The organism is Gordonia sp. DT101, assembly GCF_049844895.1.
Classification (GTDB): Bacteria; Actinomycetota; Actinomycetes; order Mycobacteriales; family Mycobacteriaceae; genus Gordonia.
In genome coordinates this window covers 230,687-345,287 of record NZ_JBNCLX010000002.1, presented here as the reverse complement: position 1 = coordinate 345,287, position 114,601 = coordinate 230,687, and the positions used below count along the sequence as shown (strand labels likewise).

General features: G+C 66.1%; 109 protein-coding genes and 1 pseudogene (2 of these 110 cut by a window edge). 58 read left to right on the top strand and 52 right to left on the bottom strand.

Annotation, left to right across the window (positions count from 1 at the left end):
• The 3 genes in view from ACLQ3I_RS08130 to ACLQ3I_RS08120 are tightly spaced (at most 29 nt apart) and all read right to left on the bottom strand, a layout consistent with a single transcriptional unit that may run on beyond the window.
• Nucleotides 1-748 carry the 5' portion of an alpha/beta hydrolase fold domain-containing protein gene (locus ACLQ3I_RS08130; protein WP_425801132.1) on the bottom strand. Its footprint begins 353 nt before the window's first position, so the window shows 748 of its 1,101 coding nt (coding positions 1-748); its start codon is at nucleotides 746-748; its stop codon lies off the left edge, out of view.
• A gap of 29 nt (nucleotides 749-777) precedes the next feature.
• Entirely contained in the window at nucleotides 778-2,412 is a 1,635-nt protein-coding gene (locus tag ACLQ3I_RS08125) for a flavin-containing monooxygenase (protein ID WP_425801130.1), read from the bottom strand.
• Nucleotides 2,413-2,422: 10 nt separating this feature from the next.
• Nucleotides 2,423-3,388 carry an NAD(P)H-dependent flavin oxidoreductase gene (locus tag ACLQ3I_RS08120; RefSeq protein ID WP_425801128.1) on the bottom strand — a complete coding sequence of 322 codons (966 nt, stop codon included), beginning with the start codon at nucleotides 3,386-3,388 and terminating at the stop codon, nucleotides 2,423-2,425.
• A gap of 194 nt (nucleotides 3,389-3,582) precedes the next feature.
• Between ACLQ3I_RS08120 and ACLQ3I_RS08115 the strand changes: the two genes are divergently transcribed.
• The 7 genes from ACLQ3I_RS08115 to ACLQ3I_RS08085 all read left to right on the top strand — a co-directional run bounded on the left by ACLQ3I_RS08115 (nucleotide 3,583) and on the right by ACLQ3I_RS08085 (nucleotide 10,420).
• Entirely contained in the window at nucleotides 3,583-4,737 is a 1,155-nt protein-coding gene (locus ACLQ3I_RS08115) for an acyl-CoA dehydrogenase family protein (protein ID WP_425801126.1), read from the top strand.
• Nucleotides 4,734-5,657 (top strand): acyl-CoA dehydrogenase family protein, encoded by a 924-nt coding sequence (locus tag ACLQ3I_RS08110; protein WP_425801124.1) that lies wholly within the window; start codon nucleotides 4,734-4,736, stop codon nucleotides 5,655-5,657. The genes ACLQ3I_RS08115 and ACLQ3I_RS08110 overlap by 4 nt, the downstream gene beginning before the upstream one ends.
• A complete protein-coding gene (locus ACLQ3I_RS08105) occupies nucleotides 5,647-6,438 on the top strand; it encodes an enoyl-CoA hydratase/isomerase family protein (protein WP_425801122.1) in 792 nt (263 codons plus the stop codon). The genes ACLQ3I_RS08110 and ACLQ3I_RS08105 overlap by 11 nt, the downstream gene beginning before the upstream one ends.
• The gene (locus ACLQ3I_RS08100) at nucleotides 6,435-8,510 is read left to right on the top strand and encodes an acetate--CoA ligase family protein (RefSeq protein WP_425801120.1); all 2,076 of its coding nucleotides are present in this window, start codon (nucleotides 6,435-6,437) and stop codon (nucleotides 8,508-8,510) included. The genes ACLQ3I_RS08105 and ACLQ3I_RS08100 overlap by 4 nt, the downstream gene beginning before the upstream one ends.
• A 75-nt stretch (nucleotides 8,511-8,585) precedes the next feature.
• Nucleotides 8,586-9,191, top strand: coding sequence for a TetR/AcrR family transcriptional regulator (locus ACLQ3I_RS08095; RefSeq protein WP_425801118.1), 606 nt, complete (start codon nucleotides 8,586-8,588; stop codon nucleotides 9,189-9,191).
• 387 nt (nucleotides 9,192-9,578) lie between these two features.
• Nucleotides 9,579-9,995, top strand: a complete 417-nt coding sequence (locus ACLQ3I_RS08090) for a hypothetical protein (RefSeq protein WP_425801116.1) — start codon at nucleotides 9,579-9,581, stop codon at nucleotides 9,993-9,995.
• Nucleotides 9,992-10,420, top strand: a complete 429-nt coding sequence (locus ACLQ3I_RS08085; RefSeq protein WP_425801114.1) for a serpin family protein — start codon at nucleotides 9,992-9,994, stop codon at nucleotides 10,418-10,420. Before ACLQ3I_RS08090 ends, ACLQ3I_RS08085 begins: the two co-directional genes overlap by 4 nt.
• Before the next feature lie 28 nt (nucleotides 10,421-10,448).
• Here the strand turns inward: ACLQ3I_RS08085 and ACLQ3I_RS08080 are convergent, their stop codons facing one another.
• From ACLQ3I_RS08080 to ACLQ3I_RS08060, 5 genes are all read right to left on the bottom strand, one after another.
• A complete protein-coding gene (locus ACLQ3I_RS08080; protein WP_425792400.1) occupies nucleotides 10,449-10,937 on the bottom strand; it encodes an SRPBCC family protein in 489 nt (162 codons plus the stop codon).
• A gap of 194 nt (nucleotides 10,938-11,131) precedes the next feature.
• The gene (locus ACLQ3I_RS08075; RefSeq protein ID WP_425801112.1) at nucleotides 11,132-12,679 is read right to left on the bottom strand and encodes an acyl-CoA carboxylase subunit beta; all 1,548 of its coding nucleotides are present in this window, start codon (nucleotides 12,677-12,679) and stop codon (nucleotides 11,132-11,134) included.
• 442 nt (nucleotides 12,680-13,121) lie between these two features.
• Complete coding sequence (locus tag ACLQ3I_RS08070; protein ID WP_425792399.1) at nucleotides 13,122-13,970, bottom strand: acyl-CoA thioesterase domain-containing protein; 849 nt, start codon at nucleotides 13,968-13,970, stop codon at nucleotides 13,122-13,124.
• 51 nt (nucleotides 13,971-14,021) lie between these two features.
• The gene (locus tag ACLQ3I_RS08065) at nucleotides 14,022-15,560 is read right to left on the bottom strand and encodes a class I adenylate-forming enzyme family protein (protein ID WP_425801110.1); all 1,539 of its coding nucleotides are present in this window, start codon (nucleotides 15,558-15,560) and stop codon (nucleotides 14,022-14,024) included.
• A gap of 80 nt (nucleotides 15,561-15,640) precedes the next feature.
• Entirely contained in the window at nucleotides 15,641-16,084 is a 444-nt protein-coding gene (locus ACLQ3I_RS08060; RefSeq protein ID WP_425792397.1) for a MarR family winged helix-turn-helix transcriptional regulator, read from the bottom strand.
• Between the two features lie 45 nt (nucleotides 16,085-16,129).
• Between ACLQ3I_RS08060 and ACLQ3I_RS08055 the strand changes: the two genes are divergently transcribed.
• Nucleotides 16,130-16,693 (top strand): maleylpyruvate isomerase N-terminal domain-containing protein, encoded by a 564-nt coding sequence (locus tag ACLQ3I_RS08055; protein ID WP_425801108.1) that lies wholly within the window; start codon nucleotides 16,130-16,132, stop codon nucleotides 16,691-16,693.
• 181 nt (nucleotides 16,694-16,874) lie between these two features.
• Here the strand turns inward: ACLQ3I_RS08055 and ACLQ3I_RS08050 are convergent, their stop codons facing one another.
• From ACLQ3I_RS08050 to ACLQ3I_RS08010, 9 genes are all read right to left on the bottom strand, one after another.
• Nucleotides 16,875-17,531 (bottom strand): LGFP repeat-containing protein, encoded by a 657-nt coding sequence (locus ACLQ3I_RS08050; RefSeq protein WP_425801106.1) that lies wholly within the window; start codon nucleotides 17,529-17,531, stop codon nucleotides 16,875-16,877.
• Between the two features lie 89 nt (nucleotides 17,532-17,620).
• Nucleotides 17,621-18,079 (bottom strand): polyketide cyclase, encoded by a 459-nt coding sequence (locus ACLQ3I_RS08045; protein WP_425801104.1) that lies wholly within the window; start codon nucleotides 18,077-18,079, stop codon nucleotides 17,621-17,623.
• A gap of 108 nt (nucleotides 18,080-18,187) precedes the next feature.
• A complete protein-coding gene (locus ACLQ3I_RS08040) occupies nucleotides 18,188-19,468 on the bottom strand; it encodes a benzoate/H(+) symporter BenE family transporter (RefSeq protein WP_425801102.1) in 1,281 nt (426 codons plus the stop codon).
• A 156-nt stretch (nucleotides 19,469-19,624) separates the two neighbouring features.
• Nucleotides 19,625-20,158: an HNH endonuclease signature motif containing protein gene (locus ACLQ3I_RS08035; protein ID WP_425801100.1), complete on the bottom strand. Its 534-nt coding sequence runs from the start codon at nucleotides 20,156-20,158 to the stop codon at nucleotides 19,625-19,627.
• The gene (locus ACLQ3I_RS08030) at nucleotides 20,143-21,117 is read right to left on the bottom strand and encodes a hypothetical protein (protein ID WP_425801098.1); all 975 of its coding nucleotides are present in this window, start codon (nucleotides 21,115-21,117) and stop codon (nucleotides 20,143-20,145) included. Before ACLQ3I_RS08030 ends, ACLQ3I_RS08035 begins: the two co-directional genes overlap by 16 nt.
• Nucleotides 21,118-21,403: 286 nt before the next feature.
• Entirely contained in the window at nucleotides 21,404-21,862 is a 459-nt protein-coding gene (locus ACLQ3I_RS08025; RefSeq protein ID WP_425792391.1) for a cupin domain-containing protein, read from the bottom strand.
• Between the two features lie 83 nt (nucleotides 21,863-21,945).
• A complete protein-coding gene (locus tag ACLQ3I_RS08020; protein ID WP_425801096.1) occupies nucleotides 21,946-23,403 on the bottom strand; it encodes an NAD(P)/FAD-dependent oxidoreductase in 1,458 nt (485 codons plus the stop codon).
• A 163-nt stretch (nucleotides 23,404-23,566) separates the two neighbouring features.
• Complete coding sequence (locus ACLQ3I_RS08015) at nucleotides 23,567-24,022, bottom strand: RrF2 family transcriptional regulator (protein ID WP_425801094.1); 456 nt, start codon at nucleotides 24,020-24,022, stop codon at nucleotides 23,567-23,569.
• Between the two features lie 4 nt (nucleotides 24,023-24,026).
• Nucleotides 24,027-24,785, bottom strand: coding sequence for an SDR family oxidoreductase (locus ACLQ3I_RS08010; protein ID WP_425801092.1), 759 nt, complete (start codon nucleotides 24,783-24,785; stop codon nucleotides 24,027-24,029).
• A 124-nt stretch (nucleotides 24,786-24,909) separates the two neighbouring features.
• Here ACLQ3I_RS08010 and ACLQ3I_RS08005 point away from each other — a divergent pair, with 124 nt between their 5' ends.
• From ACLQ3I_RS08005 to ACLQ3I_RS07990, 4 genes are all read left to right on the top strand, one after another.
• Entirely contained in the window at nucleotides 24,910-25,233 is a 324-nt protein-coding gene (locus ACLQ3I_RS08005; RefSeq protein WP_425801090.1) for an ArsR/SmtB family transcription factor, read from the top strand.
• Complete coding sequence (locus ACLQ3I_RS08000) at nucleotides 25,230-25,646, top strand: SRPBCC family protein (RefSeq protein WP_425792386.1); 417 nt, start codon at nucleotides 25,230-25,232, stop codon at nucleotides 25,644-25,646. The genes ACLQ3I_RS08005 and ACLQ3I_RS08000 overlap by 4 nt, the downstream gene beginning before the upstream one ends.
• A gap of 83 nt (nucleotides 25,647-25,729) precedes the next feature.
• Nucleotides 25,730-26,086 carry a UBP-type zinc finger domain-containing protein gene (locus ACLQ3I_RS07995; protein ID WP_425792385.1) on the top strand — a complete coding sequence of 119 codons (357 nt, stop codon included), beginning with the start codon at nucleotides 25,730-25,732 and terminating at the stop codon, nucleotides 26,084-26,086.
• 114 nt (nucleotides 26,087-26,200) lie between these two features.
• Nucleotides 26,201-27,511: an acyltransferase gene (locus tag ACLQ3I_RS07990; protein WP_425801909.1), complete on the top strand. Its 1,311-nt coding sequence runs from the start codon at nucleotides 26,201-26,203 to the stop codon at nucleotides 27,509-27,511.
• A gap of 8 nt (nucleotides 27,512-27,519) precedes the next feature.
• On the opposite strand, the gene ACLQ3I_RS07985 is transcribed toward ACLQ3I_RS07990, so the two are convergent.
• From ACLQ3I_RS07985 to ACLQ3I_RS07970, 4 genes are read right to left on the bottom strand one after another with little or no spacing between them, the layout of a single operon-like run.
• The gene (locus ACLQ3I_RS07985) at nucleotides 27,520-28,017 is read right to left on the bottom strand and encodes a flavin reductase family protein (RefSeq protein WP_425801088.1); all 498 of its coding nucleotides are present in this window, start codon (nucleotides 28,015-28,017) and stop codon (nucleotides 27,520-27,522) included.
• The gene (locus ACLQ3I_RS07980) at nucleotides 28,014-28,394 is read right to left on the bottom strand and encodes an NADPH-dependent oxidoreductase (protein WP_425801907.1); all 381 of its coding nucleotides are present in this window, start codon (nucleotides 28,392-28,394) and stop codon (nucleotides 28,014-28,016) included. The genes ACLQ3I_RS07985 and ACLQ3I_RS07980 overlap by 4 nt, the downstream gene beginning before the upstream one ends.
• Complete coding sequence (locus tag ACLQ3I_RS07975) at nucleotides 28,394-29,557, bottom strand: LLM class flavin-dependent oxidoreductase (protein WP_425801086.1); 1,164 nt, start codon at nucleotides 29,555-29,557, stop codon at nucleotides 28,394-28,396. The genes ACLQ3I_RS07980 and ACLQ3I_RS07975 overlap by 1 nt, the downstream gene beginning before the upstream one ends.
• Nucleotides 29,558-29,614: 57 nt before the next feature.
• A complete protein-coding gene (locus ACLQ3I_RS07970; RefSeq protein WP_425801084.1) occupies nucleotides 29,615-30,811 on the bottom strand; it encodes an SfnB family sulfur acquisition oxidoreductase in 1,197 nt (398 codons plus the stop codon).
• Between the two features lie 257 nt (nucleotides 30,812-31,068).
• On the opposite strand from ACLQ3I_RS07970, the gene ACLQ3I_RS07965 reads away from it, so the two are divergent.
• The gene (locus ACLQ3I_RS07965) at nucleotides 31,069-31,398 is read left to right on the top strand and encodes a carboxymuconolactone decarboxylase family protein (protein WP_425801082.1); all 330 of its coding nucleotides are present in this window, start codon (nucleotides 31,069-31,071) and stop codon (nucleotides 31,396-31,398) included.
• A gap of 91 nt (nucleotides 31,399-31,489) precedes the next feature.
• Nucleotides 31,490-32,371, top strand: coding sequence for a siderophore-interacting protein (locus ACLQ3I_RS07960; RefSeq protein WP_425801080.1), 882 nt, complete (start codon nucleotides 31,490-31,492; stop codon nucleotides 32,369-32,371).
• A gap of 36 nt (nucleotides 32,372-32,407) precedes the next feature.
• Here the strand turns inward: ACLQ3I_RS07960 and ACLQ3I_RS07955 are convergent, their stop codons facing one another.
• The 3 genes from ACLQ3I_RS07955 to ACLQ3I_RS07945 all read right to left on the bottom strand — a co-directional run bounded on the left by ACLQ3I_RS07955 (nucleotide 32,408) and on the right by ACLQ3I_RS07945 (nucleotide 34,529).
• Nucleotides 32,408-32,830 (bottom strand): PPOX class F420-dependent oxidoreductase, encoded by a 423-nt coding sequence (locus ACLQ3I_RS07955; RefSeq protein WP_425792378.1) that lies wholly within the window; start codon nucleotides 32,828-32,830, stop codon nucleotides 32,408-32,410.
• Nucleotides 32,830-33,537: a type 1 glutamine amidotransferase domain-containing protein gene (locus tag ACLQ3I_RS07950; protein ID WP_425801078.1), complete on the bottom strand. Its 708-nt coding sequence runs from the start codon at nucleotides 33,535-33,537 to the stop codon at nucleotides 32,830-32,832. Before ACLQ3I_RS07950 ends, ACLQ3I_RS07955 begins: the two co-directional genes overlap by 1 nt.
• Nucleotides 33,538-33,695: 158 nt before the next feature.
• Entirely contained in the window at nucleotides 33,696-34,529 is an 834-nt protein-coding gene (locus ACLQ3I_RS07945; protein WP_425801076.1) for a sulfurtransferase, read from the bottom strand.
• A 76-nt stretch (nucleotides 34,530-34,605) separates the two neighbouring features.
• On the opposite strand from ACLQ3I_RS07945, the gene ACLQ3I_RS07940 reads away from it, so the two are divergent.
• Both ACLQ3I_RS07940 and ACLQ3I_RS07935 read left to right on the top strand, forming a co-directional pair.
• Entirely contained in the window at nucleotides 34,606-35,073 is a 468-nt protein-coding gene (locus ACLQ3I_RS07940; RefSeq protein ID WP_425801074.1) for a hypothetical protein, read from the top strand.
• A gap of 19 nt (nucleotides 35,074-35,092) precedes the next feature.
• The gene (locus ACLQ3I_RS07935) at nucleotides 35,093-35,647 is read left to right on the top strand and encodes an RNA polymerase sigma factor (RefSeq protein WP_425801072.1); all 555 of its coding nucleotides are present in this window, start codon (nucleotides 35,093-35,095) and stop codon (nucleotides 35,645-35,647) included.
• A 203-nt stretch (nucleotides 35,648-35,850) separates the two neighbouring features.
• On the opposite strand, the gene ACLQ3I_RS07930 is transcribed toward ACLQ3I_RS07935, so the two are convergent.
• Nucleotides 35,851-37,392, bottom strand: coding sequence for a DUF7373 family lipoprotein (locus tag ACLQ3I_RS07930; RefSeq protein ID WP_425801070.1), 1,542 nt, complete (start codon nucleotides 37,390-37,392; stop codon nucleotides 35,851-35,853).
• Between the two features lie 212 nt (nucleotides 37,393-37,604).
• On the opposite strand from ACLQ3I_RS07930, the gene ACLQ3I_RS07925 reads away from it, so the two are divergent.
• From ACLQ3I_RS07925 to ACLQ3I_RS07905, 5 genes are all read left to right on the top strand, one after another.
• Entirely contained in the window at nucleotides 37,605-39,476 is a 1,872-nt protein-coding gene (locus ACLQ3I_RS07925) for a dynamin family protein (RefSeq protein WP_425792373.1), read from the top strand.
• On the top strand, nucleotides 39,473-40,897 hold the full coding sequence (locus ACLQ3I_RS07920; RefSeq protein ID WP_425792372.1) for a GTPase: 1,425 nt from the start codon (nucleotides 39,473-39,475) through the stop codon (nucleotides 40,895-40,897). Before ACLQ3I_RS07925 ends, ACLQ3I_RS07920 begins: the two co-directional genes overlap by 4 nt.
• A 12-nt stretch (nucleotides 40,898-40,909) precedes the next feature.
• Nucleotides 40,910-42,832 carry an Hsp70 family protein gene (locus ACLQ3I_RS07915; protein WP_425801069.1) on the top strand — a complete coding sequence of 641 codons (1,923 nt, stop codon included), beginning with the start codon at nucleotides 40,910-40,912 and terminating at the stop codon, nucleotides 42,830-42,832.
• Nucleotides 42,833-42,907: 75 nt separating this feature from the next.
• A complete protein-coding gene (locus ACLQ3I_RS07910; RefSeq protein WP_425801067.1) occupies nucleotides 42,908-44,410 on the top strand; it encodes a hypothetical protein in 1,503 nt (500 codons plus the stop codon).
• 136 nt (nucleotides 44,411-44,546) lie between these two features.
• A complete protein-coding gene (locus tag ACLQ3I_RS07905) occupies nucleotides 44,547-46,946 on the top strand; it encodes an ATP-binding cassette domain-containing protein (protein WP_425801065.1) in 2,400 nt (799 codons plus the stop codon).
• A 66-nt stretch (nucleotides 46,947-47,012) separates the two neighbouring features.
• Here ACLQ3I_RS07905 and ACLQ3I_RS07900 read toward each other — a convergent pair whose 3' ends face one another.
• A complete protein-coding gene (locus ACLQ3I_RS07900; protein WP_425801063.1) occupies nucleotides 47,013-48,281 on the bottom strand; it encodes a DUF7373 family lipoprotein in 1,269 nt (422 codons plus the stop codon).
• Nucleotides 48,282-48,595: 314 nt separating this feature from the next.
• Between ACLQ3I_RS07900 and ACLQ3I_RS07895 the strand changes: the two are divergent.
• The 4 genes and pseudogenes from ACLQ3I_RS07895 to ACLQ3I_RS07880 all read left to right on the top strand — a co-directional run.
• Nucleotides 48,596-48,865 (top strand): annotated as a pseudogene (locus ACLQ3I_RS07895) (ABC transporter); the annotation flags it as partial.
• Between the two features lie 263 nt (nucleotides 48,866-49,128).
• The gene (locus ACLQ3I_RS07890) at nucleotides 49,129-49,371 is read left to right on the top strand and encodes a hypothetical protein (protein WP_425801061.1); all 243 of its coding nucleotides are present in this window, start codon (nucleotides 49,129-49,131) and stop codon (nucleotides 49,369-49,371) included.
• A gap of 34 nt (nucleotides 49,372-49,405) precedes the next feature.
• The gene (locus tag ACLQ3I_RS07885; protein WP_425792367.1) at nucleotides 49,406-50,494 is read left to right on the top strand and encodes an NAD(P)H-binding protein; all 1,089 of its coding nucleotides are present in this window, start codon (nucleotides 49,406-49,408) and stop codon (nucleotides 50,492-50,494) included.
• A complete protein-coding gene (locus ACLQ3I_RS07880) occupies nucleotides 50,491-51,210 on the top strand; it encodes a CPBP family intramembrane glutamic endopeptidase (RefSeq protein WP_425792366.1) in 720 nt (239 codons plus the stop codon). The genes ACLQ3I_RS07885 and ACLQ3I_RS07880 overlap by 4 nt, the downstream gene beginning before the upstream one ends.
• Nucleotides 51,211-51,704: 494 nt before the next feature.
• On the opposite strand, the gene ACLQ3I_RS07875 is transcribed toward ACLQ3I_RS07880, so the two are convergent.
• Nucleotides 51,705-52,559: a VOC family protein gene (locus ACLQ3I_RS07875; protein WP_425792365.1), complete on the bottom strand. Its 855-nt coding sequence runs from the start codon at nucleotides 52,557-52,559 to the stop codon at nucleotides 51,705-51,707.
• Nucleotides 52,560-52,728: 169 nt separating this feature from the next.
• Here ACLQ3I_RS07875 and ACLQ3I_RS07870 point away from each other — a divergent pair, with 169 nt between their 5' ends.
• The 5 genes from ACLQ3I_RS07870 (at nucleotide 52,729) to ACLQ3I_RS07850 (ending at nucleotide 57,512) form a co-directional block, all read left to right on the top strand.
• On the top strand, nucleotides 52,729-53,397 hold the full coding sequence (locus ACLQ3I_RS07870) for a TetR/AcrR family transcriptional regulator (RefSeq protein ID WP_425801059.1): 669 nt from the start codon (nucleotides 52,729-52,731) through the stop codon (nucleotides 53,395-53,397).
• Complete coding sequence (locus ACLQ3I_RS07865) at nucleotides 53,394-54,713, top strand: CoA transferase (RefSeq protein ID WP_425801057.1); 1,320 nt, start codon at nucleotides 53,394-53,396, stop codon at nucleotides 54,711-54,713. Before ACLQ3I_RS07870 ends, ACLQ3I_RS07865 begins: the two co-directional genes overlap by 4 nt.
• Nucleotides 54,707-56,116: an amidohydrolase family protein gene (locus ACLQ3I_RS07860; protein WP_425801055.1), complete on the top strand. Its 1,410-nt coding sequence runs from the start codon at nucleotides 54,707-54,709 to the stop codon at nucleotides 56,114-56,116. Before ACLQ3I_RS07865 ends, ACLQ3I_RS07860 begins: the two co-directional genes overlap by 7 nt.
• Before the next feature lie 21 nt (nucleotides 56,117-56,137).
• Entirely contained in the window at nucleotides 56,138-56,581 is a 444-nt protein-coding gene (locus ACLQ3I_RS07855) for a TetR/AcrR family transcriptional regulator C-terminal domain-containing protein (RefSeq protein ID WP_425801904.1), read from the top strand.
• A 145-nt stretch (nucleotides 56,582-56,726) separates the two neighbouring features.
• Nucleotides 56,727-57,512, top strand: coding sequence for an enoyl-CoA hydratase/isomerase family protein (locus ACLQ3I_RS07850; RefSeq protein WP_425792361.1), 786 nt, complete (start codon nucleotides 56,727-56,729; stop codon nucleotides 57,510-57,512).
• A 27-nt stretch (nucleotides 57,513-57,539) separates the two neighbouring features.
• Here the strand turns inward: ACLQ3I_RS07850 and ACLQ3I_RS07845 are convergent, their stop codons facing one another.
• The gene (locus ACLQ3I_RS07845) at nucleotides 57,540-58,334 is read right to left on the bottom strand and encodes an MBL fold metallo-hydrolase (RefSeq protein ID WP_425801053.1); all 795 of its coding nucleotides are present in this window, start codon (nucleotides 58,332-58,334) and stop codon (nucleotides 57,540-57,542) included.
• A 34-nt stretch (nucleotides 58,335-58,368) separates the two neighbouring features.
• On the opposite strand from ACLQ3I_RS07845, the gene ACLQ3I_RS07840 reads away from it, so the two are divergent.
• A complete protein-coding gene (locus tag ACLQ3I_RS07840; protein WP_425801051.1) occupies nucleotides 58,369-60,372 on the top strand; it encodes an alkaline phosphatase family protein in 2,004 nt (667 codons plus the stop codon).
• A gap of 9 nt (nucleotides 60,373-60,381) precedes the next feature.
• Nucleotides 60,382-61,044, top strand: coding sequence for an O-methyltransferase (locus tag ACLQ3I_RS07835; protein WP_425801049.1), 663 nt, complete (start codon nucleotides 60,382-60,384; stop codon nucleotides 61,042-61,044).
• A 34-nt stretch (nucleotides 61,045-61,078) separates the two neighbouring features.
• On the opposite strand, the gene ACLQ3I_RS07830 is transcribed toward ACLQ3I_RS07835, so the two are convergent.
• Genes ACLQ3I_RS07830 through ACLQ3I_RS07820 form a run of 3 tightly spaced genes read right to left on the bottom strand, consistent with a single transcriptional unit; the run spans nucleotide 61,079 to nucleotide 62,896 of the window.
• Entirely contained in the window at nucleotides 61,079-61,477 is a 399-nt protein-coding gene (locus ACLQ3I_RS07830; RefSeq protein ID WP_425792357.1) for a nuclear transport factor 2 family protein, read from the bottom strand.
• A 55-nt stretch (nucleotides 61,478-61,532) separates the two neighbouring features.
• A complete protein-coding gene (locus ACLQ3I_RS07825; RefSeq protein ID WP_425792356.1) occupies nucleotides 61,533-62,393 on the bottom strand; it encodes an SDR family oxidoreductase in 861 nt (286 codons plus the stop codon).
• Between the two features lie 14 nt (nucleotides 62,394-62,407).
• Nucleotides 62,408-62,896 (bottom strand): MarR family winged helix-turn-helix transcriptional regulator, encoded by a 489-nt coding sequence (locus ACLQ3I_RS07820; RefSeq protein WP_425792355.1) that lies wholly within the window; start codon nucleotides 62,894-62,896, stop codon nucleotides 62,408-62,410.
• Nucleotides 62,897-62,994: 98 nt separating this feature from the next.
• On the opposite strand from ACLQ3I_RS07820, the gene ACLQ3I_RS07815 reads away from it, so the two are divergent.
• Entirely contained in the window at nucleotides 62,995-64,485 is a 1,491-nt protein-coding gene (locus tag ACLQ3I_RS07815) for an MFS transporter (protein ID WP_425792354.1), read from the top strand.
• A gap of 11 nt (nucleotides 64,486-64,496) precedes the next feature.
• Here the strand turns inward: ACLQ3I_RS07815 and ACLQ3I_RS07810 are convergent, their stop codons facing one another.
• Entirely contained in the window at nucleotides 64,497-64,955 is a 459-nt protein-coding gene (locus tag ACLQ3I_RS07810; RefSeq protein ID WP_425792353.1) for a MarR family winged helix-turn-helix transcriptional regulator, read from the bottom strand.
• Nucleotides 64,956-65,068: 113 nt separating this feature from the next.
• Nucleotides 65,069-65,956 carry an ectoine hydroxylase gene (gene thpD / locus ACLQ3I_RS07805; RefSeq protein ID WP_425801047.1) on the bottom strand — a complete coding sequence of 296 codons (888 nt, stop codon included), beginning with the start codon at nucleotides 65,954-65,956 and terminating at the stop codon, nucleotides 65,069-65,071.
• A 170-nt stretch (nucleotides 65,957-66,126) separates the two neighbouring features.
• On the opposite strand from thpD, the gene ACLQ3I_RS07800 reads away from it, so the two are divergent.
• Complete coding sequence (locus tag ACLQ3I_RS07800; RefSeq protein ID WP_425801045.1) at nucleotides 66,127-66,762, top strand: DUF1345 domain-containing protein; 636 nt, start codon at nucleotides 66,127-66,129, stop codon at nucleotides 66,760-66,762.
• Between the two features lie 79 nt (nucleotides 66,763-66,841).
• On the opposite strand, the gene ACLQ3I_RS07795 is transcribed toward ACLQ3I_RS07800, so the two are convergent.
• From ACLQ3I_RS07795 to ACLQ3I_RS07750, 10 genes are all read right to left on the bottom strand, one after another.
• A complete protein-coding gene (locus tag ACLQ3I_RS07795) occupies nucleotides 66,842-67,843 on the bottom strand; it encodes a glycine betaine ABC transporter substrate-binding protein (protein WP_425792350.1) in 1,002 nt (333 codons plus the stop codon).
• An 88-nt stretch (nucleotides 67,844-67,931) separates the two neighbouring features.
• Nucleotides 67,932-68,792, bottom strand: coding sequence for an ABC transporter permease (locus tag ACLQ3I_RS07790; RefSeq protein ID WP_425792349.1), 861 nt, complete (start codon nucleotides 68,790-68,792; stop codon nucleotides 67,932-67,934).
• Nucleotides 68,789-70,102 carry a quaternary amine ABC transporter ATP-binding protein gene (locus ACLQ3I_RS07785; RefSeq protein ID WP_425792348.1) on the bottom strand — a complete coding sequence of 438 codons (1,314 nt, stop codon included), beginning with the start codon at nucleotides 70,100-70,102 and terminating at the stop codon, nucleotides 68,789-68,791. The genes ACLQ3I_RS07790 and ACLQ3I_RS07785 overlap by 4 nt, the downstream gene beginning before the upstream one ends.
• A 265-nt stretch (nucleotides 70,103-70,367) precedes the next feature.
• Entirely contained in the window at nucleotides 70,368-71,597 is a 1,230-nt protein-coding gene (locus tag ACLQ3I_RS07780) for a glycosyltransferase (protein ID WP_425801043.1), read from the bottom strand.
• Entirely contained in the window at nucleotides 71,594-72,946 is a 1,353-nt protein-coding gene (locus ACLQ3I_RS07775; RefSeq protein ID WP_425801041.1) for a hydroxysqualene dehydroxylase, read from the bottom strand. The genes ACLQ3I_RS07780 and ACLQ3I_RS07775 overlap by 4 nt, the downstream gene beginning before the upstream one ends.
• Nucleotides 72,947-73,215: 269 nt before the next feature.
• Nucleotides 73,216-73,764, bottom strand: a complete 549-nt coding sequence (gene msrA / locus ACLQ3I_RS07770; protein ID WP_425801039.1) for a peptide-methionine (S)-S-oxide reductase MsrA — start codon at nucleotides 73,762-73,764, stop codon at nucleotides 73,216-73,218.
• Nucleotides 73,761-74,240 (bottom strand): peptide-methionine (R)-S-oxide reductase MsrB, encoded by a 480-nt coding sequence (gene msrB, locus ACLQ3I_RS07765; RefSeq protein WP_425801037.1) that lies wholly within the window; start codon nucleotides 74,238-74,240, stop codon nucleotides 73,761-73,763. The genes msrA and msrB overlap by 4 nt, the downstream gene beginning before the upstream one ends.
• 239 nt (nucleotides 74,241-74,479) lie before the next feature.
• Nucleotides 74,480-76,858, bottom strand: a complete 2,379-nt coding sequence (locus ACLQ3I_RS07760; RefSeq protein ID WP_425801035.1) for a PEP/pyruvate-binding domain-containing protein — start codon at nucleotides 76,856-76,858, stop codon at nucleotides 74,480-74,482.
• A gap of 5 nt (nucleotides 76,859-76,863) precedes the next feature.
• Complete coding sequence (locus ACLQ3I_RS07755) at nucleotides 76,864-77,841, bottom strand: TIGR03617 family F420-dependent LLM class oxidoreductase (RefSeq protein ID WP_425792342.1); 978 nt, start codon at nucleotides 77,839-77,841, stop codon at nucleotides 76,864-76,866.
• A gap of 11 nt (nucleotides 77,842-77,852) precedes the next feature.
• Nucleotides 77,853-78,968, bottom strand: coding sequence for a hypothetical protein (locus ACLQ3I_RS07750; RefSeq protein ID WP_425792341.1), 1,116 nt, complete (start codon nucleotides 78,966-78,968; stop codon nucleotides 77,853-77,855).
• 51 nt (nucleotides 78,969-79,019) lie between these two features.
• Between ACLQ3I_RS07750 and ACLQ3I_RS07745 the strand changes: the two genes are divergently transcribed.
• Nucleotides 79,020-79,610 (top strand): TetR-like C-terminal domain-containing protein, encoded by a 591-nt coding sequence (locus tag ACLQ3I_RS07745; RefSeq protein WP_425801033.1) that lies wholly within the window; start codon nucleotides 79,020-79,022, stop codon nucleotides 79,608-79,610.
• 311 nt (nucleotides 79,611-79,921) lie between these two features.
• Here ACLQ3I_RS07745 and ACLQ3I_RS07740 read toward each other — a convergent pair whose 3' ends face one another.
• A complete protein-coding gene (locus ACLQ3I_RS07740) occupies nucleotides 79,922-80,764 on the bottom strand; it encodes an esterase/lipase family protein (protein WP_425801031.1) in 843 nt (280 codons plus the stop codon).
• Between the two features lie 215 nt (nucleotides 80,765-80,979).
• Between ACLQ3I_RS07740 and ACLQ3I_RS07735 the strand changes: the two genes are divergently transcribed.
• Nucleotides 80,980-82,194, top strand: coding sequence for a PucR family transcriptional regulator (locus ACLQ3I_RS07735; protein WP_425801029.1), 1,215 nt, complete (start codon nucleotides 80,980-80,982; stop codon nucleotides 82,192-82,194).
• A 108-nt stretch (nucleotides 82,195-82,302) separates the two neighbouring features.
• Here the strand turns inward: ACLQ3I_RS07735 and ACLQ3I_RS07730 are convergent, their stop codons facing one another.
• Both ACLQ3I_RS07730 and ACLQ3I_RS07725 read right to left on the bottom strand, forming a co-directional pair.
• Nucleotides 82,303-83,691 carry an HNH endonuclease signature motif containing protein gene (locus tag ACLQ3I_RS07730; protein ID WP_425801901.1) on the bottom strand — a complete coding sequence of 463 codons (1,389 nt, stop codon included), beginning with the start codon at nucleotides 83,689-83,691 and terminating at the stop codon, nucleotides 82,303-82,305.
• A gap of 96 nt (nucleotides 83,692-83,787) precedes the next feature.
• Nucleotides 83,788-84,456, bottom strand: coding sequence for a nitroreductase/quinone reductase family protein (locus ACLQ3I_RS07725; protein WP_425801027.1), 669 nt, complete (start codon nucleotides 84,454-84,456; stop codon nucleotides 83,788-83,790).
• Between the two features lie 19 nt (nucleotides 84,457-84,475).
• On the opposite strand from ACLQ3I_RS07725, the gene ACLQ3I_RS07720 reads away from it, so the two are divergent.
• From ACLQ3I_RS07720 to ACLQ3I_RS07690, 7 genes are all read left to right on the top strand, one after another.
• On the top strand, nucleotides 84,476-85,042 hold the full coding sequence (locus tag ACLQ3I_RS07720; RefSeq protein ID WP_425801025.1) for a TetR/AcrR family transcriptional regulator: 567 nt from the start codon (nucleotides 84,476-84,478) through the stop codon (nucleotides 85,040-85,042).
• A gap of 416 nt (nucleotides 85,043-85,458) precedes the next feature.
• Entirely contained in the window at nucleotides 85,459-86,343 is an 885-nt protein-coding gene (locus ACLQ3I_RS07715) for an aldo/keto reductase (RefSeq protein WP_425801023.1), read from the top strand.
• A gap of 197 nt (nucleotides 86,344-86,540) precedes the next feature.
• Complete coding sequence (locus ACLQ3I_RS07710; protein WP_425801021.1) at nucleotides 86,541-87,371, top strand: oxidoreductase; 831 nt, start codon at nucleotides 86,541-86,543, stop codon at nucleotides 87,369-87,371.
• Nucleotides 87,368-88,516: a threonine synthase gene (locus ACLQ3I_RS07705; RefSeq protein WP_425801019.1), complete on the top strand. Its 1,149-nt coding sequence runs from the start codon at nucleotides 87,368-87,370 to the stop codon at nucleotides 88,514-88,516. The genes ACLQ3I_RS07710 and ACLQ3I_RS07705 overlap by 4 nt, the downstream gene beginning before the upstream one ends.
• A 72-nt stretch (nucleotides 88,517-88,588) precedes the next feature.
• Complete coding sequence (locus tag ACLQ3I_RS07700; protein WP_425801017.1) at nucleotides 88,589-88,975, top strand: TA system antitoxin ParD family protein; 387 nt, start codon at nucleotides 88,589-88,591, stop codon at nucleotides 88,973-88,975.
• Nucleotides 88,972-89,544, top strand: a complete 573-nt coding sequence (locus tag ACLQ3I_RS07695) for a zeta toxin family protein (RefSeq protein WP_425801015.1) — start codon at nucleotides 88,972-88,974, stop codon at nucleotides 89,542-89,544. Before ACLQ3I_RS07700 ends, ACLQ3I_RS07695 begins: the two co-directional genes overlap by 4 nt.
• Nucleotides 89,545-89,590: 46 nt before the next feature.
• A complete protein-coding gene (locus ACLQ3I_RS07690; protein ID WP_425801898.1) occupies nucleotides 89,591-90,433 on the top strand; it encodes a class I SAM-dependent methyltransferase in 843 nt (280 codons plus the stop codon).
• 36 nt (nucleotides 90,434-90,469) lie between these two features.
• On the opposite strand, the gene ACLQ3I_RS07685 is transcribed toward ACLQ3I_RS07690, so the two are convergent.
• Entirely contained in the window at nucleotides 90,470-91,300 is an 831-nt protein-coding gene (locus ACLQ3I_RS07685) for an SDR family NAD(P)-dependent oxidoreductase (protein WP_425801013.1), read from the bottom strand.
• 86 nt (nucleotides 91,301-91,386) lie between these two features.
• Entirely contained in the window at nucleotides 91,387-91,866 is a 480-nt protein-coding gene (locus tag ACLQ3I_RS07680; protein ID WP_425801011.1) for a MarR family winged helix-turn-helix transcriptional regulator, read from the bottom strand.
• A 102-nt stretch (nucleotides 91,867-91,968) separates the two neighbouring features.
• Between ACLQ3I_RS07680 and ACLQ3I_RS07675 the strand changes: the two genes are divergently transcribed.
• The 11 genes from ACLQ3I_RS07675 (at nucleotide 91,969) to ACLQ3I_RS07625 (ending at nucleotide 104,953) form a co-directional block, all read left to right on the top strand.
• A complete protein-coding gene (locus ACLQ3I_RS07675; protein ID WP_425801009.1) occupies nucleotides 91,969-94,350 on the top strand; it encodes an MFS transporter in 2,382 nt (793 codons plus the stop codon).
• Between the two features lie 96 nt (nucleotides 94,351-94,446).
• Nucleotides 94,447-95,085: a hypothetical protein gene (locus tag ACLQ3I_RS07670; RefSeq protein ID WP_425801007.1), complete on the top strand. Its 639-nt coding sequence runs from the start codon at nucleotides 94,447-94,449 to the stop codon at nucleotides 95,083-95,085.
• A 248-nt stretch (nucleotides 95,086-95,333) separates the two neighbouring features.
• A complete protein-coding gene (locus tag ACLQ3I_RS07665; RefSeq protein ID WP_425801005.1) occupies nucleotides 95,334-96,458 on the top strand; it encodes an FAD-dependent monooxygenase in 1,125 nt (374 codons plus the stop codon).
• Complete coding sequence (locus ACLQ3I_RS07660) at nucleotides 96,455-97,570, top strand: amidohydrolase family protein (protein ID WP_425801003.1); 1,116 nt, start codon at nucleotides 96,455-96,457, stop codon at nucleotides 97,568-97,570. Before ACLQ3I_RS07665 ends, ACLQ3I_RS07660 begins: the two co-directional genes overlap by 4 nt.
• A gap of 56 nt (nucleotides 97,571-97,626) precedes the next feature.
• Entirely contained in the window at nucleotides 97,627-98,646 is a 1,020-nt protein-coding gene (locus ACLQ3I_RS07655; protein WP_425801001.1) for a VOC family protein, read from the top strand.
• 25 nt (nucleotides 98,647-98,671) lie between these two features.
• Complete coding sequence (locus ACLQ3I_RS07650) at nucleotides 98,672-99,622, top strand: fumarylacetoacetate hydrolase family protein (RefSeq protein WP_267630541.1); 951 nt, start codon at nucleotides 98,672-98,674, stop codon at nucleotides 99,620-99,622.
• Complete coding sequence (locus ACLQ3I_RS07645) at nucleotides 99,619-100,611, top strand: C-terminal binding protein (RefSeq protein WP_425800999.1); 993 nt, start codon at nucleotides 99,619-99,621, stop codon at nucleotides 100,609-100,611. The genes ACLQ3I_RS07650 and ACLQ3I_RS07645 overlap by 4 nt, the downstream gene beginning before the upstream one ends.
• Complete coding sequence (locus tag ACLQ3I_RS07640; protein WP_425800997.1) at nucleotides 100,608-101,594, top strand: phosphotransferase family protein; 987 nt, start codon at nucleotides 100,608-100,610, stop codon at nucleotides 101,592-101,594. The genes ACLQ3I_RS07645 and ACLQ3I_RS07640 overlap by 4 nt, the downstream gene beginning before the upstream one ends.
• Nucleotides 101,587-102,900, top strand: a complete 1,314-nt coding sequence (gene eno / locus ACLQ3I_RS07635; protein WP_425800995.1) for a phosphopyruvate hydratase — start codon at nucleotides 101,587-101,589, stop codon at nucleotides 102,898-102,900. Before ACLQ3I_RS07640 ends, eno begins: the two co-directional genes overlap by 8 nt.
• A 51-nt stretch (nucleotides 102,901-102,951) precedes the next feature.
• Complete coding sequence (locus ACLQ3I_RS07630) at nucleotides 102,952-103,911, top strand: fumarylacetoacetate hydrolase family protein (RefSeq protein WP_267630545.1); 960 nt, start codon at nucleotides 102,952-102,954, stop codon at nucleotides 103,909-103,911.
• A 43-nt stretch (nucleotides 103,912-103,954) separates the two neighbouring features.
• The gene (locus ACLQ3I_RS07625) at nucleotides 103,955-104,953 is read left to right on the top strand and encodes a cyclase family protein (protein WP_425800992.1); all 999 of its coding nucleotides are present in this window, start codon (nucleotides 103,955-103,957) and stop codon (nucleotides 104,951-104,953) included.
• Nucleotides 104,954-104,978: 25 nt separating this feature from the next.
• On the opposite strand, the gene ACLQ3I_RS07620 is transcribed toward ACLQ3I_RS07625, so the two are convergent.
• Nucleotides 104,979-105,923 carry a LysR family transcriptional regulator gene (locus ACLQ3I_RS07620; protein ID WP_267630547.1) on the bottom strand — a complete coding sequence of 315 codons (945 nt, stop codon included), beginning with the start codon at nucleotides 105,921-105,923 and terminating at the stop codon, nucleotides 104,979-104,981.
• A gap of 391 nt (nucleotides 105,924-106,314) precedes the next feature.
• Nucleotides 106,315-107,589, bottom strand: a complete 1,275-nt coding sequence (locus tag ACLQ3I_RS07615; protein ID WP_425800990.1) for an alpha/beta hydrolase — start codon at nucleotides 107,587-107,589, stop codon at nucleotides 106,315-106,317.
• Nucleotides 107,590-107,944: 355 nt separating this feature from the next.
• Between ACLQ3I_RS07615 and ACLQ3I_RS07610 the strand changes: the two genes are divergently transcribed.
• From ACLQ3I_RS07610 to ACLQ3I_RS07600, 3 genes are all read left to right on the top strand, one after another.
• Nucleotides 107,945-108,622, top strand: coding sequence for a TetR/AcrR family transcriptional regulator C-terminal domain-containing protein (locus ACLQ3I_RS07610; RefSeq protein ID WP_425800988.1), 678 nt, complete (start codon nucleotides 107,945-107,947; stop codon nucleotides 108,620-108,622).
• 123 nt (nucleotides 108,623-108,745) lie between these two features.
• A complete protein-coding gene (locus tag ACLQ3I_RS07605; protein ID WP_425800986.1) occupies nucleotides 108,746-110,428 on the top strand; it encodes an acyl-CoA dehydrogenase family protein in 1,683 nt (560 codons plus the stop codon).
• A 114-nt stretch (nucleotides 110,429-110,542) separates the two neighbouring features.
• Nucleotides 110,543-110,977: a DUF1330 domain-containing protein gene (locus ACLQ3I_RS07600; RefSeq protein ID WP_425792316.1), complete on the top strand. Its 435-nt coding sequence runs from the start codon at nucleotides 110,543-110,545 to the stop codon at nucleotides 110,975-110,977.
• A gap of 91 nt (nucleotides 110,978-111,068) precedes the next feature.
• On the opposite strand, the gene ACLQ3I_RS07595 is transcribed toward ACLQ3I_RS07600, so the two are convergent.
• On the bottom strand, nucleotides 111,069-112,466 hold the full coding sequence (locus ACLQ3I_RS07595) for an FAD-binding oxidoreductase (RefSeq protein ID WP_425801895.1): 1,398 nt from the start codon (nucleotides 112,464-112,466) through the stop codon (nucleotides 111,069-111,071).
• A 49-nt stretch (nucleotides 112,467-112,515) separates the two neighbouring features.
• Between ACLQ3I_RS07595 and ACLQ3I_RS07590 the strand changes: the two genes are divergently transcribed.
• The gene (locus tag ACLQ3I_RS07590) at nucleotides 112,516-113,454 is read left to right on the top strand and encodes a serine/threonine-protein kinase (RefSeq protein ID WP_425800984.1); all 939 of its coding nucleotides are present in this window, start codon (nucleotides 112,516-112,518) and stop codon (nucleotides 113,452-113,454) included.
• A gap of 29 nt (nucleotides 113,455-113,483) precedes the next feature.
• Here ACLQ3I_RS07590 and ACLQ3I_RS07585 read toward each other — a convergent pair whose 3' ends face one another.
• Nucleotides 113,484-114,601, bottom strand: partial view of an amidohydrolase family protein gene (locus ACLQ3I_RS07585; protein WP_425800982.1) — the 3' portion only. Its footprint extends 28 nt past the window's final position; the window shows 1,118 of its 1,146 coding nt (coding positions 29-1,146); its start codon lies beyond the right edge, outside the window; its stop codon occupies nucleotides 113,484-113,486.

The following is a 114,601-nucleotide window of genomic DNA, read 5'->3' as shown; positions in this document are numbered from 1 at the left end:
GCAACTCCCGCAGCTTTCGTTCGTCGCTCCACGCATAGCCACCGCTGATGAACGGCACCATGGCGTAGACACCGTCGACCATGCCGATCGTCCCGTCGCGGGCCGCTTTCAACGCCGTTGCCAGCGCGAGATTTCCACCACCCGACTCGCCCTGGAGAACGATCGTCGAGACGCCCAACCGCTCCCGCTCGGCATGCACCCAGCCGAGTGCGCTGAGGCAGTCGTTCAGTCCGGCGGGGAACGGGTGAGGACCGCCGACACCGCCGGCATTGCGGAAGTCCACGGCGACCACCACCAGCCCGGCACCGGCGAGCGCCATGCACCAGCCGTTGTGAACGGGGCCGTCGACAGCGAGCATCGTCATGCCGCCACCGTGCAGGTAGATCACCGCCGGCAGCGGCCCGGTGGTCCCGGAAGGTCGAAAGATGTTGAGGGCGATGTCGTTGCCGTCGACACCTCGAACCTCCCCGGTGGTCCGCTCGACGGCGGGACCGCAAGAAGGCGTCTCGTTCAATGCGGCGTAGAAGGTCTCGAAGCCCTGCTCAGTGGTGGCCACCACGGCCAGCCGGTCGGCATGCGAACTGGTGCGATCCACCGTCGACGGTCCACTGTTCGCGGCGAACCCGAAGCGCTTCAGCGTCGCGAGCAGATCAGGGTTCATCCGACTGTCAGTGGAGAGATCCATCGCCGGATCGGACAGGCGCCCTTCCTGCTTCGGCGACGGTCGGGCGTCCGCTTCCGATGTCATCGTTCTGCCCTCATCATTGTCCCCCTCGGTCATGACAGTACAAAACCCTGGTATCCGTTGGCCTCGATCTCACGCAAGCGCCTGCCGTACTCGACCACACCGGCCGGATAGATCCCGAATGAATGACCGGTCGCCCCTTCGACCGCGTTCCAGAACCATCCCGACTTGGTCTCCGCGTAGAGCGTCATACTGACCACCTCCGCCACGTGCGCAGTCCATTCGTCGCACGCGGCCTGCGTCGGCTCGATCCGGCTGAGGCCGTTGTCGCGCATGTGTCGCATCAGCGAGTCGAGGAACAGTGCCTGATGCTCGATACAGCGGGGAATGTTGCCGCCCATGGCCTGTGGCCCTCCGAGCATCAAGAGATTGGGGAATCCGTAAGTCCCCAGACCGGCCACAGTATTCGGCCCCTGTCGCCAGGAGTCGCCGAGTGATGCCCCGTCGCGACCGCGGATGTCAATCCGCTCGAAAGCGCCGGTCACCGAGTTGAACCCCGTTGCGTAGATGATGACGTCGAACTCGAATTCCCTTTCGGTGGTGCGAATCCCGTTCTCGGTGATTTCTGCCAGCGGAGTCTCGGTGGTGTCCACGAGTTCGACATTCGGCTGGTTGTAGACCTCGTAGTAACCGGTCTCGTAGGGCGGTCTCCGCTGCCCGAAGCCGTGGTCGACGGGGATCAGCTTCTTCGCCACTTCAGGATCCTCGACACGCGCACGAATCTTCTCCGCGAGGAACTCCGAGAACTCCGCGTTCAGCTCCTTCGTCCGGATCACCTCGATGAAATTGGTGTACAGGCGGGCGAACCCTCTTCGGCCATAAAGTGTTTCGTACCAATGTCGCCGTTCCTCCGGACTGAAGGAAAGTGCCGAAGCGGTGATCGGACCGTGAATGAAGCCGCCGCGGGTGGTTCGTGTCTTGGTCCAGATCGCCTCGTATTGCCCCTTGATCTCAGCCATCTCCAGCGGGGTGATCGGCTCGTTGTTCAAGGGCGGACACCAGTTCGGGCTGCGCTGAAAGACCGTCAGTGAGCCGACGATCGGCCCGATGGCGGCGATGGTTTGCACCCCGCTCGACCCGGTTCCGATGACGGCCACCCGCTTGTCCTTGAGGTCGAGACCTCCTTTCGGCCACCGGGCGGTGTGCGCCACCGCACCCGAGAACCGTTCCCGACCAGGGATGTTGGGATACTTGGGGTCTGAGAGGATGCCGATACCCGTGATGAGGAATCGGGTGCGGTAACGGTCGCCGTCGGCGGTCGTGACCAGCCAGGTACCGCCGTCGGGATCCCAATGCGCGGAGGTGACGGCAGTACCGAGTTTCATGAACGGGCGCAGGTCGAGCGCGTCGACGACATAGTTGAAGTAGCGCTCATTCTCGGGCTGGCCGCAGAAGTGCTCCGACCAGTCCCAACCGTTCCGGAGCTCCTCGGAGAAGAAATATCCGTAGCTGTAGCTCTCGGAATCGAGCCGCGCGCCAGGATAGCGATTCCAGTGCCACGTGCCCCCTACACCGTCTGCGGCGTCGACCGCGATCGCGTCGAAACCCGCCGACCGGAGCCGGTGAAGCGCTTCGATGCCCGACACCCCGCAACCTACGATGAATGCATCGAGCACAGTCTCGCCGCCGGCATTGGTTGCAGTGACCTGTGTATCCGCTTGTGTCATGGGCTCTCCTTCAATCCTGGTCGATCTGCGGGCGGCGGCATGCATCGGCATACTCGGACCGCAGTTGCTGGACGATCTCGCCGACGGTGGGGATGCCGTCGATGAACTCGATGCTCTGCCCGGCGCTCCAGATGTCGCGCCACGGAGTGATGTCCGCCGGCAGGTGGTCACTGTTCAGCGTCCCCGACGGTTCGGGCAGACAATCGGGGTCCAATCCGACGTCTGCGAGGGAAGTAGCCATCCAATTCGCGGGGACCCCCGAGATCCCGTTCGTGTATCGCAGGTCGGTGGCCGAATCAGACATCAGCAGTTCCTTGTACCGGTCGGTTGCGAGTGACTCCTGCGAGGCGATGAATCGGGTGCCGATGTAGGCCAGATCGGCACCCAGAACCTCGGCCGCGCGGATCGCCGCGCCGTGGCCGACCGCTCCGGCCATGACGATGACACCGTCGAACATCTGTCGCAGCCGCGGCACGAGAACCAGATGGCTGACGGTCCCCGAGTGGCCACCGCCACCTGCACCGATCGCGACAAGACCGTCCACCCCGCCCTTGATCGCGCGCTCGGCGTGGTAGAACGAGGTGACGTCGTGGTAGACGATGCCACCCCAATCATGTACGCGTTCAGCAATTCTCGCGGGATTACCGATCGCGCTCACGATGATCTCCACACCATGACGCCGACAAACCTCGAGATTCTCCGCCAGCTCGGCGTCATCCATCCGCGCCGCGAGGTTGACCGCGATGGGACCGACGCGCGCGTCGGAGTCCTCGGACAGCCGTTCGTCGATCCCCTCGCGAATGGTTCGCAGCCAGGAGTCGAACTCCTCGAGCGTGCGTGCGTTCTGACGCGGCAGCCCGCCGACGATGCCGCTGAGGCATGCCTCCCGAACCAATTCCGGGCCGGTCACCAGGAACATGGGTGAACAGAACACCGGCAACGTGAGCCGATCTCGCACGTGCGAGTCAAGTGCCATGTGAGTCCTTCTCTGTCAAACACTGCCCGACCACTTCTTGACGACTAGTCAACCGGTCGGCTAGTTTCGAAGAGTACTACGAGTCACGAGAGCTTGGCTAGGGTTCATCAAGAGCCTTCTGGAATTATTCCGTTGCGCGCAAGGCTGATTCACGTATCTCGCCAGTCGGGCGCGCACTTGCATCAAGGAGAGCCATGGAGTTCGGATGGACGAGAGCCGAGGAAGAATTCCGCACTCGGATCCACGAAGCGTTCGCCACCCACGCGCGGCCTGGTTGGACTCATCACGACCGCGACATGCCGACCACCAAGGACCGTGACGATTCGATCGCGTTCTGCCAGGCGCTCGCCGGAGAACAACTCCTCACGCCGCACTGGCCGGAGGAGTACGGCGGACGTTCGGCATCCGGCTGGGAACAGGCGATCCTCGGAGAAGAGGCGTGGGGTAGCGGCGAGCCGCGCGGACCTCAGTACATGAACGTCAACTGGATCGGACCGGCGATCATCTACGCCGGCACCCAGGAGCAGAAGGACTATCACCTGTCGCGCATCGGCGAGGGGAGTGTGCTGTGGTGTCAAGGCTTTTCCGAACCGGACGCCGGGTCGGACCTCGCTTCCATGCGCACCGCCGCCGTCCGCGACGGTGACGATTACGTGATCAACGGCCAAAAGTGCTGGACGTCCTACGCCCACCGGGCGGAATTCTGTTTCCTCTTGTGCCGGACTGATCCCAAGGCCGAGCGCCATAAGGGCATCTCGATCTTCCTGGTGCCAATGGAAACCCCAGGCATCGAAGTCCGGGAGATCCCGTCACCTTACGCCGCTCACCTGGTGCACGAGGTGTTCTTCACCGACGTACGAGTGCCGGAGAGCTCCCGACTGGGTCCCGAGAACAAGGGATGGCAGACCATCATGACGGTGCTGGCGAACGAGCGGGCGGGCTGGGTCACGCACGAAAATGCACTCCGGCGCCTCGACACGCTCCTCGAACACCCCGATGTCGATCCCACGAATCCGGATGTGTCGGCAACCGCGGGCCGCGCCTATGCGATGGCCGAGGCGACAAAACTGCTCAATTTCCTCGCTATCGACGAGCGTGAGAACACCGAACACGGCAAGGCACGCAACGTCGCGCCGGTCGGGCAGGCAGCGCTCGGACTTCTCGAACCCGCGGTCGGCTGGGCGATCCACGAGATATCCGGGATGGAGTCGCTGGATCCCGATTCGATCGCCGGGCGCTCGATGGTCAGCATGACCGCCAGTCCAATCGCCGCCGGCGCCATCGAGATCCAGTTCAACCTCATCGCCAAGCAGACCCTACAGCTACCCAAGGAAGGACGTCCGGCATGAAACTCACGCTGACCCCGGACCAGGCCGATATCGTCGACGCGGCGGTCAACGCGGTCCGTCGCGCGACCACCGACACGAGCGACGAAGACCAGGCCCGGCGTACGATCGCCGCGCTTTCGGATGGCGGGTTTCTCGACCTCGCCTCCACCGCGGGACCGCTCGAGGCTGCTCTTGTCACCGAAGCCATTTCACGATCGGGCGTGCTGGCCCCGGTGGGCGCCCGACTCCTGGTCGGCGATGTCTACGGACTGGGTGACGATCCTGTCGTCGTCGGATTGATTGATGGGCGCCGCTCACTGGTGCGGTACGGGGCTGTTGCGGACGTGTTCCTCGGGGTCGACGGAGACAATGCGTTTGTGGCGTACAAGGATCAGGTGACCGTCACGCCCCTCACAGACGGTGTCGGAACGCCGGTGGCGCGCGTGGAGATCAACAATTCGACCCCGCTCCCCACTGCGCAGGCGGCAGCGGTGGCTCGACGATGGCGCATCGCCATGGCCACCGAAGCAGCAGGTGCGATGGCCGGCGCGATCTCGTTGACCGTGCCCTACGTCTCCCAGCGAATCGCTTTCGGGCGCCCCCTCGGCGCGTTCCAGGCCGTCCAGCACCGGCTGGCCCGCGCCCAGGTCTTCGCCGAGGGAACGACCTGGCTGGCGCGCCATGCCGCCTGGGCGGACGACGACTACCTGGCCGCATGCGCCGCAACGTACGCCTGCATGGCAGCTGTACAGGTGTACGAGAACACCCATCAGGTGACCGGTGGCATCGGAATCACCACCGAACATGGGCTCGTCCGGCACACGCGTCGACTGGTCGGCCTGCAACGGGAACTCGGCGGCATGAACGCCCACGCCCGCCGCGCCACCGCGGCCCGTCTGGCCGATCCGACACCAGCGGCGGTGGCCGAAAATGTTGCCTGACAACACCGAGAACCTCGTTCTGAGCAGTCAGGATGGCCTGGTGCGGACCCTGATACTCAATCGTCCGGACCGTCACAATGCGACGACGCCCGCCATGCGACAACGACTCTTCGGGCTCCTCCAGGAGGCCGAGGAAGACCCCGATGTCCGATGCATCGTGGTGACCGGAACCGGCCGGGACTTCTGGCCCGGTGAGGACCGTGCAGAACTCGCGCACCTCGACGTTGCGGATGTCGCGCGCGGGCAGACGAATCCGTCTTACGACTACCCGATGAGCATGACCACACCGATTGTTGCCGCGGTGAACGGCACCGTGGCCGGTGTTGGATTGTCCTTCGTCCTGCAGGCCGATATTCGGGTCGCCGCCACCGGTGCGAAATGGGCGGCACCGTTCGCCAGTCTCGGCCTGGTTGCTGAGGCCGGTCTGTCATGGTTGTTGCAGCGACATGTCAGCCGCGGTGACGCTTTGGAGATCCTCTTGACCGCCGATGCTTTCACCAGTGAGGACGCCTATCGCATGGGTATCGTGCAGCATCTCGAAGATCGCGACGAAGTCCTGGCGACTGCACAGCGGATCGCGGCCCGGGTCGCACGCAACTCCCCGTTCTCCGTTCGCAACATCCGGGAGCAAATGAGGATGGACGCGACACGGCCCTGGGATGAGGCCTACGACGACGGCACGCGCCGGGCACTCGTCAGCCTCGACCGTGATGACTTCCGCAATGCCGTCGCGGCGGCCATCGACAAGCGCGAGATCACTTTCGGAGGAGCTCACCGGTGACGCCAAGAGGTCGAAACCTCGATGCTCTGTTCGCGCCGGCCAGTGTTGCCGTCATCGGCGCGTCAGACAATCCGACGCGCATCGGCGGGCGGGTGCTCGCCAGGTTCCTCGACAACTTCGCCGGTCCGATCTATGCCGTGAACGCCAATCGCGATACCGTGCAGGGCCACCCGGCCGCGCGCTCGATCGCCGACCTTCCTGCTGCACCCGATCTCGCAGTTCTCGCGCTCCCTGCAGACCTCGTGCCCGATGCTATCGACGAGCTCGCTGCGTCGGGATGCCGAGCGGCCATCGTCTTCTCGTCAGGGTTTGCCGAATCCGGCGCTGAGGGCAGAGCCATGCAGGACCGTCTCCGTACCGTGGCGTCCGAGTCCGGCATGCGAATCATCGGCCCCAACTGCGTCGGGACCATGAGCATCCCGTCCGGGGTCCTGGCAACCTTCGCGGATCTCCAGACCGACGTGGCGCCGTCAGCGGAGCCGGGGGTCGGGATCGTCAGTCAGAGCGGCGCCCTCGGCTCGGTCTTCTTCCACGCAGCGCAAGCGCTCGGCCTACATGTTTCGTACATGTGCACCACCGGCAACGAAGCCGATGTCAGTGCGGCCGAGGCCATCGCCGCGCTGGTGGAGCGGCCGGACGTGCAATCCGTCATGGTCTACCTCGAGGCACTCAGCGATCCGGAGGTGCTGTACGCGGCCGGTCGTCGTGCACTCGAGCTCGGAAAACCGATTGTCGCGCTGAAGGCCGGTGCATCCGACTCCGGTGCCAGGGCTGCGGCGAGCCACAGTGGATCGTTGGCGGCACCCGACCGGTTCGCCCAGGCGCTCTTGGACCGGGCGGGCATCATGCGCGCGAGTTCTCCGGTGGAACTGGTAACCGTGACAGCAGCCCTGTCGAGCGGGCGGTTCCCCACCGGAGATCGTGTTGCGGTGATGACCCTTTCGGGTGGCGTGGGCATCATGATCGCCGATGCACTCGATGCCGGCGGACTGTCCCTGCCGCGGACCTGTGAGGAGACCGCGCGGCGCATCGAGAAGCTGATCCCGGACTACGGCTCCGCGCAGAACCCCATCGACTACACGGCCAACGCCGTGAACGATCCGGCGGGCTTTGCCGAGATCCTCGACGCCGTGGTGACCGATGACGACTTCGACATGGTCATTGTCAGCGGGCTGGCGATGGGAACCTTTGACGAGAACCTCGCTGCCATCAAGCGTGTCCGCGACAAGGTGACGAAGCCCGTCGTCTTGTCGGTGTCCGGCCCGAACTCCGTCATCGTCAACAGACGCGGAATCCCGTGTGTCCCGGATGCTGTTCATGCTGCCAACGCGATGGTTGCGCTCAAGACCTACGCAGATCTGCGGGCGCGGCCACCCGTGGAGACACCCCAGTTGAGCGAGGGTAGGTCGCGTGGATCGACACACCGCACTCTCTCCGCCGATGAGACCCGGACCCTACTGTCACGCTTTACCATTCCGGTCGTGCCCGAGATCGGCGTCGTCGATGAGGCCGGTGCCGTACAGGCAGCGGAGACGGTGGGCTACCCGGTGGCCGTCAAACTCGATCCCGCAGTTGCGGAGCACAAGACGGAGGTCGGGGGTATCCGTCTGGATGTACGCAACCCGGCAGAGGTTCGCACGGCGGTTGCCGACATGCGAGCCGCGAGCGGTGTGACCGGAGAAGTTCGGGTGGTGATCCAGCAGATGGTCGGCCGCGGACTGGAACTGACCGTCGGAGCAATCCGCGACAGCACGCTCGGTCCGGCGGTTCTTGTCGGTCTCGGGGGCGTCATGGTCGAGACCCTGAACGAGATCGAGATGTCGCTGGTGCCGGTCAGCCATGCCGACGCCGAACGCATGCTCCGGAAGCTGTGTGGTGGACGATTGACCGCCGGCTCCCGCGGCCTTGACGACGCCGCTGTCAAGGCTGTCGGTGACGTGATCGTCGCTGTGAGCTCGCTGATGGCACAGTGCGCCGACGTGATCGAGGTCGACGTGAATCCGCTGATCGTCGGAGAACTGGGTCCGGTGGCCGTCGACGGCCTGGTCCGGGTTGCCCGTCCGGATGTGTGAGACAAGATTGACTACCATGGATTCCTTGACCGGTCCGGGGAGAAGACGGAGCATTCGGATGTATGTGGTGACGACATGACACCACCGAAGGCCAAGCGTTCGAGGGCGACGGCGACCGAGATCGAGGCCGCTTTCGCACGGAGCTTTCTGGCCCACGGATACCGCGGTACCAGCGTCGATGCGGTCGCAAAGGATCTCGGGATGCCGAAAGGCAGTATTTTCTACCACATCGGAACCAAGGAAGCCGTGTTCTTCCGCGTGCAGATGGCTGGCATGCGCGAGTTCACGGATCGGTTGCGCGAGATCGCCGAATCCGGCGAACCGGCGGAGATCCGTCTCCGCGAGGCGATCCGCGACAGTGTGCGGCGCGTTGATCCGTCCGCGGGACCGTTGTTCGCCATGAGCCGCGACAATCATCACCTGCCTCCTGAACATGCGGCCGAACTCGAGGAGGTTCGCCGTGACTACCAAGCTCTGTTCATCGGCATCATCGAAGACGGAGTCGCAGCAGGGACATTTCGGCCGCAAGAGCATCTGAAGGTCGTGGTGTTCGGCATTCTCCGCTTCATCGGCCTCGTGAAGGACTGGTATCGGTCCGACGGCGAACTCTCGCTCAACGAATTGGCCGACCTCTACTGGTCCTTCACCTGTCGTGGACTCGGTCACGAACCCGAGAACTGAGTTCCGGCCCGCTCTCGCGTCTCCGCTCCATCCCCCCGGCCACAATCGCCGACGTCGCGCGAATTCCTCCTTCCACGGCCGCTACCGCAGGTGCAGCCACCCGTCGACGATCGTCTCGGCGTCGGCGTCGGGGCGCTCCCGTCACGTCGGTCTGCGACGAAGTGTGCGACACCAGGTCGTACCGCCAGGTCCAGCCGCCGAACTCCAGGTGGTCCGGAAGAACTGGCGGCAACACTCGGGCGGCCCGCCGACTCCGCTCGGATAGAGGCCCTCGAGGTGCTCGATGTCCTTCGTGCAGGCGTGTCGACCACCGCCGCGATGGGCATTTGGACGCACGAAAGAACTCCGTTGCGCGACCGCTGGGCATCGCAGCTGCCTGACGGTGTTGTGGGGAAGCTGACAAATCAAGCGGCCCTTGATCGGTGGGCGGCAGACGAGACCGGCGGGCTCATCGACCACTTCCCTCTCGAGATCACCGAGGACACCCGGGTGATGGTGGTCGCGTCCGCACTCGCGACTCGCGTGCGCTGGCGTACACCGTTCGAGAGTTCGCCGCGCGGTGACGGCCCCACGACGGATGCGCCCGATCGGCAGTGGCTTGAGCGGACAACTTACGACCTCGCCGCCGTGGCAGGACTCGATGATTCGGTGACCCGCGTCGTGGTAGAGGGCGACGGTGATCTCGACGTTCACTTGCTGCTCGGCGAGCGACCCGCGGACGTGCTGTCCGCCGGACTGCGCGAACTGGCAGGTGAGGCACGGGTCCAACCGCCGCCGACTTCGAGCGTGACGCACCCGGTTTGACGGTCCGCCTCGAGAAATCCCGCACCCCTGACGACCAGCTAAGCGTGAAGTTACCGTCTTTCGAGATCACCACCCACCACGACCTACTTGCCCAACGGGGCCTTTTCGGGTTGCGGACGTTGACCGACCCCGACACCTCGCACCTGCCGTTGCTGAACCCGGTCCCGCCGTACGTCTCGCAGGGTGTACAGAACGTGTTGGCTCGGTTCTTTGCCGAAGGCTTCGAAGCAGCCGCGGTCACCGACTTCGGTCTGATAGCCAGCGGCGCACCACTCCCGGAGCGGTACCGCGTCAAGGCCGTTCAGGTCACCTTCGACCGTCCGTTCGGCTTCCTCGCAGTACATCGACCCACCGGTCTCGCCGTCGTCGCAGGATGGGTGAGCAGCCCGTTCCATTCGCCCCACTCAGGGGAAAAGATGAGGTAACCAGCGGCGTACGGGCGAAAACCGCTCGTCACGCCCCGGATCTCGCCACCGCGATCTCCGCGAGATGCTGCAACGAATTGGTGAGGTGCTCGGGACCGAAGGGCGGGAATTGGATGTACTCACGAATGGACTCCGGCACTGCCGACCAGTCGTAGGTGAGGGTGACGTCGGTCTGCGACGAGCTGTTCGCCAACAGGTCGTACCGCCAGGTCCAGCCGCCGAACTCCAGACCGCCGTCCTTCTCCTGGCCCGGTTGCCAACCGATGGCGCGTGGCGGGTCCAGCACCTCGACCTGGTTGGTCATCTGATAGTTCCCATCCGCATAGTCCGGGTTCGGGTGGTACATGTCGACCCGAAATGTCTGCCCCACCACGGTCAGCGGCGCCGGATCGACGGCTTCGCGCACCCAGCCGGTGCCGTCGATCGCGGCGTGGGTGTTCGGATCGGCCAGCACCGCGAACACGGTCGCGGCGGGCGCGTCGACAGTCACGGTGGCGGTCACGTTCTCTCGGTCCATAAACGGCTCACTCCTCTGTAATTCACCTCGGGTCTCCCGTCGGCGGAACCGGCGTTCCAGTCAGACTGACCGCACTGCACAGCCGAAGTCATCGGTCATCCTCACCGCCGCCACCGGGCTTCACCCGCCGCCTGGTCGAGCAATCATCTGCTCACGCGGAACCGAGGCCGAGTCTCTACCCACGGCTCAATGACCTAGAGCGGCATGAGGAGATGCTTGCGGGTGTCCCGGGGGCCGTCTTTGTCGGCGAGCATCGCCAGTGCTTTCCTCAATTCGAGCCTGGTCTGCGACGGCTCGATCACCGCATCGATGTAGCCTCGCTCGGCAGCCACCCAGGGGGTCGCGACGGTCGTGTCATAGAGGTCGACCATCTGCTGCCGAACGGCAGCTCGATCCTCCTCGGGAACCGCGGCGAGTTGACGGCGTTGGGTCAGGCCGACGGCGGCTTCGCCACCCATCACGGCGATACGGGCGGTCGGCCAGGCAAGGTTGATGTCCGCGCCGAGTTGCTTGGACCCCATCACCGCATAACCGCCACCAAATGCCTTGCGCACGACGATTGTCGCAATCGGCACAGTCGCTTCCACGACAGCGTAGAAGAAACGGCCGCCACGCTTGATGACCCCGATCCGCTCCTCTTCGACGCCCGGCAGCACCCCGGGCGTATCGACCACGAAGATCAACGGCAGTCCGAACGCGTTGCACAGACGGATGAAATGGGCGGCCTTGTCCGACGCGCGTGCATCGATGGCACCGGCCGCCACCATCGGCTGATTCGCGACCACACCCACACTGCGGCCATCCACGCGAGCGAATGCCGTGATCATGTTGTTGGCCACGCCTTCGCTGATCTCGTGCAGGTCCCCGTCGTCGAACAGTCGCAGCAAGATGTCGAACATGTCGTACCCGACGTGGTGCTCGTCGGGAACCATACTGTCCAGTTCCCGGTCAGAATCGGTGATCTCGGGTTCCAAGCCGGGGTTGACCAGCGGTGCCCGCTCGAAGCAACTCGACGGCATGAATCTCAGATACGCTCGCGCCCAGTCGAACGCGGCCTGCTCGGTCTCGGCAACATGATGAATGTTGCCGTTCTGCGCCTGATTGAAGGCGCCGCCGAGCTCGTCGAGAGTGACTTCTTCGCCCGTCGTCTCCCGGATCACGTCCGGACCGGTGACAAACATGTGCGACGACTTGGTCGCTATCAGCACGTCGGTGTTGATCGGCGAATACACCGCTCCGGCAGCACATTTGCCCAGCATCACCGAGATCTGTGGCACGAGGCCCGATAGGTTGTGCTGCTTTCGACTCACCCACGCGTACCAGGCCAATGACGTCACAGCGTCCTGGATGCGTGCGCCGCCCGAGTCGTTGATGGCGACGAACGGGCACCCGATCGCCGCTGCCGACTCCATGGCCTTCGCGACCTTCCGCCCGAACATCTCGCCAACCGAACCGCCGAAAACAGTTTGGTCATGCGCGATCACCACCACCGGACGGCCATCGACCGTGGCGTGGCCGGTGACCACGCCGTCGCCATACAGGGCGTCCAGGGCCCCGGGTTGCTTGACGAGCGCCCCGATCTCGACAAAGCTTCCGGAATCCACCAGCATCGCGATCCGTTCTCGCGGACTCGGAATCCCCTTCGCCTGGCGCTTCGCGATGCCGGCGTCGCCTGCCGGTTCACGCGCGTCTTCCAGTTTCTTGTACAGATCCGCAAGCTTGTCAGCAGTTGTGCTCGCCACCAGCCCCCCCCTAGTTCGGTATCGCCGAAATCCCCTACGCCGGTGCGGTCGGCAATGGCCACCGAGGGCCACCTCAACAGTCGTGTGAGACAACCCGCCGGAGAAGCTATTTCGATCTACACATCGACAAACGCGCCGCCCCACCACGATGCGCACCACCCCCAGCGCGCCCTTACCAGCCGGTAACCTACGGACGCGTAACGCCACACTATGATATGGACCGCCCGCTGTCCAGAGGCTGAATCGGCGGCTCGGGCCGCATACGCCCAGGCACCCACCTCGTCGGCGTTATCCCGCAGGCCGCCGAGCAGTTGGCCGCATGCATCGGCCGCAGGGATGCACCGCCGCCTCCCATCACGCCCCCGTACGGCGCGCCTGCGATTTCGGTCTGCGACTGTCTGTCGAACCCGTCGGTCGTCCACGACCTGACGGGACCGACACCTCACGGTGGCGTCGGGTCACCCTCGTCATCGCCTCTGTTGTCCCACCCGTGCTCTTCGGCCAGACTCGCCAGATCGAGCTGCCGGCGAACATTCGACAGCGCGGACACCGTCGCGATGCCGAAGGCGCCGTCGCGATCGAACAGGTACGCACTTCCGACCGCGACTCCCTGGCCCATCAACTGGTCGATGGCCAGCAGACCGAAGTCGGCGCTGTGCGGCATACGGGACAGCGCGACGGTGAGATCGGAGTTGATGAACCCGACGCCCTCGGAGCCCCAGTTGCACACCATGCTGGTGTTCTCGGCGACCATGGCGGCCCGCACGAATCCCGACGACTCCTCCCCCTCGATCAGCCGTCCCTGGTCCTGCCAGACACTCTTGCGCAGCGCATTCTGGTTGCTGAGGTAGTCGGTGGACCAGTCCTGTTCGCCACTACGGAACAGTGGGACGTCCCCGCCGTCGCGGGCGGTGCGGTCGGGCGGAGTCAGCAATTCGTCGACCGGGGCATGCCAGGTCTCGCCCCGCGGATCGTCGGCTGCGGCGGCGATCACCGCCGCGGCCCGCGCCCGCGGCTTACCGTCCTGCACGATCTCCGCGTCCACCACCACGATGCGGGAACCCTTCCGCATGACCTCGGTGTCCACGGTGAACGGTTGCTTGAGGACCGGGCTGAACATGTCCACCGTCAGCCGGATGGGGATGAAGTCGGGTGGCACATGTCGTTCCAACGCCCGCGCGAACGCGCCACATACCACCGGCCCGCTGATCTGTTTCTCCGACCACGGGCTGCCGGCCCACTTCGTGGGGGTCAGGGTCTCGCCATCGGTGCTGGTGAAGTATGTCGGCATCCACTGTGTCTATCACCTGAGGCCGGCATACCGCGCGAACCGGTGCGATCCCTACCGCAGCGGGTCGCCCCACTGCACCTGCTCGCGAATCTTCTTCTTCAAGAGTTTTCCACCGGCATTGCGCGGCAACGTTTCTCCGGACACCACCGCGAACTGCGGGATCTTGAAGTCGGCAAGATTCTCTCGGCAGTGCGCCATAATGGCCTCCAGGTCGAGTTCACCCGACTCGGAAACCAGTATGGCGCCGACCTTCTCGCCCATCACGTCGTCGGGCACCGGGACCACCGCGGCATCGACCACACCGGGCGCCGAGAGGAGCACGGCCTCGACCTCGATACTCGACACGTTCTCACCACCGCGATTGATGATGTCCTTGATCCGGTCGACGATGTGCACGCGTCCGGCGTCGTCCACGCGGACCACGTCTCCGGTGTGCAGCCAGCCGTCGACGATCGTCTCGGCGTCGGCGTCGGGGCGCTCCCAGTAGCCGGTCGCGACGTTCGCTCCCCGCACGACGAGTTCGCCGATCGTCGGGTCGTCGGAAATCGGCACGATGCCGATGTCCACCGACGGCACCGCGTAGCCGACCGAGTCGGCATGCTCGACGGCATCCTGGTCAGGCAAAACCGTGACCAGGGAAGCTGTTTCGGTCATTCCGTAGCCATTCATGACGGTGGCCTCGCCGAACCCCGCCTGGATCTCCTGCACCGTCGACGGCGCGATCGGCGCACCGCCGTAACCGACCACGCGGACACCGGAAACCTTTGCGTCCGCGAAGGCCGGGTGGCGGAGCAGGAGCGCGTACACCGCCGGCACGGTGACCATGTAACCGATCTTCTCGGCGACGAGCACATCCACCAGGGCGGCGACGTCGAGCTGCGGCATGATCACCGCCGTACCGCCGACGTAGGTGGCCACCAGGAGCTGCGAGTTGCAGCCGGTCACGTGGAACAGCGGGACCGAGATCAGGGTCCGATAGTCCGCGCCCGCCTCGCGGGAGAGACCGGAACAGCGAATCATGTTCTCGGCGTTGGCAATAAAGGCTTCGTGTGTGGTGGGTACGCCCTTGGGGCGGCCGGTGGTGCCCGACGTGTAGAACAGCGCCGCGACGTCGCCGGCCGTCGCTGCATCGATGGCGTACGGTTCGCCATCCGGAAGCGGAGTGTCCGGAGCCAGGTCCAGGGTGACTCCGGCGTTCTCGAGGACGAACGCCACCTCGGGCTCGGCCGATCGGGTGTTCACCGCGACGGCGATTCCACCCGACAGCACGGTGCCCCAGAAGGCGAGTACCCAGTCGATGCCGGCCGCGTAGCGGACCGCGACTCGATCCCCGTTTGCCACGCCCTGGGCCCGCAGCCCACCCGCGACGCGCGCGGCCGCGTCCCACAGCTCTGCGTAGGTGAGTCGGCGACCACCGAGTTCGACCACGGCCTCGACATCGGGCTGCGCGGCGGCCCGGTCGCGGAGGATGTCGATGAGCGTTGCCGGGACGGCGGCGTATCGCAAGATCCCGGTGGCGTCCCGCACCACCCCGTCCTGGCCGAACGGGTTGTGGTCGCGGCTGATCTCGATGACGGCGTTGTCGGTCATCACCTGTTTGTACTCCGCACCGTTCGCACCAGGCCGGGTGTCGGCCAAATACCCAGGAGCGTCGGCCGATCCGGTCGTCCTCAGTCGATGGACAACCCCCGCGCCGCCTGACCCAGACTGCTCAGCAGAGCCCGGGCCGTCGCCCCACCGCCGTCGCCGACGGCCGACCGCAGAAACGACTCCTCCATCGCGCGGATCTGCCGCTTCACCTCCGCGAGCAACTGCTGCCCGGCAGGGGTCGTCGAGACGGTCACGCGGCGGCGGTCGGTCGATCGAGCCCGCTCGACCAGCCCGCGGTCGGACAATGCGTCGAGAAGGTGACCGAGCCGGGTCGGGTCTCGGCGCGTCCGCTGCGACAAGTCCGCCTGCGAGATCGCGGTGGCGTCGGCGAGCGCATCGAGCACCACGTACTCCCACATCGACAGGCCCGCCTGGTCCAGTATCGGCGTCTCCGCGGCCACCATCGCCCGGGCGAGTGCCCCGGCCGCGGCGCCGAGATCCATCCCACGATCGTCACCCGTCACGCATTGCCCCTTCCAAATTCATCTACCATGGTAGATGATTACCCCATGGCCACACTCACCGAACTCCATCGTCGCGCACTCACCGACGCCGACGACATGATCGACGCACTCACATCAGCCATGATGCCCAACGCAAGCCGCTGCGTGGGCTGGACGATCGAAGATCTGGTCTGCCACATGGTCGGGCAGAACTTCGGGTTCGCCGCCGCGATCGCCGACGGCGATGCCGACCGGTCCACCTATCGGCCCAGGTCTCACACGCTCTGGGACGAGTCGAGGACCGCTGTGGCCACAGCCATCGACGGCGAACCCGCCGCCCGAGTACGCCTGGTCGAGATCAGGCAGGAGGCGATTCCCTTCGATGCCGTCCTGGCAATACACACGCTCGACCTGGCAGTGCACGTGTGGGACGCCGTCGGGGATGCTTACCGTCCATCCCCTGATATCGTGGATCTCGTTCTCGCCCAAGCAGAACGAATCCCGGCAGACCGTGGGGACGACGCAGTTTTCGGGCCGATCCGCGACGTCGAGGACGGCGATGCCTGGCACCGCGCCCTCGGGCTTCTCGGCCGCAGCAGTCAGACGAGTCGCGCGACCACCGCTGGTTGAGTAGCACGAGCGGAGCGAGTCCGGCCCCATCCACCGCTGGTTGAGTAGCGTCGCGCGAGCGGAGCGAGTCCGGCCCCGCCCACCGCTGGTTGAGTAGCGTCGCGCGAGCGGAGCGAGTCCGACGCGTATCGAAACCCGGCCGGCACGCCTCAAAAGCCAGGCGAACCGATCCGACCCTCCATCACGGCCAGAAGATCGTGCCGTTCAGAAAGTCCTGGGCGTAGCGTCCGCCGACCTTGTACTCGCCGCCGAGTGGCACGCCGTAGTACCCGGCGGCACCCTTCTGTGCCTGCCACTTCTTCAGGATTCCGCCGCGCACGACCTGCACACCGCCAGAATCGCTGAAGCAGATGACACCGCCCTGGAAATTGTTCAGGCGACCGCTGCCCACCTTGAGTTCACTGCTCGTCGGGTACCCCATGGCACCGCGTTCCGCTCCCGACCGCTGCCACCGCTGACGGATGGCACCACCCACCTCATGCGCCTTGCCGTCACCGGCCGACGGATGCCAGTAGAACGAGGCGTCGCGCTTGAAGTTCTGGAAACGTCCGCCCTTGGCCGCGGCATGTTCGGGCCCGGTCGGCATACCCCACTTGAGGATGCCACCGCTGAAGACGTAGGCGTCCCCGATCTTGCCTCCTACAGAATGCCCGCCGAGGACCATGTCCGCATTGGCCGGCGCTGCCGGACGCGCGACACCGAGAACGCCCCCGACGGCAGAAACGGCGAGAATCACCGACGCTGCAAAGGCCCGCCGCGTGGTGAACGTGCGCCCGGCCGACCGAGAGGGAGAGATCGCGGAAGGGGTCAGCCGCAGCGAAGTCTGGAGTCTCGACATGTTCCGGAGTCTACGGACGCCACGCGGCGAGCCGGATGCGGGGTGAAATGTCGGATTCAGAAGGTTTGAGCCGCAATAGTATTCGCTGGTCAAGCCGTTTCGACGGTCCGCGCGAGAATTCCGAGCGTTGCCCGGATCGCCGTCTCCGGGATGATCGGGAAGACGCCACGAGCCTCGTCACGCACCCGACTCCAGTCGTAATACGACGTCACCCGTGTGCCGCCGTCCACGGATTCGAGTCGATACCCGTAGCGATGATCCAGCGGGGGCCGGACCATCCCGGCGATCGACCATTCGATCCACTGATCCTGCTCGAAGCCGGTGATGATCACACGGACGTCGTACTTGCCCATGGGGCGATCATTCAGCGACTCACGATCCATGTGGACCAGGAACTCGTCGCCCACCGCTCCCACGGACTCGCCGTCGGCGCTCTGCAGCATCCCCGAGCTGTCGATCGTGATGTGCCCCTCGGGGGAACAGAGCAGCGCGAAGATCTCCGCCTTGTCGGCCTCGATCACCCTGGGCACCTCGAACCGTTCGGTCATCGTCGAAACTCCCTTGTTCGCACCGTCTGTGTTCGCACCGTCTGTGTTCGCACCGTCGCCGCAATTCGCGACTCGCCCCACGCTAGTCCTCGTGGCGCCGTGCACACCTCACGATGCCGCGGCCCGGAAGTCCTCCCGCTCGATCAGCCGGGACACCACCAGCCCGGCGATCAATCCCCAGAATGCCGAACCGATGTTCAAGAAGCTCAGGTCCGAGATCGAGACGAGGAACGTCACGAGCGCACCCATCGTGAACCGCGAGCTGAACGCCGATCGGAAGGCGTTCTGGAGAGCACCCAGCAGCGCCAGCCCGCCGACCGTGGCGATGAAGGCCGCGGGCATCGCGTCCATCACCTCGACGAAAAGCGGAGCGAACAGCCCGACCGCGATTGCGAGCACACCGAACGTGAGTGCGGCGGTGTACTGACGCTGCCGTTCGCCACCGGCGACGAGCAGAGCGTTGGTCGGTCCGGCGAGGCAGCTCGAGATCGCTCCCACTGCCGACGCCAGCATCGACCACACCCCGCACACGACCGTGACGACATTGACCGGCGCCTGGTGGCCGGCCGACTTCAGAACGGCAACACCCTGACCGTTCTGGACGACGATCACGGTGACCACCAGCGGAACAACCAATTCCAGCATGGCGCGGACGCTGAAATCGGGCGCCTGCACCAGCGGGGTGGCCAGCCACGAGGCCGTCTCGTGGCCGAGGTGGAACTTGCCACTCACCGCCACGGCCACCGCGCCGGCCAGACACGCGCCGATGATCGGCGGCATCCACCGGGACAGGGTGCCGTGACACTGCAGAACGAAGAACGCGATCACGATCGGAAGCGCCACAACGGGATCGGCACCGACAGAACGCACCACGTCGATGCCGAACTGGAGGAAGACTCCCGCCACCATCGCCATCACGATCGGTGTCGGCAAGGCCGACATGACTTTTCGCACCCGCCCGGTCAGTCCGATCACGAAGATGAGCACCCCGGTGACCAGAAACGCTCCGAGCACCTCGGCCCATGACAGGTGTTTCAGGGACGCACCGACCAGTACGGTGCCCGGGATCGTCCAGGCAAACGCCAGCGGCATGCGATACACCCAGCTGGCGATCAGGGTCAGGATGCCGTTGAGGACGAACACACCGAAGATCCACGACGACAGGGCCGCGGCGTCGAGCTTCCCCGCAGATCCCGCCGCCAAGATGACCGCAACCGGTCCGGAGGCCGAGAAGATCAGCCCGACGACACCGTTGACGACATATGTGCCACCGAGATCACGTAGTACCTCGCGAGGTCGGAGGAGCCGACCGCTCGGGCGCTCCACGACCCCATGGGTCGAGGGCTCCTCTTCCTCGGTTGTCTCCGCAACGGACTCGGGCGCGGACATGACGTGAGATCTCCTCGTCCCGCCGGTTGCTCGAACACGGCGCTGGGTGGCCGATGTTCGAGCGTAGGTCGAAGATTGTTCCGCGAGAAAGACTCAGTTTCGCCCCATTGATCGACGATGGCTATCGATGGAGGTCATCGCGTCAGACCCCGCCGGTCAGCGCGGATACGTGACGATCTCCTGTCCGGTGCTGGGGTTGCGCCAGGTGATGGTGCGGTCCGTGTGCATGGTGGGGAGCCAGAAGCCTTGGTGTTTACGCTGGTGGTCGGGTCGGCACATGGGCGCGAGGTTTTCGGGCACCGTCCAGCCACCGAGGTGCGGCTCACGATGGTCGAACGGCACCAGGTGATCGATCTCGCACTGATCGGCAGGCATGCCGCAATACGGGTATCGGCAGTGGTGATCCGAGAGCAGGATCTCGCCGCGAACCCGCGTTGACGGCGTGTAGGTGAGCGCTCCCGGCGGCGGAAGGTCGAAGCCGCCGTGCCCGGTCCGATCGACCGGTGGTGCGGGGCCGCGGTCACGGACCAGCAGGCCTGCCGGCCGATGTCGGGCGGTTTCCGGCAGCCGTACGACTCGGGCACGGCCGCTCAGATCCGTCGCCAATGCCGGGTCGATCGCACCGTAACCCCGTAGCCGGGGGACTTCGATGCCGAGGGGATCGAGGACGACGGTCAGTTCGGGCAGCACGAGATCAGACGGCCGTGCCGCTTCGAACGATTCGCCCGGGCCATCCGAATCGCCCGCCCGTCCGATTCGTCACTGCGATCAAAACGATGCCGGGCGGTACCGGAGTCGGCCTCCGCCTGCGAATCGGCGTTGCCGACGCGGCAGCCATCTCCGCCGCAGGTGCAGACGAGCCGGCCGCCCAGGCGGGCCAGTTCGACGAATGCTGCCACGCGTTGTTGGCCTATGGTGCGCCGGTCGTTTCGACACACTCTGGCAGCGATCAAGGCCGCGATCTGTTCCCGCAGGGCCACGCCGTGTTCGGCCGGTACGCAGGCGTCGATGTTCGCGTGTCCGGAGCTGTCATTGGTGATGGTGAGGTTTTGCCACGTCTCGGCAAACCCTTCGCGGGTCTCGGCCGCGGCCACCGGGTCGAGGCTGATGACGAGTGCTTCGAGTTCATCGCGCAACACGGCGTCGGTCGACGGATGCGAGGACAGTTCCAGCGCACGGTCTTCCAGATCACCAGACTCCTCGTCGGCCGACCGATCGGAGTCGAGGTCGTCCGCCTGGGAGTGGCCGATCGAAGCATCGGGGTCAACCGGTGTCTCGGTGTCCGGGGCCGTATCCGACGCGACAACAGGACTCGGCTCTGGCGCCGACTCGAGGGCGTGCACCATCACCGACATCCGGTGGGTGCTCAATTCGCCGGCGAGATAGGCCAGGCGGATCTTGGGGCGACGTTGCAGCGCATCGCCGAGCTTGTACCAGGTGCCCGCTTTGATCCGTGACATCCCGAGTTGCAGCGAGATCTCCCCGACGGCGGCCTTGTCGGCCTGGTTGCGCACCATCATCTGCCGCTCCGCCGACAGCGCGAACAACACCTCGTCATAGGCGGCCTGTCCGATCCGAAAGGCCAACAGCACCGCCCGCGCCTCGGCCTGCCGACTCAACCGCACCAGGTCCCGAGCCGCGTCAGCCACTTGATCAGCACCCAGCGACGAAATAGCGGCATCATCCGCAACGGCATCATCCGCAACGGCATCCGAGAAGGTGAACACGGTGTTGGACTTTCGTGAGATCCTCGCGGCCACGACACCACGAAGGACAAGATCGACAGGACACCAACAACATTCGCCCGTCAACAAGAGAAGCACACCCGCGTCACAACAACTACGACAAGACTAAACCATCCCACCGACAGACTCGGGCACTACGAGATCAGCGCCAGATCATCAGGCCGTTGCCGCCACCGAATCTGTGGCCGGACTACTCCTTGTCACACCCGGGCGCCGGCGCGTCCTCCGACAACGGCTTGCCCAAAGGGAGCAGGTAGAGCACGTCGAGGACCACCGGAGTGGCGCCGAGATTGCGCCCGGCGTGGGTGTTGGCCTGTCCGTGCGGCTCTCGGATGATCTCGCCCGGACGGTAGATCGTGGGGACACAATCGGGGCCTGGATGCGTGAAAGTGCCCGAGCGGATCAGTCCGACGAGATCCCCGTCGTGATAGTGCCAACCGGTTGTCCCGCCGGGCGCGACCGTGATCTCGCGGACCGCGACGTGGACTCCCTTGGGGACAAAGGGCAGGAGTCCGGCGGGGATGTCGCCTTCGGCCAGCGTGACTGCCGAGATACCCGACGACGGCGTCGCCGCCGCCTCCGCGGGCAGAAAACCCGCGACGACGGTCACTGCGACGACACCAACGATGGCCCTGATGAGCTGTTTCATCACTGGACCGTACCGCCGTCACCGGGTGGGACAGCCGATTTCGCACACACACGCCGGGCCGCGCAAGCGACCGGCACCGAGGCCTACGCGCTCTGCCGCTCCTCCAACCGCAGTGCCCTGTCCTCCTGCTGCGACCCTTCGCGCGGCCGTCCCAGACTGTCGAGCACTCCGATTGCGTTGCGCGCGAACACCTGCTGTTCGGTGATGGCCAGCTGGGTCCGGCTGCGGCTGGTGAACGCGAAGAACCAGTCGACGAGTGTCGTGAACCGATTGCGGAAGCCCACCAGGTACAGCAGATGCAGGAAGAGCCATCCCAGCCAGGCGACGAAGCCCGAGAACTCGATGCTGCGCGAGGTGCCCGGGATGGGGATCTTCGCGACCGCACTGAAACGGGCGATGGTGGCCATCGAGCCCTTGTCCCAGTAGGAGAACGGCTTACGCGACGTCGGGTCCGCTCCGCGCAGTCCCGCCCGGATCGCCGCCGTCGCGTACTTCGCCCCTTGGATCGCGCCCTGCGCCATCCCGGGTACACCCTCGACCGCCATCAGGTCGCCGACGACGAAGACGTTCGGCTGCCCGGTCACGGTGAGGTCAGGTCCGACCTTCACCCGGCCCGCGCGATCGAGTTCGACCCCGCTCTGCTCGGCCAGCTGACGACCCAGCGGGCTGGCCGAGACACCGGCGGACCACACCTTGCACTGACTCTCGATCCGCCGCGTGGTGCCATCCTGGTCCTTGACGACGAGCCCGTGGTAGTCCATGTCGACCACCATGGCCCCGAGCTGGATCTCCACCCCGTTCTTCGCCAGACGCTTCGCGGCACGTCGGCTCAGCTTGCCCCCGTAGGGCGGCAGCACCGCAGGCGCGGCGTCGAGGAGGATCACCCGCGACTCGGTCGGATCGATGTTGCGGAACGAACCCCGCAGCGTCTTCGTGGCCATCTCGGCGATCTGGCCGGCCATCTCCACTCCGGTCGCGCCGGCGCCCACCACCACGAACGTGAGCAGGCGCGCGCGTTCGTCCGGGTCGTCGGATAGTTCGGCCTGTTCGAAAGCGCCGAGGATTCGCCCACGCAGCTCGAGGGCATCATCGATGGTCTTCAATCCGGGTGCATACTCGGCGAACCGGTCGTTGCCGAAGTACGACTGATCGGCCCCCGCCGCCACGATCAGACTGTCGAACGACGTCTCGGTGACGCGCTCCAGCAGCCGGGACGTGACACTGCGCCGCTCCAGATCGATGGTCTCCACCTCACCGAGGACGACTGTGGTGTTGCCTTGTTTGCGCAGCACCACCCGAAGCGCAGGTGCGATCTGACCTTCGGAGATCAGTCCGGTGGCGACCTGATAGAGCAGCGGCTGGAACAGGTGGTGGGTGGTCCGGGCGATCACGGTGACGTCGACGTCGGCCTTGGCCAGTTGTCGCGCGGCGGTGAGTCCGCCGAATCCCGAACCGATGATCACCACGCGATGACGTGCGGTTTCGCCGCTGCCGCGGGTTTGCTCGACGCGCTCGTCGTCGATGGGTGTGTCGTCGTTCATGCAGCTGCCCTCCAGAAGAGTTCTCCGGGACACCCAGGCGGACGATGCCTCTGACAGTTGCGCTCCACGCCGGTTGACTCCGGCCTCGCCAGTCGCGATCTCCAGGGTAGCGAAGAACCCGCCGGACGGCGAGCCGTACATCTCCGTGCTGCTCGACCGTCGGTCAGGATGCCGCCAGGATGTTCTTCAATTGGTTGATATCAAGTGTCGCAGCAAGATCCGCAATGGTCACCCCGGCCAGCGACGCCCGCCAGGCCCGCTCGGCGGCGGCCATCACCTTCGCGATACCGCACGCGGACACGCATTGTTCCGGCGGCGCGGCGAGGATGCCCTGCTGCCGGATCTCGGTGCATCGGAATGCCGGCTCCTTGCCGTCCACGGCCTGGACCACGTCGAGCACCGTGATGGTTTCGGGAGCACGCGTCAGGGCATATCCGCCGTCGCGCCCCTCGGCGGGGAGGATAAGGTCCGCACGCGCCAACGCCTGCAGGTGCTTCGCGAGGTAGGTCTTGGACACTCCGTGCAGCTCAGCGAGCCGGGCTGCCGGCACCGGGCGTTCGGACTGGCTCAGCACCACACAGCAGTGCAGAGACCACTCCACGCCGGTCGAGAGCTTCATGGCGTCAGCCTATCGACGCACGCGCATCGAGCCAGTCGTCGAAGGTCGTCGGCGCGATCCAGGCATCCACGCCCGGCGTGGGGACGAGAGCCGCGTTGTCGAGGATCGCTCCGAAATACCCCGCGTCGTGATCACTCTGCACGGATCGTCGATCGCCGGTTGTGGCGAACAACCGTCGGACCAATTCGTCGATACCCACCGCCTCGGGCCCGGCGATCTCGGCGGTCCCGTTGACCGGCGCTCCGAGCACGATGTCGCTCACCCTCTCGACGACGTCGCTCGAGGCGATGGGCTGCAGATGCGCAGGCGTGGCGTGCACCACATCGCCACGCGTCCCCGCTTCGGCGATGCCGGCGACGAATTCGAAGAACTGTGTCGACCGCACGATCGAGTATGGAATCGGCCCGGCCTGGACCAATTCTTCCTGCGCGAGTTTCGCGCGCATGTACCCGGAGTCGGTGAGCCGGTCGGCACCGACGATCGACAGGATCACGTGATGACCGACCTCGGCAGCCTGCTCGGCGGTGAGCAGATTACTCGTCGAGGCACGGAAGAACTCCAGGACGTCGTCGTCCTGCCACGACGGTGAATTGGTGAGGTCGACGACGACGTCGGCGCCCACAACGGCTTCGGCGACACCCTTGCCGGTGATCGCGTCCACGCCGGCGCTGCGCCCCAGGGCCACCACGTCGTGCCCGGCCGCGGCCAGCTTCGCCTCGACCTGACTCCCGATGAGCCCGTTACCGAAAATGACGATCTTCATCTCACACCTTCCCTTCGTTTACTCGGATATTTATAGTCTCAGTTTACTACGACATCGTATATCCGAGTCAATGTCTGTCCGGCCACGGTTGACGCGTCGGATATTTCCGACATATCCTCGCGCCGTGCTCACCTCCGACGACGTGTTCCTGGCGCTGGCCAATCCGGTCCGCCGCCGGTTGTTGGAGTTGCTCGCCGCCGAACCCACGGCTGCCGGCGATCTCAGTGCCCACTTCGTGCTGAGTCGCTCGTCGGTGGCCGAACACCTGAAGGTCCTGAAGGATGCCGGGCTCGTCGCCGACGAGGCTCGTGGCCGCCACCGGATCTATCACCTGACGGCGGCCCCGCTCGCCGACCTGAGCGACTGGCTCCACCCCTTCGAACGCTTCTGGCGTGCCCGACTGTCCGATATCGCCGACATCGCCGACATCGCAGAGGATCTCGTATGACCACCGATTCCACCCACCGGTACGCGGTGATCCGCGTCGATCAGTTCGTCGCGGCCCGCCCTGAAACCGTATGGCGCACCCTCACCGAACCGGACCTGGTGCAGCGCTGGTGGGCGGCCGGCGACATCCGGCCCGATGTCGGACACGAGTTCACTCTCGACATGCCGGGTTTCGGCCTCCAGCCGTGCCGGGTCCTCGAGGCCGATCCGCCCTCCCGGTTCGTCTACACGTTCACCGCCAACTGGACGCTCACCTGGACCCTGATACCGGAGGGAAAGGGCACACGCCTCCTGCTCGAGCACTCCGGGTTCGACCTCGACGACACGCGGATGGCCGCGGCATTCGACCGGATGGGTCCGGGCTGGCGCGACGTCGTCCTGCCGCGGCTCGCCGACCTCGTGCAGGAGATCTGACTCCGTCCGGCCGCGGGAAGGCCGCCGCGCCGATATCCTGACGTGCATCGCGGAGTGACCATCCCCGCCGATCGGAGGCCGCAATGTCATCTGCGTCGATCGATCCGGACGTCCCACCGAGCGGTCCGGGCTGCGTCGAATGCACCAGCGACGGCTCGTGGTGGGTGCACCTGCGTCGCTGCGCGCAGTGCGGTCACGTCGGCTGCTGCGACGACTCTCTGAACCGCCATGCGCGCCGGCACGCGGAGGAGACCGGCCACCGCGTCATCCAGAGCTATGAGCCCGGCGAGGAGTGGTTCTGGGACTTCACCACCGAGGAGTTGTTCGCCGGCCCGGAGCTGGCAGCGCCCACCGAGCACCCGGCCTCGCAGGGTGCGCCGGGTCCGCGCGAGCGACTCCCCGACGACTGGCGCGCCGAGTTACGGTCGCACGAATCCTGATCAGACCCCGTAACCCGCGCTGACCTGCACGGATGTACCTCCACTGAGGTTTCTCCCAGGAACAGTCCGTACACTGCCCGACGCAGGGGAAGGGATCCGATCGGGGAGGTGCGGTTGCAGACCGTCGACGACACCACAGAAAAAGTACATACGGACGCCGGGCCGCCGGGGGGCGGCTCGACCGGCGTCGCGACGGAACCTCGGAGGAAGCCGTCATCGGGCCGCGCGCACACCGCCGACTTCGTGCGCGTCCTGCTCTTCGCCGGCGTGGTCATCGCACACAGCGTCAACGCCATCAACACCTCTCCCGACGTGATCCGCTCGGCCAACCTCGTCGGCACGATCTGTCACCTCACCCGCTACGGCTTCGTCGCGGTGACGTTGTTCGTCCTGGTACTCAGCACCCGCGGCAAACCGATGTCACCCGTCGCGTTCTGGCGACGGCGATTCGGCATGGTGGTCGGCCCCTACCTGGTGTGGACCCTGCTCTACTCCCTGACCGATCACGTGATCATCGCCGACAACCCGTGGCCCACCCCGGCCCGCTTCTTCAGCGATCTCGGTCACGACGTCGCCACCGGCGAGGGCAAGTACCAGCTCTACTTCTTGCTGATCTCGATGCAGATCTACCTGGCGTTTCCCCTGGTCTCATGGATTCTCGATCGCACGGCACACCGACCGTGGCGAGTACTCGGCGTCGCCGCCGTGATCCAGATGGGGTCGTTCGTCTTCTACCAGTACCTCCCCCGCCCGGCCGGGCCGACCTGGACCCTGGTCTACGACAACCTGTGGAAGACGCTGCCGATGTATGCCCTGTTCATCGCGATCGGGGCGCTCGCCGCCGTGCACCACGAGGTGATGAACGAGTGGCTGCGGACCCACGCGGTCGCAGTGATCTCCGCGTGCGGGATCGGTACCGCCTTCAGTGTCGGCGGCTACCTCCTGGCCACCTCCCCCGGCAACGTCCCGCTGCAGGCGAACACCCCGTGGAATCCCGTCAACCTGCCATGGTTCCTCGCCGGACTGACGCTTCTCTGGATGCTGGCGCTGGTCTGGAACGCGCGCCGGGAATCGGGTCGCGTGATGTCGTCGAAGGCGGTGTCATATGCGTCGTTCCGCGCCTTCGGCGTCTTCGCCGTGCATCCGCTGATCCTCGACATCCTCGGCCGGATCGGCTTCATCGGCACACTGTTCGACTGGTTCCCGAACTCCGCGGCGATCCGCACCACACTGCTGACGGCGGTCGTTCTCGCGGCGTCCCTGATTGTTGTCGACATCCTGCTGCGCACCCCGGTCAGCAAGTGGCTCACCGCCAGATCCCGCGTCCCGGTGCGGCGACGGGCAAAGCCCGTCGTCACGACCGTCGTGGAGTCTGCCCCTGACCCGCGGGAGAGCACTGCCGTGAGTGCGGCGCCGGCGCCCTAGCGTGAACACTAGACCGCGAGACGGCCGAAGCCACTCCGGTGAAAGATCAAGGGACTGCCGGACTCCGGATGCTCCACCGCATGGAGTTGCAGTAGCACGATGATGTGATCGCCCGCCTCCACCTCGCGGTAGATGGTGGTGTCGAAGCGGGCGAGCCCATCGTCGAGGGTGACCGCACCGTCGCCGGTGGCCTGGAGCGCGATGTGGTCGAAGCGATGCTCGACCGGGCCCGCCAGCCGGCGACAGACCTCACCGTGATGGTCGGCCAGGATCGTCACCCCGAGGTGTTCGGCACGGCGGAGATCCGGCCATGTCTTGGAGGTATTGGCCACCGAGAAGGACACCAGCGGCGGGTCGAGGCTGACACTGCTGAAAGAACTGGCGGCCAACCCGGTCAATGCCCCGTCCACCTCGGCAGCGACAGCGACCACACCGGTCGGGAACACACCGAATGCCTTGCGCAGCTTGGCCGGGTCGAGATCCTGATTGGTGCGCAGCTCAGTCATGAACGCCCTCCCAGCAGCGCTGTGACCGTCGGCCTGGTCTCGGCCGGCCACTCCGCGTAGGCCTGCGGGTCTTCGTACGCGGAATCCACCACATAGAGCGCGCGGCCCGGCACGGTGCCGCCGATCTCGGTGAGAACCGGTCGCAATGTCAGCTCAGGCGACAGCGAATGGGCCGGACTGCCGCCGAGCATCAGGCGGATCGCCACCTCCGACAGACCGGTACCACCCGCGAAACGGTCGAGGACAGCCGCACCGAGGGTGGCGAGGTCGACGATCACATCGGGCTCGGCGCCGCTGAGCTCGGTGGCGACACAGGTTGCCGCGGTGAGTGTTCGGCTCGCGGGCTTGGGATTTCCGACGACGACGGCGGTGGCGATCATGACGCCGCCGCCCGCGCGGTGGGCGCCGCACCGAACGGCACCGCGGAACGTCCGACGACCGGTGCGGGATGTTCCCAGAGGCCGCGCCGGGCGAGTTCGGGGAGAACACCCTCGCCGAACCAGTACGACTCTTCGAGATGCGGATAGCCGGAGAGCACGAACTCCTCGATGCCGACATCACGATAGGCCTCGATGAGATCGGCGATCTCGGTGAACGAGCCGACCATCGCGGTCCCCGCGCCACCGCGAACCAGGCCGATCCCCGCCCAGAGGTTCGGGTAGATCTCCAGACCGTCCTTCGAACCCTTGTTGAGTGCGAGCATCCGCTGCTGCCCCTCCGACGCCGAACGCTTCAGTCCCGATTGGATACGCGCAACCTCCTCGTCGGAGATGTGCCGGAGTAGCCGATCGGCTTCGGCCCATGCATCGTCGGAGGTCTCTCGCGCGATGGTGTGCAGCCGGATACCGAACGTGAGTTGCCGCCCCTGCTCGGCAGCTGCCTTACGCACCCGATCGAGCTTCTCCGCGACCGCTTCCGGGGGCTCACCCCAGGTGAGGTAGACGTCCGCGTGCTTCGCGGCGACGGCGATACCGGCCGGCGACGATCCCCCGAAGTAGATCTTCGGCAACGGATCCGGGATCTGCGCGAGTGTGGCGTCGGCGACCGACAGATAATCACCGTCGAAGTCGACCGTCGCGCCGGTCCACAGCCGGCGGACGATCTCGAGGAATTCGTCTGCGCGGGCGTACCGCTGGTCCTTGTCGAGGAAGTCGCCGAACATCTGCTGCTCGTGGTCCTCGCCCCCGGTCACCACGTTCAGCAGAAGCCTTCCGCCGGAAAGATTCTGGAAGGTACCGGACATCTGCGCCGCCAGAAACGGCGCGACGACGCCCGGCCGGAAGGCGACCAGGAACTTGAGTCGCTCCGACAGACTGCTGATCATCGCGGTCGATATCCACGCGTCCTCGCACCAGGCCCCGGTCGGCGTCAGTGCCGCCTCGAATCCGAGTTGTTCCGCGCTGCGGGCGATCTGACCCAGATACGGCACCGAGGCCGGCCTGCCCGCGGAGCCGGCCGACACCCCGTGGCCGCCGCCGACCACGTTGCGGCCGTCACCGCCGTTGGTCGGCAGGAACCAGTGAAACGTCAATGCATTCATGTACTTCGTTCTCTTCCTTCGTCTCTCGTGCGGGGGCGTAACTCGTGTTGCGGTCGGTCAGAGTTGACCGGTGCGGGGCGGGAGAATGCCCTCGGCTGCCCAGCGCCCGAGGTGCTGCACCTTCCACGCCGCCGGGTCGTGCAGTGTGTGGGTGCGGGCATTGCGCCAATGTCGATCCAGGGACTCCTTGGCGACCACGGAACGGGTACCGGCGACCTCGAACAGGCGGCTCGCCACGTCGACAGAGGTCTTCGTGGTGGAAGCGCGGGCCGCCGCGACGGCGAGGGTCGCGGCCGCGGCGGTCGCCTCGTCGAGATCCACGTCGGCTCGGTCGACGGCACGGCCCGCCTCGGCGAGCAGTGCCTCGGCACCGCGGACCGCGAGCTCCATCTCGCCGAAGGCGTGCACCACCAACGGATCGTCGGCGGCGCGCTCGACCCCGGCGTCCGGGTGGGGACGGCTCTTGGTGGTCACGAACTCCGCGGCATCCTCGAGCGCGGCGCGCGCGATACCCGCGTCGATCGCGGCGTGGAGCAACTGGGCGAACGCGCCGTAGGTGGTCGGACCCGTGAAGGTGGCCGAGAAGTCGGTGATCAGGTCGTCGGTGACCACCACGTCGGTCAAGCGCACCGTCCCGCTCGCGGTGGTCCGCTGGCCGAGGGCCTCCCAGTCGTCGACCACCTCGACACCGTCGGCATCACGCCGGACCCACGCGACGTGCAGCGGACCGTTCTCGCCGAGATGCGCCAGCGTCGGGATCCAGTCGGCGAACAGCGCCCCGGTGCAGTAGAACTTCGTCCCGCTCAGACGCCAGACACCGTCGCCGGCGCCGATGTCCGGTCGGAGCGTGGTGGCGTAGTCGCGGATGTGCTTGGTGCCACGCTCGGATTGCGCGTTACCGAGGGTCTTGCCCGCGAGGACCTCGGGGAGGATCCGCGCCTGCTGCTCCGGGCTGCCCTGGAGCAGAAGCTGATTGATGAACACGAAGTGGCTGTGCGGGATCTGCCCGATGTTGGGGTCTCCCTTGGAGATGAGACGGATCACCTCGGCTACCGTGCTCGCGGGTAGCTCCGCACCACCGAGTCGGGCGGGAACCGTGATGGCCGCCAAACCACTCGCGGCCAGCTTCGCGACCTGCTCGAACGGCAGAATCCTCGCCCGGTCACGTTCCGCGGCGCCCTTCGCGAACTCGGCGCCGAGTTCGGCCGCAGTGGCGATGGCCTCGCCCCTGCCGAGGACCGGAACCTCACGCATCTCTCACTCCTCGCTCGTCCCCGCCGGATGTCAACCCTCACATCAAACGCCGCCGAGCCCGGGCCGACCACACTTTCTCGCCCGCTGAGTCAAAGATTTGCCGCCCGATCACCTGCGTCACGGAGTCGATGGCACCCGACGTACGCGGTTTGCCCACAATACCCCCCAGGGGTACAGTGTGTCGTGCCGCATCCCCAACCCATGTCGTGCAATTCCTTCAAAGCCGGGATCAAGCGCACCAAGTACAAGGAGTACCAATGCACTCTCACAACGAGGAAGCAAAGTTCATGGCCGACATCAAGGAAGCCGCGCCGGAGATGGTCTCGGCCTTCTTCGGGTTCGACAAAGCCGTGTTCGACAAGAAAACCGGAACCCTCGACCTGGCCACCCGTGAGCTGATCGCGGTTGGGGTGGCCGTGACCACGCAGTGCCCGTACTGCATCGAAGACCACGCCAAACGCGCGGTCAAGGCCGGCGCTTCCAAGGCCGCCGTCGCCGAAGCCGTCATGGTCGCCGCAGCCCTGCGCGCCGGTGGCGGTGTCACCCATGGATGGAAGGCGATGAAGAGCATCGCAGACGACGAGTGACGTCGCGGAAGATCTCGGCGCGATCCTCGTCCGACGGACCGAGCGTCTGCACCGACGTCGTCGATGACCCCCGCGTATCCTGGCGGACGTCATGGGTTACTCGTTCGCACGCGTCACAGCTGCCGCCGACCTGAATCCCCGCCTCCGCCGAATCCGCTTCGAGGTACCCGACCTCGAACAACTCGGGCTGCCCGGTGCCGCGGACGAAGCGGTCGGGATCTATTTCCCTCGCGATGGTGAGTCGGCACCCCCACCCATGCAACTCCGGGATGGCGTGTGGGCATATCACGACATCGATCCGTTACCCGATGCCCGCAACTACTCGGTCCGGGCCGTCGATCCCGAGACCCGTTCGATGACTGTCGATTTCGTGGTCCATTCACACGGTCCCGCCACGGTGTGGGCGCAGCACGCAGAGCCGGGGGACGAGGTGGCGATGTCACACGCGCGCGGCTGGTATCGGCCGCCGGCCTCCGCCGGGTGGCACCTCCTCGTGGCCGACCTGGCAGGCCTGCCGGCGTTGGCCCGCATCCTGGAGGAGCATCGGGGCGCGGCCAAGGTGGTCGCGCTGGTCGAGGTCGCCGCCGACAACGACCTCGCCTACCTCGACCGCTGTTCGACGGATGCCGAGATCGTTCCCCTCGTCGGCAGCGGAAACGGACTGGGGCCGAGCGTTCTCGGCGACTCGATCCGTCGCCTCGATCTTCCCCCGGGGACCGGATACTGCTGGTTCGCCGGGGAAGCGGCCCAGTCACGGGTTACGCGAAAGTACTTGCGCCAGGAGCACCGTTGGCCGCGGGAGAGCTACGACATCATCGGCTACTGGCGTGCCGAGGGTGAGAGGTGGGCCCGTCGCTATGCCGAGCACGGCGACGAGCTCTTTGCCGTATATCAGCGCGCGATCGCCCGGGGTAAGGGCGAGAAGGCGGCGGCCGAGGAGTTCGACGAAGCGCTCGAGCGCGCCGGACTCTGAGCCACCGAACCCCTCCCGGGTGCCCGAAGGGGTAACTCAGCCGGTGGCCTGGTCATTGTCCTTCATCGAACCCCACCCGTGCCAACGGTCGATCTCGATGATCGCCGTCGTGCGGGGCCGTACCCGATCGGGATATGGACCGCCCGCGTAATGACGGGAGATCCGGTCGATGTCGGTGAGGCCGTCGTCGTCGCGGAACTCGATCACGCGGCCGAGCAGCGTGATGTGCGTGTACCAGGTCTCCTCGTCGAGCACCGTGAGGGTGACGCGGGGATCACGCCGCAGGTGGTCGAGGCGCACCCGGCCGTTGTCCATGCTCAACAGCACACGGTCGCCGTCGAGCAGATACCAGGTGGCCGCCGAGACCGGCCCGCCGTCGGAACGCAGAGTCGCCATCACGCATGGATTGGGCTTGGCGAGAAGCTCTTTCGCAGCATCAGGAAGCGGTGGTCGGGACATCAGTCGGCCTTTCCCAGTCGATCGACGAGGGCACGCGCGAGCGGGCCCGAGGATGCCGGATTCTGTCCGGTCAGCAGATTGCGGTCGGTCTCGATGTGCGGCGCCCACGGTTCCCCGGTGACCACCTTCAATCCCGCATCGGTGAGACGATCCTGGAGCAGCCACGGCGCCTTGGCCGCCAGCCCGCCCTGTTCCTCCTCGGCATTGGTGAAGCCGGTGACCGTATGGCCGATGAAGGTGTTCTGGCCGTCAGCGTCGGTTGCCGAGAGCAGGGCCGCCGGCCCGTGACACACGATGGCGACGGGACGGTCGGCTGTGTTGACCGCGGTGAGGATTTTGCCGGCCTCCGGGTCGACGGCCAGGTCCTCCATCGGTCCGTGCCCGCCGGGCACGAAGACGGCGTCATAGTCTTCGACCACCACATCGGACAACGCAATCGGGTTCTGGAACTCGGGAGCACTCTCGACCACGTCGCGGATATGAGCGGCGGCCTCGGCCGAACCGGCACGCTCGGCGGTCAGGCTCCCCTCGTCCACCGGTGGCCGTACGCCACCCGGGGTCGCGACGGTGACCTCGTAACCTGCGTCTTTGAGGATCTCCAGTGGTGCGACGGCCTCCTCGGCCCAGAACCCGGTCGCGTGTTTGCTCCCATCGGTGAGGGTCCAGTGATCCGATCCGGTCATCACGAACAACACTGTGCGTGACATGTCGACCTCCTCAGTCGTTCGGCTCGTCCGATCGAGCGCATTCGTCGGTCCGAGTACAGCGGCCCCCCTCATCGCCAACGTACCCATGTTCCGGTCGCCTCGTGCGAGGTGCGGCCGACGCGGCCGCTCCGTCGCGGCGTCCACGTTCCGCGGAACGCTCACGCTCCCGTCTCGACCGGCCGCCCCGGGTCCGACGACCACTGCGACCACGAGCCGGGGAACAATATGCCGGTGAAACCGGCGATCTCCAGCGCGGCGATCTCGTGGGCCGCATTGACACCCGACCCGCAGTAGGCGATCACGTCGGTGTCGGCACCGATCCCCAAGGTCGAGAAGCGTTCTCGAAGGACATCTGCAGGCAGGAACGTGCCGTCGGGTCCGATGTTGGCCGCGGTCGGCGCGCTGATCGCGCCGGGGATGTGACCGGCACGCGGATCCATCGGCTCGGCCTCACCTCGAAACCGTTCTGCGGCACGGGCATCCAGCAGCTGGGCGGGCGATCCGGGGACGTCGTCGATGTCGACGGTAGGTAGATGGCCGCCGGTCAGAGTCACCGAGCCGGTACGCGGCGTCGCATCGCCCGACGACACCCGGAGCCCGGCGGTTCGCCAGGCACCCAGCCCGCCGTCGAGCATGCGCACATCGGTCAGGCCTGCCCAGCGCAGCAGCCACCACGCCCGGGCCGAGGCGAGATTGCCGATGTCGTCGTAGACCACCACCGAGGATCCGTTGTCGATGCCCCATCGGCGGGCAGCCGCCTGGAGATCGGCGATGTCGGGGAGCGGATGCCGACCGCGCTCGGGTGTCGCCGGCGCGGCGAGCTCGGCGTCGAGGTCGACGAACACCGCGCCCGGGATGTGACCTTCCCGGTAGTGGTCGTGACCGTGGCGGTCGCCGAGTTGCCATCGCACATCGAGAATCACCGGCGGGTGATCGGAGAGCATCGCCTCCGGGAGCTCGTCGGCGCTGATCAATATCGGGGTCGTCGGCATGCTCCCGATCATGCCTGTCCCGCCGAACGAGGACGACCACGGCGGGAACAATCCAGCGGCCCGTAACATCAAACCCGTGAGCGGCCACCGACTGGTGGCGGCACCGCACTCACACCCGATCGGAGGTCATGACATGCAGGAGGAGCCGTCGATCCTGGCTTCACTCGGCATCGACCCCGCCGCCACGTCACCCGAGCCCCCCGCCGGGGTCTGGGAGACCGCACTCCAGGCCGCGTTCGACCCCGACGCGGTCGCCGACCCGGACACCGTGCCCGACATGGACGACACGCTGCCACCCGACGACGATGACGACATCGTCGTGGTGGACGACCATCCGCACGCCGACGACCACGACACGGCCCATCCAGGGGCCACCGATCACGCAGCCACCGATCACTCGCTCACCGGACACGGCGCGGACGCGGACGATCCCGCGCTCGATCACCCGGACCTCGGCGGCGGCGAGCACCATGATCTCGGCCACGATGACATCGACCACGGCGACCACCACGACCACGGCCACGACGGCCACCACGACATCTGAACTTCGGTTGGGGGAGTTGATGGACGAAGCGGTGCTGCTCATGCAGGCACGCGACGGTGATCAGCACGCTTTCGCGCAGCTCGTCGCCGCCCACCGCACCCACGTGTGGGCGGTGTGCCTCAACATCTGCGGAAATCAGCACGACGCCGAGGACGCTCTGCAGAACACCCTCGTCGCGGCATGGCAGAACCTGCACAAGTTCCGGGGCGAGGCCCGCTTCTCCACCTGGGTGCATCGCATCGCCGCCAACAACGCTCTGACCGTGGTACGCCGCCGCAAGAACAACACCCAGATCACCGACTTCACCGATCCCGAACAGCCGATCCAACTCATCGACGACGACGGCGGATCGAGCTTCGACGAGCGGCTCGCGGTGCGCGACGCCGTTCGTGAGGCCATCGCCCGGCTTCCCGACGATTTCCGGGAGGCGGTGGTGCTGCGTGAGTTCGGCGATCTCACCTATGCCGATATCGCTGTCCACCAGGGCGTCGGCGTCCAGACCGTCAAGTCGCGGCTCAACCGTGCCAGGACACAGCTCGCGGAGATCCTGCGCGATCAACGCACCGCAGGCTGACGCGACCGATCGAGGACAGTCGACGACTGGAATGCTCAGTCCGATCAGCTGGGAAATGTCACTGACCGCGGAGTCTCCGGCCGGGTGACCAACCCCGACTATGCGCGAAGAACCTCAGACGGGGGCAAACACCAACGCCGTGCGCCCCGCCCACTGCGGAAAGGGGCGAGGCACACAACGTTTGGTGTTCGCGTATGTCCAGATCACTTGGCGTTCTGATCAGCCTTGGTCAGGATTGTGTACTGTGCCGAAATCTGCTGATAAGCATCGGCTTTGTTGTTGGAGGTGACGGACCCGACATAACGGCCCTTCTGCACGAGGCAGATGAACATTGTCGACTCGTTCACCGCTTTACTCTGACACTTGGCGATCGGAAGGCCCTGCGGACCAGCCACATTGCCCATGCCCTGCGTGCGATTGGCGGCCACAAAGGTATCGACGATCTTCTTGGCGCCGGCATCGTCCCGGGCGCGGTACACGGTGGAACGCTCAACGCCGTTGGCGGTCGAGCCCACCTCCGAGAGCACATTGAAGTCAGTGACCGGGTCAGAGCTGGTCATGGCCATTCCGCGCGGTCCGTACACCGCGCGCATAGAACCGCTCGGCATCCCTGTGGACTTCTTGAGTTCCTCGTCGGAGTACGGCAGCGCGTAGATCAGGACCTTGTTCTGATCTATCATCGGATCCTTCGCCTCGATGCCCTTGGCCTTCGCTTCGGCCTTTGTGGGCGTGGCGGGGAACTGATCGATCAGCTTGCCCTGGAGCGTCACGGCCTTCTTGATGGTGGGTTCCAACAGATCCTGCTGCTTGGTGGTGGTTTGGTACCACTGGTACAACACGTAGGTGTTGTGCGGCGTGTAGGCCATGATCGTCTGCTTGTCACCGTCGTCCTTTTTGATCACGGTGGTGTCGGGCAGGCCGTCGATCTTGGTTGTCGTCGCATTCTCGGCCTTCGCGCTTGCCGCGGCCATCTGATCGGCAGCCTTGCCGGCGTCGGCGGGGGTCAGATACCGGACCACCATGTTGTTGATCGAGCGCTGGTTGCCCGCGCGCAGGCTGGAGTCCGGTGTGCCGGCAGTCGCGACGTAGCCGCCGACGACGGCGTCGTTGGCCGGCACGTCGACGGGCTCCGGTGCCATGACGGCTTTCATGTTGTTCTTGCCGGTGATGACCATCGTCGGCAACTTCGCGTTGGTGAGATCTTGGTCGATCTCGAAGGGCACCACAATGTACTCGGCCATCCGCTGGCCCTCGACCTGCAGAATGTTCGCAGGCGTGGACCGGGGAAACGGTGGCCGTGGGCTGGTCGGGTACTTGCCGGTGTTGAGCACCTTGAGGTCGATCGAGGGTTCGGCGGCCTTGCTGGATGCGGCCGTGTGCTCAGAGGCGGCTTCTCCGTCGCCGGAGCATCCGGCGACGAGCACGGCCGCTGTGGCAGCACCCACCAAGCAGACGGCGGGTTTCCATTTCTTCATATCTCTTTTCCTTCCGAAGGTTGCCCGGTCGCGACCGGATGATCGGCTGCCTGGGCCCGAGGGCGTATCGGCGGCGGGGCGGCGGGGCGCATCAACTATTGAATTGGTAGCTGACGAGAGGACCAGCCCTGATTGGACGCTGCGGACCGGGCATTTGGTTCCCTCGCCGGCCTGGGTCTTTGACGGTGGCCGAGTCAGAGCATGGACAGTGGGCTCGACGCCACGCGGTGACCGGGCTCTGCCACCGCAGCGGTCAGCGGCGGCTGCCACTTGTCCATCGTGAAGAAAGTCCCAACGAGCCCGTGCGACACAGGGGCTCGCCGTCCCCTGGACCAGCAGATGGTCAATCCGCCCTGCAGGTTAATGCAGGAGGCCGACTATCGGTTAATTTGGTCACTCGGTAGAGTGCCGTGTTGGCGCGGACTCAGCCTGGTGCACGTCACCGCGCGAAATGGCGGTGATCGTCCACGACGCTTGTGGCCATGGCCACACTCGAGAACCGGGGGATTCAGAAGATGGGTGAGACTGCGTCACCAGCCGCAGCGGCCACCCATCCGGTTGCCGCCGATTCGGCAGCAACCGAGGTGGTCGAGGCCGCGGTCAAGGTTCTGCGCGCCTACCAGATGGACCGCGTCGCCGACGTCGCGCTCAACAAGCTGCGCAGCGACGACCACACGCGCACGATCGTTGTGGTCGGCGAAGTGCAGCGTGGCAAGAGTTCGCTGGTCAATGCACTGATCGGGCATCGCAACATGTGCCCGGTGGGAGTCGACGTGACGTCCGCGGTGACCGTCAGCGTCACCGACGATGCGGACCTGGATCAGCCCAGTGCCGCCGAACTGTTCTTCCCTTCCGGCGCGAAAACGGTGCCCACCGCCGACCTCGAACAGTGGGTCACCACCGGCGGAGCCATGGTGCGTGACCCACAGGTCGAAGAACTGCCCACCGCGGCAGCCGTCGCTGTCCGCGATGCCCAGATGTCCGACGTCACCATCGTCGACACCCCCGGCGTCGGAGGGCTCGACGTCGGTCTGGCCAAACTGGCCGAACAATCCGCGGAACAGGCGCGCGTGCTGGTGCTGGTGTGCGACGCGTCGAGTCCGCTGACAGCACCCGAGATGGAGTTCGTGCGCCAATCCACGGCGACCGTCGATTCGGTCGTCGTGGTGGTCACCAAGACCGACAAGCATCTGCGACGCTGGCGACAGATCGTCGCCGAGAACGAACGCATCCTCGCCGAGCATCTGCAACGCACAGTGACGGTCGTCGGCGTGTCGAGCCTGCTGGCGGTGATGGCCACCGAAACCACCGACCCACAGCTGCGTGAGCGACTCGACGTCGACAGCGGCATCGGGGCACTCCGCCGGCAACTCGGTCAACGGCTCGACGCCGCTTCCAGCCGACCGCATCTCGACGCAGTCCGCGCCTGCCTGGAAGGACTGCGGGTGGTGCGCACGAAGATCTCCCGCGAACTCGACGCCGTCGAAGCCGGCGCGAAGGCACTCCCCGATCTGACCGCGGACATGAAGCGACTGACCGAGCTGCAGGACCAGGCACGGCAGTGGGAGCAGTATCTCGCGCGTGACCTCACGTTGCTGCGACAGTCGGCGGTCGACGATCTCGAACGGCGCCTCGACGAGATCCGCGACAAGTGGACCAAGTACGTCAATACCCACGGCATGGACGTGTTGCGGCGCAGCGCACAAAAGTTCACCGCCGACATGCAGACCGATCTCCAGTTGGCGATGGCAGAAACCCTGTCGGGGTTCTTGCAGGAGCTGCACGACAAGATCGTCGCGCCCCGATTCACCGATGACCCCGGGGTATGGGAAGAACTCAGCGCACAGATCGTCGCGTCCATGCAGGACAAGAAGATCGAGGCCCACCAGGTCGGCAGCAAACGCCACGGACTGCTCGACCCAACCCTGCTCACCATGGGTGTGGTGGGATCGTCGACCCTCGGCGGGCTGATCGGACTTTCGGCGCTCATGGGGGTCGGTATCGCGGTGGGCACCGTGTGGGTCGGAATCAACCTCGGGTTCAGGGCGATCCGGGCAGGCAAGGCCAACCTGCTGTCCTGGCTACGGGAAACGGTCGTCGCCACCAAGGCCGCGACCGGTCGCCTCCTCGACAGCGCTGTCGCCCAATCGCGACCGGAGATCATCATCCGCTACCGCGAGTACCTGCGCGTCAACATCGAAGACCTCCAGAAGACCATCAACGAGGTGCAGAAAGCGGCATCCGCGGACGCGGCCTCACGCGAAAAGAACACGAAACGACTCTCGAGCAACCTGGCAATCGTCGACAAGCGGATCGCGTCCGCCGAGCAATACCTGGCCGGGGTGTCCCGATGACAACACCCACACCGCGGCGCGTCGACCCCATCCACACCGTGCTCGACCAGGGACTGCACCAGCTCGCCGCGCTCGGCGGCGACCTGGTCGCTCACGCCAACTCGATCGGCACCATCTTGTGGTCACCACCGCGGGTGGTGGTCGTAGGGCGACTCAAAGCCGGAAAATCGACCCTCGTCAACGCACTGATCGGCGCGCCGGTCGCCGAGACCGCTGCCCTGGAGGCGACCAACGTGGTGACCGTCTACCAGGACGGGGCCCCCTCGCGAGCCGAAGTCGTCAGCGTCGGCGGGGCCCGCCACCCCGTGGCGGTACAGCCGAACCAGCGCCCCCAGCTACCGCTTCCGACGCCCGACATCCAGTTCGTCGATCGGTGGCTGCCCTCGGCAGCGTTGCGGCAGCTCACACTGATCGATACCCCGGGCCTGTCCACGCTGACCGTCGCCAACGACGCCGCCACCCGACGGGTGATGATCGACGGATTCGAGCAGACCCGCACCGCCTCCATCGACGCCGACGCCGCGGTGTTCTTGTTCGACGCCGCGCCGCGCCACGATGAGATCGCTTTCCTGAGCCAGCTGCCATTCACACCGTTGAACATGTTGGGCGTGCTCTCGCGCGCCGACTCATTCGGCGAAGGCGCCCTCGGTCAGCGAGACCCCCTCGAACATGCCACCGAACATGCTGGACGACTGGCCACGCAGCTGAAGAACACTGTCTCCGCGGTCCTTCCGGTCTCCGGTCTGATGGCCCAGACCAGCCACACCGGCATGCTCACCGAGCAACTGGCGTCCGCGCTGGCGCGGCTGCAGCCGATGGCACCACTGGATGTGCTGCGCATCTTCGACAACGACGTCGACAGCGTGGTGCCCGTCGCGTTGCGCGAACAGCTCCTCGGCCTGGTCGGTGAGTACGGGGTGTTGCACGGCCGCCAGGTCGCCGTGGGCGGCGCGGCAGCACTCAACAAGTGGCTGACCGAGCGGTCCGGTGTCGCCGCCCTGCACCGGGCGCTGGACGCCTCGACCACCCGCTTCGCGATCTATCATCGCGCCCACCGCATCCTCGCCCGCCTGGACCAGCTGGCGTTCACCCACCCCGCCCGCGACCAGATCCGGTCACTGACAACCGTCTTGCGCATGAATCCCGCGCTACACATGGTCTCCGTCATGGAGGACTACCAGCGGATGCTGCACACCGATCCCCGATCGATCGTCACCGATGAACTACACACGATCCTGACCGCGACCACCGTCGCCGGTCAGGTCGGACTACCCGATGATGCGTCAGCGCACGCGGTGACCGCCGAAGCGCACCGCCGTCTGGGCGTAGCCCAGCAGCGGTCGCTGGCGACCGCATCGGCGGCCGAAGACGCCGCCATCGTCACCCTGATCGACACGTACACGACCGTGATCACCGGATAGGACCCCCAGCACATGTCACCCTCTGCATGGACCTTGGCCATCGACTTCGGCACGTCCAACAGTGCCGCGGCGCACTCCGGCGCGACCAGCAGAGCCGTTGAGCCGCTGTCGTTGTCGCACGCCAGCCACCTGATGCCATCGAGTGTGTACGTCGCGAGTCCCGACAACATCTTCGTCGGCGACTCGGCGATCAACCAGGCCCAACAGGACCCGGCCGGATTCGTCGCCTCCCCGAAGCGGCTGATCACCGGTAAGCCGACGATCATTGTCAACGGGATGGCATTGCAGGCACACGTGCTGGTGACCGCGGTGATGCAAGCAATCATCAACCGCGGCAAGGCCGCACACTCCGGAGAGCCCCCATCTCACGTGGTGCTCACCCATCCCGAGGGGTGGGCAGGGCAGCACAAGCGGATCTTGGTCGACGGCGCCATTCACGCCGGCATCGATCCCACCAGGATCATCACCATCTCTGAGCCGCGCGCCGCGGCCGCCCACTACTCGCGCTCACACTCGCTCGACCCGGGCTCCAAGATCGCCGTGTTCGACTTCGGTGGCGGCACCTTGGACATCGCGGTACTCACCGTCACCGAGGACCACGCGTTCTCGGTCATCGCTGCCCGCGGCGACAATGGGTTGGGCGGCAAGAACTTCGACGCGTTGGTGCAGCAGTGGGTGGATGAACGTCTCGACGAGCGTGACCCGAACCTGGTGGATTGGTTGCGCCGTCAAGCGCCACCAGATGTCACCCAGGCGCTGCAGCAGTCGATCCGCACCGCCAAGGAACTGCTGTCAGAGGCTCCTTCGGCCACGATCACCGTGCCGGGCCCGGCCGGGCGTGTGACGCTGCAGATCACCCGCGACGAGTTCGAAGAACTGATCCGCCCGGCGATCGATCGGGCGATGTCGCTGACCAAGGCCACGTTGCTCGACGCCGGGATCACCCACCCCGGTCAGCTGACCTCGCTGTATTTGACCGGCGGTTCTTCGCGCATTCCGTTGATCCAGCAAAGGCTCGGCGAACTCGGCTCGGTCGCCACCCTCGACGACCCGAAAACCGTTGTCGCCCAGGGCGCATTGGTGACCGCGCTGGCAGAAGCCGCGCCGACCACCAGCCAACAGGCGGCGATGTCGCCGTCGGCGGGCGAGTTGATGCCGTCGTGGCAACAGGGCCAGGACCGTCGGCCCACCGGCGCCTCACCGACCCCGGCGGGCGGGCAGCCCGCCCAGACGCCCGTGGGGCAGGCTTACGGGCGGCGAGTCGGTGGACCCGAGTTCGCCGGCCACGACACCGCCGCCGCGCCCTCAGCAAACCGGAGCGGTCGCCGCTGGGGACTCGTCGGCGGGATCGCTGTGGCCGTCATCGCCATCATCGGTATCACCGTCGGCGTGATCACGATGTCCGGCGACGACAACGGAGGTGACGAGACACCCCCGACGGCGGCCAACGCAGCAAGCGCTGCAGGCAACGCGGCAGACGCGACAGGCAAAGACGGCGGCCGGATCATCACCGACGAGACTCAGCTCGTCGCGGCACTGCCGGGGGCGTTACAGCAGCAACTGGGCACCTGCAACAAGTCCGGATTCGATTCGAATGACGCCCTGGAAATGAACTGCCAGATCAAGGATGGCTCATCGCTGGCCGAACTGGGCAAATCGACTGGATTCTTCATCAGCTTCTCCGTCGACGACAACAAGGCTGCCGGCCGGATCGTCGCCGTCCGCAACGGGACCTACAGCGACGGCAAAGGAACGCTGGTCGAAGACTCCGGCCGCACCGCCGCCGCCGACATCGACAGCGCGATGTCCGGTAGCACCGACAACTACAACATCGACTACGCGAGCACCGCGACGGGCCTGAACATGACCGTCTTCGGGGTGAACTCGATCGCCGACGCCAAGGCGTTCCTGTCGCGATCGGGCCTGATCTCCTGACCGGGAACAATTTGCGAACGTGCTGCATCCAATCCCTGACACCCCGAACTGAGACTTGAGAGAAAGGCGGACAGCATGTCCACTCCGTTGAACCCCGAAGGCGATCTGACCACCAACGATGTCGTGGACACCGACGGTGACGGCCGGCCCGACACAGTGCAGATGACCGACGAGGCGGGCAACAAGATCGACGGCACCGTACAAGACGACGGCACCGTGACCTTCACCCAGAACGGTGAGCCCGCCGGCGAGGTCACCGCCGAACAGCAGCAGGCCGCTGCCGGCGGCGCGGCCGTGCCGCTGCCCGCCGACGTTCCGGCCGACGAGCCCGCAACGGCCCCGCCGGTCGACACCGCTGCCCCGGCCGATGTCCCCGCCGACCCCGCAGCCCCTCCTGCCGCTCCGGCCGCTCCGGCCGACGAACCGGCCGACGCAGCACCGGCCGACGCCGCTCCGGCCGACGCAGCTCCGGCCGATCAGCCGCAGGATGACTCCCAAGGGGAGTTGACCCCCGAAGACCAAGAAGTCCCGCAGGACCCCGACATCACCTCGAACGCACCGTATGACGCGAACCAGGACACTGGCGCGACCGGCGACGATTCAACCGGCGACGATGCGACCGCGTCGCACGAAGCGGCCGCAGACGCCCCGGCCCCGACCGACGCGCCCACCGATGCCCCCGCCCCGACCGATGCGTCCGCCCCGACCGAGGCGCCCGCCGATCCTGCTGCCCAGCCGGACGACAGCGGTGACTCGCTGACCGCAGCCGACCAACAGGTGCCGGAGAACCCCGACATCACCTCGGGCACACCGTATGACGCCGGCCAGGGCGCCACCGGCAGTGACGCCCCCGCCGACCCGGCAGCCCGGGCAACGGGAGAACCGGCAACGGAAGAACCGGCTGCCGCTGCGGCCCCTGATGGCCCGCAGCACACTCCCGACACCCCCGGCGCACCGGACGGCGACGGCATTCAGGTGACCTCAGCCCTCGACACCGACGGTGACGGCAACCCCGACGTCGTGCACGCCATCGACACCGAGTCCGGCGACCATCTCACCGCCCACCTCGATGCCCAGGGCAACGTCACCTTGGTCGAAGACGACGTCGACCACGACGGCAACCCCGACATGATCGCCTACGGTGGACCGAACGGCTCCACCATCGTCGAAGCCGACGTGGACCACAACGGCAGCCCGGACCTGGCGGCCAAGGTCGGCGCCGACGGACAGCTCGAAGAGGTGCACACCCTCGACGCCGCGGGCAACGTGACCAGCGCGACCCTCGACACCAATGGCGACGGATCACCGGATGTGACGCTCGCCGACACCGACGGTGACGGCAAACCCGACGTGCAGGTGCTCGACCAGGACCACGACCAGATCCCCGACACCGTCATCCACATGGACGCCGGCGGCGCAGCCATCTCGACCGAGTACGTCTACGGCGGCCCCGATGGAGCAGACGCCGACCCGGTTGCACCCGGCGAGGAGTTGCCGACCATGCCGCTGACCGAAGAGTTCCACGAGGCCAACCACGGCGCCGACCACGATGTCGCCGACCCGCACGGCGACATGTGACATCGCTGATGAGTTGACGCACTACCCGGACCGGCCGGGTGGGGCGACGCCCGCCGTCGCCGCACCCGGCCAAACCGTATGCAGCACAGCACAACCACCATCTCCACGAGATCGGACCGCACCAGTGATGACGACGATGACGCCGGGCAGCGTGTCTGTCGAGGGGACGCTACGCACGCTGGGGGACCAACCCCGCCTCACCGTGGGTGCGGCCCCCGACAACGACATCGTCGTTGATCATCCGATGGTCGAAGATCACCATCTGCGCATCGAATGGCGTGGCGACCGCTGGTGGATCGCGATCGGCGGGCACGATGCGCGGGTGTTCTCGGCGGGCCGGCTTCTCACCGAGCAGCCGGTCACCGGCACCGCACAACTGCACCTGGGCAGCCCCGGCCGCGGCCCCATCCTGGTCATCGCCCTGGCCGCTGCCCCCGCACCACATCAGCTCGATCCCACGCCACAGGCCGGGATGGTGCCACCCCAACGGCCCTACACTCCACCACCGCTCCCGCCGCAACCGCGACAGCCGCAGATACCGAGCACCTCAGCCTTCGTGATGCCACCGCAGCTGCGCGGGGCGCCACATCTGCAACCCATCCAGCACAACAGCGACGGCAACGAGATCGTCCTGTCCGGCGCGCAGACCATCGGCCGTACGCCGGGCAACGACATCATCGTCGACGACATGCTCGTCTCGCGCCACCACGCCCGTATCACCGCACATCGCACCGGTGTACTGATCGAGGACCTGGGCAGTGTCAACGGCACCCATGTCAATGGAAGCCGGATCAGTACACCCACCGCGCTGACCGACGGCGCCGTCCTGACCATCGGCAACTCCGACTTCGTGCTGGCCGGCCACACCCTGCGCCGCGGCCAGGCCCCGGCGATCACCGGCGGCGGACTACACCTGCAAGGCATCAACCTCGTCGTCGACGGTGACAAGAAGCTCCTCAAAGACATCGACTTCGCCGCCCGACCGGGCACCCTGACCGCCGTCATCGGCCCCTCCGGTGCCGGCAAATCCACCGTGTCGAAGATCGCGGCCGGTCTGAGTAGCCCGACGACAGGTGAGGTCACCTTCGAAGGGCGCAACGTCCACGACGAATACGACGCGCTGCGCACCCGTATCGGCATGGTTCCCCAGCAGGACGTCCTGCACCACAAACTCAGTCTGCGCCAGGCCTTGCGCTACGCCGCCGAACTTCGTCTCCCACCAGACCTGTCCACCGCCGACCGGGACTCGGTCATCGCCGGTGTCCTCGAAGAGCTCCAGCTGACCGAGCACTTCGATACCCGCGTCGACAAACTGTCAGGCGGCCAACGCAAGCGGGCGTCGGTGGCGATGGAATTGCTCACCGGCCCGTCGCTGCTGATCCTCGACGAACCCACGTCCGGGCTCGATCCTGCGCTCGACCGTCAGGTGATGGCAACCTTGCGCCGCCTCGCCGACGCGGGCCGTGTGGTACTCGTCGTCACCCACTCTCTGACCTACATGGCCATGTGCGACCAGGTGCTGCTGCTGGCGCCGGGCGGCAAAACCGCGTTCTGCGGCAATCCTGATGATGTGGCCGGGGCGATGGGGACCGACGAATGGGCAGAAATCTTCGCATTCGTGGCTGCCCACCCGGATGCGGCCTACCAGCAACACCTGCAACGCACCCGTCATACCCCGCGCCCGTCGCGCCCGCCACGGCCCGCCGGTCACGCCAGCTCAGCACCGCAGAGCAGCGGCTGGGATCAGTGCAGCACCGTAGCTCGCCGCCAGATCAGGCTGATCTTCGCCGATCCCGGCTACCTCGCGTTCCTCGCGATAATGCCGATCGTGCTCGGTCTGCTGACACTGGTCATCCCCGGGTCGGCCGGGTTCGGCGCCAACAGTGGCGGCGAGGCCATCCAGATTCTGATCGTATTGGTCATCGGTGCCGCTTTCATGGGGACCGCGCTGACCGTGCGTGACCTCGTCGGCGAACGCGACATCTTCGAACGTGAACGCGCCGTTGGCCTGCGGCCGCACGCCTACCTCGCCGCGAAAATCATGGTGTACTTCGTCACCACCATCATCCAGTCCGCGGTCATGGTCGCGATCGTCTTTGTCGGCAAAGGCACACCCAGCGGCGGAGTGATCGGCTCTGGTCCACTGGAGTTGTTCATCTCCGTCGCCGCACTGGCATGTGTGAGTACCTTGGTGGGCCTTGCCATTTCGGCCACCGTGCAATCCAACGAACAGACCATGCCACCGCTGGTGATCATGGTCATCTCGCAGTTGGTGTTCTCCGGCGGCCTGTTCGAGCTCACTGCGCCCGGGCTGCAGCAGCTGTCGTGGCTGTTCCCCTCCTACTGGGGGTATGCGACCTCCGCGATTGCTGTCGACCTCACCAGAATCTCCGCGATGACACCACAAGCCCAGGACACGAAGCTGTGGGAGCCAGAGCTGAGCAACGTAGTGCTGAGCTACAGTGCGCTGCTGCTCATCTCGATCGTGCTCGTCGTTTACACAGCGTCGCGGTTGCGGCTCAAACGGCATCGCTGAACCATCCGGCCCGGGCCGGATGGTTCAGGTTGCGCACTGCCGAGCACCGACGCTCTAGTTCGCGTTCTAGTTCGCGTTCTGATCCGCCTTGGTGAGGATCACGTATTGTGCCGAGATTGCTTGGTGCACATCCCTTTTGTCCCGCGCGCTGTAGTTGCCGACGTAGCGCCCCTTCTGCACGTAGCAGGCGTACCACGTACCGGTGTCGAGCGTCTTGCTCTGGCACTTGGCGGCGGGCAGCCCGACCGGAACCGCCGCATCGGCCCAGCCCTGGCTTCGGCTCGATGCCAGCGAGATGTCGACGATGGTCTTTGCGCCATCAGGCGTGGACGCCCGGTACACGGTCGATTTCTCGATGGCGTTGGCCGTGGCGCCGACGTCGGTGAGCATGGTGAAGTCGGTCTTGGGATCACTGCTCATCTGCGCCATCCCACGGGGTCCGTAGACCGCTCGGATGCTGCCGCCGGGAAGTGCGGTTTTGACACCCTTCTTGATCTCGTCGTCGGTGTAGGGCAACGCGTAGATCAGAACATGATTCTGATCGACGACGGGTGCACTGCTCCCGGTGATGCCCCTGGCCTTGGCCTCGTCCTTTGTCGGCGTGGCCGGGAACTTGTCGATCAGCGCACTCTGGAGCGCAAGGGCCTTACGGACGGTCGGCTCCAACATGTTCTGCTGCGACGGCGTCGTCTCGAACCACTGATAGAGCACATAAGAGTTGTGCGGCGTGAAGGCCATCATCTGCTTGTTCCCACCGTGGCCTGCCTGCACGACCAGCGTGTCCGGTAGCCCGGGCAGCGTCGTCGGTCGCGCTTTGTCCCCGGCCGCGGTGGCGTCGGCCATCTGCCGGGCGGCGTCCCTTGCGTCAGCGGGGGTCAGATAGCGGAGCACCATGTTGTTGAGGGCCCGCTTGGTCCCGGCGCGCAGGCTCTCATCCGAGGTCGCGGCCGCGTCGACGAAGCCCATCATCATCTTCTCGTTCGCGGGCACCTTCGCGGTGTCGGGAGCGAGCACCATGCCGAGACCGCTCGGCCCGCTGATCACCATCGTCGGCATTTTCGCATTCGTGAGGTCGTCGTCGATCTCGAACGGCACCACCACGAACTGAGCCATCCGCTGCCCCTCGACCTGGAGAATGTTGTCCTGAGTGGCCTTCCCGAAGGCAGGCCTCGGTGTGGTCGGATAGGCGCCGGTGTCGAGGGCCGCGGCGTCCACGGACGGCTCGGACGCCGGACCGGACGCACTGGTCGCCTCTCCCTGAGTGGTGCATCCTGCGATCGCCGTGATCGCGGCGAGAACCCCCACCCAACGCACCACCGGCTGCCGATTCGTCATCGTCCCTGTTCCCCTCGTCGTGTGCAGTCGCGCGGGTTGACCGGTGTTCTGGCCGGGCGCTGGATGCTCAATACAATTGTTCGATGCAACGGCGACCGGAAAGGTTCCCGGGCACGCCTTCACGTCTGTGACTCTCAGGGTGCAGGTTAGTGCAGTACTCAGTTGATCCGTGCATCCACACACTGGGCAAACCTACGACGATGCACCGACGGCGTGCGGGGCGCCGGGGTGGTGGACGGGGCGGTCAAGGTGCTGCGTGCCTACCAGATGGAAGCCCTTGCCGACATCGCGGTGGGCCGACTTCACGCCTGCCTCGCCACCGGTGGGCGCGGGCGATGGAACTGCTCACCGGTCTGTCGCTGCTGATCCTCGACGAACCGACGTCCGGATTGGGCCCGGCGCTGGACCGGCAGGTCATGGCCACACTACGGCGCCTCGCCGACGCCGGCCGGGTGGTCGTCGTGGTCACCCATTCGCTGACCCACCTGTCGATGTGCGATCAGGTCTTGCTCCTCGCACCGGGTGGCAAGACCGCTTTCTGCGGCGCTCCCGACCAGGTGGGCGCCGCGATGGGCACCGGCGACTGAGCCTAGATCTTCGCGTTCGTCGCCGCCTACCCCGACACCGCCCACGAGCAACACCGACGTACCCGGCCGCCGTCACCCGCTGTGCGGACTGGCCATTTCCGCTTCGGTGCGCTCCGCCGAGCAGACGATGCCGCCGATGGTCATCGCCGTCATCTCACAGCTGGTGTTCTGTGGCGGTCTCTTCCGTCTCACCACCCCGGGGCTGCAACAACTCTCGTGGTTGTTCCCGTCGTACTGGGGTCACGCGGTATCCGTCGTCGGTGGACCTCAACACGATCGCACCGCTGGCACCCCAGACCGCCGACGGCCAGTTGTGGGAGCCGTCGACCTCGACCGTCGTGCTCGGGTACAGCGCCCTGCTGTTGACCGCGACGATCCTGATCGGCGTCACCGCCTCGGCCGCTGACTGTCGTTATACGACCGTGACCGACGTCGCGATCGCGTTGCACACCGCGCCCGGCAGCGGCAGGTTGTCCGCATTCGCACTTAGCGTCGAAGCATGACCTCGACCCGACCCGCACACGCACGGACAGACCGATGAGAGTGCTGGTCACCGGTGCCACCGGATATGTCGGCTCCCGTCTCGTGTGTGCGCTGGTCGACCGCGGCGACGACGTCGTCGTGACCAGCCGCCGGCCGGCCACACTGCGACGTTTCGGCTGGTACGGCCGCGTCACGGCCATCGCCATGGACGCCGACGACAGCGAGTCGGCGCACGATGCGGTCGCGAGCGCCGGCGACATCGATGCGCTCTACTTCCTGGTCCACGGGATCGGTCAGCAGGACTTCGACGAAGCCGACACGCGCGCCGCGCACAACGTCGCGGTCGCGGCACGCGCGACGAACGTGCCCAGGATCGTCTACCTCGGCGGCTTCGTACCCGACTGTGACCACGACGACCTGTCCAGACATCTGCGCAGTCGCGCCGAGGTCGGTGCCGCCCTCGACATCCCGGGCGGCCCCGATCTGGTGTGGCTGCGAGCCGCGGTGATCCTGGGCGCCGGCTCGACGTCGTTCGAGATCATCCGGTACGTGGCCGACCGGCTCGCGGTGATCCCGCAACCGGGCTGGGTGGACAACCCGATGGACCCGATCTCGGTCCGCGATGTCATCCATTACCTGGTGGAGGTCATCGACCCGGCCTTCCCGCCGGGTGCCTACGACATCGCAGGCCCCGACGTCGGCACACGGTACGAATCGGTCCTGTCGGAGTACATCCGTGCCATCCGGCAGCCCCGCCTCCGGGTGCCGGTCCCCTTCGTGAACTCGCACCTGGCCGGCCGGGTGACCGGCATGCTCGTCCCGGTGCCGAGCTCGCTGACCGCCGATCTCGTGGCGTCGCTCAGCCAGCCGATGACAGCGACCGAACATTCCATCCGCGACCTGGTTCCGGATCCGCCGAACGGGCTGGTCCCGATGCGAGAGGCCATCGAATCGGCCGTGCACACCACGCCACCCCGCTCGGTGTGTGCGCTGGCCGACCCGCATCATCTCGCCGACACCGACCCGGGATGGGCCGGCGGCGACCTGATGAGGATCCGGCGTGCGGTCACCGGCGGGATCGGTTCGATCGTGGGCTTCACGACGCGTCGGGTGCGAAGCGTGGTATCCCTGCTGTCAGGATGACTGTCACTCTCGACAACCTCAGGCGACGACTCACCGCACCGGCACCGGCGACCCGATTCGACGATCCGGCGACACTGACGCGCCGACGACGGGTGGTCGCGATCTTCCTCGTCCTGGGTGCGGTGGTCCTGGGCTTCTCACTCTCGTCAGAGCCGGGCGATGCTTCCTTCTATCCGTTGACGATCGCGTTGGCGGCGATCTGGATCGTCGGCGGGCTGCTCTCGGGGCCGATTCGACTGGGCCGATTCGGCATTCGAGCCGGATCGGCGACGGGCCGATCGTCGACGATCGGCGCTGCCACCCTCGGCACGGCGATCGGTCTGCTCGTCGGAGCGGCATTCGTGGTCGGGGCACTCATCACCCGGGAGATCCCGGCCCTCGCCGACCTGGTCACCCAGGTCCTCGACCTCGGTGATCGCGGCAGCATCATCGCTGTCACCGTGATCACCCTCGGCAACGGCCTGGCCGAGGAGGTGTTCTTCCGCGGCGGCGTCTACTCGGCCGCGCAGAATCACCACCCGGTGCTGGTGTCGACGGTCCTTTACACGCTTGCCACGCTCGCCAGCGGCAATCCGATGCTCGGATTCGCCGCGCTCATCCTGGGCGTGATCTGTGCGGTACTCCGGCGATGCACAGACGGCGTCTTGGCACCGATCTGCACCCACGTCGTGTGGGGCGTCGTGGTCCTGTTCTGTCTTCCGCCGATCTTCGGGTGACGGCCGGATACCGCCCATCATCGCGTCGGCGTCTGTCCTTCGTTCTCACCCATCGCCTGCGCCCAATCGCGATGTCCGTCGAAACCGTACGATTCCGACCGCCGCGATAGCGTCCTGTCAGCTCCCGAAACCCATCGAGGTCGCCGCGAGCACGATCCAGGAGGGCACGCAGCCGCAACAGCGCGACTGATCGAACTGCCGAATCTTGTTCGGCGCGCACAACTTCCAGACGTTCGATGGCACCCTGCACCTCGGTGAGGTCGTCGTCGGAACCGCGCGCGAGCAGCGAACCGACCAGAACTCCGGTCGCCCACACGCAATATCCCAGCCGGTCCTCCTCGTGCAACTCATCGACCACACGACGCATCATCGGTATCGATGCGACATGACCGTCGCGCCTGGCGACCTCGCGGGCGATCCACAGATCGGCAATCGGGACATCCTGCAGCGCAACATTTTTTCTCGTCCAGGCCCAGACCTCGACCTCCGCTTTCTCAGGCCAGCCAGACCGGGACGCCGGTGTCCGCGTGGTCGGGCAGACGGACCAGTCGCGCCGGGTCGGCGGCAAGATCGTCGGCGGTGAGATCGCCGTCGCCGAAGAGGACGAACGCCACGCCCTCCTCCGACGCACCTTCCCAGAGGCCGGCAGAGCAGGGCGTCGACCACGGTTCGCGGACCAGGATCGAGCGGCCGCGCCCCCAGGTCGCGAAGAACCATCCGTCCCCGGCCTCGATGACGTCGCCGAGCAACGCCCGACCCAGAAGGTCATGGGCCCGGTCGAGGTCGGACACGGTCATTCCGACGATCGACATCTCCCGGTTCGGCGTGCCAGCCCGGGGGAAATCCTCCGGCGCGGTCGAGAACGACCCTTCGGCGACGATGGTCTCGTCGTCGGCCCGGACCACCTGGACGAGGGTGCCGATACCCGATGCCTTCGGATGGATGAAGACCTCGGTCCAGATCGGGTCCGTCCGCGAGTCCCCGAAGGTCGCGAAGCCCCGCCGGCGCAGGTCGGCCAGGGTCTCGTCGAGGTCGGGCACCTTGAAGGTGAGGTGATGCGCCGACGGTCCGCGCTGTTCCAGGAACCGGTCCATGAAACTGCCCGGCTTGTCAGGCGCGATGAACTCCATCCGGAGGCCGTCACCGTAGACGAGCTGGTACGGGGCGTACTCACCGGAGACTCCGCCGTATCCCCACCGCCCGCCGAGCTCGCCGACGAACCGAGGGTAGGCGTCCTCCCAGCGCCGCACGCCCACCGCGAGGTGATCGAGGGTCGGCCAGCGCACATTCGAGACGTTCCGGTCCACTGTCGTGCCGACGCTCTGCGTCGATCCGGATGTCGAGGGCATGGGCTGCTCCTTACTTCCACCGTATGAGGATCTTCGTGAGACAGTAGTACAGTTTCTGCACAACTGTCTAGCATGGACAGGTGGCACCAGTGGCGACTCATATCGCCGCCATAGACTGGCCGGCAATGGCCGACTGCCACTCGAGGCAACAGCGACGAGGAGAATCGGCGTGACGACCGGATTTGAGGATCTCTGGCCCGCACCGGGCCGAGGCGTGACGTCGACGCGGACGACCGAGGCCGACAAGGCAACCGAGGACCGGCTCCTCGAGGCCACCGACCGACTAGTACGGCAGGTCGGGGTTCGACGGCTCAGCATGTCCGAGGTGGCCCGGGCCGCCGGCGTGGCCCGGGGCACGCTCTACCGGTACTACGAGTCCCGCGACGTCCTCCTGGAAGCACTGCGACGCCGGACCACCGAGTGGTTCTTCGACGAGGTCACCGAGGCCCTCACATCGCTGCCCACCCTGTCCGAACAGGTGGGTGAGTTCAGCGAGATCATCGCGCGGACCATCAACCCGCCGCGGGATCAGACGCCACATCGCGCCAGGAGCGGGACCAACCCGGCCGCGATGATCCACATCCTGGGTACACATGGCACCGAGGCCGTGGAGCGAACCGCATCGTTCCTCCTGCCGTACGTCGAGGCGGCACGTGAACGCGGCGAGATCCCGCAGGACACCGACGTCGCCGGAGCGAGCGCATGGTTGGCACGAATCCTGCTGTCGTTCACAATCTTCCAGGTGTCGTCGAACCCCGACGACGACGGCCGGCCGGTGAGCGAGCTGATCGTGCGCTATGCCGTCGAGGGCCTGGCCGGACCACGCGGCGACCGGTGACCATCGAGCACCGCATGCCGTCGGCCGTCGTCTCCCGATGGCTGAACACGTGGTGGCCGAGCACGTCTCGCGACGCGATACCGACCCTCGACCACTCGGCTCCCGGGTGTGCCGTCCTGCAGTGGGCAGGCAGCGGCGGCATGGAGCTGACCGGCGTCTCGTCGGCAGCCCCGCTCATCTCACCCGCCGCAGCGTACGGGGTGCTCGACGTCGCCGTGGGTGAGCTCGCCCGCCTGACCGGCCTCGCCGGCGACGCCGTCCACCTCGACGCCGGGGCCGTGATCGGCGCCCGCGCCGCCCTGCGCGGGTTGCACCGGAACGGCCAGATCTCTGCGGGCGGCATGACCAGGCTGATCCGCGCGGCCGACCAGTGGATCGCGATATCCCTCTGTCGCCCAGATGATGTGGCATCGGTTCCGGCCATCATCGGGGACCGGGGAACCGACGACCCATGGCAGGATCTGACGGACTTCGCCGCCCGAACCGCCGCGTCCGATGTCGTTGACCAGGCGCAACTGCTGGGTGTCGCGGCTGCGGTACTCGACGCTTCTCCAGAACACGCCGAGCAGGCACCACTCCCCTTCCAGGTGACCGACATCGCCTCCCGGACGCCCACTCTCGCCATCAGCGGTGCGACGGTTGTCGATCTCTCGTCCCTCTGGGCGGGCCCGCTGTGTGGCGGCGTGCTGAACCGGGCCGGCGCCCGGGTGATCAAGGTCGAGAGCACCGGGCGTCCCGACGGCGCCCGCATCGGCGACCCGGTGTTCTTCGAGTGGCTGCACCGCGGACAGGAGTTCCGAGCCGTCGACTTCACCTCCGACGAGGGCCGGGATCAGTTGGCGCACCTGATCGATGCTGCCGACATCGTCATCGAGGCCTCCCGCCCGCGCGCCCTCGAGCGGCTCGGGCTCTCGCCCGACCGCCTGACGCACCGACCCGGGAAGATCTGGGTCAGCATCACCGGGGGCGGCCGATCGACGCCCATGCAGGTGAACTTCGGGGACGACGCCGCGGTCGGTGGTGGCCTCGTCGGCTGGCACGGCGACCAACCGGCATTCTGCGCAGATGCGATCGCGGATCCGCTGTCGGGGATCACCGCGGCACTCGCGACGGCCGCGGCGGCGGAAGCGGGCGGCGGCGTTCTGATCGATCTGTCGATGGTCGACACCGTCGCCTCGTTCACCACCGCCGAACTCGCCTGTCCGGGAGAACATGTCGTCCGCGACGACGGCGGTGGCGGATGGGCGGTCGAGTGTTCGCACGAGCGGCGCCACAGTCCCGTCCGCGCCCCCACGGCATCGGGTCTCCCATGCTGATCCGCAACGCCTGCACCCTCGACCGGGGGGTCGTCGATGTCCGCTGCGACGACGGACTCATCACCGAGGTCGACTCGCGCCTGCGCCCCCAGGCAGGCGAGCACGACCTCGACGCCTCGGACTGCTGGGTGATGCCGGGCCTGCACGACCACCACCTCCACCTTCGCTCCCTCGCAGCCACTGCCGGCTCCATCCGGGTCGGGCCGCCGGACGTGCAATCCGACGATGAACTGCGCGCCGTACTGCAGGCCGCGGATCTACGCGCGCTGCCAGGAGAGTGGTTGCGCGCCTACGGCTATCACGAATCCGTGGCCGGCCCACTCACACGCGGAGTCCTCGACACCACGGTCGCCGAACGCCCGGTCCGGGTCCAGCACCGCTCCGGCGCCCTGTGGATTCTGAACAGTGCGGCCTGCCGGGAAGTGGGAGTCGATGCGTGCGCACTCCCCGGCGTGGAGCGTGATGCCGCAGGCAATCCCACCGGCCGCCTCTGGCGGATGGATTCCTGGCTGGGCGACCGGCTCGGCGCCACCATGCCGTCGCCGCCGCCCGACCTGGCAACCCTGAGCCGGCGTGCGGCCGCACGCGGTGTCACCGGGTTCACCGAGGCCACTCCCGATCTCTCGCAGTCGTCGATCGACGCCCTCGCCGCGGCGGTGCGCTCGGGCGACATCGTGCAGCGCGTCCACTGCATGAGCACCCCGGACATCCGGCCGCCAGGCCACCAGACGCCGGGCCGGCCGACAACATTCACCCTGGGAGCGACCAAGATCCTCCTCGATGACGACCGGCTGCCGACGCTTCCCGAACTCACCGAGGCCATGAGGGAGATCCACAGATCCGGGAAACCGGTGGCCGTGCATTGCGTCACGCGTCTACAACTCATCGTCACGATGACCGCTCTGGACGGCGCAGGCGTGCTGCCCGGCGACCGGATCGAACACGGCGCCATCATCCCTGCGGAATGCTTCGACTGGCTGCGCGATCACCGGATACCCGTCATCACGCAGCCGAACTTCCCGTTCGAGAGGGCCGAGCAGTATCGCGTCGAGGTCCCCGCCGACGAACAGGCCGACCTCTGGCGGCTGGGGAGCCTGCTGGCAGCCGGGATCCACGTCGCCGCCGGGACAGACGCCCCGTTCGGCGGCTCGGACCCCTGGACGGCGATCCACGCGGCCACCATCGACCACTCCGGCCGCGACCCACTCGAAACCGTCTCTCCCGCCACGGCGCTCGGCTTGTTCTGGGGCACACCAGAACAGCCCACGGTTCCCCGCGCCATCGAGCCCGGCGCAGTCGCCGACCTGGCCGTCGTCCGCGGCGCACCGGAAGACGTCCGTCGCAACCCGACGTCCGTCGACGTGGTCGCCACTGTCATTGACGGAATCGTCGCGTATCCGTGATCACCCGAATCACTACAACCGATTACCGTAAGGTATACGGTAATCGGCGCGGCGCAAGGCAATTGGCGGAGTTCCCTGTCTGACTACGTTCACACCGTGCGCAGCGACCTTCTCGCCAACCGAGTCTTCGCCGACCTGCTGGTGATCAGGGCCCATCCGATCTCTCGACCCTCGAAGCTCGAAGCACAACACATCGAATGCGCATTGGCGCGACTCGCAGCCGCACAACTGCCTCCCGACGATGCCTGCCGAGTTCTCTCGGCTCTGCGGTTTCACCTCCTTGGTTCCGTCGCGGTGGCTCGTCTTCAGGACAGGCCCAACCTTGCACAAACGGCCATCGAGACGCGCGGACACGCTGAGCACGTCCGGCAGGATCGCACTTTCGAATTCAGCTTGCAGAGCATTCTCGACCACGCCTCACACCTGATCGATCGGGCATCCAGCCCAGCTGACAGCGTCCGGTGACTGATGACCCGCCACGTTACGATTCAACGGTGACATTGCACCTGATCCTGAACACCTCCGCCTTCACACGATCTCGGCGGCCCGGAGGGTACAAATCCCCTCGTCGGATTTCCCGCACGGTCGTTTCCACCACGAAAGCCGGCCGATGAATCTGCTCGTCGAGACCCACAATCGGGTACGCACACTGACATTCAACCGCCCCGACGCCCTCAATGCGTTCGATGAGGCGCTCTACGATGCCACCGCGCAGGCACTCATCGACGCCGCCGACGACCCCGAGGTCGCCGTCGTTCTCCTGACCGGCACCGGCCGGGCCTTCACCGCCGGAACGGATCTGAAGGAGATGGCGCAACGCGTCGGCGATCCCGACTTCGTGCCGGGGCGATACGGATTCCCTGGTCTGATCGACGCGCTGGTCGCGTTTCCCAAACCCCTGATCTGCGCGGTCAACGGACTCGGCCTCGGGCTGGGTACCACCATCCTCGGCTTCGCCGATCTCGCCTTCGTGTCGACCGCCGCGCGGTTCAAGTGCCCGTTCACCAGCCTCGGGGTCGCACCCGAGGCGGCGTCCTCCTACCTGCTGCCCCGTCTGCTCGGTCGGCAAGATGCAGCCTGGGTGCTGATGTCCTCGGAGTGGATCTCGGCCGAGCAGGCCGTGGACATCGGCTTGGCGTGGCGCCTCTGCGCGCCGGAGAAGCTTCTCGACGTCGCGACTGCACACGCCGAACAACTTGCGCAGCAGCCGATCTCCAGTCTGATCGCGGTGAAGCGAACGATGACCGAACCCATCCGGGATCAGATCGATGCGGCCCGTGACCGCGAGAACGCGGCATTCGCCGAGTTGATGGGCGGCCCGGCGAACACCGAGGCGCTCACCGCCTTCGCCGAAGGCCGCTCCCCCGATTTCACCACGTTGCCCGCCGGAACCTGACGCGCGGAGGGCGACCGGCAGGGCGGATCAGTCGTCGCCGATGACGATCCGATCGCCGGGCGCCAGTTCGGTTGCCGCGACACCGTGTTCGACGGCCTCGCGGACAAATTCGGCTCCCGGATCATGGAACAGCCCGGGTCGCATCCGGTCGAGGCCGATCGGCCACAGGGTTCCGTAGTGGATCGGTACCGCTCGTCGTGCACCGATCATCTCGGCGGCGGTCACCGCGCGAACCGGATTCAGGTGCCCGGCCCCCAGAGTCGGACCCCACCCGCCGACCGGGAGCAGTGCCAGATCGGGCTCGCGCACCCAGTCCCCGAGGTCGGCGTAGAGGTCGGTGTCCCCGGCGAAGTACGTTGTCGAGTCGCCGACGACGATATAGCCGAGCGCGGACGTCAGGTGCTGGCCGCGTCGCCAGCGGCGGCCGTCGTGTTCGGCGGGCACCACGCGGATGACGACGTCGCCCATCGGTACCTCGTCGCCCGCGTCGACCTCGATGAGCCGTGCCCCGAACTCCCGAAGCGACGGCAGCGCATCCGGGGCATGACGCGGAAGCACGATCGGGACGTCGCCGTCGAGCATGCGCAACGACGGTAGGTGCAGGTGATCGGCGTGGAGATGGGAGAGCGCCACCACGTCGGCGGCCGCCACCACGGCGTCGTCGGGGATCGGCCCGCGTCGGCGTCGAAGGTGCGCCACCCGGGCCGTCAGGACCGGATCGGTCAGCACCGCCGTCCCACGATCAGAGATCAAGGTGGTCGCGTGCCCGAGCCATCGCATCCAGGACCGATGCCCGGCTCGGTCCTCCGGTGTGCCGTTCATCCCATTACGATCCCAAGGCAAGCGAAAGGACGCCATGCGCAGCACCGCACGAGCCATCGGCATCGCGATCGAGTTGATCGTGCTGTGGCTGACCTCCGCTCTGGCCATGCTGGTCCTCGACATGGCGTTCGGAGGCGTCACACTCGACTCGGTCACCGTGGACGGACACACCACCACCCTGCCGGCCGCACTCGTCCTCGCATTGGTGTTCGGTCTGCTCACCGCGATTCTCTGGCCGGTGATCGTCCGTGCGATGTCGTGGATCGGCCCGGTGGTGCTGTTCCTCCTCGTCTTCGTGGCGAACGGCCTGCTGCTGATGCTGTCGCTGGTGTTGGTTCCGGTGGCAACCGTCGACCGCACCTTCGACCTCTTCGTCATGGCCGCCCTGCTGTCGCTGTTCACATCGGTCGTCGGCGGCATCATCGCCTCACGATCGGATACGTCCTATCGGCTGATGCAGGTCCGTCGGCAGCGATTCCGGCGGCGCCACACGTCCGGGTCGTCGGAGGTGCCGGGACTGCTGTGCCTGCAGATCGACGGCCTCGGACACGAGGTCTTGCGACGTGCGATCGCCGACGGCGTGACCCCGACCATCGCGAAACTGGTTCGGGAGTCCCATCGGCTGGTGCCCTGGCACACCGATTGGAGCAGCCAGACCGGGGCGTCCCAGCTCGGCATCCTGCACGGATCGAATCACAACGTGCCTGCGTTCCGGTGGTTCGACAAGGCGTCCGGGACGATCTCGGTGTTCAGCAATCCCCGGGACAACGAGCAACGTGAGTTCGAACGCGCGGATCTGCCGGGTCTGCTCGCGGTCGATGGCGCCAGTCGCGGCAACCTGTTCACCGGTGGTGCCGACGACAACGTCCTCGTGGTCAGCCGTATGCGCGGTGCGCGGCTAGGCGGCGGGGCCGGCTACTCGTCCTATTTCGTCGACCCGTCGAGCGCCCTGCGCACCGTCGTCCGGATGATCGCCGAGATCCAGCGTGAGCTCCGGCAGTCGTTGCACCAGCGCCGTCGCGACATCCGGCCGCGGGTGCCACGAGGTGGCGTGTATCCGTTCGTCCGCGCCTTCACCACAGTCGTTGCCACCGATGTCACCGTGGCGACGGTGGTCCGCGACCTCATCGACGGCCGCGGCATCATCTACGCGGATCTGATCGGCTACGACGAGGTGTCCCACCACTCCGGCATCTCGCGGCCGGAAACCCTTGCGGTGCTGACCAAGATCGACGAGACGGTGCGCCTGCTGTCTGCCGTGGTCGAGCAGGCCGACCGCGATTACCACGTGGTGCTCCTCTCCGACCACGGCCAGAGCCAGGGCGCCACATTCGCCCACCGATACGGGGAGAGCCTGCCCCAACTGGTGCACCGCCTGTGCGGAGATCCCGCGCATCCGGAGACCGACGACGACTCCCACCGGACCTACGCCGAGGGCCAGCTCTACGCAACCGCGAGCATCCGCCCGCCGAACCTGCCGGAGGAGCCGGTGGTCGACACCGACGCCCCGGTGGTGCTCGGTTCCGGGAACCTCGGACTGCTCAGTTTTCCGGCCATCCCGGGACGTGCCGACACCGCGTCGATCGAGGCCGCGTATCCGGGTCTCGTCGATGCCTTACGCCACCATCCCGGGATCGGTTTCCTGCTGATCTCTCGCCCCGCGGGCGGATCCGTGGTGCTCGGCGACGGCGGGACCGTCGACGTCGCGACCGGCGCCGTGACCGGCATCGATCCGTTACGCGACTTCGGTCCAGACGCCCTCGAGAAGATCAGGCGGACAGATGGTTTCGACAACGTCGCGGACATCATGGTCGGCGGGGCGTACTGGCCCGAGACCGACGAGGTGGCGGCATTCGAAGAACAGGTCGGCTCACACGGCGGCATGGGCGGGCCGCAGAGCACACCGTTCCTGCTCCATCCGGTCGGACTACCCGATCCCCCGAATCCGTTGCACGGCGCCGAAGCCCTGCACCGGGTACTGGCCGGCTGGCGGGACAACACAGCCAACGCACAGCGAGCGAGCAGTTCGTTTCGTTAGCGTGGTGGCATGACGAACACCCTGGACACCGACCCAGTCGCCGCCACGATCACCGGGCTGTACGACCAGGCCACCGCCCAGTTCGCCGATCGACCACCGCGCCGACCCGACGGTCCCCGCGCCGCGCCTGCCGGGACCGCTGCCGAACGCGCCGATGCCGCGCAGGACTGGTACATGCCCGTGAGCCCGATGGCCGGCCGGTTCATGTACTCGCTGATCCGTGCTACCCGACCCGTCACCGTCGTCGAATTCGGGATGTCCTACGGCATCTCGACCCTTCACCTCGCGGCGGCCGTGCGCGACAACGGTGTCGGCCACGTCTACACCACCGAGCTGAACGCGAAGAAGATCGAGACCGCATCGGCGACCTTCGCCGACGTCGGACTCGACGACGTGATCACCGTGCTCGACGGTGACGCGCTCGAAACCCTCGCCACCGTGGAGGGCGAGATCGGTTTCGTGTTCATGGACGGATGGAAAGAGATCTACCTACCCGTACTGCAGCTACTCGAGCCCCGGTTACCAACTGGCGCACTGATCGTCGCCGACAACACCGAGAGCCCCGACACCGCCGACTACCTCGAGAGGGTCCGGCGACCCGAGAACGGCTACACGAGTGTCAATTTCCCCGGCAAGGGACACGACACCATGGAGCTGTCGTGTCGGGTGTGAGGCCGGTCGGGTGTGAGGCCCGACCGGTGCGACATCATCTCTCGCCGGCCGCAGCCGAACTCGCGATCTGCTCGAAGCGAGCGCCCATCTCGCGGGCCAGCGCCTCGGCGGCCCGGAGCGGGCGCACCATCACCATGAAGTCGACGATCTTCCCGTCGTCGTCGAAGTGCAGGAAGTCGCAACCCGTGATGGCCAGGCCGTCGACCTTCGCCTCGAACACCAATGCGTGATCGACCGAGCCCGCGCCGCCGATCTCACGCACGTAATGGAAGTCCTCGAACACCTCGACGACCGCACGCAGGATCGCCGACGTGATGGCCTTGCCCTCGTAGGGCTTGAACGCGACGGGACTGCGGAACACCACGTCGTCGGCGAGCATCGCCTCCACAGCGTCCAGGTCGCGGGCGTCGATGGCCTCACGGAAACTCGGCATCTCGGATCCTCTCGATCGGGTCGGTCGCACCCGCAGATCGGGACGACGTGACAGCTTAGTACTGGGCCACCCGGCCCTCGCGTGGAGCCCGATACATCCTCCACAGGAAGCGTGGAACCGATCGCAACGGCAACGGCCGCGGCCAATCGCCCGGCCGGATGAGCGCATCGGTACCGCCGTCGACGACGATCACGCTCCCGACCAGGAAGTCCGCGGCCGGCGACAGCATCGTCATGACCCATTCGGCGATCTGCTCGGCCGTGCCGAACCGACGACTGGGCAGCGGAAACGCCCGCACCTGCGACCCGGTTCCGCTGTCGAGCTGAGACTGCAGCAGGGGGGTCATCACCGGGCCCGGCGCGATCACATTCAGACGGACACCCGCGCCTGCCCAGCCGTCGCTCACCGCTCGTGCCCGGCACCAGTGCGTCACCGCGATCTTCGACGCGGCGTACGCGACCGGGCCCGAGACACCTCTCCGACGACGGATCTGCCGCACGGCCGCGTCGAGTTCTCCGCCGATCAGGCGACGGACAGCTCGTTTCGGCACCATCGGCGTCGTGGTGGTCGAGTTGGAGCCGAAGACCACGACCTTGGCGTCACCGGCTGCGGCGAACGCCGCCTCCCAGGAGTCGAGGAGTTCAGTGACGCCGAGAACGTTGACCTCGGCGATCATGCGCTCGCGGCCTGCGCCGGGACCGAGTCCCGCTGCCATGACCGCACCGTCGAGGCGCCCACCGGCCAGATCGCCGACCTCGGCGATCGCGGCTCGACGGCCATCCGAGGTCGACAGATCCGCGATCACCTCGACATCTCGCAGGTCGACCCCGATCACGCTGTTGCCCGCCGCACGCAGCCGCTCGGCGCAGGCCTTGCCGATGCCCGACGCAGCGCCGGTCACCACATACGTCCCCATTGACTCCCTCGCGGTCAGTGCGCGTGCTGGCGCGCGGCGTGCTGCTCATCCTGCCGAGCCGTGGTGCGTTCGTAGGCGTCGTTGAACGCCCGGAGCTCGTGCAGCAGGGTATCCGGTGAGCCCGGCGCGAGATCGGCGAAGACGCGGATCAGGCGGTCGGCCCGTCGCATCCCGTCGTGTTCGAACGCGTCGAGGCCTGCGGCAGTGGGCCGGATGAACCGGCTGATCTGCCCCTCGACCTCGAAGCGCTCGAGGTAACCGTGTTTGATCGCCGCGTTCACCTGCCGGTTGACCGTCGACTGTTCGAGATCGAGTTCCTCGCTGAGTTCCCGAAGGGTTCGCGGCCGGTCGTCGGAGAGCACCCACAGAATCGCGAAAGCCGATGCCTCGAGCTGGGTGCCCGGAACGACGTTGGTCTTGCGCCGACCCATCCGCAACAGCTCTTCGGCCAGGTCACGGTAGACGGGCGACGGCCAGAACGATGCGTCACCGGCACCTGACATGTCTCCAACCTTCCGTCCGATATATCGGACAATCTACGCATAATTTGGCGTATGCACCATACATATGTAGGCTACATATCCTACGAGGAGGATGCCACATGACCAGTACTCCCACCGGCGATTCGCCGGGTACGCACGTGGACCCCGAATTGACCGGCGACGACCGCTCGGCCGCCGCGATCGTCGTCGTGTCGATCCTCTGTTTCGGCGGTCTGGTCACCTCGCTGATGCAGACCTTGATCATCCCGATCCAGCCCGAGATACCGCGCCTGCTGAACACCTCGATCTCCAACGCGTCGTGGATCATCACCGCGACCCTGCTCGGTGCGGCAGTCGCCATGCCGATCGCGGGCCGTCTCGGCGACATACTCGGCAAGCAGCGGGTCCTGCTGGCGAGTGCCGCCCTGCTGGTGGTGGGATCTCTCGTCTGTGCCCTCAGTTCGTCGCTCATCCCGATGATCGTCGGACGCACCATCCAGGGACTGGCCATGGGATTCATCCCGCTCGGCATCAGCCTCATGCGCGAGGTGACCCCTCCACGCCTGACGTCGATGGCGGTTGCGGCGATGAGCGCCACAATGGGAGTCGGCGGCGCGATCGGCCTGCCGCTCTCGGCATGGGTCGCACAGCAATGGGACTGGCGTGCACTGTTCTGGGGTTCGGCCGCCCTCGCGGTGGTGGTCACCGTCCTGGTCGCGGTCGCCGTGCCACACGTCGACGACAGCAACGGCGGTCACTTCGACATCATCGGTGCCGTCGGACTCGCCCTCGGCCTGTCCGGTGTGTTGATCGCCGTCTCCAAGGGCAACGACTGGGGATGGAGTTCGGGTACCACCCTCGGCCTCATGTTCGGCGGTGTGGCGATCCTGCTGATCTGGGGCGTCTTCGAGGTCCGCCACACCGATCCCCTCGTGGACCTGCGCACCACCGCCCGACCCGCCGTGCTGTTCACCAACCTGGCCGGGATCGCGATCGGTTTCGGCATGATGGCCCAGGCCATCGTGATGCCACAGCTACTGGAGATGCCGTCGGCGGTCGGCGGCCTGGGACAGACGCTTCTCGCCGCCGGCCTCTGGATGGCTCCCGGTGGGTTGATGATGCTCATCTTCGCCCCGGTGTCGGGCACGTTGATCAACAAGATCGGCGCCAAGCCGACGATGGCCATCGGGGCCGGCGTGCTCGGTCTCGGCTACCTCGGCGCCTTCCTGCTGATGAACGCGCCATGGCAGCTCGCGCTGGCCTCGCTGATCTGTTCCGCCGGCGTGGGGATCGGTTATGCGGCCATGCCCACCCTGATCATGGGTTCGGTCCCGATGCACGAGGCCGGCGCGGCGGTCGGCCTCAACGGTTTGATGCGTTCGATCGGCACCACCACCGCGTCGGCGGTGATGGCCCTGGTCCTGACCAGTTCGACGATCACCTTCGGACCGGCCGAGGTGCCCAGCCATTCCGCGTTCCGGTGGTGCTTCCTGATCGGTGCGGTCGCCGCCTTCGTCGGGGTCGCCATCACCCTGCTGATCCCGATCGTCCGAAACAAGGTCGCCGGCGCGGACGCATCCGCCGACGCCGAGCCGGTGCCCGCCGGCTGAGCGGGCGAGTCTCAGGGCACGTCTTCGCCGGCCAGTTCCTCCAGACCCCGCAGGGCCGGCAGTGCCGCGGCGAGCGCCGAGCGTTGCTCGGTCGGCAGGCTCTCGATGTACTCGCCGATCCGATCGGTCACCTGCCGTCTGCGCTCCACGATGTAGTCCAGCCCCACCGCGGTGAGCTCGATGAGACTGGCACGGCCATCGGCCGGATCGTCGCGACGCGCGACGAGTCCCGACCTCTCCAGAGATGCGATCAACGAGGTCATCGACGGCTGCGTCACGCCCTGGGTGCCGGCGAGGCCGGTGATACGTTGCGGGCCGCGCTGGCGCAGGGCGGTCAACGTGGCTGCCGCGGTCATGCTCATGTCGCGGGGGCGCTGGCGCACGAAGTCGGCCATCAACGCATAGAGCGCATCGGCGGTGTCGTCGACGTTGCCGTTCGAACCGGCCGAGGATGCGAACGTGGCGGACATGTGACCCACTTTATTCGACCTGCAACGATGCTGCATAGGTTTCCTATATAGCGTCGCTAATGGTCGCCGAGGGGGGTTGCGGCAACAATCACCCCTCGGCGACAACGGTCAGATCACCTGTGCGCCAGATGGTCCGGTCGCGGTTGCGGCGCGCCGAACGGCTCCTGCAGAGCATTCGACTTCGCGTTGAAGACCACGAAGAGGTTGCTGCGCGGGTAGGGCGTGATGTTGCCCGACGACGCGTGCATGCAGTTGGAGTCGAAGTAGAGCGCCGAACCGGCGGGCCCGGTGATCGTGTCGATGCCGAAGTCGTCGGTCAGCTCGGTGACGTCGCCCTCCTCCGGCGTACCGAACGGTGGACGGTAGGACACCAGCGACTCCTCGTGGTAGCCGTCGGGCGTCTCGCCCACACAACTGACGAACCGCTTGTGCGATCCCGGCACGATCATCAGCGCACCGTTGTAGGAGTGGTTGGGCGTCAACGCAATCGACACGCTGAGCGCACGAGGGGCGGGCATCCCGTCCTCGGCATGCCACGTCTCGAAGTCGGAGTGCCAGTAGAACGGCCCACCCGCAAAGCCGGGCTTGAGATTCACCCGACTCTGATGGACGTACACGTCGTCGCCGAGGATTTGCCTTGCGACACCGACGATCTCGTCACGTGCACAGATCTCGGCGACCACATCGCTGAGCTGATGCACCGCGAACAGCGACCGGACATCGCCGCTCGACGGCTCGCGGATCACCCGATCGTCCTCCCCGAGACGATCGGTGACGGCGCGCACATCGTCGAGACAGCGCCCGATGTCGTCATCACTGATCACCGAAGACGCGGTGTGGTAGCCGCGCTCGTCGTATCGACGGAGCTCCGGGCCCGACATCGGGCCCGGGGTTCTCATGCCGGCCCAGACCACCGGGTGTGGTCGAGGCTCGATCTGGCTGTGCTCCGACAGACGTGTGCGGTACACATCGACGGAGCGAGTTGCTGTTTGAGTTACCACGATCTACGTTGATCCTTTCCCTCAATTGGCATCTATGGCCGGATGTTGACTTGTCATACGCCCGCGAAATGGGCGCCCACCTGAGGCTTACTCGGATCAGACAGGCTAAGCAAACCCGCTGCGTATCGTGGCGCCACGATCACCGCCCGAGATGCGGGCAGACTGACGACATGCGATTCGTGCCTTCGACCGCCACACCTCGGATACTTCTCGCGCTCATCGTGGGCATCCTGTGCGGTGCCGCGGTCGGGTTGGTCGCGACCGATGCGGGGTCGGCGGTCCTCGTCGCCATCGCTGTCACCGGCGCGGTGTTCGTCGCGCTCGGATGGGCGGCGCTGTGGCCGATGGACGGGGAGCAGACCCGACAGCACGCCGGTCGCGAGGACTACCGGCCGGCGATCGACGAACTCATCGTCGTCGTCGCGACGTTGTCGGCACTCGGGGGAATCGTCGGCCTGTTGATCGAGGGCGGCTCCCACGCGGACTGGTTCCCGGCCACGGTCGCGCTGGCGGGGGTGTTCCTGTCGTGGGGAAGCCTGCACCTCATGTACGCGACGCGGTATGCGTTCCTCTACTACGCGGGCGAACCCGGTGGCATCGACTTCAATTCAGACGCACCTCCGCAGTTCCGCGACTTCTTCTATTTCAGCTACAACCTGGGCATGACGTACCAGGTGTCGGACACCGACGTCTCCGACTCCGGGATCCGGGCGGTCGCGCTCCGCCACTGCATGCTCTCGTACGTGTTCGGCGCCGTGATCCTCGCCACCACGATCAACCTCGTCGCCGGAATAGTCGTCACATGACTGCGCGGCACCGGCTTTCGGTCGCGAGGACCTCGGCCGGTGCCGCGCACGTCGTTGTCGAACTGTCGACTGGGAGCTGTTACTTGAGCGCCCCGGTCTGCAACTGATTCGCGAAGTCCGGGTGCGTGGTCAGCCACTCGTTCACCGCGGCATCAGGATTGTTGCCCTGGTACTTCTGCGTCATCAGATCCTCGAGATCGGAGAGTTCCTGATCGGGGACGATGAGGTTCTTGAACAGCTGGGCAGCCTTCGGATTGGACTCACCGAAGCCCTTGGTGGCGAAGTTCCAGATACCTTCCTTGCCGCCCATCGCTCCCTTCGGATCATCGAGATCCCGAATGTCGAACGCCGAGTAGGCCCAGTGCGGCTTCCACAGCGTGACTGCGACATTGGTCTTCTCGGCCTCGGCCTTCTTGATCGACGCGAGCATCGCGGCGGTCGACGAGGTCGTGAAGGTCATGTTCTGCAGGCCGTAGGCGGGGATCATGTCGTCCTTGACGACGCCGGTCTCACCGGCGCCGGGCTCGATCCCGACCAAGGTGTTGTTGTAGTCGCCACCCATCGACTTCAGATCTTCGATGGACTTCGCCGGTGACGAATTGTTCACCGCGATGGTCAGTTTCGCGTTGTCGTACCAGCAGCCGAGCGGCTCCATCTGGTCGCCGTACTGCTCGATGTAGGTCTTGTGGGTCGTCGGCAGCCACACGTCGGTGATGACGTCGACGTCGCCCTTGGTGGTCGCGGTGAAGGCTGCCGCGGCGTCGAGGGTCTTGACGTTGGCGGTGTAGCCGTTCTTCGCGAGGATGTTCTTCATCAGGTAGGCCGTCGCGGTCGACTCATCCCACCCGCTGAACGCACCGATGGTGATGTTCTTGTCGCCGCTACCCGCGGAAGCACTCGTGGCATCCGCGACGCCGTCGGTGAGCGAGCAGTTCGCGTATTTGCTCGCCGCACCCGATGCGCTGGCCTCGGTCCCGCCGCCGCCCGCCGAATCGGAGTTGGAGTTCGACGCACCGCACCCGCTGAGCGCCAACGCGCCGACCGTGATGGCCGCCGCGAAAATCCCTAGCTTTCTCTTCATCTCGTTCCTACCCTCTTTCACTCCTGCAATGGGTCGTGTGACCCACCGGACGTAACGTGTGGCCGGCGGCGCGGCCGGATCGATGCGACTAGGCGTTCGCCACCCGGCCACGACCCCCGATCGCCGAACTGATCCGGTCCATGTAGACGGCGATGATCACCACCGACAGACCGGCTTCGACTCCCAGCGCCAGGTTCAGGGTCTGGAGCGACTCGTTGACCTGCCCGCCCAGTCCGCCTGCACCCGCGAATCCGGCGATCACCACCATCGACAGTGCGAGCATGATGACCTGGTTGACGCCGGCCATGATCGTGGGCATCGCCAGCGGGATCTGGATCTGGCGCAGAATCCGCGCGGGACTCGAGCCGAATGCCTGACCCGCCTCGACCACTTCCGGATCCACTTGCCGGATCGCGAGTTCGGTGAGCCGGATGCCCGGCGGCATCGCGAAGATGATGGTCGCGACGACACCCGGAGTGGGGCCGATACCGAAGATGATGATCACCGGGACCAGGTAGACGAGACCCGGAAGGGTCTGCATCAGGTCGAGGATCGGCCGGACGACGGCCGAGACCGCCCGGTTGCGAGCCGCCAGAATCCCGATCGGGATCGCGACCACCAGCGCGATGATCACCGCCACGAGGACCAGCGCGATCGTGCTCATCGCATTCAGCCACTGGTCGAACGCGCGGATGAAGTAAAAGCCGATGACTGTGAAGACCGCCAGCGGCCACCCTTTTCGGAGACCACCGGCGAGCAGCGCGAGGGCGGCGAGAATCAGGATCATGACGTAGTAGGGCGGGCTGGACAGGACGTTGTACAACGCGTCGTAGAACCCGTCGATGACGGTCTTGATCGCGTCGAACAGCCAGGAGGCGTGTTCGGTGAACCAGTCGAAGGCGGACTCGACAGCGTCCCCGAGATGGATACGCGGATTCGCGAAACTCACGACGCATCACCGCCTTCGAGATCGTCGACCGATGGTTCGGCGACCTTCTCCCCGTCGGCACTGTCGGATGATGCTGGTGCGGTGTCCCTGGGCGCCATCGAGGCGAGCAGCCCGACCCGCGGGACGACGCCGCGCAGACGCCCGTCGTCATCGGTGACCACCAGCGGCACCGGCGACTCGCTCGACGGCGCAAACAATTCGGCCACCGGAGTCGACCCGTTGACGGAGACGAGTGCATCCTTTCGCAGCAAAGGTGTCAGTTCCTTCTGGTCGTTCTTCACCGCCGCGACCGCGTCGTCGTCGGTGACGTAACCGAGCAGTCGCCGGTCACGGTCGACGACGAGGACGCCCGAGGTCTGGTGCTGTCGCATCTCGTTGACGGCACCACGCGGTCCCGCGGACAACGTGATCACCGCAGTCGCGGGCTCCATGACCGAGCTCGCGGTCAGCACGCGAGATCGGTCGACCTCGGCGGTGAACTTCGCGACGTAGTCGTTGGCAGGGTCGGTCAAAATCTGTTCCGCAGTGCCGATCTGGACGATCCGTCCAGACCTCATGACGGCGATCCGGTCACCCACGTACATCGCCTCGTTGAGGTCGTGAGTGATGAAGATGATCGTCTTGCCGAGGCTGGACTGGAGTTCGATGAGCTGGTCCTGCATCTCACCGCGGATCAACGGATCGAGAGCGGAGAACGCCTCGTCCATCAGCAGGATGTCCGTCTCCGCTGCCAGCGCCCGCGCCAGACCGACACGCTGCTGCATGCCGCCCGACAGTTGCCCGGGCAGGCGATCACCCCAGCCCTCGAGGCCGACGACGCCCAACCAGTGATCGGCGCGTTCGAGCCGTTCGGCCTTGCCGATGCCCTGTTCCTTGAGCGCATATGCCGCGTTGTCCCGGACCGTGCGGTGCGGGAGAAGGGCGAAATGCTGGAAGACCATGGAGACGTGGTCACGACGGATGGCCCGCAGCGCTTTGTCGGAGACCTTGGTGATGTCGGTGTCGCCGATGTGGATGTTGCCCGCCGACGGCTTCCACAGCCCGTTGAGGGTCCGGATCAACGTCGATTTACCGGAACCGGACAGACCCATCACGACGAAGATCTCACCGGACGGCACCTCGAAACTGGCGTCGATGACCGCTGCGGTGCCCATGTCCTTCAGGTCGTCGGGGTCCGCACCGGCACGCAACCGCTTGACCACCTCGTTCTCACGTCGACCGAAAATCTTGTAGACGTGTTCTGCGCGTAGTGCGATGTCGTGGGTATGCGTGCCCGGCTGGGCCGCTTCGCTCAGGGATGGAGTCGCCAAACCCTCACCTTTCCGGGCCTGGCCGTGTCGCTCGTGGCCCGTTCGGAGCCAGCGCCGGCGATCACATTCCGGATCACGCCGGGGCGCATCCGTGGCCTTAATTTGTCGGTCGGTTCGTTTGTCACCTTAGTCAGGTCACTGTGAACGCACAGCATTTGCCTGGTGTTGACCGTGTCTTCGCCAGCGACGACCTCGTCGAAATCGGACAAAACGCCGGTCGCGCAGGTGGCCGACCAGGCACGCCTGCCGGATGCCGGATCAGCGATCAGCCCGCCGCGAGCAACACGTCGCAGGCCCGGGCAACCGCACGATCGGGCGGCGTCAGCCGGTCGGCCAGGTCCGCGGCCCGCTCGGCGACCCCGTCGTCGAGAAGCAGTGTGAGGTCACCGTCATCGAGCTTTCGCAGTCGCCGTCCGCCCCCTACCCCGAGCCGGCGGAGCGAGGCGGTCCACATCGGTTGATCGGCGCTCAGCCAGCCCACCACCGCAGGGATGCCGGCACGTGCGACGGCCGCCGTGGTGCCCGCGCCACCGTGATGCACCGCGCCGCGGCAGTGCGGCAGCAGCGCCTCGTGATCCACCGATCCGCTCACCCGCAGTACGGCGTCGCGCTCCGTGAGGTCATGTGACGTATGTGCGATGACCCGCAGCCCCATGGCGGTCAATGACTCGACGATCCCGTCGATGCGCTCGCGTTCGATCGGCATGCTGCCGAATCCGACGTAGACGGGTCGATCACCGGCATCGGCCCAGTCGACCGCCCGCGCCGTGACCGCGCCGGCGTCGCCGTTGTATGCCATGCGCGTCGGTTCGTCGGGCAGGAGTGCGCCGGTGAACGGCCTGGTGGGACCCCATTCGTCCGCGAGTCCCGGAAACATCAGCGCGTCATACGCCTGGATCTCGGAGCCACCTGCCTCGCGGAGCCGGCGCGGAAGCGGGCCCGTCGCGGTCGCGATGCCGAGACGACGGCGCAGGTCACGGTCGCGACCTCGCACCGTCCACCAGTTGACCTGGTCACCGATCGACCAGAACGCACGGCGAGCCCACCGCGGCGTCGATCCGAGGATCTCGACCGACACATTCGCTCGGATCGGGCAATAGTGCAGCGGCACGAACGAGACCTGTGCGCTTTCGGCGACGGTTGCCGCACGTTCCTGCGCGAGCAATCCGGTCACCAGAACGTCGGCGTCCCGGGCTAGTTCACCCATGACCTGTTCCGACGTCTCCGCACCGAACGACGAGATCTCAGCAAGCGCCTTGAGGCGCACCGAGGGGTTCTTGCTCTTCAGTCGCTCCTTGACGAGCGGACTCTGCAGGAGCTCCGAGTTGTCGGGACAGAGCACTCGGGTCGACAACCCTGTGCGGCTCACCGCCGGGGCGATGTCCTCGGGCGCCGCCACGGTCACGTCGTGACCCCGGTCGGCAAGGGCCTGCGCCACGGCAACACCCGGCTGGACGTCACCTCGACTGCCGTGCATGGCAAAGCCGAATCTCATCGATTCTCCGAACTCCCCTCCACGATCACCTCGACGGCACGCGCGGCGCTCTGGCACGCGCCTTCCATCGTGGTGGTCCAGTCGGTGCGCGTCCAGTCACCCGCCAGGGCCAGGCCTTTCACCGCTGTGCGCTGGTCGGGCCGGACGCCCGCGGTCCCCGGCCGTTGCGCGAAGGTGGATTTCGGCATCCGCACCACATGACTGTGGATCACTGTGGCCCCGACGGCATCCGGGTAGTACCTGCGCAGCATCCCCATCTGGATGTCGGTGATCTCCGTATTCGACTTCGCGGTCAGCTCGTAGGCCGCCGACACCGTCGTCGAATAGAGGTGATGCCGACACGGGTCACGGTCGTGCATCTGCTGGCGATCCCACACCTGCTCGAGCACTCCCTCACCGCCATAAAGGATCTCGCCCCAGTCGGTCATCCCGATCGAGCGGTCGAGGTAGAGGTTGACGCTGACGATCGGGACCGGTGTCAGGTTCTCCACCGCGGCATAGATCTGTTCGTGACCGGGTACCTGGTCGAGCAGCCCCTTGACGTTCCACACCGGCACGGCGCAGATGACCGCATCCGCGGGGATGTGCTCACCGTCGGCCAGGGTGACCCCCGTGACCGTGTCGTCGACCACGTCGACCGATGCGACGACCGCTCGGTGTCTCACCGCGACACCGGCGTCGGCGAAGACCTTCTCGGCGCCGTCGACGAACAAGGTGTCGAGATCGACCGTCGGGTAGCCGATCGAGATCGGCGTCCGGCTCTCGCGTGCCCGCCGGATACCGGTCACCAGCAGATCGGCCGGCACCTTGGCCGACGAGATGTCGGGCTTGTCACCGGTCAACCCGATCACGATGCCGTCCCACAACGCGTCTCGTGCCGACTGCGGCATCCCGATCCGGCGGAACCATTCGTCCGCGGTGATGTCGTCGAGCCAAGGCGGCTGCCGCAATGCCTGCCTGATCAGCGTGGCCTGGGCGCGTGCCGTCCGCCATCGGTCCAGGCCGGTGACGCCGGGCAGATCGCCGATCGCGGCGCGCAGGCCCGCGACGCCACCGAACGCGGAGCGGCGGGTGGCGCCACCGGGCACGCGGACGGTCATGTGACCGGGAAAGGCCACATGCTCTCGTGTCCCGACGCTGTCGAGATATCGCATGAGGTGCTGGTAGCCGCTCGCGAACACGTGCTGCCCGTTGTCGGGAACGTCGTCGACCGCCGCCACCGGCATCGCGATCGTGCGCCCACCGAGCGATCCGCGTCGTTCCAGGAGCGTGACGCGGTGGCCTGCTTCCGCGAGCCACACCGCCGACGCCAGCCCGGCCAGTCCCCCACCCACCACCACGCAGTGCATGCGGCCAGCGTAGCGGTCAGCGCTGACCGGTGCGCTTCGCGAACCACCCGGGAATAGAAGTCCCCGGCACCCGGTTGAACAGCGCGACGGTCTCGGGATCTCTGCCCCGGGCCCCACCCCTTTTCGCCGCTTCGAGCGGCCGTTTGCCGAGAGGCGCATTGTCCGGGACCGTCGACCAACTGCGAAGAGCCGCCACCCGTGATCCGGGTGGCGGCTCTTCGTGTCTTTACCGCAGTGTCATCGGGTCATCGGGTCATCGGGTCATCGGGTCATCGGGATCCGGCGTCCTCCCGCTTGGGTAGTACCCAACCAGCCCTCGGGAAATGGCAGGTGTACCCGGTCGGATAACGGAGCAGGTAGTCCTGATGCTCCGGCTCGGCCTCCCAGAACGGCGCTTGCGGCTCGATGGTCGTCACGGCCTTCCCGGGCCACAGACCCGACGCGTCGACGTCGGCGATCGTGTCCCGCGCCACCTGCTCCTGCTCCGGGCTCAGCGGGAAGATCGCCGACCGATAGCTGGTACCGACATCGTTACCCTGACGATCCTTGGTGCTCGGATCGTGGATCTGGAAGAAGAACGCCAGAACGTCACGGTAGGTCGTCTCCGACGGGTCGAACACGATCTCGACCGCCTCGGCATGCCCGGGATGGTTGCGGTAGGTGGCGTGATCGTTGCTCCCGCCGGTATAGCCGACGCGGGTGTCCAGCACGCCCGGCTGGCGGCGGATGAGATCTTCCACTCCCCAGAAGCAGCCGCCGGCGAGGACCGCCGTCTCGGTGCCGGGGCGACGCGTGATCTGTCCGGTGTCGTTGGTCATTCTGCGTTCTCCTCGGTGATTGTCGGGGTGGTGTCGTCGAACTCGCCGCGATACGCGCCGTAGCCCTGCGCCTCTAGTTCGTCGGCCGGGACGAAACGCAGAGCTGCCGAGTTCATGCAGAACCGCTGCCCGCCGGCATCGCGCGGCCCGTCGTCGAAGACGTGGCCCAGGTGGCTGTCGGCACCTGCCGAACGAACCTCGGTCCGTCGCATCCACAGCTTCCGATCCGACGTGGTGGTCACCGCATCGGACTCGATCGGCTTGGTGAAACTCGGCCAACCTGTTCCGCTGTCGTATTTGTCGGTCGACGAGAACAGCGGTTGTCCGGAGACGACATCCACGTAGATGCCCGGCTCGTGGTTGTCCCAGTACTCGTTGCGGAATGCCGGCTCGGTGCCGTCCTGCTGGGTTACGCGGTATTGCGCGTCGGTGAGGGCACTCACGGTCTCGGTTGTCTTGCGGTATTCGTTGGTCACGTTTCCTCCTGTCGGCGCCGCTGGCTGCGGCGACACCCCTTCCAACAACGGGGTCGTCCGATTTGGTCCCGACCTTTCGTGATGCTCGCAAGCTCGACGCAGTCGGCCGCTACCGCATCGAGGGGTTCAACGAAGGCCGGTTCACCGTCGCGGCCTACCCCGTTGCTCGCGCTCACCGATTTCGTTCCCGCTCATCCTGCCGGGTGAGCGGGAACGAAATGCGTGAGCGCGAGCCGGTTCTACTCAGGCTGAGCGAGCCGGCTGACGAGACCCCGATCCCCGTCCACCCGCACCCGGTCACCGGTCTCGAGCACCTGGGTGGCCACCAGAGTGTTGACGACGCAGGGCAAACCGTACTCGCGGGCCACCACGGCACCATGTGACACCGAACTGCCGATATCGGTGACGAGCGCGGCGATCACGGTGAAGTACGGGGTCCACCCGACGTCGGTGACCGGTGCGACCAGAATCTCGCCGCGCCGCAGTTCACGCGCATCGACAATCGACTTCGCGACGCGCACCACTCCCTCCACCGTTCCCCGGCCGGCGGGGCGACCGACTATCTGGTCGCCGGTGTCGCCTCGCTGCGGCGGGGTGACGAGCGGGGACGGCCGCCCCACCGAGACATCGTCGAACTCGAGGGAGTCCTGGAATGCCAGCGCTTCTCGACGTTTCACGGCGCTGTGCACGAGTCCGGCGACATCGTCGGTACCGACGACGCGGTGCAATTCCGCGCGGTCGAAGAAGAAGACCAGATCGGCGTCGGGCAGCCGTCCCGACCCGGCCAGCACCTCACCCAGGTGGCGGTAACCCAGTTTGAGGCGATGCGCCATCAGCGCCATCTTCGATTTCGTCTGCTCACGCCCGCGAGCGCCACTCTGCGCCCACCGGGCGAGAAGTCGAACAGTCGACGACCGCGGGGCCATCGCCTCGGCAGCGGTCGGCCCGTTGTGGACCGGATCGAGGGCTGAACGCAGCATGACCTGCATCATCGCGCCCAGACCGCCCGGGTCCTCGGCCCAGGAGGGGTCACGCATGCACAGCTCGCGGTAGCCGCGATGTCCATGCCGACCCAAGAACTGCCGCAACGCACTACCGCCCGGGCCACCGTCGGCCCGCAACTCGGTGACCGCATCCTCGGGTGCGGCCGACAGGAACTTCTCGGTGGCCGCATCATCGGCCGCGACGGTGTGCACCACCGCGTCGAGTTCGGAGAGCATGAGCGCGCTCTCGACGTCGGTGGCGCCGGCCATCAGCCGACTCGCCTCGGCCCGGCCGTCGTCCTCACCACGTCCGTCCTTGATCGCCTGCTTCATCAGCACGCTTTCGAGAACATTGGCCGCGACCGCTGCGCGCGACGACGACCGAACGTGCGTCAGGGTGATATCGCAGTACAGATCGACGCCGGATTCCATCTGCCGCATGACAACTCGTGGGTCGTCGCTTGTAGGTATGCGGAAAGTGGCGATCTGCTCGTCCAGCCGGCGGATCGCCGGGCCGGCAGATAATGCGTGCGTGCTGAGCCGGATCGTGTTTCCCAGTTTCCGGGTGAACGGTTGCGGCGGCTTGGGTTTCAGCTCGCCGATGACCCGGCCGCAGATCGAGGTGGAGAACTGCTCCAGGGAGTTGCCCAGGATGCCCGAACTCAGCGCCGTACCCTCGGTCAGGTTGAGGAACATGTGTCCGTAGAAGTAACCGACCTGAAGCCACGGTGTTTCGTAGCTCTCCTGTGCTCGCGCCACCACTTGGATGGTCTGCATCGCGTAGTCGATGGCGTAGCCGGATACCGACGCGGTCAGCGGGCAGAAGGCCCCCGGCATCATCTCGCCGATGTTGCAGCGCGTGTACACGTGGTCGGCGCCCGCAAGCGGCGAGTCCATCTCGTTGAGATCGGCGGGCAGAGTGGTGATCGGCCGCGCCTGCAGCCACCACAGCTTCCCGGACCGGTCGATCGCCCATTCGAGATCCATCGGCCTACCCCAATGCTGAGCAGCGCGTACCGCATCGGAGCGGATCTCCGCGATCTCGTCCGGCGACAAGACCGGCGACGCACCCGTCTCGCTCACGACCGGGTTACCACCGGAATCCAGGATGAGGTGGTCGGGCGAGGCCGTACCGTCGACGAGCGCTTCGCCGAGTCCGGTGACGGCGTCGATCACCAGGAGGTCGCGCCGGCCGGTGGTCGGATCCGCGGTGAACACCACGCCGGCACTGCGCGCGTCGACCATCTGTTGGACCACCAGATGCATGGTGGCGCCGGGTTGTCCGCGGTAGGACGAGGCCCGTCGAGAATGCACGGAGGCAGCGCACTTGCGCACGGCCGCGGCAAAGTCGTCGACGGACTCGACGCCGAGCACGGTGTCGTATTGCCCCGCGAAGGACTGGTCCTCACCGTCTTCTCCGACTGCCGAGGACCGGACGGCGACGGCCGTACCGGCTGCGGCCATCTGGGAAAACCGTTCCGTCACCCTGTCGAGGGATCCCTGCGCGGAAGCATCGGCGATGACGAAACCGCCGGGCACCGAGAGCCCGATGCGTCGCAGTTCCGCGAGTCCGGCTGCCTTGCCGCCGAAGCGGTCGTCGGTGATGTCGTCGAGTTCGATCGTTGTCGGCGCCATGTCGATCACCGCAACGCGTCCACGATCTCGGCGAGCGCGTCGACGGCGATCGGGCCCGGTTGATACAGACAGATCCGGTCGGACACACCGTCGACACGATCCCGGATGTGCGCAGCCACCTCTGCCGGGGTGCCGCATGCGGCGATGGTGTGCAGAATCTCGTCGTCGATCAGCGTGGCCATCTCCTGCCAGCGGCCCTGCTTGGACATCGCATTGAGCTCCGGCTGCAGATCGCCCCAGCCGTGCGCGTCGAGGACCGGCCGGTATGCGGGCGTGGACCCGTAGAACGCCAACAGCATTCGGGTCGAGGCGTGGTCGTCGCCGACCGACACGATGATCTCGGGCACCACCTCGAAGTCGTCCTCGCTCCGTCCGGCGGCCGCCAGCCCTGCACGAACGCCCGGCATCGTCGCCTCGTGCAGGAATCGTTTCGTCCCGAACGGCATCACCAGCAGGCCGTCGGCCACCTCCGCGGTGGCCCTGGTCATCCGCGGGCCCAGCGCGCCGAGATAGATCGGTGGCGGACCGTAGGGATTGGGCCCGGGCACAAAGGTCGGCGTCATCAAGGTGTGCCGGTAGTACTCACCACGGAAGTCCAGACGTTCACCGTCGTTCCACGTCGCGAAGATCGCACGCAGCGCCCCCACCATTTCCTTCATCCTGGCAACCGGGTGGTCGAACTCGGCGCCGTAGCGCTTCTCGATCTGTGCGCGCACTTGTGTGCCCAACCCCAGGATGAAGCGCCCCTCGGACAGCAGTTGCAGGTCATTGGCCTGGTGTGCGAGTTGGATGGGGTTGCGGGGTAACGCGATCGCGACGTTGGTCATCACGTCGAGACCCTTGACCGCCGATGCCGACACCAGCGGTGTGAAGACGTCGTGCGGGCCTTCGAACGTGAACACACCGGAGGCCCCGGCTTCTTTGAGCGCCGTGGCGCGTTCGACCGCACCGGCGGGATTGAACAGCGCTGTCGTGATCTTCATGTCGTCGACCCCTACTTCGCCACGTCGGTCCAGTCGGAGAATCCCGACGGATGATGCGGACCGATGACGCCGTGCTCGAACAACCCGGCACCCTCGCAGGTCCGTCCGTCGGCCTCGGTACACACAGCTGTGGCGACGTGGTCGATGAGGCTGAACGGCGCTCTGGCCATCACTTCCGGATCCGTCAGGTCGAAGCTGACACGCTCAGCGAACGGCCCCTCCTTCCAGGTGCCGTGTGCCCACGACGAGTCACCACCGTAGCCAGACCCGAATGCGATGGGCGCGAACAGCTTCGACTCGACGTCGAGGTGGATCTGGTCCCCCGCCCGGTTCATGAAGTCGACATGGACACCGTGCGGAATCCTGGTTCCGGGGGTGTAGTGGATGGTGACGCGCACTCCGTCGAGTTGTTCGATGCGGCCGTCGCGCCAGCGGCGTGTGCAGTCGTAGAGGCTGCGGTGCCCATCGGGGTCCTCTTGCAGGATCATGAACAGCTGGTAGTCGTCGAAGGCCAGCGGCAGATAGAGCCACCACATGCCACGGAACGCCGCGTCGGGTCGGCCCGACGGTTCTGCCTCACCGACCGGTCGGATACCCCAGGACCGATCGCGACTCGCCACGCTGGAGTCATGATCGACCGCCAGCCGCTCGCCGTCGACGTCGATCCAGCCCTCCCACGTGCCGACCTGGGCAAAGCGGCACGCCTGCAACGTCACCCGTCGCTCGGTCAGCATCTCGTGCGGGCGCTCCAGAGCGGCGGGGAACAGACCTCGCCACGTCAGATCCGCCGAGATGCCTTCGGTATCGGCCAGGGTCAGGTGCATCTCCTGCAACGGCTCCACAACGTCGAGACGGTAGCCGTTGACGCTCTGGTGGAGACGATCGTCATCGATGGCGTCGCTGAGGTGCACCGCGGTCTGGGTGTCGCCACGACGGACGACGAAGTAGGCGTCCTTGACACCCAGGCGCGGGTAGTACCCGATTCCCGTCAGCGCCATGAAGCGACCCTCGCGGTCGAGGACGTTGAAGTACGACCGATCGTAGAAATTCCGATCGGAGGTGGCCGGCCACGAGATCGGCGCCGGCGTCTGATGGATCGGGTACTCGTCGAGTGGGCTCAGTTGCACTGATTCTCCCTATAAATACGATGCATCTTGTATTGGAACTATGCTGTGGTCATGACAGCAGAAACACCCGGCGAAGGCAAGAGGTCTGCACCGTCGCCCGGCCGCCCCCGCGACGGCCGGATCGATGCCGCGATCATCACGGCCACCCGGGAGCTGATTCTCGAAACCGGATACTCCGCGCTGTCGTTATCGGCGATCGCCGCGCGCGCCGGAACCACCACGGCCGCCATCTACCGGCGATGGGCCGGCAAAGCCCAACTCGTGCACGAGGCGGTGCTGTCCGCCGAAGAGATCCCCACGTCGGATGGTTCCGGCGATATCCACACCGACATCCGGGCGCTGGTCGAGACAGTCCGCGAAATGTTCGACAACCCGGAGGTTCGCATGGCGCTGCCCGGCCTGATCGCCGACACCGTCGCCGACCCGCAGGTGCACAGCATGATGATCGAACGGCTCGCCGGCAATCTCGCCTCGTTCGAATCCCGCTTCGGCCAGGAACGCCGGGACGACGACCAGTTGCCGATGCTCGCCGAGGTGGTGGCCGGCACCGCGATCTTCCGCATCCTCATCCGCCGGGACGCCGCCCTCGACGACGCCTGGGTGGACGAGATGACCGAGCTGATCACGGAACGATGGCCCTGAGGGCGGGTGTTCGACCCCTGGGTCCAACCGACCCCCGGTCAGCGTCAGAAAAGCTGGTCGTCCGGGAGTTGACGATGTGGCGCCGAGGTGGCCGCATCGACGGGTGATCCCCTCTGCGATTGCCGTCAGAAACTGAAGAACCAGGGATTCGCAGAGCAGACCAGGTCAGGGTGATGCTCCGGATCGAGGGCATGTAGTGCGATCGAGATGGCCCGCGGTGAGTACGACATCGACAGGTGATCGGAGGTATCTGCTGCACAGCCCTTTTGCAACTCGATGTTCTCCACCTTCCGACCCTTGAGGAAGGTCGATTAGTACGGTGTGACGACCTCGTCGTAGCGGGTTCCCACCACGGTGTAACGGATGCCCGGGTAGGTCTCACGGGACTGATTGAGTTGACGGATGAACGGCGAATCCACCGTCTGATCAATCGCGCCTGCGCCATACACCCAGGAGGAGACGCCGAGGATGTCGAAGCCGGCGTTGCTCATCTGCCGTCCGATCCATGCGAGACCGAGGAGCGTGGTTCCGTGGTTGGGGGTACCGAAGGTGATCAGTGTGCCGATCTTGCGCTTTGGGGGGTGCCCGGCATCGGCGCCGCCGCGGGATTTGATCCACTGCCGGGCGACGAGTCCGCCTTGGGAATGCCCGATCACATCGACCTTGTCCGAACCTGTCGCTCGTCGGACCCGATCGACATAGGCGCCGAACTGGGTGGCGGACCGTGCAATGTCACCGACGCCCACCGTCGACGGCAGGACAACCGCTACGCCACCTCTGTCCACGAACGTAGTCCTGCCGTAATTCGGCGTGAACACGCAGTAACCGGCCCTTTTCAGCGCCGGGGCGAATGCCGCCCAGTTGGCGTATGCGTTCTCGAAGGTGCCATGGACGAGGATGACCGGTCGCTGCCCTGCCTTGGGTTTGCAGGAAAAGTCGTTGGCCCCCGCCGGCGCCTCATTGGGATGGGTGACAGCGTAGCCGTACGCAGACCAGAAGCCTGCTTGGGCGGGCCCGTGCCCGACGGTGTCGACGATCTTCGGGAAGGCTTGGACAGTCGGGGCAGCAGCCGCGGTCGACGTCCCCGCGATCAAGCCCGCGGCCATCCCGGCAATGACTGCTGCCTCCACGGCTTTTCGCAATCGTCTTCGCATCGTTGAACTCCTGAACCTGAGTGGGAATCACAGTCGCCTCGTTCCGCCTCACCCCCTGAGACTGGAGGCGGCACGACATAACGTGCTGAACGGTAGGCGCGCGCGGCCCCGGGTGTCACTGCACTCTGAGTAGAGATTCCCCGCCTGGGTTTGTGTCCGGCGACAAATCCTCGGGCTGTGTCCGCCGCGGAGTCCAGATCACGCACAATGGACAGATGTCGGAGTCTGACGAATCGGCCGCCCTGATCCAGCGGTTGCGTTCGCGGTGGCCTGGGGTCGCAGCGGAGATGCTGGCTGACGGCCTGGAATCCTATGTTCCGGATGGACTTCCCGATGATCACTTCACCCACGATGTGCTGCCGGTGATGGAGATATACGGGTTGACGGTTCTCGACGCCATCGGTTCCGGCCGGGAGTTGTCGTACAACGAGATTCACGCCTTCACGGGCCCCGTCGCCGAGCGTCACGCGGAGGATCGTCTGCCGTTGCAACTCTTGCTGTCCGGAATTCACGGATCGGCAAATGTGCTGATTGCCAACGCAGCCGAACTCGCGACTCCGGACGAGGCGCTTCCGTTGGTGCAGGTGGTCAAGCGCCTTGTGGATGTGCTGTGCAACATCACGTTGTCGGTGGTATCCACGTACACCGAGGTCGAGCAGTCCCTCTATCACGCTGAGCGGGAGGCGCGTCGCGAGTTGTGTGCCGCGCTCGTCGACGGTCGGCCGGTGCAGGCATTGGCAGCTCGGGCCGACATCGCGGTCGCCGACGCCTACCTCGTCATCACCATCAACGTGCCTGGGCAGGCGGTCGATACGCCTGCAACGAACCTTCTCGCACGTCGTCGAACCAGGGTCCTACAGCGCGCTTTTGACGAGCTGACCTCCACCACAACGCCGTTCATGTTCGACGGCCTCTATGGGGTGGCATTGATCGCCGAGATCCCTGTTGCCGAGCAGGATCGAGCCCACGCCAGGTTCGATGAGCTGGCAGCCGCGCTGACGCAGCAGTTCGGGACGCCCGTCTTTCTGGGCGAGATGGCCGAGGTCGCGCCCGACGGCGTGCCGACCGCGGTGCGTGAGACCACAGGCCTCACCGAACTCGCGTGTGCCCTCGGTCGCGCACCGGGCGCCTACCGACTCGACGACCTCCTCATCGAGTATCAGGTGACGCGTCCGAGCCTGGCGCGCGACCGGCTTGCGCAGCGGATCGCGCCATTGCGCGACCACCCGCACCTTGTCGCAGCACTCCGCGCGCACCTGCAACACGGCGCCAACCGCAAGGCCGCGGCCGCGGAGGTGCACGTGCACCCGAACACCTTGTCGTATCGACTCAGAAGGATCCATGAGCTGACCGGCCATGACCCGACGGTTCCCTACGACTCCCGCGTCCTGGCGGCCGCACTCACGGTGGATAGAGTCTGCGATCGCTAGACCGCAAGCGAGATTCATTCGAACCTGTCCGACGGATCAGTGTCGATGCCGAACTGTCCGCGCTAGATGTCTACTGCAGAGCGGCTCCCACCGCGTTCCGCGGAACGCTCACGCCGCGATCGGTTCGGTGCGCTCTCTGGCTTTGAGCGCCCAGATCGCATAGAGGACTTCGGTGGTGTATCCGAGGTCGAGGCGGCCGCCGCCGACCGGCATGGTGGCGCCGACGGAAATGCGAGAGTCCGGGGTCCAGCCGGCGGGCGCCACGATGGTGGGCGCGCGTTCGATCACCGATCCACTCTGGCGGTGAAAGGTGAACTGTTGCCCGCCTTTCGCGGTGATGGTGAACTCGCCGCGATGCAATGCACGATGGTGGGTGCCGCACAACAAGATCAGATTGTCGGGATCGGTGGCGCCGCCGTCGGCCCACGACCGCACGTGATGGACGTGCAGGTGGCGGGTGCGTCCACAAGCCGGGTGCCGGCAGCACCGGTCACGCTGGGTCACGATCCGGATCAATGCGGCGGTCGGCGTCCGGCGTTTGTGACCCCACTTGAGTACGGCGCCGCGGCGGGTGGTGTGGACTTCGCGAACCGCCGCCCCGCAGCGCGCTTCGTCGACCTCCACGTCAAACAACGCGGGTCCGTCATCGAGATGATCATCGGCATGGTCGCCATCGTCGTCTGCGATGTCCTGGCCGTGGGTGTGGGTGTGCACGAGGATCTCCGCACCGGGCGCGGTTTCGGGGATGTCGACGGCGCCATGGAGGGTGTCGGCCATCGCGATCACCGCCGGGGCGATGTCGGCGGGCACATGGCGCCACAGATCTCGCTGCCGGCGTTTGACCTCCGCCGGCCCGAGGTCTTCGGCGTCGTCGGTCGCGGTCTCGTCGGGTTCGAGCGCGTTCCGCGGAACGTCGAGATCGTCTTCGGTACGGGTACGTTCGTACTCGGCTCGCACCGCACCCGCCAGAAACCTCGCACCATCGAGGGGGTTGAGCCGCATGTTCACCGACAGCGATCCGTCATCGTTCCAGCGCCACCGACCCGACGACGCGATCACACCGGATTCCTGTTCTTCGACACCGCGGTCGATGTGCCGCATCGACCGCACCAGCGCATCCACCTGTGCTGCGGTCGCACTCAGCGCCACGTTCAGCAATTCCTGCTCACGCTCCGGGGTGGCCACCCGCGTCAGTGCGCGCACCTTCGAATACGTGACCCGCCCGTCGGCGAACGACTGTGCGATCAGCGGGAGTTCGGTCAACGCGTGGGCAATCCGCAGATGGTCTTGCGCGGTCCGCAACGACAACCCCGTCCGCCACGACAACCAATGCGCACACGACATCACCCCCTCACCACTCCACGCGTGACGATTGTCGAACTCCACCAGCAACCCCAGAAACCGCGCCGTCAGCGCCGCCATCTGACCGGCATACCCGACCACCCGCTCGCGCAACTGACCATCCGACAACTCGCCGACCGGAGTCGTGTCAAAGATGTTGGGCGGCCGGGGCTCGGCCTCGGGCACAGACGAATCAATGGGAACGACAACGGTCACGACAACCCCCGACAGGTCGAGCTGAATCGAACTACCTCAACGATATCGGTGACCACCGACAACATCGGCGTTCCGCGGAACGCCGCGGACCCCTGACAGATCCAGATCGATCCGGACCGTCACCGGCGACACCCCGAGCGCCCGCACGTTCATGGCGTTCCACCAGCGGAGCGGTCGGAGACCGCAGAACTCGCGTTGTCGCGCGAACGGGTCATCGCCGACGAGTACCGTTGCCACACCCTCGATCCAGGTGAACCGGAGTCCGATCCGGATCCGCACACGGACGTCTGGGTTCGCACGGATGTTGACCACGTACCCGGCGCGAAGGCCGTGTTCGGCGACGAGCCAGAACGTGTCGCCCACCCTCCCGTTGCCCACCGGCACGATGCGGGGTCGGCCGGTCCGTCGGCCGGTCGTCTCGACCAGCGCAAAACCGAATGGAACGAATCCGATCCGAAACAGCGCCCGCACCAACGGGTTCACACACCACCGTTGGACAAGTATCACCGCCCGGCGCTTCGTCGCAGGCGCGGCGACCGTCACCATCACATTGGCCACCATCACGCCCGTGATGATCAACGGCTGGATCGGGGATGACGGCGCTGTCGGATCGGCAGCCCACATCGCCCAACTCAGGCCCGCCACGACCACCGCACCGGAACCGACCCATCTGACCACACCAGCCATACGTTCGTATGGTTCCATACATGTGTATGGTTGTCCAGTGGCCTCTCCCCGCACACGTACACCGTTGACCGAAGCCGACCTGGGCGATGCCGTGCTCGCGGTGGCAGCCGAGCACGGACTGGGCGCCGCGACCATCCGGAACGTGGCGACGCACCTCGGCGTGTCCATCGGCGCAGTGCAGCACCACTTTCCGACCAAGGACGCGCTCTACATCTCGGCCTTCACCGCGCTTGTCGATCGCGTATCCGAACGCATCGACACAGTCGGCCAGGACGCGGAGACGGCGTTGGAGGACATCCTCGTCGAACTTCTCCCGATCGATTCCCGACGCCAGGCAGAGGCTCGGGTGATGATCGAATTCTCGGCCCTCGCCACCAGATCGCCCGATCTGGCCGCGATCCAGGAACGAACGCTGGGCCGCATCCAGGCCGGGCTTCGCGATGCCTTGCGCGCTCGCGGCGTCGCCGCACCGGGCCTTCGCGCCGCCGCACTCCTCGCGATGGTCGATGGACTTGCGCTGCATTGGTCGAGCACGACCGGCACCTACCCTCGGCAGCCTCCGGAGTCGGTGTTACGGGACCACCTGACTCTCATCCTCGGCTGACCGGGTGGCCCTCGGTGTCGATCTGCTCCCGGCTCGCCGTCCACGAGGCGATCCCGGTTCATCGGCGTCGTCGTGCGGTGGTCCGTGACGGTCAGCCCTGCGGGTCGAGGCGAAACGTCTCCCCCGGTCCGTGCGGGGCGACGACCGTACCGACGATCTTCGGCCACGACCGCCGGCGAGCGCGCGTCGGAACCAACCGTTGTCCCGCCCGTATGCGGAGCGGATGAAGATGCGGTCGCCCGAGCACCCCCCCCCCCCCCCCAGATCGTGACGAACGGCCGCAGCGTGCCATCCGATCGACAAGAAGACACCTGCAACTCGTCGGAGTCGCTGATCCGGTTGGCGGTGGGAGGTACTCGCAATACTTGGTACGACGAACACTCCTTCAGAAACCGCCATCGGCGTAGCGTGAGGGCATGGCCATACCGCAGATCGAACTCAACAATGGAATCCACATCCCGGCTTTGGGTTTCGGGGTGTACCAGACACCACCCGACGAGACGGCGACCGCCGTGGAGACCGCGCTGTCCACCGGCTATCGCCATATCGACACCGCCGCAGCGTATCTCAACGAATCAGGAGTCGGCGAGGCGATTCGCCGGTCCGGCATCGACCGTTCCGAGCTGTTCATCGAGACCAAGATATGGATCACCGACTACGGCTACGACGCCACGCTGCACGCCTTCGACAAGGCCGCAGGCAAACTCGGCATCGAGCAGATCGACCTGCTCATCCTGCACCAGGCGCTACCCGGCGAATTCGACCTCACCATCGACGCCTACAAGGCGCTCGAACGCCTGCTGGCCGACGGCAAGGTGAAGGCCATCGGTGTCAGCAACTTCATGCCAGACCACCTCGCACGACTTCTCGACGCGACATCGGTGGTCCCGGCGGTCAATCAGATCGAGGTACACCCGTACTTCCGGCAGTCCGCCCTGCTCGATGCCGATGCCGAGCACGGCATCGTTTCCCAGGCATGGTCGCCGATCGGCGGGATCACCTTCTACCGGGACGGCTCCCACGGTTCCACGCTCGAGGACCCGACACTGCAGAAGATCGCTGCCACGCATGGGAAGACGACTGCTCAGGTGATGCTCCGCTGGCACATCCAGCAGGGCCGGCAGGTCATCCCGAAGTCGGTCACCCCGTCACGGATCGCGGAGAACTTCGACGTGTTCGACTTCGAGCTCACCGACGACGAGCTCGCCTCCATCGATGCACTCGACACCGGGATGCGTGGCGGTCCGGAGCCGGAGGTCATCACACGTGAGAAATTCGGCCTGACCATTCCCGAAGCGTAAGGACGGAACATGGACATCGATCAACGCAGACCCACCACCAAGAACCCGCCCGAACAGTTCACCGGCGACGTCTGGCTCGACCCGATCGCGAGCAGCCGAGGATGTTCGGTCCCTGGGGAAATGTGACAGGCTGTCGCGATGATGTGACTTCTCGCGATGAAGTTCTTGGAGACCGGATCGCACGAAAGGGGAACTCGATGACCACGTGGCTCATCACCGGTTGCTCGTCCGGCCTCGGGCGCGCACTTGCCGAATCCGTGCTCGAGCACGGCGACAACGCCGTCGTCACCGCACGCGACGTCTCGAAGGTTCAGGATCTTGTCGACCGCCATCCGGACACCGCCCTGGCGGTCGCCCTCGACGTCACGGACAGCTCGCAGGTCACTGCCGCTGTCAGCGCTGCAACCGAAGGTTTCGGTGGCGTCGACGTCCTCGTCAACAACGCGGGCTACGGCTATCGCGCTGCCGTGGAGGAGGGTGAGGACGGGCCGGTCCAACAACTGTTCGACACACATGTGTTCGGGACGGCGCGGACGATCAAAGCCGTGCTGCCCGGGATGCGGGCCCGCCGCGCCGGCACCATCATCAACATCTCCTCGATCGGCGCCCGGATGTCCCCGGCGGGCTCGGGATACTACTCGGCGGTGAAGGCAGCTATCGAGGCGTTGACGCTGTCGCTGCGCAGAGAGGTTTCTCCGCTGGGTATTCGAACGATCGTCGTCGAACCCGGGGCTTTCCGAACCGATTTCGCCGGTCGATCACTGACCCAGTCGGCCGACGCCATTGCCGACTACGCCGACACCGCAGGCAAACGGCGAATCGAGAACGACACCGTCCACGGCACCCAACCGGGCGACCCGGCCAAGGCGGCCGCCGCTCTCATCACAGTTGCCGAATCTGCCGATCCGCCGTACTTCCTGGCGCTCGGCAGCGACGCCGCGGCAGCCGTCCGTAGCTCTCTCGACGCATTGGCCGTCGACATCGAGAAGTGGGATGAGCTCACCCGGAGTACGGATTTCGCGGAGTGACGAACCCAGCATTCGCCGACGTCATGTTGGTGGAGCGTTCGGGCACAACGCATCCGCTCACCGATGGCCGATGGCGCGGCGACGACGGCGCACCGCTGATGGTGAGCTCGATCAGCGGACTGACTCCGAACGAGATCGACGCCGCCGAGCGATCATTGTGGCGTTACGGCGGAGTCCTCCCGGTCGACCGGAATGTCCGGGTCAGTCTCGGCGAGGGATGGACACCGCTCGTCTCCCTGCCGTGGGGACGCGGGGACATCCGGTTCAAGCTCGAATGGTTCAATCCCACCTCGAGTTTCAAGGATCGCGGGGTGTCCGTGATGATGTCGCACCTGCGCAGCCAGGGGGTGTCGCGCGTCCTCGAGGACAGCTCGGGCAACGGCGGGTCGGCCGTCGCCTGCTATGCCGCCGCCGCCGGCATCCACGCCAAGATCATCGTCCCCGCGGCGACCTCGCCGGCAAAGATACTGCAGGCACGCGCCTTTGGCGCGGAGATCGAACTCGTGCCCGGAACTCGCGACGAGGTGTCAGACGAGGCCATCAGGCAATCCGCGACGATCCCGTACGCGAGCCACAACTGGCATCCCTTCTTTCTGCAGGGCACCAAGACCATCGCCTATGAGATGTGGGAGCAACTCGGCTTCACCGCACCCGACAACGTGGTACTGGTCGCCGGCGCCGGCAGCAACATCCTCGGCTGCGACATCGCCTTCCGCGAGCTTCTCGGGGCCGGGCAGATCGACCGACTCCCGCGACTCCTCGTCGGACAGCCCGAGCACTGGGCGACCATCGCCGACGGGGTCAACGGCATCGACCCGGAAAGCCGTGGGCGCCGGGTGCCCACGATTGCCGAGGGTGCATCGATCGCGCGTCCGGTTCGACTCGCCGAAACAGTTGCAGCGGTGGTCGACTCCGGCGGTTCGGCCGTTGCGGTGTCCGACGACGAGATCCGTGCGGCCGTGGCGGCCCTGACCGCACGGGGCCTCTACGCGGAACCGACGAGCGCAGTCGCGGCCGCGGCGCTCGACCACTTCCTGGCCGACGGAACCATCGGAGGCGATGACACGACGGTCGTCATCCTGACCGGCACGGGGCTGAAGTCCGCCGACTCGATGGCGGCCATCGTCGGGAGAACGCCTGACTGACCTCCCTGTAGCAACCTGCTACACTGGGTTTCACCCTGCTACAGCTCGTACCGTGCCACAGATGGGCTTGCCATGACCAGAGCCGCGGACAAGGTCACCCGCGTCGACGCCGACCTCGTCGACAGCGCGATCGCCGAAGGCCGTCGTCAGCAGCGGACCGGCCGCCAACAACTCGAGTATTGGGCGCGCGTCGGCCGAGCACTCACCACCCACGAGTCCGCATCAGTGCGGCGCGTGCAGGACGCACTGACAGGCACGGTTCCGACCACCGACCTCACACCTGACGAAGGGCGCGCGTTCAACGCCCAGGTCCGGGCCCTGGTGAGCGAGAGTCTGGCAGCGGCCGACTACCGACACGAGCTCACCGAACGAGGTGTCACGACCGTCTCACTCGACGAGGACGGCCGCATCGTCGAATACCGACCGGACGGAACGACCCACGTGCTCGACGTCGAGTGAGACGCCTCGATCTGGTCATCGGCCCGAACGGCTCGGGCAAATCGACGTTCGTCGAGTACACCCTCGGCCCGCTGCTGCCGGGGAGCGTATTTGTCAACGCGGACTCGATCGCACGGCAGCGCTGGCCGGCCGAGGCCGAGGCACGCTCGTATGATGCGGCAAGAATCGCCGCGGACACCCGCGACCGCCTGATCGCCGAGGGTCGCTCATTCATCGCCGAGACGGTCTTTTCGCACGAATCGAAACTCGACCTGATCGACCGCGCGCATGACGCCGGGTACTTCGTCGTGCTCCACGTCTTGATCGTGCCCGAATCCATCGCGGTGCTGCGGGTCCGCCACCGTCAGGTGTCGGGCGGACATTCTGTGCCCGAGAACAAGATCCGCGCCCGCTTCCATCGACTGTGGCCACTCGCGGTCGAGGCGGTCCATCGTGCCGACGAATCGACCGTCTACAACAGCGCACTCGGCCCGGCCCCCACCATCGTCGCGGAGTTCACCGCGGGAGTGCTGGTCGGCGCCACCAGGTGGCCCGAGTGGGCACCGCCCGAACTCCGAAGGGACGGTTGAGGTCTTTGTCGACAACAGAAGGGAGATCACCATCGTGACCGAACAGATCGAGGAGCCGGAGAGCACGGCCGAGCGTGTAGCCCTGTGGCGTGCGATGCATGTCCAGGTGGATCCACCGCCGCACGTGCTGTCCGACGAGATCGGCTTACAACTCGTTGCCCCCGAAGATGATTGGCGCCAGCGGCCGGATATGAATCCGGAGGGAACCAGTGGATTCCGCGCGGCCATCGTGGACCGGGCCCGATTCATCGAGGACCTGGTGATCGAGCAGGAGGCGCGCGGTGTGAGCCAATACGTCATCCTGGGCGCCGGTCTGGACACCTTCGCCCAGCGCAGGCCGGACATCGCCGCGCGACTGCAGATCTTCGAAGTCGATCAACCGGGACCCCAGATGTGGAAACGCAGGCGCCTGGTCGAACTCGGATATGGGATACCCGACTGGTTGCACCTTGTCCCAGTCGATTTCGAAGACGGTGAGAGCTGGTGGGCGAAGCTGTCGGGCGCCGGATTCGATCCGGCCCGACCCGCGGTCGTGGTCTCCACGGGTGTCTCCCACTACCTGACCAGGGAGGCAACCGCCGCGACCCTTCGGCAGGTCGCACGGCTCGCGCCCGGATCAACGCTGGCGATGACCTACCTGCTGCCCACCGAGTTGATCGACGACGCCGACCGCTCCGGTCTCGAGACCAGCGAGGAGGGCGCCAAGGCCTCCGGGACACCGTTCGTCAGCTTCTACACGCCTTCAGAAATCGAAACGCTTGCCCGCACAGCTGGTCTCACGAACATTCGGCATGTGACAGGCACGTCGCTCGGTGAACGATATTTCGCCGGTAGGACCGACAGTCCTCGCCCGTCGAGCGGCGAGGACCTGCTGGTGGCCACGATCTGACGGGGCCATGGTCGATCCAGTTCGGAGGCGCGGCGCCTAGGCGATCCCGACCAGCCGCTCCGACGCCTGCCACAGCCCGTCGATGAGTTCCTGCTTGTGCGCCTGCGAGTTCTGGGGCCCGTTCGCCTTGTGGCGGCTGAAGTACACGCCGTTGATCGCGGGATCGGTGCCACGGTTCGCCAGCGCTATCAGGGGTTCGGCACCCTTCTCGGGCGTGATGGTGGCGACCTTCTTCAGCGGCGTGCGATACAGCAGGCCGACGAAGAACGAATCCCTGCCGAAGCTCGACGCCACCGGACCGGGATGCACTGCGGCGGAGATGATTCCGTCACCATTCCAACGGTCGGCGATACCTCGGGTGAACAAGATGTTCTCCAACTTGCTCGTTCCGTAGCAACGCAATTCCAGCGCACGCCGACGCTCGAAGTCGAGGTCGTCGAGGTCGACCTTGCCGGCGAGGTTGCCGATGCTCGCGGTGTTCACCACCAGCGCACCACCGTCGGCAGAGAGCTTGTCGCGCAGCAGGTTGGTCAGCAGGAAGCCACCGAGGTGGTTGATCTGGAAGTTCGGTTCGTGGCCGTCCGCGGTCCGCTTCTTCGGGTCGAAGGTGCCGCCGGCATTGTTGAGCAGCACGTCGATCGTGCCGACCCGTTCCCGGATCTCGTCGGCAAGACGTCGGACGTCGTCGAGCTTCGCGAAGTCCGCAACGAATGCGGTGGCACCGGTCTCGTCGGCCACTGCCTTGGTCTTCTCGGCCGAACGACCCACTACGACGAGGTCGACGCCGGGTCCGGCGAGTTCCCGCGCAGCGACTGCGCCGATCCCGTCACTCGCGCCGGTGATCACGATGGTCCGTTGGTTTGCCACGAAGTTCAGTCCTTCTATCGGTTGCGGTCGACCTATCTGTTGCCATCGACCTGTCGACCATACGTTGCGTCACCGTCTCCGGTGTCTCACCGAGCGGCGTGCTCCTGGTGATGCTGACGAGCGATGGTCCGGTCATAGGCGTCGTTGAAGGACCGCAACTCGTGGAGCAGCGCATCGGGCGCACCCGGTGTGAGATCGGAGAACACTCGCACCAGTCGTTCGGCGCGCAGCATGCCGTCATGCTCGAACGCCTCGATACCCAGAGCGGTCGGACGGATCAGTCGACTCAGCTGCCCTGACACCTCGAACCTCTCCAGGTAGCCATGTTTGATGGCCGCGTTCACCTGTCGATTCACCGTCGACTGTTCGAGGTCGAGCTCCTCGCCGAGTTCACGCAGGGTGCGGGCCCGGCCATCGGACAACGTCCAGAGAATGCCGAAAGCCGAGGTCTCCAGGCGCGCTCCGGGAAAGACATTGGTGCGCCGCCTGCTCATCCGCAGCAGCTCTTCCGCCAGGTCACGGTAGACCGGTGACTCCCAGAACGAAATGTCGCCGGCATCGGGCATACCCAGGTCCTCCCCACCTCCGATTTCAACGGAGAACATACTCTCGGTTTGGCATGTGCACCATACATATGTAGGGTACATATCTCGAAGGAGGGTGCCCTTATGACCACTACGCCAACCGGCAATGCGACGGCCACGAGCGACGCCGTGCCCGTGGACAGTGAACTGACCGACGACAAGCACACCGGTGCCGCCATCGCGGTGGTCATCGTGCTGTGTTTCGGCGGCCTGGTCGCGTCACTCATGCAGACGCTGATCGTCCCGATCCAGCCGGAACTCCCGACTCTGCTGAACACGTCGATCTCGAACGCATCGTGGGTCGTCACCGCCACGCTGTTGGCCGCTGCCATCGCGATGCCGATCTCCGGCCGCCTCGGCGACATGTTCGGCAAGAAGCGCATCATCTTGGCCAGCACCATCCTGCTGATCGCCGGCTCGCTGGTGTGTGCACTGAGTTCCGAGCTCATCCCGATGATCGTCGGACGCGCCGTCCAGGGTCTCGCGATGGGCTTCATCCCGCTCGGTATCAGCCTCATGCGCGAGGTGACACCACCGCGACTGACGTCGATGGCGGTCTCCGCGATGAGCGCGACCATGGGCGTGGGCGGGGCGATCGGGCTGCCGCTGGCCGCGTGGGTGGCGCAGCAATGGGATTGGCACGCCCTGTTCTGGGTGTCGACCGGACTCGCCGTCATCGTCGCCGCACTCGTCACGTTGCTGGTCCCCCACGTCGAGGACGGCACCGCAGGCGGACGCTTCGACATCGTCGGCGCCGTCGGTCTGGCCATCGGCCTGTCCGGTGTGTTGATCGCCGTCTCGAAGGGCAACGACTGGGGCTGGAGCTCGGGCACCACCCTCGGCATGATGTTCGGCGGGATCGCCGTGCTGCTCGTCTGGGGCATGTTCGAGCTGCGTCACTCCGAGCCGCTGGTCGATCTGCGGACCACGGCGCGTCCCGCGGTGCTGCTGACCAACATCGGGGCGATCGCCATCGGGTTCGGAATGATGGCGCAGATGATCGTCGTGCCTCAGCTGCTCGAGATCCCCGAGGCGATGGGCGGTCTCGGACAGACCCTGCTGGCCGCTGGCCTGTGGATGGCACCGGGCGGTCTGATGATGCTGGTGTTCGCACCCGTCTCGGCCACTCTCATCAACAACATCGGCGCCAAATTCACCCTCGCGATCGGCGCGACCGTCCTCGGCCTGGGCTACCTCGTGGCGTCCATGCTGATGGATGCCCCATGGCAGCTGGCAGTCGCGGCGGTGATCTGCTCGGCGGGTGTCGGCATCGGCTATGCCGCCATGCCGACCCTCATCATGGGCGCGGTGCCGATGTCCGAGGCCGGTGCGGCGGTCGGTCTCAACGGCCTGATGCGGTCCGTCGGCACCACCAGTGCATCGGCCGTCATGGCGCTGGTGCTGACCAGCTCCACCGTGGCCTACGGGCCGGCCGAGGTGCCGAGCCACGCGGCGTTCAAGTGGTGCTTCGTGATCGGCGCGATCGCCGCCTTCGTGGGCGTCGCGATCACCTTGTTCATCCCGATCAAGCATCGTCGCGCCGGTGCCCCTGCGGCCGCCGACGAGACCCCGCCCGTCGACCACGAGGACGCCGTCTCGGTGGAGACACCCGAGCCGGCTGACGAAGCGCCCACCAGCGGCGCCCGTCATCGACTCGACTCCGCGGGTGAGGTCGGATCACGAGATGACCGCCCGCGCATCGCCGGCCGCATCACCACCGCCGACGGCACGCCCCTGGGCGCCGCCGCGATCACCGTCACCGACACTCGCGGCCACCAGGCGGGCAGCACCGCGGTGCACGCAGACGGCACCTACGCCGCGCACGACATCGCCGACGGCACATACACCGTCATCGCCACGGCACCGGGGCGCTCCCCCAAGGCCATGACGGTCTCGGTCGTCGGCGATGCGGTGTTCCGCCGCGACTTCACCCTGGCAGGCGGCTCCGTGCTGCGCGGGCGAGTCCGTGACGTCGCGCGCCCACTCGCCGCCAACCTGATCGTGACCGACCAATCCGGTGCCGTTGTGACGCAGGCGCACGCCGATTCCGACGGGTACTTCACGATCGCGGGCCTGTCCGCGGGCGACACCGTGGCGGTCACCGCATCGGCACCCGGCTATCAGCCGGCCAGCCAACTGGTGACAGTGGACTCCGCGGGCCGGACCACCGACGCCGTCGACATCCTTCTGGTTGCCACCAGCGGTATGCAGGGTTCGGTACGCACCACCGACGGCTCGCCGCTCGAGGGTGCGACCGTGTCGGCGATCGGTCCCGATCAGACGATCGTCGCCTCGGTGACCACCGACTCCGACGGCCGCTACCGCATCGAAGGCCTCACCGAAGGGCTGTTCACCGTGGTGGCGAGCATGTACGAGCCGGCCGCAGTCCAGGTCAATGTGGTTGGCGGTCAACGCAACACCGCCGATATCGGATTGGGATTCGGCAAAGACCCGGCGGTGCCGTGATCGGGTAGCCCCAACTCGCGACCCACGTCGGCCCACCCGGGAAGCCTCGGGTGGGCCGACGCGTTTGCATGTAAGTACTCGCATCCCCAGAGAAAGGTGGACAAGCAGTGGGGGCATGTGGTGCTTGATCCGCGGTTCGTGCTCCTCGGCGCCGCGTTCTCGATGGTCGGGAGCATCAGTTACGCCATCCTCACTGTGCGCGGCCGCGTTCGACCGAACAGGGTGTCGTGGTTTCTGTGGGGCGCCGCGCCGATGATCGCCTTCTTCGCCCAGCTCCACGACGGCGTGGGCCTGCCCGCCATCTCGACACTCGCGATCGGTCTCGGGCCCTTCGTCATTCTTGCGGCGTCATTCGTCAATCGTTCGAGCTATTGGCAGATCACAGCTTTCGACCTGTCCTGCGGTGCGGTCTCGGTGCTCGCCCTGGTCCTGTGGCTGACCTTCGACAACCCGTTGCTGGCGGTTCTCGCCGCTCTCGCCGCCGACGCGATCGGCGGAATCCCGACGATCGTGAAAGCCTGGCGCCGTCCCGACACCGAACGTTCCACGGTCTACGTCGGCACGGCGCTCAACGGCACCATCACCCTGCTCAGCCTTCAGACCTGGACCCTCGCCGAAGCAGCGTTCCCGCTGTACCTCGTGCTCCTGGGAGTGGGGTTGGCGACGACGGTCAAGATGCGAACCACATCAGACCGGCGCCCCGACCACCCGGCGGCATTCACCTCCACACCATAAGCACACCTCGCACCATGTAACGGTCGCGACGAATCCGCTGCTCTGCGCGAACCGTTCCGATGTGAGTTGGCATCGATGGCACCGATACCAACCATTTGTGAGACAGGGTTCCCGTTTACGCGTGCGCCGGAGACAGTGGTGGCACAGCTCACATGGCTGGGGCCGAGCCGTCGCGACATCGCCGATGAAGCACTTCCCGGTCCCGAGACGGCCGAATGGTCAGGGCGATTGGAGAAGGGATGTCATCGATGGTTCCCGTGGACAAGGTCGGGATTGTTGGCGCCGGTGCGGCAGGTCTGACGTTGGCGGTGTTCCTGGCTGATGCCGGGATCGAGGTGGAGGTTCTGGAGAAGGGCGCCGGCTTCACGACGCTGGGATCGGGCATTACTCTGCAGGGCAACGCGCTACGGGTACTTCGGGACATCGGTGTGTGGCCCGAGATGCTGAAGAAGGGGTACCCATCGGACTCGATGGCCATCCGCGCTCCTGATCCGGACGCCACCGTCGTGGTCGAACTGGACGATGTCCGAACGGGCGGTGAGGACCTGCCGGCGTCGTTGGGTATGTACAGGCCCGACCTCACCGAGATCGTGCGAGCACGCGCGGAACGAGCAGGTGCACAGGTGACCTACAGCACCGAGGTCACGGGGGTGGAACAGTCGGATGACGGTGTCACGGTGACCTTCTCCGACGGTGGACAGCGGGTGTTCGACCTCTTGGTCGGCGCAGATGGGATCAACTCGACCGTCCGTCGGCTGATCGGTATCAATGTCACTCCGGCGGGGACGGGAGCAGGTGCCTGGCGGGCGATCGTGCCGCGACCGGCCGAGATCACCCGCAGCGAATTGATCTACGGTGGGCCGCGTTATATCGCCGGCTACTGCCCCATCAGTACTGGCTGGATGTACGCATACATCGTCGAGCCGGCTCAGGACCGGGATGTCGTCACCGACTGGCCTGAACTCGCTCGTCTGGCCGCGCAATACGGCGGTCCTTGGCAGGGGATCGCCGGGGCGATCACCGAGGACACCGCGGTGCATTACACGCAGTTCACGACGCATCTGGTCGAAGGCGACTGGCACCGGGGACGGGTCGTGCTGATCGGCGATGCCGCCCACAACTGTCCGCCGACCATCGCGCAGGGCGCGGCCATGGCGATCGAGGATGCTGCGGTCCTGGCCGCCGAGGTGGTCAAGGCGCACGGGTTCGATCACGAGGTGATGGATCGGTTCCACGAACGCCGGGTACCCCGCGCGAGCTTGATCGTGAGGTCGTCTGTGCAGCTGGTTTCGTGGCTGGTCGACGAAGTTCCGAATCCCGATGTACCAGGCGTCATGCACGAGGTGGCCCAGACCGTCAAGGAGCCGGCGTGACTACACCGATCATCGATGTCCACGCTCATGTGCTACTACCTGAAGTGGAAGCGCTTGTCGACCAGCTGGACTCCGAAGGACTCAGCGCCGCAAAAGATCTTGAAGTGCGCCGCAACGGCGCCGAGTCAATGGCGGCCTCCGGGAAGATGATCCAGTCCCGCTGGCCGCTGCTGACCGATCTGACCAGCCGATTGGCTGCGATGGACGGCGCCGGAGTCGATATCCAAGTGGTGTCACCCTCACCGTCACACTACTACCCGTTCCTCGCCGCCAGACCCGCCGAAGAGATCACGCGCCGCATCAACCGATCTGTCCGTGGCCTCGTGGTCGAGGCACCGAATCGACTGCGGGGCCTGGGTGTGGCACCGTTGCAACATCCCGAACTGATGGCGCCGATGCTCAGGCATGCGGTTGATGAATGTGGTCTGCGCGGCGTCGAAATCGGATCGTTCGGAGCTGCGCCCGACGGCGGGCAGGCAGGCACCGTCGAGTTATCTGATCGGCGCCTAGACGAATTCTGGTCCACTGCTGAGTCGTTGCAGGCCATCGTGTTCGTGCATCCGTTCGGATGCTCGCTGGACGAACGCCTCGACCGCTTCTATCTGGCCAACACGGTGTCCCAACCGGCCGAGAATGCCGTGGCATTGTCTCACCTGATCTTCGCGGGAGTCCTGGATCGATACCCCGATCTCACGATCGTCGCTGCGCACGGTGGCGGCTACCTGCCGACTGCCATCGGCCGCTCCGACCGGGCATGGGCGGTGCGTCCGGAGGCACGGACCTGCGCGCGCCCGCCGTCGCAGTATCTGTCCCAGCTGTGGTTCGACTCGCTGACCCATGACGGTGGTCAATTGCGGGAACTGATTAGAGTAGCCGGCAGCGACAGGATCGTCCTGGGGTCCGACTTCCCCTTCGACATGGGTACGGCGACACCGGTGGAGGATCTGCTCGCATCCGGCTTGACCGACCAGAGAACCATCGAAAATGTGCTGCGCGACAACGCGAATCGGCTCCTCGCCGTGACCAGCGACGCCTCGGGCATCGGCCCGATCGATACCACTCATGGGCGTGACGCCCTTCCGTATTGTCGCGGGCCATTTCAGACTGACTAGCAATTGTCACAACCTCTTTCCCCGACGACCACATCGCTACACCGAGAGGCACTGCCGTGCATAAGTATCTGTCCAACCTGATCCACCTCGAGATCACCAGCCAGGACGTCGATGCGTCTGCGGCCTTCTACGTCGACAAGTTCGGGATGCGTGAGTTCGCGCGCACCGAGGGCCGGGTATATCTGCGGTGCTGGGGTGATTATCAGTCCTACAGTGTGGTGATCGTTCCCGGAATCGAGCCTGCGTTGCACCGCATGGCCTGGCGCACCACGAGTCCCGAGGCGCTCGACGCAGCGGCACAGCGTATCGAGGACGCGGGTATCACCGGGACGTGGTCTGAGGGCGGCTTCGGGTATGGGCGCGCTTACGAGTTCACCGGCCCTTACGGCCATCCGATGCGCCTGGTGTACGAGGTGGACTCCTATTCGGCGGACCCCGATCACGCGTCGATCTATCCGGACCGTCCGGAGAAGCGGTCGGCACACGCCGGCGCACCGAGGTTCCTCGACCATGTCACCATCGCCGCGTCCGATGTGCGTGGATTCTGTGAGTGGCACTCAGAGGTGCTCGGTTACCGAACGATGGGCTACACCGAACTCGACGATGCGCCGATCACCGTCTTCGGGGTGCTCACCACCAACGAAAAGTCTCACGATCTCGGTGTCGTTCTCGACACCTCGTCTCGCGGCGGGCGGATCAACCACATCGCGTTCTGGGTCGACACCTACGAAGAACTCGTCATCTGTGCCGAGGTTCTGCTCGAGCGAGGCACCGCAATGGAATACGGGCCGTCTGTGCACGGTATCGGCGAGCAGAACTTTCTCTACTTCCGTGAGCCGAGCGCGATGCGCGTGGAGCTGAACTCGGGTGGCTACCGTAACTATGTGCCCGACTGGGAACCGCGGATCTGGAAGCCCGCAGACGGTTCGAACAACATCTTCCGCAACAGCTCGATGCCGTTCTCGATGACCGAATCCTTCCCTGCGGCTGAGGGATTCACCGCGACCGAGGAGGGCGTCTCCGATGAGATGAAGGCAGAGCTGCTCAACCCGTACGCCGAGCACGGGCGCGGGTGAACAACCTCACTGACGAGAGAGACTCATGAAGATCGCACGCAGACAGACCGACGGCGGTCCGCGATGTGCAGTCCTAGACGAGCAGAACCTGCTGGTGGACCTGCTGGTCGAGGACTCACTCAGCGAGTTGTTGGCCACCGAGGACGAGCACCGGATACACGAGGTCGCCGAAGAGGCCTTGCGTCGTCGGCGAAGTGTAACCGACCCGGCCGGTGCGGCGTTGCTGGCCCCGCTGCAGCCGCCGACCTTCCGCGATTTCTCCACCTTCCCCGAGCACACGGCGGGGATCGCCAAACTCCTCGACCCCGATGCCACGGTGCCTGAGGCCTTCTGGCAGATCCCGACGTTCTACTTCTCCAATCCGTATGCGATCACCGGTCCCGACGACAGGATCGCGATCTCACCAGGGGCACACGACTTCGACTTCGAGCTCGAAGTCGGCGCCGTCGTCGGCCGCAGCGGCCGTGACCTCAGCGTCGAGGAGGCCGCCGCCCACATCGCCGGGTATGTGGTGATCAACGATTTCTCCGCGCGCGACACCCAGTTCCAGGAGATGCAACTGCATCTCGGGCCGGCAAAGGGTAAGGACTCGGCCACTGCCCTGGGCCGGTTCTTCGTCACTGCCGATGAACTCGAACCCCACGCGTGTGGCCCGTCATTCGACCTGACGATGCAGGTGTTGGTCAATGGCACCACCATCGGTACCGACAACCTGTCGAACATGGCCTGGTCATTCCCGGCATTGGCCGCCTACGCATCCCGTGGCACCTGGATCCGTCCCGGCGACCTCCTCGGTTCGGGCACCTGCCAGGGTGGGTGTCTGGCCGAATTGTGGGGACGTCATGGCCGCGACGCTTACCCCGCGCTGCGGCCCGGGGACGTCGTGTCCACCACCGTCGACGTGCTCGGCGGCTCCACCAACACTATCGCCGAAGCGACTGCGGTACAGCCGATCACCGCCTGGGAGCGTCGATGAGCCTACGCATCCTGATCACTGACCACCCGGGCGCCACGATCGACGTCGAGCGGGACGTGCTGTCGGCGATCGACGCCGAGATCGTGGTTGCGCCCGCCACCGATCCGGCCACATTGGCGACGCTCGCGGGCGATGTCGACGCGATCATCACCTGCTTCGCGCAGGTCACCGCTGACGTCCTCGAGGCCGCAGTCCGTTGTCGCACGGTCGCCCGCACCGGCGTCGGTGTCGACAACATCGACGTCAAGCGGGCCACCGAACTGGGGATGGTGGTCAGCAACGTGCCCGAGTACTGCACCGACGAAGTCGCCGATCACACCCTGATGTTGGTCCTGGCGCTGGCACGCCGTCTGCCTCCGCTGGTCGCCGACACCGCATCGGGCGGATGGAACCGCAATCTCACCGCCGTCCCGACTCGACTCCGCGGCAAGACTCTGGCGTTACTCGGTACCGGCGCCATCGGGCGGGCAGTGACGTCTCGGGCCCAGGCCATCGGGCTCGAGGTCGTCACCGTCGAGCGTGGGCGCCCGGTGCCCGCAGGGGTGCGGACGGTTCCCACGGTGATCGAGTTGCTCCGCACCGCTGACGTGGTGTCCCTACACCTCCCGTTGACTGCAGAGACCGCAGGCATCATTGATCGGGAGGCCCTCACTGCGATGAAACCCACCGCCGTGCTGGTGAACACGGCGCGTGGGGCACTTATCGACACCGATGCGCTGACCGAAGCCCTGGCCGCCGGCCAGATAGCCGGCGCGGCTTTGGATGTCACCGAGCCCGAACCGCTGCCTGCCGGGCATCCACTGCGTGCCCTCCCCACTGCGATCCTCACCCCGCACATCGCGTTCAGTTCCGACGGGTCGCTGGCCGACTTGTCCCGCAAGGCCGCAACGAACGTCCTCGACGCATTGTCTGGGCGCGTCCCCGCCTCGGTCGTCAACCCGGAGATCCAACCCGACAGCGAACGACGAACACAAGCCGGAGAACGATGAACGCAGTCTCGATCACAGACACTGTTGTCACACACCTCGTCGAACGCGGACTGATCAGCGACGACACCGATGTGACGATCTCGGCGCTGACCGGCGGAGTGTCCAACGAAGTCCTGGCAGTGACCGGCCCCGGCGTTGATCTCGTGGTCAAACGCGCGCTGGGGCAACTCCGCACCAGCGAGCTCTGGGAGGCCGACACCGCTCGGCTGCTCACCGAGGGCCGAGCACTGCGTGCCGCCAGGGCGATCCATCCGAAGTCGGCCCCCGCCGTCGTCGACCTGACGCCGCAATTTCTGGTCATCGAACGCGCACCAATACAGTGGAAAACGTGGAAGGAAGCGCTGCTCGACGGCGTGATCGATGTGGGTGTGGCGGCCAGACTGGGCGAGTTCCTCGCCACCTTGCAACGAGACAGTGCCTCCGGAGCCATTCCCACCACGGACTTCAGCAGCCGGCTTGCGTTCGAGCAGCTGCGCGTCGATCCCTTCCACCGTCAGATTGCCGAGCGGCACCCCGACCTGCGACCGGTGATCGACCAGACGATCGATGTCATGGCGTCGTCAAAGTCCTGTCTCGTCCACGGTGACTACACCCCCAAGAACATCATGGTCGGTGAGTCGCCCGACGACGTCTGGGTAATCGATTGGGAAGTAGCCCATGTTGGCGACCCGACCTTCGATCCAGCCTGGATCATCGGGCACCTACTCCTCAAGAGTGTGCATCGACCGGACATGGCACGCGCCTACCGCAACGCCGCCGCCACCTTTGTGGACAGTCATTCCGGCGTCGACGACGCACCGAACCTGGACCACGACCAACTCATCCGTCAGCTCGGGTGCCTGCTGTTGGCCCGTGTCGACGGACGCAGTCCCGTCGAATATCTGTCCCGGCCGGCACAGCACGTCGTTCGACAGCTCGGCCGCGAGGTGCTGCAGACTCCGCCGGACACCATTCTCGACATCTGGAAGGCTTTACATGACTGACACCGCCATCGACACAGCTTTCGCCTGGGAAGCACTCGATTCCCGAGGTAAACCCACCGTCGCGTGTGAGATCACCCTGCGGGATGGCTCGACCGGCCAGGTCACCGTCCCATCTGGCGCATCCACCGGGCGTCACGAGGCCCGTGAATTGCGCGACGGTGGCCTGCGCTACGACGGCAACGGGGTCCGTGATGCCGTGGGCAACGTGAACACCGTTCTCGCCGAGTCGGTCCGCGGCATCGATTCGCTCGACCAGCCTCAGGTCGACGCCGCTCTTCGCGCGGCCGACGGCAGCGATGACCTCGGCCGACTCGGCGCCAACGCGGTCCTCGCAGTGTCCATCGGGACCGCGATCGCCGCCGCTGCTGCCCAGCACCTTCCGCTCTATCGCACGGTGGATGACACCGGGCGCGCCCCATTGCTTCCACTCCCGATGGTCAACATCCTCTCCGGTGGCGCGCACGCCGGACGATCTATCGACATTCAGGACTTCCTGGTAGTGCCCATGTCGGCGACCAGCTTCTCCGATGCCATCGAGATCTGCAGCCGGGTGCGCCGCGGCGCCACCCAGGTGCTCGCCGAGCGCGATCTGCCGGTCGCGCTGGTCGCAGACGAGGGTGGTCTCGGACCGATTCTCCCGTCCAACCGATCGGCGCTCGATGTCATGGTGGCCGCCATCGAGCGCGCAGGACTCACCCCTGGCGCTGATGCGGCCATCGCGATCGATGTCGCCGCCACCCAGTTCCACACTGCCGGAGACTATGTCCTCGCCGCCGAGAACGGCCGCCGCCTCACCTCCACGGAGCTGATCGACGAGCTCGTCGCCTGGTCCGGCGACTATCCGATCGTCTCATTGGAAGATGCGCTGGCCGAAGATGACTGGGACGGTTGGGCCTTGGCCACGGCTCGACTGGGCGGTGTGCAGCTCCTCGGCGATGACCTGTTCGTCACCAACGAGCGCCGGCTACGACGTGGTGTCGCCGACGGTGTCGCCAACGCCGTATTGGTCAAACCCAATCAGATCGGCACGCTCACCGACGCACGTTCGGTGGTGGCGATCGCTCACGCCGCGGGCTACCGGACCGTACTGTCGGCGCGGTCGGGCGAGACCGAGGACAGCTGGCTGGCGGACCTCGCCATCGGGTGGCGCACCGGGCAGATCAAAGTCGGCTCCACCATGCGATCAGAACGCACCGCCAAGTGGAACCGATTGTTACGTCTCGAAGCCGAACTCGGTGATTCAGCCGAGTACGCCGGAGCTGCCGCCATCACTACGGCACCCCACCCCGTCGTGTCGGCCCTCTGAGGCCGCGGACAGCGCCTCGACCACAATCCACCGAAAGAGGAGTCAGCACACATGACACGTTGGATCGACCACTATGGTTTAGGTACGTTCAGCGACCACGACCACACCTTTGCCGGAGTGGTCGCGCATGACTTGGTGCTCGAGATACCAGCGAACGCGCTCACCGACGGACCTGCCACCGTGCTCGGTGTCCTCGACAACTGGGCCGAGGCCCGAACGCAATTGCCCGGCCTCGCACAGTCCGCACTCTCCGGCGGTGCGCCCCTTGCCGAACTGTGTGTGCGGCCGCCAGTTCAGCCGCGGCAGATCTTTCAGGCGGGCGCCAACTATCGCAGCCACGTAGCGGAGATCATCGTCTCCGGCAAAGCCGGAGACGACAATCGCACCGACGAGCAGCTACGTGCGGCCGCCGAGAAAATGCTCGATGAGCGAGCCGCCACCGGCAGCGCATTTCTGTTCGCGGGGCTGCCGTCGGCGATGTGTGGCGCCGACGACGAGGTGATCCTGATCGCGGACTCCACCCAGACCGATTGGGAAGCCGAACTCACCGTCGTCATCGGCAGCGTCACCGACAACGTCGCCCCCGACGATGCCCTCAGCCACGTTGCGGGCTACACGATCGCCAACGACATCAGCGCCCGAGATCTCCAGTTCCCGGCCGAGCACCGGCCGCTGGGCGGGGACTGGCTACGTGCCAAGAACCGGCCCACCTTCCTGCCGGTCGGACCGTTCATCGTCCCCGCAGACGTCGTCGGCGACTACCGCGATCTCGAGCTCACGCTCGACCTGAACGGCAAACGAATGCAACAAGACAAGGCCGCCAACATGATCTTCGACGTGCCCGCCCTCGTCGCGCAGGCATCCCAGATCACGCCGCTGCAGCCCGGCGACCTGATCCTGACCGGAAGCCCTGCCGGCAACGGCGGCAAGTGGCAGCGCTGGCTCCGGCCCGGCGATGTCCTCGAGACGCAGATCTCCGGACTGTCCTCGCTCCGCAACACATGCCGATGACCTCTGGCCTGAAAACCGCACGTCGCAGAAGGAGTCAGCCGAAATGACCTCACACATCTCGTCTATCGACCCCGCCGAGCTCGATCGCGGAGATCCCGAAGCCGCGATCGCTGCCGCCGCGCGACGCTGCTCCAACTGGGGACGGTGGGGACCCGATGACGTTCACGGCACCCTCAATCACATCGGGGACGCCGACCGTGCCCGAGCCGCAGCACTGGTGCGCACTGGTCAAACGCTGAGCTTGTCATTGCGATTCGATATGGACGGCCCGCAAAGCGGATGGCGACGCCGGACCAACCCGATCCACACCATGCTCGACACCGGCTCCGACGCCGAAGCCGGCCGTCAGGGTTTCCCCCACGGCATCGGCGGCGCAGACGACGTCGTCACGATGCCGCTGCAATGTTCCACCCAGTGGGATGGTTTGGGGCACATCTTCGATCATGGTCGCGCCTGGAACGATCGCCCGGCGGGCGAGGTCGTCACCTCCGATGGCGACCGCGTGACCGGTATCGAGACGGCAGCAGACCGGATCATCGGCCGCGGCGTCCTCCTCGACGTCGGCCGACAGTTCGGGACCGACGGTGAACTCCCCGACGGGTTCGCCATCACCACCCAGCACCTGGACCAGACCATCGAAGCGCAGGGCTCGACCGCGACCGTAGGCCGAGGCGACCTTGTCTGTATCCGAACGGGACAGCTGACCCGGGTCCTACGTGACGGATGGGGCACCTACGCGGGAGGTCCGGCACCGGGACTCTCGTTCACCACCGCTGATTGGCTGCGCCACACCGACATCGCGGCCATCGCCACAGATACCTGGGGATTCGAGGTGCGTCCCAACGAGTTCGACGACGCTTTCCAACCACTGCATCAGGTCGCCATCCCACACATCGGGCTCTACCTGGGAGAGATGTGGAACCTCGACGCGCTCGCCGACGCGTGCGCCACCGACCGGCGCTACGACTTCCTTCTCACCGCCGCACCGATCCCCGTCACCGGCGCGGTCGGTGCACCCGTCAACCCGATCGCCATGCGCTGAACATCCAACCGCCCGTCGACCGAGTCTAGGTGGTGATGCGGACAGGATGAGTGAGCAGATCGTCGGTGGTGTCAATTTCGCGGCAGACCCGTTGGATCACCGAGCGGAACCACACGTTGGCCGGGTCGGTCGCTTGCATCGGATGCCAGTACATCGATTCGACGACCGGTATCTCGAGATCCGGGTCGAGCTGGACAGTCGTGATGGCCACATCCTGATGAATCCGTCGGATCAACATGCGTGGAACAAGTGCCACCAGGTCGGTTCCCTCGACGAGCATCGGTGACGCCTGCCATCCAGCCACCCGCGCCGCTACTCGTGGCGTGATCCCCAACTCGGCGAAGAAGCGCATCGGCGGGGTCTGGACACCCGGTCCGAACTCGCCCATCACATGCGGCGCCGCAGCGAGATCATCAACGGAGATCCGTTTCTGCTTCAGAAGAGGGTTTGCGGAGTCCATCACCGCGACGAACTCGTCACGGAACAGCTGTCGCGACACACCCCCGAAGCTCTGACCCACGGGTCCGATCAGCACATCGATGTGATTGAAGGCTTCCAGATCGGGCCGGATCCGGGAGGACGGCATGATGTCGACGCTGACCCGAGCGCCCGCCTCGGCTATCAGATTGCGCAACGGACGCATCACCACGGCCGTCGCATAGTCCGACGCCGCCAACACGAATGTGCGTTCGCTCAGGGCCGGGTCGAACTGCGCATTCAGTCTCATGGCGCCCTGCGCTCGTTCCATGGCGTCATTCACCAGTGGCGCCAGGGTCTCCGCGAACGCGGTCAGTTCGTAGCCGCGGCCGACGCGCACGAGGAGCTCATCGTTGAAGTGCCGACGAAGGCGGCCCAGGTTGTTGCTCATCGCCGATTGACTCAGATGCACTCGTTCGGCCGCTCGCGACACGTTACGCAGCTCCAGCAAGGCCTGCAGATGAGGGATCAGGTTGAGATCGACTTCATTCACGATTGCTGCCCCCGTTTTCACGTTCGAGCGCCTCTCGACGTCAACATATCCTGCCCGAGGCGCGCCAAGGCGCCGCACCAGGGATTTCTGTCTCGCCAGTGTGTCGAGGCGGTCGGGCTCGGTTTCGACAGCGCTGCCGACCTCCTCGACCACACCGATGTACTCATGCCCCATCACCTGGTGGTCGGCCGGCTCAACGCCGCGGTAGGGCCCGACCTCTCCATGGAACCGAATATCCGGGCCGTCTGGCAGGGTCAGATTTTCCCCCGCGACCTACCAAGCGCCACCTCGACGATGTCTTCCTCCGGGACAACTGCCGGAATCTGCGATTCGCCGGCCTGCCGACTTGGGGCCTTCACTTCGTTACTCCGGTTTTGCGACGTGACCCCGATCAGCTCCTGCGGGGGTGCGGAAGGTCGACGACTTCGCCTGCGGCGGTGACCAATCGATGTTCGTTATCGGCGGGCTTGCCGAGTGCCCGGTCGTGCAGCCAGTCGATCGTCAGCCCGCGCCAGCTCGGGCCCAGCGCGGTTGCCGGGCTGTCGGTCATGGAGTGGCGGGCACCGGCGTATCTGGTGATCGAAGAGTGTGCGGGACAGATTCGGGCTAATTCGTCGACCCAGCCAGTGGGCGATAATTCATCGGCCGTGCCCCCGATGATTTGCCACGGAACGTTCATCTCCCTGATCAGCGGGCGCAAATCGTAACCGCCGACCATGTCGTCGAATGCGGCCTCGTCATCGTAGAGCCCGGCCATCCACATATGCCGGGCCTTGAAGGTCGGCGAGGCCTGCTCGAACAAGGTGCGGAGACCGGGTTCAAAGGCAGGCAGAGCAACCGAACAGCCACGGAACACCGGCGAGGTCGCCGCGACCTGGGTCATCCAGTGCGATCCGAAACTGGTGCCGGCACAGACCAATCGGTCGTCGTCGACCTCGGGGCGCGCACGCAGCCAATCGACCAGCACCCGGCCTGCGTCGATCCAGGCGGTAGGGGTGACGTGGACACCCCGGATCGCCGTCTCCCCCTGGCCGGGTCCGTCGACCGCGAGCACCGCGAATCCTCGTGCCAGCCACGGGTCCGCGGCACGGGATACGACGATCTCGCGCGGGGCATCCATGCCGCCACAGGCCAGCACGGTAGGGAACGGCCCGTCGACACCGGCCGGGCGGTGAAACCAGGCCGCGAGCGCGCCGGCGCCGAAAGGGATGTCGACGCGCTCGACATGGTGATCCGAATGTGCGCCCCAGGCAAGATAGGCGACATTCTTGTGGTCGTCGAGCTCACGAACCAGCGCCTCGTCGGTCCATACCGGCCAGCAGGCCAGCGACCACAGTTGGGCCGCGGCGTACCAGTGCACCGCGGCCGTCTGCGGATGCCCGGCATCCTCGGCCTCCCGTGCAAACCGCTCACGGCGTCGCGCTACCCCGGTGACGACCGGGACGTGATCGTCGAGCTTGCGCACCGCGCCACGGATGACGGCCATATCCGCCGGCGCGAGTTCATCGCCGACCGGGCCCAGATGGTAGGCCAGACGTGGCTGATCGAATTCGATGGTCTGCGCTCGGATCGTCTCGTCGACCAGCCAGCGCTGCTCACGAAACCGCCGCGGGCCACTGTGCACGCCGGGCATGGCGCCGCCGGTTACCGGTGTCCGGCCGGTCATGCCCGCACTCCGAACTGCTCGATATGACAGCGCGCCGACGTGGCGATGTTCGGGGTGGCGATTTCGACCTGACTGAGGTGAGCCCTCTGGTGAGACACGAATCTGTCCTTATCGACGACGGTTCGACTGACTGTGGTCCGAGTCACCAGTGTCAGGGCGATTCGCCGAAAGGGGAACCGGATCTCACGAATACGAACTATCCACCGGGCGGATAGTTCTGACTCGACTGAACCCTCGGGGCTCGCCGGTCTCGACCGTGATCCTGGCCTGCTAGGCAAGTTGGTTCCGAGCCGTCCTTGACCGCCACCGATCTCGTCATTTATTGTTTTCCATACAAACACTTGACGAGGTGGCGATGACCAGCGCAAACGGACGCGGAACGCGTGAAGCCGGTAAGGCGACGCGTCGCGCATTGCTGTCCGCGGCCACCGAGGTGTTCGTTGAGCAGGGCGAGACGGCGTCCATCGCGCAGATCTGCCAGCGGGCTGGGGCCTACCCGAACCAGGTCACGTATTACTTCGGCTCCAAGGAGCAACTCTTCGTCGAGGTGGCGTGCGCCGCGGTCCTGCGCGCCGGCCGCCACGCGGAGGACGCCGCCACGTCCGCGACCACGGTGCGCGAGTACACCAACACCCTGGTGAGTTCGCTGCTCGGATCACAGGCCCGAAACGTCGAACTCTTCACCACTGCCATGCTCCTCGTCTCGCGCCGCCCAGATCTCCGGGACGGCATCAGCGATACGCTGCGTACCCTCCACGAACGCGGCGAAGAGGCTCTGATGCGCACCTTGGTCCGGACCGGTTGGCAACTGCGCGCCGAGATCGGCGTGGAGGCAAAAGCGTTCTGGTCGGCGATCTTCGGGCTCATCGTCCAAAAGGCCGCGACCGGGCCCGATTTCGACGACAACCTCGAAGATGCTGTTGCCGTGATCTTCACGAATCTGCAGATACCCGAGCAGGTTCTCGATCGAACTCTGACGGGTGGTCTCGATACGCCACTCACTTCGTTCGCGGCTACTCGACCAGCGGGGTGAGGTTCATGAGGCACTCGAGCCGCGGGATGAAGTCACGGCATTCGACCAGCGGGATGAGGTCAAGGCACTCGACCGGCGACATGAGCCCATGGCACTCGACCAACGAGATGAGAAGGAAATACGATGACGCAGTTCGACACACACACCACACCGCAGCCCCACGTCACACACACGGTTCTCAACCAGTCCGCTCCCCGTCGGGACATCAACGAGTACGAGCTCAACACCGTTCTCCGCGAGGCTGTTCAACGCCACGACGGCGGCTGGGCGGATGACGAGCTGCGCGAGATCGGCGCCTTGGTCGGCAGCGAACAGTTCCAGCACGACGCACACCTGGCCAACACGATCACGCCGGAACTGCACACCTTCGACCGATGGGGCAACCGGATCGACGAGGTCGAATACCACCCCGCATATCACCGGATCATCTCCGCGTCGATCGCCCACGGCTCACATACCCGCTGCTGGGCCGACCCGCAGCCCGGCTCCCATGTGGTGCGGGCCGCCGGATTCATGATGTTCGGTCAGATCGAGCCGGGTCACGCCTGCCCGGTGTCGATGACCCACGCGGTCATCCCCTCGCTGGAGCTGCAACCCGACGTCGCCGCGCAGTGGGTTCCGAAGGCCTTGTCCCGCAGCTACTCCCCCGATCTCTCCGCCGATAAGTCGTCGGCGATCTTCGGGATGTCGATGACCGAGAAGCAGGGCGGCTCCGATGTCCGCGCCAACACCACGGTCGCCAAGCCGGTGGCAGGCGGCGGTCCCGGCGCCGAGTATCTGCTCACGGGACACAAGTGGTTCTGTTCGGCCCCGATGTCCGATGCGTTCCTGGTGTTGGCACAGGCCGAAGGCCCGGCAGGAGAAGGTCTGTCCTGCTTCCTGCTGCCCCGGGTACTTCCGGACGGCACCCGCAACGTCTTCCGCATCCAGCGGCTGAAGAACAAACTCGGCAACAAGTCGAACGCGTCGTCGGAGATCGAGCTCGACGGCACCGTCGCGGTGATGATCGGGGAACCGGGTCGCGGCGTGCGCACCATCATCGAGATGGTCGCACAGACCCGCCTGGACTGCGTCCTCGGCAGTGCATCCGGCATGCGGCAATCCGTCGCCGAGGCGGTCTGGCATGCCCGCCACCGCGCCGCGTTCGGTGCGACGCTCGCCGATCAGCCTGCGATGGCCGCCGTACTCGCCGACCTGTCGCTGGAATCCGAGGCCGCGACGGTCACCGCGATCCGTCTGGCCCGCGCCCACGACGAGGACGCCAACGATCAGGAGCGCGCCTTCCGGCGACTGGCCACCGCGGTCGCCAAGTACTGGATCTGCAAGCGCGGCCCGCACCACTCCTACGAGGCGCTGGAGTGCCTGGGCGGCAACGGTTACACCGAGGATTTCCCACTGGCGATGCGGTACCGCGAACAGCCTGTGATGGCCGTCTGGGAGGGGTCGGGCAACGTGATCGCGCTGGACGTGCTGCGCGCGATGACCCGTGAGCCCGAGTCAGTGGCCGCCTTCGATGCCGAGGTCTCCCTGGCCCGCGGATCGAACCGGATACTCGATGTCCATCTCGACGGCCTCCGCGACCACCTCGGCGAGCTTTCCCGCATCGACACGGCATCCGCGCAACGGCGCGCCCGTTCCGTTGTGGAGTCGATGGCCCTTGCCCTCGAAGCGTCTCTGCTCGTACGGTTCTCACCGGCGCCGGTTGCCGACGCATTCATCGCGGCCCGCCTCGGCGAGGACCGCAACTTCGAATACGGCGCGCTGCCGGACAGCGCCGACCTGTCCGCGATCCTCGAAAGGCACTGACCCGCGACCATTCTCGCTCACCGATCTCGTTCCCGCTCATCCCGCAGGATGCGCGGGAACGAGATGGGTGAGCGGGAACGCCGACCGAAACCACCCGACCCACGGAGGCGTCCCATGAGCACCGAACTCCCACCCACCGACCGCCGCGCCGTCGACCCACGCAAGGGCCAGTTCGGGCAGCTGTCCGAGCTACCGGCCGACCAACCCGTCACCATGCTCAACCTGCTCCGGTTCCGCGATGTCGCCGACTATTCGCAGGCCGACGACCTCGCGCCCGCACAGCCGATCTCCGGCGCCGAGGCCTACCGTCTGTACACCAAGGCGGCCACGGCACACCTCGACAAGACCGGCGCGGAGGTGGTGCTGCACGGCGATTGTGGACCCACCGTGATCGGTCCCGACGACGAGCGCTGGGATTCGATCCTGGTGGTCCGCTACCCCAACCCGAACGCGTTCCGGCAGATGGTCACCACTCCTGACTACCAATTCATCGCTCGCCATCGCACCGCGGCGATCGCGGACTCGCGGCTGATCGCGACGTCCGCGTAGCCTTCCCGATTCCCGCTCACCGATTCCGTTCCCGCGCACCCGGCAGGATGAGCGGGAACGGAATGGCTGAGCGGGACCTGTCCCTGAGCGACTACAGCATCACTCCGGGGTTCAACAGGCCCTGGGGATCGAGCGCACGTTTGATGGTCGCGGTGAGATCCATGACGTCAGGGCCGACCTGATCCGGTAGCCAGTTCTTCTTGAGCCTACCGACGCCGTGTTCGCCCGTGATGGTGCCACCGAGGGAGATCGCCAGATCCATGATCTGGCCGAAGGCCTGCTGCGCGCGGGCGGCCTCGTCGGTGTCTGCCGGGTCGAAGACGATCAGCGGATGCGTGTTGCCGTCGCCGGCATGAGCGATCACCGAGATCAGCACGCGGTTGTCGGCGGCGATCGTTCCGACGCCGTCGATCAACGCGGGTAACTGCGGGAGCGGCACCCCGACATCCTCGAGCAGAAGCGACCCGATCTTCTCGACGGCGGGAATCGCGGCACGACGGGCCGCGGTGAAGGCCTCGCCCTCCTGCGGGTCCTCGGTGGCGAACACCTCGCTTGCGCCGTGAACTTCGAACGCCTGCGAGATGATCTCCACCTCGGCTGCTCCGGCCGGCCCCGGAGCATCCGACTGGGCCACCAGAAGCGCGCCGGCCTCCCGGTCCAGCCCCATCCGCAGCATGTCCTCCACGGCGTTGATGGAGACCGAGTCCATGAACTCGAGCATCGCCGGCCGGATCTGCGACGTGATCGCCAGGACTGCCTGGCTGGCCTCGTGGACCGACGCGAAGGTTCCCACGACGGTGGAGGCCGGCGCCTGCGGCGGCAGCAGGCGCAGGGTGACCTCGGTGATGATGCCGAGCAGCCCTTCGCTGCCGACGAACAGTTTGGTCAGTGACAGTCCGGCGGAGTCCTTCAGCTGCATGCCGCCGAGCCGCACCGCGCGACCATCGGCGAGCACCACCTCGAGGCCGAGCACGTAGTCGGTGGTCACGCCGTATTTCACACAGCACAGACCACCGGCATTGGTGGCGACGTTCCCGCCGATCGAGCAGATCTCGAACGACGACGGGTCCGGCGGATACCAGAGACCGTTGGCCGCGGCAGCCGCCTTCACCTCCGAGTTGAACAGTCCCGGCTGTACCACCGCGGTCCGCGTCGCCGTGTCGATGGCAAGCTCGCGCATCTTCTCCGTCGAGATCATCACCGCCCCGTCGACCGCTGTCGAACCGCCGGACAAACTGGTCCCGGCCCCCCGGGTGATGAGCGGGATGCCGTGCTCACCACACCAGCGCACCGCGATCTGCACCTGCTCGGTGGTCGTCGGGCGGATCAGTGCCATCGGCGTCCCGGCCTGCGGATCCTGCGCACGATCCTGCCGATATGCAGCGAGGATGTCGAGGTCGGTGACCACCATGCCGATCGGCAGCGCGGCGACGAGGGAGTCCGTGGCAACCGTTCGGGCGCCTGGACCGGACGAGGCGGGCTCGGTCATTCGGGTCATGTGTCAACCATAGGTCCGACGACGCGGCAGAATGAGCTGGGTGAGCGACTTTACGGTGCTGGGGGCCGGCGACTTGGTGGCCGGCTACACCATCGATGCGCTCCTCGGCAGCGGCAGCAGCGCCGAGGTATACCGTGCACACCGCGATGGTGACACCGATCCGGTCGCACTCAAGGTGCTTCACACCGGGCCCAACGACCGGCAACGGGTTCGCGAACGGTTCGACCGCGAGTTCACCATCGCATCTCGGCTGCAGCACGCCCACATCGTCAAGATGTACGCACGCGGGGAGATGGATCCGCTCCCGGTGGACGACAAGCACACTGCCCCAGGTGTTCTGTGGATGGCGATGGAGTACATCGGCGGGGTGTCGGCCGGCGATCTGATCGCCCATCGCCCCGCCGAGCCCGACATCACGACGATCGCGAAGATCGGCGCGCAGATCGCCGAGGCACTCGATTTCGCCCACGCCCGCGAGGTTCTGCACCGAGATGTCAAGCCCGCCAACATCATGGTTTCAGCACCTTCCGACGATGTCCATGCGGTCCTCACGGATTTCGGTATCGCCCAGTTGCTCGACGACGCCCGGCCGCTTGCGCGTAACGGCCGAGTCCAAGGATCGATCGCCTATGCCTCGCCGGAATTACTCACCGCTCAACGTCTCTCACCGGCGACAGATCAATACGCGTTGGCCGCCAGCCTGTTCGAACTACTGACCGGCGATCCACCCTTCCAGCGAGCGACGGCTTTTGCCATCACTCACGCTCACCTGCACGATCCGGTCCCACCGCTGACCAGAGCTCGCCCCTGGCTGCCCTCGGCGCTCAACTCGGTGTTCACCAAGGCGCTGGCGAAGGACCCTTGCAAGCGGTACGAGTCGTGCAGCGAGTTCACCGACATCGTGAAACGAGCGCTGCGAGATATCCCGGTGCCGGCCGGAGCCCCGCAGCGGCGCTGGCCGTGGCGTCGAACTTTGTAGTAGAAATCCGCGGGTACCGCGGGTTTATGCTACAAAATCGGCGGGCCCTGGTCGATCCCGTAGACCCGCATCGCGTTGTCACGGAAGACCTTCCGCAACACGTAGTCCCCGCCCTGGGGCTCGAGCAGATCGATGAGTGCACCGATCACCATGTCGAGTGCGGTGTTGGGCTTGTCGATCGGGAAGTTTGAGCCGAAGATCAACCGGTCGGGGCCGAAATGTCCGAAGACGTGTTCGACCAGGGGGCCGACCATCTCCGCGAGGGTGCCGCGGCTCCCGATGTTGCCCCACCGCTCCCGGCCGTAGCCCAGGACCGGCAGCCCGAGACCGGACAGCTTGACCACCACGTTGGGACACGCTGCCAGCGTGGTCATCCGCTCCCGCCACAGGCGCAGGATGTCGGCTCGGGCGCCGGCGGTCGCGCCGGTCCGCGCACCGACCGGACCGAACACCCCGACCGGCGTCCCGAGATGGTCGACCACGATGGTCGCCTCCGGATACTCCCGCGCGAGCGTCACCACGTCGTACAGCTGGTGCGAATAGACAAACGCGTCGAACACGAGGCCACGTTCGGCGACCTCGGCGAATCCGCGGAGGAACGACGTCGAGGCGAGAATCCCGTCAGCGTCAGCGCCGTTACGGATCCGTGGATCGGGGTGCCGGGTGGTGATCCAGCGGACCCCACGCAGGCGGTCGGTGAGCGCCGCGTGCTCGTCGAGCAATTCCGCGAACATCTCGGCGCGCGGATCGGCGTGCGCCACGATGGCGCCCAACTCGGGCGACTGGCCGACCCCGAACGGGAGCTTGGTGACGTACCGGGTCTCCTCCACGGCCGAACGCCCCGCCGGAGTGTCGGTCCGGCCAACGGTGCCGTCGCGGCGCCAATGCGACTCCATGTGCACAACCGTCTCGACCCGGACCCCGGCGACGGTGCGGACGGCCGCCGCATCGGCCAGATACTGCAGGGGTTCGTACACCCGGGCCACGGTGCTCGGTGTGAGCACGTACTCGCGGTCGGCCTGCGACACCACCATCGGAAAAATACGATCACCGAAGGCGGGAAGGAAACTGTAGAGCCGCGACAGTCGATTGGCCGCCCAGGGCGTGCTCCGCGGATTCCACTGGTGCAGATGGGCATCGACTATGC

Excerpts from the sequence above, each read along its gene's own strand:
- ACLQ3I_RS08110 (WP_425801124.1), top strand. The coding sequence starts at position 4,734 with ATGAAACTCACGCTGACCCCGGACCAGGCCGATATCGTCGACGCGGCG.
- ACLQ3I_RS07725 (WP_425801027.1), bottom strand. The coding sequence starts at position 84,456 with ATGGAACCATACGAACGTATGGCTGGTGTGGTCAGATGGGTCGGTTCC.
- ACLQ3I_RS07915 (WP_425801069.1), top strand. The coding sequence starts at position 40,910 with ATGTCACCCTCTGCATGGACCTTGGCCATCGACTTCGGCACGTCCAAC.
- ACLQ3I_RS08070 (WP_425792399.1), bottom strand. The coding sequence starts at position 13,970 with ATGCCGACATACTTCACCAGCACCGATGGCGAGACCCTGACCCCCACG.
- ACLQ3I_RS07795 (WP_425792350.1), bottom strand. The coding sequence starts at position 67,843 with ATGAAGAGAAAGCTAGGGATTTTCGCGGCGGCCATCACGGTCGGCGCG.
- ACLQ3I_RS07965 (WP_425801082.1), top strand. The coding sequence starts at position 31,069 with ATGCACTCTCACAACGAGGAAGCAAAGTTCATGGCCGACATCAAGGAA.
- ACLQ3I_RS07875 (WP_425792365.1), bottom strand. The coding sequence starts at position 52,559 with ATGCCCTCGACATCCGGATCGACGCAGAGCGTCGGCACGACAGTGGAC.
- ACLQ3I_RS07985 (WP_425801088.1), bottom strand. The coding sequence starts at position 28,017 with ATGACTGAGCTGCGCACCAATCAGGATCTCGACCCGGCCAAGCTGCGC.
- ACLQ3I_RS07850 (WP_425792361.1), top strand. The coding sequence starts at position 56,727 with ATGAATCTGCTCGTCGAGACCCACAATCGGGTACGCACACTGACATTC.
- ACLQ3I_RS07625 (WP_425800992.1), top strand. The coding sequence starts at position 103,955 with ATGACCTCACACATCTCGTCTATCGACCCCGCCGAGCTCGATCGCGGA.
- ACLQ3I_RS07815 (WP_425792354.1), top strand. The coding sequence starts at position 62,995 with ATGACCAGTACTCCCACCGGCGATTCGCCGGGTACGCACGTGGACCCC.
- ACLQ3I_RS08095 (WP_425801118.1), top strand. The coding sequence starts at position 8,586 with ATGACACCACCGAAGGCCAAGCGTTCGAGGGCGACGGCGACCGAGATC.
- ACLQ3I_RS07885 (WP_425792367.1), top strand. The coding sequence starts at position 49,406 with ATGAGAGTGCTGGTCACCGGTGCCACCGGATATGTCGGCTCCCGTCTC.
- ACLQ3I_RS08050 (WP_425801106.1), bottom strand. The coding sequence starts at position 17,531 with ATGTCGAGACTCCAGACTTCGCTGCGGCTGACCCCTTCCGCGATCTCT.
- ACLQ3I_RS07600 (WP_425792316.1), top strand. The coding sequence starts at position 110,543 with ATGAGCACCGAACTCCCACCCACCGACCGCCGCGCCGTCGACCCACGC.
- ACLQ3I_RS08080 (WP_425792400.1), bottom strand. The coding sequence starts at position 10,937 with ATGGACCGAGAGAACGTGACCGCCACCGTGACTGTCGACGCGCCCGCC.
- ACLQ3I_RS07735 (WP_425801029.1), top strand. The coding sequence starts at position 80,980 with ATGTCGGAGTCTGACGAATCGGCCGCCCTGATCCAGCGGTTGCGTTCG.
- ACLQ3I_RS07595 (WP_425801895.1), bottom strand. The coding sequence starts at position 112,466 with ATGACCGAGCCCGCCTCGTCCGGTCCAGGCGCCCGAACGGTTGCCACG.
- ACLQ3I_RS07860 (WP_425801055.1), top strand. The coding sequence starts at position 54,707 with ATGCTGATCCGCAACGCCTGCACCCTCGACCGGGGGGTCGTCGATGTC.
- ACLQ3I_RS07615 (WP_425800990.1), bottom strand. The coding sequence starts at position 107,589 with ATGACCGGCCGGACACCGGTAACCGGCGGCGCCATGCCCGGCGTGCAC.
- ACLQ3I_RS07825 (WP_425792356.1), bottom strand. The coding sequence starts at position 62,393 with ATGGGGACGTATGTGGTGACCGGCGCTGCGTCGGGCATCGGCAAGGCC.
- ACLQ3I_RS07920 (WP_425792372.1), top strand. The coding sequence starts at position 39,473 with ATGACAACACCCACACCGCGGCGCGTCGACCCCATCCACACCGTGCTC.
- ACLQ3I_RS07950 (WP_425801078.1), bottom strand. The coding sequence starts at position 33,537 with ATGTCACGCACAGTGTTGTTCGTGATGACCGGATCGGATCACTGGACC.
- ACLQ3I_RS08105 (WP_425801122.1), top strand. The coding sequence starts at position 5,647 with ATGTTGCCTGACAACACCGAGAACCTCGTTCTGAGCAGTCAGGATGGC.
- ACLQ3I_RS07745 (WP_425801033.1), top strand. The coding sequence starts at position 79,020 with ATGACAGCAGAAACACCCGGCGAAGGCAAGAGGTCTGCACCGTCGCCC.
- ACLQ3I_RS08120 (WP_425801128.1), bottom strand. The coding sequence starts at position 3,388 with ATGGCACTTGACTCGCACGTGCGAGATCGGCTCACGTTGCCGGTGTTC.
- ACLQ3I_RS07910 (WP_425801067.1), top strand. The coding sequence starts at position 42,908 with ATGTCCACTCCGTTGAACCCCGAAGGCGATCTGACCACCAACGATGTC.
- eno (WP_425800995.1), top strand. The coding sequence starts at position 101,587 with ATGACTGACACCGCCATCGACACAGCTTTCGCCTGGGAAGCACTCGAT.
- ACLQ3I_RS07740 (WP_425801031.1), bottom strand. The coding sequence starts at position 80,764 with ATGCGAAGACGATTGCGAAAAGCCGTGGAGGCAGCAGTCATTGCCGGG.
- ACLQ3I_RS07700 (WP_425801017.1), top strand. The coding sequence starts at position 88,589 with ATGACCAGAGCCGCGGACAAGGTCACCCGCGTCGACGCCGACCTCGTC.
- ACLQ3I_RS07775 (WP_425801041.1), bottom strand. The coding sequence starts at position 72,946 with ATGCACTGCGTGGTGGTGGGTGGGGGACTGGCCGGGCTGGCGTCGGCG.
- ACLQ3I_RS07975 (WP_425801086.1), bottom strand. The coding sequence starts at position 29,557 with ATGAATGCATTGACGTTTCACTGGTTCCTGCCGACCAACGGCGGTGAC.
- ACLQ3I_RS08045 (WP_425801104.1), bottom strand. The coding sequence starts at position 18,079 with ATGACCGAACGGTTCGAGGTGCCCAGGGTGATCGAGGCCGACAAGGCG.
- ACLQ3I_RS07845 (WP_425801053.1), bottom strand. The coding sequence starts at position 58,334 with ATGAACGGCACACCGGAGGACCGAGCCGGGCATCGGTCCTGGATGCGA.
- ACLQ3I_RS07715 (WP_425801023.1), top strand. The coding sequence starts at position 85,459 with ATGGCCATACCGCAGATCGAACTCAACAATGGAATCCACATCCCGGCT.
- ACLQ3I_RS07840 (WP_425801051.1), top strand. The coding sequence starts at position 58,369 with ATGCGCAGCACCGCACGAGCCATCGGCATCGCGATCGAGTTGATCGTG.
- ACLQ3I_RS07925 (WP_425792373.1), top strand. The coding sequence starts at position 37,605 with ATGGCCACACTCGAGAACCGGGGGATTCAGAAGATGGGTGAGACTGCG.
- ACLQ3I_RS07995 (WP_425792385.1), top strand. The coding sequence starts at position 25,730 with ATGTCATCTGCGTCGATCGATCCGGACGTCCCACCGAGCGGTCCGGGC.
- ACLQ3I_RS08055 (WP_425801108.1), top strand. The coding sequence starts at position 16,130 with ATGGCCACACTCACCGAACTCCATCGTCGCGCACTCACCGACGCCGAC.
- ACLQ3I_RS07760 (WP_425801035.1), bottom strand. The coding sequence starts at position 76,858 with ATGGCGCCGACAACGATCGAACTCGACGACATCACCGACGACCGCTTC.
- ACLQ3I_RS07605 (WP_425800986.1), top strand. The coding sequence starts at position 108,746 with ATGACGCAGTTCGACACACACACCACACCGCAGCCCCACGTCACACAC.
- ACLQ3I_RS07810 (WP_425792353.1), bottom strand. The coding sequence starts at position 64,955 with ATGTCCGCCACGTTCGCATCCTCGGCCGGTTCGAACGGCAACGTCGAC.
- ACLQ3I_RS07780 (WP_425801043.1), bottom strand. The coding sequence starts at position 71,597 with ATGAGATTCGGCTTTGCCATGCACGGCAGTCGAGGTGACGTCCAGCCG.
- ACLQ3I_RS07830 (WP_425792357.1), bottom strand. The coding sequence starts at position 61,477 with ATGCCGAGTTTCCGTGAGGCCATCGACGCCCGCGACCTGGACGCTGTG.
- ACLQ3I_RS07960 (WP_425801080.1), top strand. The coding sequence starts at position 31,490 with ATGGGTTACTCGTTCGCACGCGTCACAGCTGCCGCCGACCTGAATCCC.
- ACLQ3I_RS07955 (WP_425792378.1), bottom strand. The coding sequence starts at position 32,830 with ATGTCCCGACCACCGCTTCCTGATGCTGCGAAAGAGCTTCTCGCCAAG.
- ACLQ3I_RS07665 (WP_425801005.1), top strand. The coding sequence starts at position 95,334 with ATGGTTCCCGTGGACAAGGTCGGGATTGTTGGCGCCGGTGCGGCAGGT.
- ACLQ3I_RS07970 (WP_425801084.1), bottom strand. The coding sequence starts at position 30,811 with ATGCGTGAGGTTCCGGTCCTCGGCAGGGGCGAGGCCATCGCCACTGCG.
- ACLQ3I_RS07630 (WP_267630545.1), top strand. The coding sequence starts at position 102,952 with ATGACACGTTGGATCGACCACTATGGTTTAGGTACGTTCAGCGACCAC.
- ACLQ3I_RS07880 (WP_425792366.1), top strand. The coding sequence starts at position 50,491 with ATGACTGTCACTCTCGACAACCTCAGGCGACGACTCACCGCACCGGCA.
- ACLQ3I_RS07905 (WP_425801065.1), top strand. The coding sequence starts at position 44,547 with ATGACGCCGGGCAGCGTGTCTGTCGAGGGGACGCTACGCACGCTGGGG.
- ACLQ3I_RS08025 (WP_425792391.1), bottom strand. The coding sequence starts at position 21,862 with ATGAAACAGCTCATCAGGGCCATCGTTGGTGTCGTCGCAGTGACCGTC.
- ACLQ3I_RS07710 (WP_425801021.1), top strand. The coding sequence starts at position 86,541 with ATGACCACGTGGCTCATCACCGGTTGCTCGTCCGGCCTCGGGCGCGCA.
- ACLQ3I_RS07650 (WP_267630541.1), top strand. The coding sequence starts at position 98,672 with ATGAAGATCGCACGCAGACAGACCGACGGCGGTCCGCGATGTGCAGTC.
- ACLQ3I_RS07645 (WP_425800999.1), top strand. The coding sequence starts at position 99,619 with ATGAGCCTACGCATCCTGATCACTGACCACCCGGGCGCCACGATCGAC.
- ACLQ3I_RS07820 (WP_425792355.1), bottom strand. The coding sequence starts at position 62,896 with ATGTCAGGTGCCGGTGACGCATCGTTCTGGCCGTCGCCCGTCTACCGT.
- ACLQ3I_RS08115 (WP_425801126.1), top strand. The coding sequence starts at position 3,583 with ATGGAGTTCGGATGGACGAGAGCCGAGGAAGAATTCCGCACTCGGATC.
- ACLQ3I_RS07755 (WP_425792342.1), bottom strand. The coding sequence starts at position 77,841 with ATGAAGATCACGACAGCGCTGTTCAATCCCGCCGGTGCGGTCGAACGC.
- ACLQ3I_RS08040 (WP_425801102.1), bottom strand. The coding sequence starts at position 19,468 with ATGTCCGCGCCCGAGTCCGTTGCGGAGACAACCGAGGAAGAGGAGCCC.
- msrA (WP_425801039.1), bottom strand. The coding sequence starts at position 73,764 with ATGACCAACGACACCGGACAGATCACGCGTCGCCCCGGCACCGAGACG.
- ACLQ3I_RS08000 (WP_425792386.1), top strand. The coding sequence starts at position 25,230 with ATGACCACCGATTCCACCCACCGGTACGCGGTGATCCGCGTCGATCAG.
- ACLQ3I_RS07900 (WP_425801063.1), bottom strand. The coding sequence starts at position 48,281 with ATGACGAATCGGCAGCCGGTGGTGCGTTGGGTGGGGGTTCTCGCCGCG.
- ACLQ3I_RS07835 (WP_425801049.1), top strand. The coding sequence starts at position 60,382 with ATGACGAACACCCTGGACACCGACCCAGTCGCCGCCACGATCACCGGG.
- ACLQ3I_RS07680 (WP_425801011.1), bottom strand. The coding sequence starts at position 91,866 with ATGCCCGATGCCGGCGACATTTCGTTCTGGGAGTCACCGGTCTACCGT.
- ACLQ3I_RS08010 (WP_425801092.1), bottom strand. The coding sequence starts at position 24,785 with ATGAAGATCGTCATTTTCGGTAACGGGCTCATCGGGAGTCAGGTCGAG.
- ACLQ3I_RS08015 (WP_425801094.1), bottom strand. The coding sequence starts at position 24,022 with ATGAAGCTCTCGACCGGCGTGGAGTGGTCTCTGCACTGCTGTGTGGTG.
- ACLQ3I_RS08125 (WP_425801130.1), bottom strand. The coding sequence starts at position 2,412 with ATGACACAAGCGGATACACAGGTCACTGCAACCAATGCCGGCGGCGAG.
- ACLQ3I_RS08065 (WP_425801110.1), bottom strand. The coding sequence starts at position 15,560 with ATGACCGACAACGCCGTCATCGAGATCAGCCGCGACCACAACCCGTTC.
- ACLQ3I_RS07800 (WP_425801045.1), top strand. The coding sequence starts at position 66,127 with ATGCGATTCGTGCCTTCGACCGCCACACCTCGGATACTTCTCGCGCTC.
- ACLQ3I_RS07610 (WP_425800988.1), top strand. The coding sequence starts at position 107,945 with ATGACCAGCGCAAACGGACGCGGAACGCGTGAAGCCGGTAAGGCGACG.
- ACLQ3I_RS07675 (WP_425801009.1), top strand. The coding sequence starts at position 91,969 with ATGACCACTACGCCAACCGGCAATGCGACGGCCACGAGCGACGCCGTG.
- ACLQ3I_RS07935 (WP_425801072.1), top strand. The coding sequence starts at position 35,093 with ATGGACGAAGCGGTGCTGCTCATGCAGGCACGCGACGGTGATCAGCAC.
- ACLQ3I_RS07945 (WP_425801076.1), bottom strand. The coding sequence starts at position 34,529 with ATGCCGACGACCCCGATATTGATCAGCGCCGACGAGCTCCCGGAGGCG.
- ACLQ3I_RS08020 (WP_425801096.1), bottom strand. The coding sequence starts at position 23,403 with ATGAACGACGACACACCCATCGACGACGAGCGCGTCGAGCAAACCCGC.
- ACLQ3I_RS07640 (WP_425800997.1), top strand. The coding sequence starts at position 100,608 with ATGAACGCAGTCTCGATCACAGACACTGTTGTCACACACCTCGTCGAA.